This is a genomic window from Roseovarius sp. E0-M6 (assembly GCF_037083845.1).
In the GTDB taxonomy this organism is placed as follows: Bacteria; Pseudomonadota; Alphaproteobacteria; order Rhodobacterales; family Rhodobacteraceae; genus Roseovarius.
On record NZ_JBAPLA010000006.1, the window covers coordinates 114068 to 227649 of the forward strand.

Genomic DNA, 113582 nt, shown 5'->3' on the forward strand with positions numbered 1-113582 from the left:
TTGGCCTCAGCCCCCATGCGCAGCGGCATCTGGGGCTTCAGTTCGAGAAGCGGCAGACCAAGAAGACCTATGTGGCGCGGGTGGCCGGGCGGATGGAGCCGAAGACCGGCACCGTCGATCTGCCGCTGACCGTGGATTGGCCGAACCGCCCGCGACAAATGGTGTGCCCTGAGACGGGCCGCGCGGCGCAGACGGACTGGCGGGTCATGAAGGCGCAGGAGGATGAAAGCCGGGTGCGGCTTTTCCCGAAGACGGGGCGCAGCCATCAGTTGCGCGTGCATATGCTGGCGCTGGGACATGTGATTCTGGGCGATCCGCTTTATGCGACAGGGGCTGCGGCGGATCATCCGCGGCTGATGCTGCATTCCGAGGAATTGCGCATCCGCCACCCCGACGGCGGCGAGGGCGTGAAGTTCAGGGCGAAAGCGCCGTTCTGAGCGGGTGGATGCCTTTGGCTTGATTCCGCACGGCGCTTCAACTCACAACGTCTGCCAAAGCAAGTAGGGTGGGCAATGTTGCCCACCGATGCACGGGTTTTGTGGTCGGGATGGTGGGCAGATTGCCCACCCTACGTTTGCCGGACAGCGTCTTCGGCTTTAATCCGCGCGGGGATCACTTCGCAACGATCGCCAAGCCCTATCGCCGTTCGCCTTATCAACAGCGCACCGCGGCCACCCCTTCAATAGACATCGCGTCACGCGCCGCGGTCGCGATCCGTGAGGTTGAGGCGGGCGGATTTGATCGGCGCGATCTGGCGGGCGAGGTCGGGGTCGCCCTCGACGAGGGTTTCAAGTTCATCGAGCCGGTTGGCCGCGATCAGGGTCAGCGCGTCGAGGCGGGGCGTGCCGTCGGCGTGGCGCGGCAGGGCCGTCACGGGCTGAACGAGGTCCGGCGCGGGATCGGGGGCCATGGCGCGTAGCGCATCTTCGCCGAGCGGTGTTTCGACGAAGGCATAGAGCCCAACCCCCTTGGCCGCGCGCGCATAGGTGCAAAACGCCACGCCGGTCACGTCGGGGTGGTCCTCCCACGCGGCGCGAAGCGCGGGGCCATCGCGTTCGATACGGTCCTCGGTGCCCTCTCCGTCGGACCAGTTCATGAGGCGCCGGGTGACGAAGTTGTAGCCCCGTTTTCCGGTGGCCATCCAGATGCGCGAGGGCAGGGATTTTCGCGCCAGCATCCGGTGCTCGGACGGGGTGAGCAGTCCGGGGGCATAGGCGCGCTTCTGCTTGAGGAGGTGGCGCAGGTCTTCGCGTGCCATGACGCGGAAGAGCCGACCCCGACGGCGATGCACCGAGGCGAGCTGAAAGTCGATCACGGCGGCGCGGCCTTCGGGTGTCGTGAGCCAGTTCTGGGGTTTGGCAATGTCGTTATGCGTGACACCCGCGCGGCGCATCTCGCGCAGGAGGCGGCGGGCGTCGGCATACCATGCGGGACTGTCAGGCTTGGCCAGTTGGAGCGGCGTGCCGCGTGTCCAGCTTCGCAAGAGTCCGGTGCGGTCGGCGCGGATCAGGACAGGGCAGCCTTCGATCCCCTGAACGGCGCGTAGGCCGCGGATTTCCTTGTGGGCGAGCCACCATGCGACGGGGCGCGCATAAACGGGGACGCCATCGAGCTTGCGCAGGACGACGGGAAAATCGGGCACACCTTCAAGCGTGCCCGACACCGTTTCCGAGAAGATGTCGCGCTTGTGCACGGTGTCGGGGATGAACCGGGCGTCAGCGGGCGGTGTCTGGGTCATGGGCGCGGGTGTAGCGGGGAACGGCGCCCGAGGGAAGTGCGGGGCGTGTCATACTCGGACCCAGTCATCGGGGAGGAGATCGGGGTTGGCGAGCTTTGGCGTGGCGAACCAGTCGCGCGGGGCGACGACGACCTTTCCGGGGTTCGGGTTGAGCCATGCGCCCCACCACGAAAAGGTCGAGTTGGCGATGACGTGATGCGCGCAGAGCGACATGAGCTGCATGTCATAATGGCCTGTCGCTTCGTCGTTGAGGTCGACGATGATCGTTTCGTGGCCAAGGGCGAGGTTGTGCCGGGCCCAGTCGGGATCGTTCGAGAAGACAAAGCAGGTGAGGTCGGCCCCGGTGGCGGCGGCGATATGGGCCGCGCCGTCGCGGTAATAGTCGGGCGGGCAGTGGGCATAGGCGCCGGTGGCCGTGTAATCGCCGCGCCGGACATGAAGCGAGACGGGGCAGGCGGCGCTGGCGATGCGCGCGGCCATGTCGGAATTGGCGGGATCAAGCGGGGTGGTGAACGCAAGATCATCGCGCAGCTGGTCAAGGATCGGCTCAAAATACCGCTGCGACTGCCAGTAGCCGTGCAGGTAGGTGCCGCGCGGCAGATCAAAGAAGCCCGGATCGAAGGCCAGCGTGCGTTCGCGGTGAAAACGTGGTGAGCGGCCGAAGAGGCGCCAAAGCGCATAGGCGGCAAGCCCGTCCTGCTTGGCCGGGGGGAGCGCCACGTCGCGGCGCATCCGGGCCTCGGCGAAATGGGTGAAGCAATCGCCTCGGTCGCGGCTTCCCGAAACGTAGCGCGCGTCGACCATCAGGTCGCAGCCCAGATGATCGGCCAGAGCGCGGCCGGCCGCATATTGGAAAAGCTGATTTCCCGCGCCCCCGAAGAGGCGGGTGGTGATGACATCGGAGGGGCGGGTTTCAGTCATTGGTGGGCTCTGGAGCGGGAGAATGACGCGCGGCACGGGCCACCGCGCGGCGATACAGGCCGCGACGAAATTCGCGGCCGAGTTTTTCGGCGAGGGACTTGCGCGCGCTCTGGATCGTCGAGCCATCGAGCAGGTCGGCGATTTCCGAGATGCCCGACGGGTGGATCATGGCGGGGCGCAGTCCGGTTTGCCAATGTGATTGCACGAAAGTGTCGACCGGACGGTCAAAGACCCTTGAAACTTCGAGGAGCTGTGCCGCCGCGTCGCGGCTAACCAGTTGGGCGGTGGTGCGCAGGCCGCCAACGGTGGGCAGGAGCAGCCTGCAAGGCGCATTGGTGTCGATGAGACGTGCTGATGAGCGGGGTGGACGGGTCTGAAACTGAATATAGCCGAGGTCGGTGATATTGGCCTGAGCCAGCGACAGGGCCTTGTCGAACATAGCGGGTTCAAGGCCCGCGTCATCTTCGATGATCAGGGCCGCGTCGATGTCGCGGTTCTGCATCTCGGCCCAGATTTGTCGGTGCGAGAGAAAGCAGCCGATCTCGCCCATGCGGAGCGGGAATGGATATGCGGGCGCAAAAAGGCCCGCGTCAACGCGGGCCTCAAGCTCACCGGCGGGCATCGCCTTACCGTCCACGGCGGGCCAGATTTCGGCGGGCACGCCGCAGGTGTCGCGCAAGGTCTGCGCATTCTCCCGCCGCGCGGTAGCGCGCGTGAGGTGCAGGATGAACGCACAGAGCCGCACGGGCTTCAGGCGCTTTCGGGCCAGCCCGAGACGGCCTTGACCTCGAGAAAGTCCTCAAGGCCCCATTTTCCGCCTTCGCGACCGTTGCCGGACTGTTTCATCCCACCGAAGGGGGCGCCCTGACCGCGGCCCTTGCCGTTCATCTCGACCATGCCCGAGCGCAACGACAGTGCAGCGCGCTTGAGCCGCTCGGGATCCTGTGTCTGAACATAGTTGGTCAGGCCGTAGGGTGTGTCATTGGCGATTTCATAGGCGTCCTCTTCGGAGTCGAAGGCCATGATCGCGAGCACGGGGCCAAACACCTCTTCGCGGGCAATGGTCATGTCGTTCGTCACGTCGGCAAAGACCGTGGGTTTGACGAAAAATCCGCGATTGAGGCCATCGGGGCGACCCGTGCCACCGGCGACGAGGCGCGCGCCCTCGTCGATGCCCTGCTGGATGAGATCCTGTATCTTGTTGAACTGAACCTCGTTCACGACCGGGCCGATATGTCGCCCGGATTGATCGGCAGGGCCCACCTCGACCGACGTGGCGATTTCGGCCGCGACCTCGACTGTCTGGTCGTAAATCTCGCGCTCGACAAGCATCCGGGTGGGTGCGTTGCAGGACTGACCGGAATTGTTCATGCAGTGCAGGACACCGCGTTTCACGGCCTTTTCATCGGCATCCGCGAACACAAGGTTCGCGCCTTTGCCGCCCAGTTCGAGCGAGACGCGCTTGAGCGTGTCGGCGGCGGACTTGGAGATCAGTTTCCCGGCGCGTGAAGAGCCCGTGAAGCTGACCATATCCACGTCTGGATGCGCCGTCAGTTGGCTTCCGACGCCGGCGCCATCACCGTTTACGAGGTTGAAGACACCAGCGGGGATGCCCGCCTCGTCGACCATTTCGGCGAAGAGCATTGCGGAAAGCGGCGATTCCTCGGACGGCTTGAGCACCATGGTGCAGCCCGAGATCAGACCGGCCGCGACCTTGAGCGAGATCTGGTTGAGCGGCCAGTTCCAAGGCGTGATCATCGCGACAACGCCGATGGGTTCGTGCACGATGCGGTCATTCGGCGCATGATCGCCCAACGGTTTGATCCAGTCGAACTCACGCGCGGCCTTGATGAAGCCGTCCATGTGCCACAGGGCCGCGCCTGCCTGGCTGGTGTTCGACATGTCGATGGGGGCGCCCATTTCGAGGCTGATGGCCTGACCCATGTCCTCGGTGCGTTTGGCGTAGATCTCGCGCAGACGCTCGACCGCCGCGATGCGCTCTTCCACGGGGGTATTCATCCACCCCTTGAACGCGTCCTTGGCCGCGGCGACTGCCGCGTCGGTGTCGGCCTGCCCGCCGAGCGAGATCGTCGCGCAGGGCTCTTCGTTCGAGGGGTTGATCACGTTGTGATCGGTGCCGGCCTTGGCGTCGGTCCATTGGCCACCGATATAGAATTGCTTCTTCTCGATCATCTCGAGGCTCCTTGACTAAATTGGATGCTACCGGAGAGCAACGGCTGCTCCGGCAAGTTTGGCGCCACATTGTCACCGCTCGGGGGAAGGGGCAAGCGGATGGGGTGCAAATCGAGGCGATGCTGCTTATCTTGGGGGTGGAAATGACCGAATCCCACCAATCTGAAAGGAGCTGTGCCATGGCATTGCGCATCAATGATGAAATTCCGAACCTGCATGTGACCACCGATCATGGTGATATCGACCTGCATGACTGGGTTGGCGACAGCTGGGCCATCCTGTTTTCGCACCCCAAGGATTTCACCCCGGTCTGCACGACCGAATTCGGCGCTGTGGCCAAGCTTGCCGATGAATGGGAGAAACGTGGGACCAAGGTCATGGGCGTTAGTGTCGATGGTGTCGAGGACCACAAGAAATGGAAGAACGACATCGAGAAGGTCGGCGGCGCCACGGCCGGTTTCCCGATCATCGCTGATGACGGGCTTGACGTCTCTAAAGCCTTCGACATGCTACCCGCCGAAGCCTATCTTCCCGACGGGCGCACCCCTGCCGACAGTGCGACAGTGCGCAGCGTGTTCATCATCGGACCGGACAAGCAGGTGAAGCTGATGATGACCTATCCGATGACCGTGGGCCGGAATTTCGGTGAGATCGTGCGCGCGCTCGACGCGCTTCAGACCTCAACCGGGAAGGGCGTTGCAACCCCCGCCGACTGGACCATGGGCGAAGATGTGATCATCCCGCCAAGCGTGAGCGATGAGGACGCCAAGGCCAAGTTCGGCGAATACGACGCTGTTCTGCCCTATCTGCGCAAGACCAAGATGCCCGTGTGATCGGTCGCGCATAGAAGACGCGTCTTATTCCCTTAAGCGGTGCAGGCGCGACTTGGGGACAATCACGAGGCGGCGCACCCTTGCCGGGGTGCGCCGCCTTTTCGTTTGAGCAAATGCCTGCACGGCCACGCGCGAATGAGGCATTCGGGATACAGCCAGAGCGCGAAAGAGACTGCGTGGCTTGTCAAGCTGGCGGTGGCCGGGTTCTTTGGCATCACCACTGCTTGAGACGTCCGTGCTGGGGGAGGGCGCAGACGATGATCGCCAACGAAACCCCGGACCTTGCCGATGCGCTTTGGACCGCCACGGCGCGGAAGGCGCCCGACTGTCCGCCGCTCGAGGGTGATAGCGTTGCGGATGTGGCGGTGATTGGTGCGGGGTTTACCGGGCTTTCGGCGGCATTGCATCTTGCGGCACGGCGCAAGCGGGTCGTGGTGCTTGAGGCGGAGACGCCGGGGTGGGGTGCATCGGGTCGCAATGGTGGCCAGATCAATCCCGGCCTCAAGCTTTTGCCAGAGGACGTGATCGCGCGGGCCGGACGCGCGGCGGGTGAACGGATGGTTGCCACAGCTGGCGCGGCGCCTGATCTCGTGTTCGAGCTAATTCAGCGCTACGGTATTTTCTGCGACGCGGTGCGCACCGGGTTTCTCAGGGCCGCACATGTGCCCCGCGCGATGCAGTTCGTGACACGTCATGTGGAGCAGTGGCAAGCGCGCGGTGTGGCGGTCGAGCCGCTGAATGCCGAGGCAATCCGGGCGCATCTGGGCGGGGGCGATTACGTTGGCGGGTATCTTGATCCGCGCGGCGGAAAGCTGCATCCGCTCAATTACGCGCTGGGACTGGCCGAGGCCGCGATCCGGGAGGGGGCGGCGATCTATGGGCAGACGCGGGTTTTGCGCCGTGAGGCGACCGGTGGGGCCCATCGGCTCGTAACCGCACGCGGCACCGTGCGGGCGCAACGGGTGATCATCGCCACCAACGGATATAGCGACGATGTCGCGCCGATCGTGCGGCGCAGTGTGGTGCCGGTGACCTCCGTGCAGGTGGCGACCGCGCCGTTAGCCGATGATATCCGTGCCACGATCCTGCCGGGAGATCAGACCGCAGCGGACACGCGCCGCTTGCTTTACTATTTCCGGCTGGATGCCGAAGGACGGTTCCTCATGGGAGGGCGCGGCGGCCTCTCACCGGAGGAAAACATAGATCAGCAAGCGAAGCTGCGCGTGGCGAGCTTGCGACTTTTCCCGCAGTTGGCCGATGCGGACTGGGCCCATGCCTGGGGCGGGTCCGTGGCGGTAACGCCTGACGGTCTTCCGCAGTTGAACGAGATCGCGCCGGGTGTGATCGCGGGGCTGGGGTATAACGGGATCGGCGTTGCGATGGGCACGGCAATGGGGCGCGTTATGGCCGACTGGGCCACCGGCACAGCGCCTGAGGCGCTCGATTTTCCGATGACACCGGCCAAGGCAATTCCGTTCCATGGGGCCCGTCGCACCGGTATCCGCCTCAAGGCCATGCTTTATCGCAGGCTTGATGCGCGCGGGCTGTGAGGTGATCCTGACCTTGGTGTTGCACGGGTGGGTAAAACGCAGGCCGGGCAAAACGAAACCCCCGGGGCGGGGCCGCGGGGGTCTGTTTTTCTGTCCGGAGCTGAACCTTAGAGAAGGCCTTCGCGCTGGGCTTTCTTACGTGCCAGTTTACGGGCACGGCGGATCGCTTCAGCTTTCTCGCGCGCTTTCTTCTCGGACGGCTTCTCGAAATGTTGCTTGAGCTTCATTTCCCGAAACACGCCTTCGCGTTGCAGCTTTTTCTTCAGGGCACGAAGCGCCTGATCGACATTGTTGTCGCGAACACTGACCTGCATGTGGTGTCACCACCTTCCTAGTTAAAGTTGCGATAGATTGCAGGAACCCGCGATATAGCAACGCCCGGGCGGCATGTCCAGTGGGTCGGCATGCTCTTGCTCGCCAGAGTGCCGAAGGTTTTTTGGCGCGCGCTTCTCGGAACATAGGAAGTGTGGGTTCTGTTGGATCAATGACAGCAGAAGAAGGGAGACCTCTCATGCCGACCAAGGGAATTATAATGCTTTCAACCGTGCTGGCCAGCGGCGTGCTTGCCGTTTCGGCAAGTGACGCGCGGGCGCAATCACGCTGTGGCGCCAGCTATGAGGTGGATGCGGGTGATACGCTTTACAGCATATCGCAAGCCTGCCGGGTGTCGCTGGCGCGGATCATGAATTTGAACCCCGGGCTGGGAAACCCGCGCGACATCTCGGTTGGTCAAGATCTGCGTCTGGTGGCCGGGACGCAGAGTGCGCCGGGCGGTAGCGCCGGGCGTGATGGCCGCCGTTACGAGGTGCGCGAAGGCGACACGCTTAACGATATCGCGACGCGGTTCGGCGTGTCGGTCTTTGAGTTGATCGCCCAGAAGGGTGATTTCGACCCCTCCGAGCTTGATGTCGGACAGGTGATCGGAATCCCCGGTGACGGACCTGATGGCACGGTGTCGATCACGCCGCGCAGTGGCACACCAGGCAGCATGATCACGGTCGAGGCCGAGGGGCTGAGGCCAAACGATTATGTGACCATCGGGGCCGGACCGCGCGCGGCCGAGTGGAAATCCTTGCGCGAGATTCAGACCGGCAGCGACGGTGCTTTGCGGGCGCGGGTGCCGCTACCGGATCATGCCGATCCGGGTGACGTGTTCATTTTCGTGGTCGATACTGACCGGGGTGTGACCTTCAAATCTGAGCCCTTCGACGTGGTCGCGGAGGCGCCCGCCCAGATGACCCTTGAGGGGCGTGTCGAGGATGGGGTGGAGTGTCCGGTTCTGGTCACACGGGACGGTGATCGCTATGCGCTGGCTGGCAGCAACCCACCTGTGACGGTTGGAGAGTATGTCGAGATTTCGGGCGTGCGCGACCCCAGCTATTGTGCCGAAGGTCTGACCACTGTCGATGTCTATGACATTGAAGAAGTGGCGTCGCCGGGGGATGGGGGCAACGATGGTAACGGTATGACCCTTGAGGGGCGTGTCCGCTCGGGGGTCGAGTGCCCCGTTCTGGTGACGCCCGACGGTGACCGTTACGCGCTTGCGGGGGATGAGCCGCCGGTGACCATCGGGGAATATGTGGAGATCACGGCCGATAAGGTCGAGATGTCCTTTTGCATGGAGGGCCGAGCCACGCTTGACGTGACGGACCTGCGCGAGGTGTCGCCGCCCGCGCGTGACCGCGACCCGGACCGCGCCGGAGGGGTTGCGCTGACCCGTGACTACATGATCGGGGCGTGGACCGCGAAGGGTAGCGATTGCAGCCGACCCGATTTCGACGTGACGCGAACCCCGACGGGGGCCCTCACCGTTGAGACGTCGCTGAACGGGGCGCCGCGCACCGGGTTTGTCGCGCTAGGCGATGATCCGGCGTTTATCTTCGATCAGCCGCGCCGCGAGTTCGACCTTGAAAGTCGCGGACCGGATGGCGTGGCGGTGATGCCGCCAAACGGCGGCGCCGTGCAACTGGGTGGCCGGGACATCTCGGGCGATGGAGTGGTCTACGTAAGCTGTGGATGACGCGAGACGTAAGGTGATGACATGCCCAACTGAGCGGTCGGCCGCTAGGCGTGCAAATTGAGCGCGCCTAGCTGATCGTATCGTGGCAAAAAAATTCTGCGCACGCCTGTTCAGTATGCACCGCTTGCATGCTGAATTTGATGTGTCGAACGGATAAGGAACCTGCGCAATCTTCCCTGAGCGCCCCCTGCGTGTCAGAGCGAACGCAGAAACTTGGACAGCACCGAAATGGCCAGCCCCATGTCATTCGCTGACGCGAATTCTTCGGGTGTGTGGCTGATCCCGTCGCGGCAGCGGACGAACAGCATGGCGATCGGACAAAGATCTGCCAGTGCCGATGCGTCATGGGTCGCGCCGGATGGAAGCGCCAAGCCGCGGAGGCCGACCGCGCGAGCGGCCGTTGAAAGGTGGGCGGACAATGTTTCATCACAAGGCTGAGCGACTTGGCTGTAGGTCAGTTCGGCTTCGATTTTCAGGTTGTGTTGCGCCGCGACTGCCTGACTGAATCGGTGCAATGTATCGCCTGCGTCTCGGCGGGTGTCATCGTCTGGGGACCGGAATTCAGCCGTCATGCGAACAGAGCGTGGCACCGCGTTGACGACATTCGGCTCAACGGTCAATGCGCCGACCGTCGCGCGCAAACCGGGGGTTTCTTGCCCCAGCCTGTTCACTTCGGCGACGATGGCCGCAGCTCCGACAAGCGCGTCGCGCCGGTTTTCCATTGGCAGGGTTCCTGCATGACCGGTCTCTCCGGTTAGGGTGATCAAGTGGCGTTCGATGCCGCAGATCGCAGTGACGACCCCCACAGCCTCATCTTCGGTCTGAAGCACGGGGCCTTGTTCGATATGTGTTTCGAGAAAACCGAGCACGCCATTGGGATCTCGTGCGAGCGCGCTGATCCGGTCGGGAACAAGGCCGAAAGACGCCATGGCGCCGCGCAACCTTGTCCCCTGAGCATCCTGCATGGACAAAACCGCGGGATCGAATGTGCCGGCCAAGGCCCGTGATCCGATGAGGGCGGTCGGAAAGCGGACGCCTTCTTCATCGGCAAAGGCAAGAACCTCGACAGAGAAAGGCAGGTCTATCCCGTCAGAGTGCAGTTTTTCCATCGCGAGGATGGGCAACACGACGCCCATGATCCCGTCAAAGGCACCGCCGTCACGCACCGAATCCTGATGCGATCCTATCAGGAAGGTGCCGGATCCCGGCGGGCCTTCCTTGCGGCCGATCAGCGTTCCGGCGTCGTCGAGAGTGACCGTCAGGCCCGCCGTTTCCATATGGGGTGTCAGCAGATCGAGCGCCGCGCGATGTTCCGGGGTGAAGGGCAAGCGCGTCACGCCCGGTCCGGGTTCGGATATTTCCGATACCTCCGCCAAAATAGCGGCGGCGCGTGCGCCTTGGTCAGTCAAGTGTCCGCTCCTTGTCCGTGAGGACGGGCACTTGACGGGCCCAGTCGGCATAGTCGCCCGTCGTTGCGTGGTCGAAAATCTCTTCCAGCGTACCGATCGGATCATCGGGATGATGATCAATGCGCAGGCTCATGGGGGGGCGGTCAGGGTGCAGAACCAGCATTGCCGCCGACAAAAGCCCGCGGAAATCTCCGCCCGCCTCTCGGGCCGCTGTCAACGCGCGCAACAAGCGGCGCTCAAAAACCTGATCGGAGGCGGTAAACCCCTCGACCATGGCGGGCAGCACGCCCTCACCGCCCAGCATGTTGCCCGACGCGATTCCGCCCGAAAAGACGAGGCTCCCCTTCAGATCTTGGTTTTCCGCGCCGGTAAAGGCCGCCGCGTTGCCGTGCAGGTCAAGCGCCGCCAGTTGCCGGTATTCGCGGCCAGTGTCAGACGACACGATCTGGTGAACGGCCTGCTCGGGTGTCACACTGTTCCGCATAAGCTCAAGCACATCGTCCCCCCAGAAGGTCGATGGCGAAGCGCCCTGACTGGCGGACATACCTGCAAGGAGATCGCCACGAAGCACCCAGCCGCCGACACAAAGGCTACCTGTGGCCGCGGCGCCGCCGATGGCGCCTGTTTCGGCATCGCGTGCAAGAATTGAAAACGTCATGTTTCACCTTGGTCGGTTTCTTTCCATTTATCATGATAAATTGACCAATGCAATTTATCATGATAAATAAACGCCCAGAACTTCAACAGGGAGAACTGAAATGACGCTACTTTCCTGGACCCGCCGAGGTCTTCTGGCTGCTGCCGGAGCCGTCTTTGTCGCAGGTGGCCTGACCGCACCGGCAACGGCCCAAGCGCCGCCGGGCGTTTTGATCGTCGGGCAGATTGCCGAACCCAAATCGCTTGATCCCGCAGCGGTAACCGCGGTCAATGATTTCCGAATTCTTGTGAATGTTTACGAAGGCTTGACCCGGTATAAATCCGGCACTCTGGAAGTTGAGCCGGCGTTGGCGACCAGCTGGACCATCAGTGAGGACGGCACCGAATACACCTTTACGCTGCGCGATGGCGTGACGTTCCACGACGGCACACCGTTCAACGCCGAAGCGGTGAAGTTCAACTTCGACCGGATGCTCGACGAGAATCATCCGTTTCACGATACCGGGCCCTTCCCGCTCAGCTTCTTCTTCGGCGCGGTCGAAGAAACGGAAGTTGTGGACGACATGACTGTCAAGTTCACGCTGAACGCGCCCTATGCCCCCTTTCTGTCGAACCTTGCGTATCCGACCGGCCTGATCGTCTCTCCTGCCGCGGTTACTGCGGACGGTAAGGACTTCGGGCGCAATCCGGTCGGCACCGGCCCGTTCGAATTCGCCGAATGGCGTTCGAACGAGGCTGTGGTGGTAGAGCGTAACGACGCGTATTGGGGCGAAAAGGCGGGCACGGAGGCTGTGGTGTTCCGCCCGATCACGGATGCCAATACCCGCGTGGCCGAAATGCTGGCCGGGGGCATCGACCTGATGGTCGAGGTGCCGCCAACCTCGCTTGGCCAATTCTCGGGAGACGGTTTCTCGGTCGCTGAACAGGCCGGGCCGCATGTATGGTTCCTGATCCTGAACGCCAAGGAAGGCCCCTTTGCCGACAAACGCGTGCGCCAGGCTGCCAATTATGCGATCAACAAAGAGGCGATCGTGAACGACGTTCTGGAAGGCACCGCAACCGTTGCAGCCGGTCCGACACCACCTGCCTTTGCCTGGGCCTATAACGAGTCGCTTGACCCCTATCCCTATGACCCGGAAAAAGCCAAGGCGCTGCTTGCGGAGGCGGGTGCCGAGGGGGCGGAGCTGACCTTCTTCGTCACCGAAGGCGGTTCGGGCATGCTTGATCCGATTCCAATGGGCACTGCGATCCAAGCCGATCTTCAGGCGGTGGGACTGGATGTGACAATCGAAACTTACGAGTGGAACACTTTCCTGGGTGAGGTGAACCCGGGGCTCGAGGGTAAGGCGGACATGGCCGAAATGGCGTGGATGACCAATGACCCGGACACGCTCCCCTATCTTGCGCTGCGCTCGGAAGCCTGGCCCGACAATGGCGGGTTCAATTCGGGGTATTATGCGAATCCGAAGGTCGATGAACTGCTCGAAGCGGCCCGCACAGCCACCGATCAGGACGAACGCGCGCGTCTTTACCGCGAAATGCAGACCATCGTGCAGGAAGACGCGCCATGGGTGTTTGTCGCCAACTGGAAACAGAACGCGGTGACAAGCGACCGGGTCGAAAACTTCGGTCTGGAACCGTCGTTCCTGTTGCATCTCAAGAATGTCGTCAAAAACTGATGCGAAACCTTCCGAGGCCGGGCGCACCGGCCTCGGATATCAGACGAACGGGGGCGTCACATGGGCAGTTATATCTTGAAACGACTGGCCTCGGCGATCCCGGTGCTGATCGGGATCACCATCATCGTCTTCCTGATCATGTCATTGATCCCCGGCGATCCGGCCACCGCGATCCTTGGCTCCTATGCTACGCCTGAAAATGTCGAGAAGCTGAACCGCGACCTTGGCCTCGATAAGCCTATGGTGCAGCGGTATATCATCTGGCTGGGCAACATGCTGACCGGAGATTTCGGTCGCTCGTTTTCGCTCAACCGCCCAGTATTGGACGAGATACTGGAGCGATTCAACGCCACCCTCATCCTGACCGGCACGAGTTTTGCGCTCTGCTCGGTGCTGGGCATCCTTGCGGGCGTCGTGTCGGCCGCTCGGCAATACGGGTTTGCCGACAAGGCAATCACGTTCGTCGTGTTGATCGGCATCTCGGTGCCGTCTTTCTTCCTTGGCATGATGATGATCCTTTTGTTCGCGGTGAACCTGCGTTGGCTTCCCGTCAGCGGCATGTACGCGATTTATGGCGGTGGCGATCTGCCGGATCTGATCCGTCACCTGATCATGCCCGCACTGGCGCTGGCCGCTGTGGCCACCGGTGTGATCGCGCGGATTTCTCGCTCTGCCATGCTCGAGGTTTTACGGCAGGATTATATTCGCACCGCGCGCGCCAAGGGCGTGCCAGAGCGGCGGGTGATCATGGGGCATGCGCTTCGGGTGGCGATGGTGTCGATCATCCCGGTTCTGGGCATTCAGGCGGGGTTCGTGCTGTCGGGCGCGGTCTATATCGAGATCGTGTTCCAATGGCCCGGCGTGGGCCGGATGCTTGTCGATGCGATCCTCAAGCGTGATCTGTTATTGGTTCAGGGTGGCGTGGTGTTTGTCGCTGCCTGCTATGTGATGTTCAATATCGCGGTGGATGTGGCGCAAAGCCTGCTTGATCCGAGGATCAAGACATGAGCGCATTTCTCAAACTTTTATTCCGCAACAGGTTGGCGGCCATGGGCGGCGTCGTGATCACGGCGATTGTACTGCTGGTGCTGATTACGCCACTCTTGCCGTTGCAAGACCCGGATGTGACGGCCACCGCCGACCGCTTCAAGCGCCCGTTCACGGAAGGTCATCTGCTCGGCACTGACCACCTGGGCCGCGACCTGCTGAGCCGCCTTCTCCACGGCACAAGACTGAGCCTTGCCGTGGGGATTGCCGCCGCCCTAATCGCCGCGACCATTGGATCGGCCATCGGCATCAGTGCGGGCTATTTTGGTGGGCGCACAGACAATATCATCATGCGCGGCGTCGATATGCTGATGGCCTTTCCCTATATCCTGCTGGCGCTGGCCATCGTCGCGGCCCTTGGCCCGGGGTTGATGAATGCCCTGATCGCAGTTGCCGCCGTCAATGTGCCGTTTTTCGCCCGCAATATCCGGGGTATAACCGTGGGCCTTGCCGGGCGCGAATTCATTGATGCCGCCCGCCTTGCCGGCATGGGCCACGCGCGGATCATCCTGACCGAGCTTCTGCCGAACGTCCTGCCGGTGATCGTCATCGCCATGTCCACCACCGTGGGCTGGATGATTCTGGAAACGGCGGGCCTGTCCTTCCTCGGCTTGGGCAGTCAGCCGCCGCAGGCCGATCTTGGCTCAATGCTTGGTGAGGCGCGTTCGGCGATGATCTCGCATCCGCACACGTCGATTGTGCCGGGGGTGATGATTTTCCTGATTGTCATGTCGATCAACCTGCTGGGCGATGGGGTGCGCGACGCGCTCGATCCGCGCCTGCGTTCGGGGGCCCTTAGCCGGCCTCGGGCGACAACGCTTGTTGACCGCAAGGATAAAGCCCCGGCCGGCACGGATGATTTGCTTGCCATACGTGACCTTGAGACGCAGTTCCGGGTTGGCAAACGCGTCTACCGTGCGGTCGGCGGCGTGTCGCTGGCGGTCAAACCCGGAGAATGCCTTGGAGTCATCGGTGAGTCCGGTTCCGGCAAATCTGTCACCGCGCTCAGCGTCATGGGGCTTGTGGCGTCACCGCCCGGCGTCATAACCGGCGGGGCGGTGTATTTCCAAGGAGAGGACCTGATCGGGGCGCCATACGAAACCCTGCGCCGGAAACGTGGCGACCGGGTGGCCTATATCTTTCAGGATCCGCTTTCGACGCTGCACCCGCTTTACCGTGTGGGTCAGCAACTTGCCGAAGCGATTCAATCGCATCACAAGGTTTCAGATGCCGAGGGGCGGGCCCGTGCAATTCAATTGCTGAAGGACGTGCGCATTCCGAACGCCGAAAGCCGCATAGAAAATTATCCGCATGAAATGTCGGGCGGCATGCGCCAGCGCGTGGGCATTGCCATGGCGTTGGCCAACGAGCCCGATGTGATCATCGCGGATGAGCCGACAACGGCGCTGGATGTCACCGTGCAGGCGCAAATTCTTTCGCTGCTCAACGATCTGCGCCGTGACCGGGGGTTGGCGATCATCTTTATCACTCATGATTTCGGCGTGGTTGCGCAGCTTTGTGACCGCGTGGCGGTGATGTATGCCGGACGCATCCTTGAAGAAGGACCGACGCAAGCGGTACTCGATGCTCCGGCCCATCCCTATACAAAACGCCTGATTGCATGCGTGCCAGAACTGGGCGGAGGGCGGCGTGAATTGGCCGCCATTCCCGGCCTTCCACCGGAGGTCAATAACCTGCCACCGGGCTGCGCATTTGCGCCGCGCTGTCACAAAGCGCAGGATAATTGCAGGCACGGAGACATTCCGCTAGCAGGCACCGCCCCCCGGAGCGTGCGTTGCCTCCATCCAGAGGAGGTGGTCTGATGCCCGCGCTTAGGGTTGAGAACCTCGCCAAGACCTTTCCGCTCAAGAAGCCGCTTTTTGGTGCTGCCGGACCCGGCGTGCGCGCCGTGCGCCCAATGAGTTTCGAGGTGGCAAAGGGCGAGACGCTTGGCGTCGTCGGTGAATCCGGCTGTGGAAAGTCAACGCTTGCGCGCATGCTGGTTGGTCTTCTGCCCCCCTCGGAGGGGAGTATCGAAATTGATGGCCTCGCGCTCAACACCGCTGATCCGGCGGAATTCGGCAAGCTGATCCAGTATGTGTTTCAGGACCCGAACAGCTCGCTCAACCCGCGCAAGACGATCCGGCAAGTCATGGAGGCGCCGCTTAAGAACCTCCACAACATGGCCAAGCCTGAACGGGATGCGCGCATTCGTGAGATATTCGCGTCTGTGAACCTGCGGGAAGACTTTCTGAACCGTTATCCGCACGAGTTTTCCGGCGGTCAGGCACAGCGGATCGGTATTGCGCGTGCGCTGGCGGCAAGCCCCCGGATCATCATTCTGGACGAACCCGTTTCGGCGCTGGATGTGTCGGTGCAGTCTCAGGTGCTGAACCTGCTGGCTGATCTCAGGGCGCAGTTTGGCCTAACCTATCTTTTCATTACCCATGATCTTGCTGTTGTCGAAGCTGTGAGTGACCGGATAATCGTGCTGTATTTCGGTGCGGTGGTCGAAATCGGCAAAGCCGAACGCATCTTTGCAACCCCGCGTCATCCCTATACCAAGCTTCTTGCAGACTCAGCGCCAGTCGTGGGGCGCCCCCTGAACGCGCCCGAGCAAAAGGGGAGCGAACTTCCCGACCCGCTGAACCCGCCGCCCGGTTGCGCCTTTGCCGGTCGTTGTCCGCGCGCAACGGACATCTGCCGGAGCCAAGAGCCGGACTTGAAACCGATGGGAGAAGACCAACTTGCCGCCTGTCACCACCCGCTCGAAGACTGACGCAAAGTTCAGCCGACCGGTTCAGGTCGCCGAAGCGATCAAGGATTGGGTGGTCGAACAAGGCTTGCAGGCGGGCGATCGTCTCCCTGGAGAGGCCGAACTGATAGACCGGTTTGGCATGTCCAAGGGCACCATTCGCGAGGCGATGCGCATCCTTGAGGCACAAGGGCTGATCAAAACCCGCACGGGCCCCGGCGGAGGCAGTTTCGTACATGAGGTAAGCCGCCAACGCGCCAAGGCCCTGCTCGGGAACTACTTTTATTTCAAGGACTTGACCATTGGCGATATCTATCAGCTTCGGCTGATACTTGAGCCGGAACTGGCCGCCGCCTTGGCCGGCACTCTGCCAAACCATGTATTGGAGGAGCTGGACGCGAACATTGCCGAATATTCCACCCCTGCGAGCGATCTTGAGGAAGAACGCTCTCAGCACGTGGCTTCCCTCAGGTTTCACGCCATTCTCGCGGAACACGCCCGCAATCCAATGCTGGGCTTTATCATCGATTTCATGGTGAATCTGCTGTCCGATCTGACCGTCTATCGTCGGCTCTACTCACCACCCAATGTCGAGCTTTGGCAGCAGGGACGGGACCATCAAAAGGCGCTGGTCAGGGCGCTGCGCGAGGGCGACGCCGACAGCGCCCGCGCGATCATGAAGGACCATATGAAAACCGCTTGGAAGCTCATGCGCCGACAGGAAGTCGAGATGGAGAGCCGGTTTATTTCGGAGTAGCGTCCCTGTTTCACACCCCGCGATGGCGTTTCGTTTTCAAGTCCTATCGGCAACACCCTTTGAACGAAGGGGCTTGTTTCGTGAACAAAATCGGTGTTGCGATTGAACCATTCCCCGCCTGAGGCGTTCCGGTTCTCAGGAAGGGGGCACACCACATGAGCTACACTCGTTTTCTTGCAATGATCGCAACGTCCACCGTCGTGATGTTTGGGCTGATGTATCTCAACACCTATGCGATCGATCACGTATTCTTTTCTCAGACCCGCATGTGGATGGCGCTATACATGGGGGGCGCAATGGCCGTGATCATGCTGTCCTTCATGTTGGGCATGTATTCCAACCGCACGGCGAACATCGCGATTTTCGCGGGGGCCGTGCTCGCGTTCGGAGTGTCGCTCTGGTTGGTGCGATCACAGGAGACGGTAGAAGACATCGCGTGGATGAAAGCGATGATACCGCACCATTCCATTGCGATCCTGACCAGTGAACGCGCCGAGCTTTCTGATCCGCGGGTCAAGGCGCTGTCGGTGGCGATCATCGAAGCGCAGCGCGGCGAGATCGCGGAAATGAAGCGATATATAGAGGACATTCAGGCCAACGGAGATGCGCCGGAGGGAACGGACCGTGATATGTCTTCTCAATAAGGGGCGTTGCCCCACCTCCGAGACCGGGCCGGAGACGCGCCTGAGCGGCGCTCTCAGCCGCCCTCGATCCGGATCGAAAAGCTGCGACGGGCACCCGCCGGCGGCGCGGGAAAAGGTGCGGCGCGGCGGATGACCCGAAGTGCGGCACGGTCGAGTTCGCGAGAGCCTGAGCTTCTCCCGAGCGAGACGGCACTCAGTCCGCCTGCGGGTGAGACTGTGAAAGACACAATCGCCGTTCCACGGGCGCCGACCTTTTGGCGGGGCACGCGCGCGATTTTTCGCATGACAAGGCCGGGATAGTTGCTGATAGTGGCATTTCCGGCCTGCGCCGCCGCTGTTTTTTGCTGACCTTCAGTTTTTGAGGTTGCGGAGTCGCGCCCGGTGGCAGATCCGGCCCGCGCATTCTTGGCCGCATTGCCGGACCGGGTGGTGGCTGTTTTCTTTGGTGTGGGCTGGGCCTTGGGAGTTTTGCGCGCCGCGGGTGTCTTGGACGTGTGCCGCTCTTCGAAGGTTGCACTTCGGGTTTTTGGGCGGCGCGACCGGGTTACGGCGGACCCTGTATTCTGATCTGCCTGAAGGGGGTCGGCATTTGGTGTCACCTCGGGTCGCAGCGGTTGCGGTTGTGTAACACTCACGGCTTGGGCTTGCGTTGTGCGCGACGGCTCGGTCAGCTTGTGGGACAGGGCGGCGGACATTTCGAATGTCGGCGTAGGCCCTGTTTCGGTCGGGGCGGTTTGAGCCGTGTCGGCGTGCGCCTGTTCCACCGGAATTGCCAAGGGTTTGACCGTTTCAGCGTGATCTGGCGCATCTGTCCGCGCCGTCTGAGCCGGCGTGTCCGGCGGTATCGCGTTGTCGGGCTGTGCCTTTTCGATCGTTTCGAGCGGTGGAGTGGTCTCTAGCATTTCCTCCGCCGATGAGGTCGAGAGCGTGCCCGCCGCCATGTCCGCAAAGCTGTTTCCGATGCGGGCCTGCATACCGCCATTGCCGCCAGTGACCTCGGCGGTGGGCGTGGTGCGCCCGGCCATGGCAATGATCAACGTGGTGTGCAGGATGCCCGCTATGACAAGAGCGGCCAGGGCGGCAGGTCTGGACGAGGCGATCATCATATCCCCCTTTCAGTCACGATCAGGACGCGCTCTGCGCCTTCGGCGCGCAACCGGGCGGCCAGCGACACGAGCTGGTGCGCGGCCAGATCGCGATCCGGGACGATGCGAACGGATGTGCGGGCGGGCGCATCGAGGAGGGTCAGAAAGGTGCTGATGCTTTCGATCTTCTGGCCGCGATACCAGAGTTGGCCATCGGCATGAACGACAAGCGCATCGGGTGTTGCGCGACCTTCAAGATCGGCGGTGCGCACCAGGGTCACCGCCTTGTCGAGCGGTTGGGCGAGGGTGCCTGCGACCATGAAAAAGACCAACATCAGAAAGACGATATTGATCAGCGCGATGGTGGGTTCGCGTGTGGGCTTCGGTCTGGCGCGCATCACATTGCCTCCAGAACGGTCACATCGCCACCGCCCGCCCGGCGCAGTGTCACGAGCAGATCGGTCAGGCGCTGAGCGGTGACATCCGCGCGCAGGCTGACCAGTAGGGGCGGGAGGCCGGTGTCGGTGCGTATCGCGGGCAGTTCGGCGTCCAACGTCTCAAGCGCCACATCGCGCCCATTCAAGCTGAGGCTATCCGCGCCCAGCTGCAGAAAGGCGGGTTTGGTCTGTGCCGCGCCACCTGCGCCGCTGGCGGCGGCCGCAAGCTCGACCTCGGCAAAGTGGGAAAAGGTCGAGGACAGCATGAAGAAAAGCAGCAGGAGAAAAATGACATCTATCAGCGATGTCATCGAAAGCTTGCGGCGGTGGTGGCGTTTACGCACGGCTGAGCGTCCCTACAGGGTCCGCTACGGGCGCGGCGGAGGGTCTGCCCGAGGGACTTAGGATTGTCGAAATGGCACGCTCGGCCATGACGCGTTCGGCATCCATACGCCCCTCGAACCAACTGAGAACAAGGGAGGTGGGCATCGCAACCGCGAGGCCGACCGCAGTGGTCATGAGCGCCACCCAGATTCCGCCGGCCAGAAGAGAGGGGTCCACCTGACTTCCGGCTGATTGCAGCGCCTGAAACGCCTCGATCATACCAAGCACGGTGCCGAAAAGGCCCAGAAGCGGGGCAAGTTGTGCCACCGAGTCGAGCAGCCTGAAGCCAGACTCGAGACGGGCAAAGCGTGTCTCCGCCTCGGCCCTGAGGCGTTTGCTGTCGTTGGGGGTGGCGGAAAACGCCATACGGACCACGGGGGCCAGATAGCTTTTGGATTGAGCCAGTTCGCCAAGCGCTTCGGCCCGGTCTCCGGCGTCCCATGCGGTCACTGCCCGCGACAGGGCGTGGTGCCGTCCGACGCCCGCGACAGAGAACTGCCAGAGCTTGTAGAGCGCGGTGGCCAGTGTAACGACCGAGGCGAGCATCAGCACAAGAACAACGGGACCGCCAAGCGCGGCCAACTCACGGACTGTGTCAAGCATGCCTGTCATCCTGTCACCTCGATGTCCGTGCGGCTTTCAAGCTCGATCCCGGTTTCGCATGCCATGCCGTCAAGGTCGGCTGCTTCGCAGGCATGCGCGCCGTTAAAGAGGATTTGCCCAAGCGCGTCGCACCCCGCTCCGGGCACGGTAAACTGACGGACCCGGGGGCGCCCGGGAGGTAGCGCGCCGAAATCGAACAGGGTCAATCGGTCTACCTGTCCCGCGGCGTCGAACAGAACGGTTTCGTATACGGCCTTGGCGATCATGCTCGCATGACCGTTAATGACCAAAAAGCTGAGTTTGCACCCCGCGTCTGAGGAGACTGCGGCATTCAGTTCGATCGAGATATTGCGCCCGATTTCCGTTTCCTGAGCGCCTGCGGTCGTCGCCGCAGGGAGGAGAAGGCCAATAAGGCATGCGTTGCGTAGAAAAGGGGTCATATGTCTTGCCTCGGGATTGTCATGGGGTGGCCAGATGATGAGCGCGACCTGAAGGCCGCTTGGCGGGACATGGTCTTGCCGCCATTTGCGGAAGCACGAAGGGGGTGCCGGGCCCGGGCGCGGAGTTGGCCGATATGTCAGCATCATAGGTGCGCGAAAGGATATCGTTCGTCATCACCTCTGGTGGGGTGCCTTCGGCAAGGACGCGGCCCGACTTCATGATCGTCACGCGGTCGGCGAACATCGCCGTGAGGTTCAGGTCATGCATCACCGCAACCACGCCGCCGCCCTGATCGGCATAGTCCCGGACAAGCTGCATGATTCCGAGCTGATGGCCGATATCGAGGCTCGCCACAGGCTCATCCAGAAAGAGCCAGCGGGGCTGTCCTTCGAACACCGGCTGCCAGACCTGACACAGTACACGGGCAAGCTGAACCCGTTGCTGTTCGCCGCCGGAAAGCTCCTGAAAGAAGCGCGTCTGATAGCCGGAAAGACCGACGGCCTCCAAGGCCCGGTCGGGAATGTCAGTATGGTGGGCATGCGGCCCGGCAAGGTGGCCGATGCGAATAACCTCGGCCACCTTGAACGGAAAGGCGATGCGGGATGACTGAGGCAGGACCGCTCGCGTCGCGGCAAGCGAGGCCGCCGTTCGGGGCGTGACAGGGATGCCGTTGAGGGTGATCTGTCCGGTTGCTGCCTCTTCGTTGATCATGGCGCGCAAAAGGGTGGTCTTGCCCGACCCGTTGGGCCCCGCAATGGCCGTGACCGCGCCGGAGAGGGCGGTGAAATCCACGTTATGCAGGACGGGTTTGCCGCGGATCGCAAGGCTGATCTGTTGTGCGTTCAGGGTCACAGGTCAAGCACCCCGCGGCTTCGCAGCAGAATCCACAGAAAGACCGGTGCGCCCATCACAGCAGTCACGATGCCGATGGGCAATTCCGCGGGCGCGATGATAAGCCGCGCGACCACATCTGCCCAGATCAGCAGAGCGCCTCCAAGAAGCGCCGAGTTGATCAGGAGCGGTCCGTGATCCGGCCCTGTGGCGAGGCGTAGAAGATGCGGAATGACAATGCCGATGAAGCCGATGCCCCCCGACACCGCGACCGCAGCACCCGTGGCGGCGGCGACGGTCACCACGGCGAGGTTCTTGGCCCGTTGCAGCGGAATACCAAGATGCATCGCCGTCGCTTCGCCAAGGGCGAGCGCGTTGAGCGCCCGACCGAGCGTAAAGGCCAGCGCAAGGGCGACGGCGATGAGCGGCCCGGCAATGGCGAGCTTGGGCCATGTCGCGCCGCCGAGCGAGCCCATCTGCCAGAAGGTCAGGCTTCGAAGTTGCTGATCGTCCGCTGCGTAGATCATGATCCCGGACAGGGCCATCGTCAGCGCGGTCAGGGCGATCCCCGCCAACAGCATCGTCGCCACCGAGGTGCGGCCCCTGTGGGTTGCTACGGAATAGAGCAGCACCACCGAGACCCAGCTTCCCAAAAAGGCCGCGAGCGGTACGAGAAAGGTTCCCACGCGTGCCTGTATCGCCACGGGAAGGGCCGAAGCGAAGATGATCGCGGCAATCGCGCCGAGGCTTGCGCCCGCGCTCACACCGACGATACCGGGATCGGCGAGGGGGTTGCGAAAGAGGCCCTGAAGCACCGCGCCCGACACGGCGAGCGCGGCCCCGACGATCAGCCCCATGACGGTGCGGGGCAGGCGGATTTCCCACAGGACGATCGCGTCTGTGGCCGCGACAGGCATGCCGGTGGCAATGTCGCGCAGCGCGGACCAAATGGACGCGCCCGAGGCGCCGGCAGCAAGGCTCGCAATGCAGGAGATCGCGAGAAAGAGCACCAGCCACAAGTGCGCGCGGCGGGCGATTGCCCGCCTGTCGGCGTGGGCCGGCATGGGCGCGATATCGGTGATCGTTGCCACGGTTACGGCCCGTAGAGCGCGGTGCTGAGATCGGCCACAGCCTTGGCCGTGCGCGGCCCGAATCCCAGAAGGTAAAGCCCGTTCATGCGAATGACCGCGCCGTTCCGGCCTGCGGGGGTTGGTCGGATGGCAGGCAGGGTCGAAAGGCCTTCGGCGGTGATCGCGTGATTGCCCTCACGGTCCATGACGAGGATGACGTCGGGTGCGGCGGTGGTCACCGCCTCGTCTGTCATGCGCTTGTATCCCTCAAAGCCGGTGACGGTATTTTTGCCCCCGGCAAGGCCGATTATGGCATGCGCGGCGGTGCCGGTGCCCGACGCAAGGATACTGCCGCCTTCGGTGCTCAGGACAAAGAGCACGCGCTTGCGATCCGCGTCGGCGCGGGCGTCGGATTTGCGGGCGGCCTCGTTGAGGTCGGTCTTGATCCGTGAGGCAAGCCTGTCTGCTTTGTCGGCAACACCGAGCGCGGCTCCGACCTTGCGGATCTTCAGCCCGATGCCCTCGGCATCGTAGCGGTCGGGAACGGTGACGATCGCGATCCCAGCGGCATTGAGCACGTCAATGGTCTCGGGTGGTCCTGCGCCTTCTTCGGCTAGCACGAGGTTGGGCGCGACCGACAGCACGCCTTCGGCCGAGAGCGCGCGCATGTAGCCGACATCAGGTAGCGTGGTCGCTTCGGGCGGGTAGGTCGATGTCGTGTCACGTGCGACCAGCCTGTGCTCTTGATCCAGCGCATAGACGATTTCGGTCACGGAGCCCCCGATCGAAAGAACATCGGCCGAGGTGCTTTCACCGCTCTGTGCCGCCGTGCCAAAAAGGCCCAAGCTTAGCGTTGCCGCCAGCAGCGCCCTGAGGCGGGTGGCCCTTGGTGTGCGGGTGATTGTCTGGCGATGCATCAGGCCGGTTCCTTTGTTGCGATGGTTGGCAGTTGAGCCACCAGTTTGCGCCATGCCGGACGGCTGTCGCGGCCTTCCTTCGGGACGCCGAACATCTGAAGTATCAGCCCGCCTTCGGCATCGAACGCCTCGAGCGATACGGCAGGACCGCGTTGCGTGGGCTTGTCGACGGCCCAGACCTCGGCCACGTGATCCAGCCTGAGATGCAGGTTGAAACCCGGGTCGAGGACGTTTTGCCACGGCCCCATCGACTTGAGCGTTTGCACCGGGCCGGAATGTATCTGGATGCAGCCACGGTTTCCGACGAATATCATCACCTCGGTGCCATCCGCAGCCAGCGTGTTCAGCGCCATGTCGAGCGCGGCTGGATCAAGTGCGCGCACGAATGGTTCACCGGCGATCCGGTAGGCGCCGAGACGGTTCATCTTCAGCTTTGATGTCAGGCGAAGGAACTGATGGGTGTCCGTCATGCGGGCCCATTCGGTGCGCAGGAGGTCGGCCTTGCCCGGGTCCGCCTTGGGCGCTTCCTTGGGTTTGCGCGGGGCGGTTTCGAGGTCGGTGGATTGGTCATCAAGGCGCAGTTCCTGCGTCAGGCCGTGCCATTCATCGTGGTTCGACGCGTCGCGCAGAAAAATCTTGTGAACCGCGTCGCCGGCGGCATCAAAGACCTGAAGGCTGCGGCGCGGCCCATGGTCACCGTCGCGTTCGACCATGAAGGCGTGCTGCCAATGTGCAGGAAAGATGCGCAGGTCGATCTCGTCCGTCAGCACCATCGCGGCATGGCCACCGGGATGGTAATTGTCATAACGCCCGATCTTTTCATGCACGCAACTATCGGTGCGGGTAAGCGCCATGACCTCACCCAGCTTTTGGGCGGCGGCGATCACGCGGTCGGGATGTGCGTCGATACGCGTTGCCCCGTGTCCGCAATGGGCCGCAACGAGCCGTGCCTCGGGAATGCCCAGCTTGTCCGCGAGATCGCGGTCGCGCATCTTGGGATTTTCGTTTCGCGCGCTCTGGATGTCCTGCGCAGTCAGGCCTGCTGTGTGAGCCATGATCACCTCTGGTCTATACAATTTCGGGGTTTATGGCTGCGCGGCGGGCCGAGGCTGCGGCGTGGCTTGGCTGCGATGCATCGGAATGCGGCAGCTCATTCTTGACTCTTTTAGTCTGATTCACTATTGCCGCACAAGGCCCGATTTTCCGGGCTTTTAAAATCACAAAAACGCCGCGCCAGCCTTTCGCAAGTATGACGGCTCATACCCGGTATGAGGGCGAAAGGACTAACGATGACAGGACATGTGCGCATTGCACTTCTTGGGGCGACAAGCTTGTGCACGACGCTGCTTGCCATGGCTCCGGCCACGGCGCAGGACGCAGGGGACGGGTTCCTCGGAACGATCAAGCTTGGTCAGAGCAAACGGGATGTCCGCACGGACACCGCGACCCCGGTCACCGAGATTGACGAGACCGAGATCAAGGACCGGCAAGCCGGCACGGTGGCGGAACTGATCGACTCGGTGCCGGGTGTGAACCTGATCAACGGGGCGACGCCGCAGGGATCGGGGATCAACATTCGCGGGTTTGGCGCGACGGACACGTTTGGCACCGATCAGAAAGTTCTTGTTCAGGTGGACGGTGTCACGCGCGGAAGCGAAGAGCTTTATCGTATCGGCAATCAGCTTTTCACCGATCCCGCGCTTTACAAAGGGGTGAGCGTCATTCGCGGCACGGTCGGATCGTTTGAATACGGCTCTGGCGTCGTGGGCGGTGTTGTCCGGCTCAAGACCAAGGACGCGTCGGATTTCACTGGCGGAATGCCGGGGTTCGCCTATCGCCAGACGCTTGAGTTTCAGACCAACGGAAACGGGCTGACGTCATCCAGCATTCTGGCCTGGCAACCGAGCGAGCGTTTGGAATTCCTCGTGAATTATACCAATCGCCATATCGGCATTCAGGAGGACGGGGACGGCAATCAGATCAACCCTGCGGCCGGCGAGGTGAGTGATCCATCCTGGCTCGTCAAGGGGAAGCTGACATTCGGTGAGGATGACGCGCATTCGCTGACCTCCTCTTATACCAAGACCACGTCGACACAGCAGGACGTCCCTTATGATACATTCGGCACAACAGCTTTCGGGAATGTCGACAGGGCGGTGTCAAGCGAGACCGCCATGCTGCGCTATGGTTTCAATCCGCTGGACAACGATCTTATCGATCTCAGTCTACAATTTTCCTACGCTGATGAGGAAATCATCCAATCACCTGTCGTCGCGTTTCCGCCAAATCCCCTTCTGGATGCCGACCATAGCTACGAGACCACCACCGTGACACTTAAGAACCGCGCACTCTTTGAGACGGGTGCGGTGGGCCATGACATGGTGACAGGTCTTGAATATGTCCATCGTAAGCGTCTTGACGCCTCGTCTGCGCCGGGAGGTGATGACAACCGGTGGGCCCTGTTCGCGATTGACGAGATGTCGATCGGAGAGGCGTGGACGGTGACCCCGGCGCTGCGCTATGAGACATCCACGGTGCAGGGGTCGACCGCGCCCAATAATGGCAGGTTCAACCATGATGCCTTGATGGGCGGTCTTTCTCTCAGATATGCGTTCGGCAACGGGGTCTCGGTCTTTGGCAGTGCCGCTTATACCGAGGTTCTGCCGCCGATCGACGATCTGGACAATGTGGCGCGGATGACCCAGAGCGAGAAATCGACCACCTATGAAATCGGCGGTGCCTATGAAGGCGACAGTGTGCTTCGTGATGGTGACTCGTTTTCCGTGAAGGCCAATTACTATGACACGACCCTCAGAGACGTGACATCCTATGCGCTTAACGTCGCGCCGCCGTTTCCGCCGGGCCCGCCGATGTTCGAAACACTTGATCAGGTCAACTTGCAAGGGATCGAGATTGAAGCGTCCTATGCGGCGGCGAATGGGTTTTACGCCGATCTGAACGCCAATATCACCGATGGCGAACAGAAACTTGGGCCCGCTGCCGTCGCGCGTTTCGGCGTTGCCAGTCAGGATTGGACCGGGCTTGCGGCGGACAGTCTGCGGCTCACGCTGGGCAAGAAGATCGGCAATACCTATGACCTGAGCTGGGAAACGGTGGCCGCGGATTCGATTACGGTGAACGGCGTTCGCAGCCCGAGCTATGCGGTGCATAACCTGAGGGCGACAATCGCGCCGCAACAAGGCGCATGGGAGGGTGTGGAGTTCCGCGTCGGAGTGGAAAACCTGTTCGATCAGCAGTATCAGCCGCGACTTGCCACGCGTCCAGCGCCGGGCCGCAATTTCAAGTTCACCTTGTCGAGAACCTTCTGATCTCACTGACGGTGACGGGTGTATCAAAAAAATGTCTTGTGCCAAGCGCGTGTCGCGCGCTTGGCGCGAGGCGTCTCAGTGAAAATCGCGGCTGGGGAACAGGCGCTTGGCCTGATCCCGTGGATGCATGGCGCGCGGGGCGGGCCGCGGTCGGGGGGCATTGTCGGTTTGCGGTGTTGTCAGGCCGACCATGTCCTCCATCGGGTGACCAAGGTCCGAAAGTCGATGTGAGAGGTCTTCGATATGCCGGGCGATCAGGTGCACGACGATGCCTTCGCGTTGCAGATATCCGGTCACACGCAGAAGCCGCCCACCCATGACAGTCCGGCGGAATCGGTCGTACATCTTGGGCCAGACCACCACGTTGCTCACGCCGGTTTCATCCTCGAGCGTCAGGAAAATCACCCCTGAGGCGGTGCCGGGGCGCTGTCGGGTGATGACGAGGCCACAGACACTGACCTGTCTGAGGGGTGTGATGGCCAGCTTGTCATGTGGTGTCAGATCGGAGATCGACGGGCGCAGAAGTTCCATCGGGTGGGCCCGCAAGGTGAGGCGCATCGAGACGTAATCCTCGACGACCTCTTCGCCCAGATGCATGGAGGGCAAAAGCACTTTCGGCTCATGCACGCCCTCTCCGTCAAGAGGGTCGTTGAAAAGTGGCAAGGGGGCGGGCCCGCGGATTGCCTTCACCTGCCAGAGCGCGTCGCGCCGGGTCAGGCCCAAGTCGGAAAACGCGTCCGCCTCGGCCAGCCGTTCCAGCACCGCCGGCGCGACCCCGGCCCGCAGCCAGACAGCTTCGGGATCGCGGTAGCCGTTACCTCGGGCGGCCACGATCCAACTTGCGTCTTCTTCGCGGAAGCCCTTGATCTGACGAAACCCGAGCCGCAGGGCCAGCGTGCCGTCCGCGCGGCGTTCGAGGGTGTTGTCCCATGCGCTGTTGTTGACACAGACCGGGCGCAGCTCAATCCGGTGATCGCGGGCGTCGCGGACGATCTGGGCTGGGGCATAAAAGCCCATCGGCTGAGAGTTGAGCAGGGCGCAGGCAAAGACCGCCGGATGGTGGCATTTCAACCAAGCCGAGATATAGGCCAGCATGGCGAAGGCGGCGGCGTGGCTTTCGGGAAATCCATATTCGCCGAATCCCTCGATTTGTCCAAAGCATCGTTCGGCGAAATCGGCCGCATACCCGCGCGCCAGCATACCCGAAACGAACCGGTCACGGAACGTGCCGATGGTGCCCATCTTGCGGAACGTGGCGAGAGAGCGGCGCAGCCGGTCGGCCTCCTCGGGTGAAAATCCGGCGCCCACCACGGCGATTTGCATCGCCTGTTCCTGAAAAAGCGGCACGCCCAGCGTCTTGCCCAGCACACCTTCCAGTTCGGATGAGGGGAAATGCACGGATTCCTTGCCGCTGCGGCGGTTGATGTAAGGGTGGACCATACCGCCCTGAATGGGGCCGGGGCGCACGATGGCCACTTCGATCACGAGGTCATAGAAGGTTCTGGGCTTCATCCGGGGCAGGAAATTCATCTGGGCCCGGCTTTCCACCTGAAAGACCCCCACCGCATCTGCCCGGCACAGCATGTCATAGGTCTGTTCATCTTCCTGCGGAACGCTGTCAATGGTGAGGTGCCGGCGTTCGTGTGTTTCCATCAGCTCGAACGCCTTGCGGATACAGGTCAGCATTCCCAGCCCGAGGATATCCACCTTGAGGATACCGAGCGTGTCGATGTCGTCCTTGTCCCATTCGATGATCGTGCGATCCTCCATCGCCGCGTTCTCGATCGGGCAAAGCTCATCAAGGCGCCCGCGGGTGATGACGAACCCGCCCACATGCTGTGACAGATGCCGGGGAAAGCCGATGATCTCACCGATGAGGCGGATGGTCTGTGCCAGCCGCTTATCGTTCAGGTCAAGGCCCAGCTCTTTGATCCGTTCGGGATCGGCCCCGCCATCCGACATGCCCCAGATCTGGCTGGAAAGTCCCGCTGTCACATCCTGGGAAAGCCCCATGACCTTGCCGACCTCGCGGATTGCGGCGCGCGATCGGAAATGAATGACCGTGGCGCAGAGGCCGGCGCGGTGGCGGCCATACCGCTCATAGATCCACTGGATCACCTCCTCGCGACGTTCATGTTCGAAATCCACGTCTATATCAGGTGGCTCGCCCCGGTATTTCGAGATGAAACGCTCGAACACCATGGTGATCTGATCCGGGCCCACATCGGTTATGCCCAGAAGATAACACAGGACCGAATTGGCCGCCGAACCGCGCCCCTGACAGAGAATGCCGATGGAGCGGGCATATTGCACGATGTCATGGACCGTGAGGAAATAGGCGGGAAAACCCAGTTCGGCCACAAGGGTCAGCTCCTTTTCCATGAGGTCATGGATTTGCCGCGGCGCACCATGGGGATAGCGGCGCTTTATGCCCTCTCGTGCGAGGCGGTCCAGCCGGGCCTGTGGCGCTTCTCCTTCAGAGACCTCGTCGGGGTATTCATAGCTGAGTTCCTCAAGGGAGAAGCTGCATCGCGCGGCGATTTCAAGGGTGCGGCGCAGGGCGGCGGGATGATCCCGAAAGACCCGCGCCATATCCTCATGGCCCTTGAGGCGGCGTTCGGCATTGGGCAGGGCACGGGTGCCGATCTCGTCGATAGTTACATGTTCGCGCATGCAGGTCAGCACATCGGCCAGTTGCCGGCGCGCGGCGCGGTGCATCAGGACATCACCCACAGCGACCATCGGAGTGGAGGTTTTCAGGGCGAGCCGCGCGCAGGCCGCCAGATAGCGCTGATCTGAGCCGTCATAACGCGGGGCGGCCCCCAGAAACACATGCCCCGGGAACTGGCGCTGCATCTTGTGAATATACGGCTCCGTATGTCGCAAGGGCCCTTGTGGCAAGGCGATCAGTATCATGCCGGTGCAGCCCTCGAGCATATCGTTCACGTCGAGATGGCAGGCGCCTTTCTCGGCCCGCCGCTTGCCCAAGGTCAGAAGACGGGTGAGCCGCTGATAGGCGGCGCGATCGCGTGGCAGCGCGATCCAGTGGACGGGGCTGTCGCGCAGCACAAGACGGCAGCCGATGATCAGCTTGGGCAGGGAAACGGTGCCGGGCCGTTTGATCGGTGCGGCCTCTCCGATTTCTTGGCGTGAAGAGTGGTCAACCTGGCTGTGCGACCGGATGCGAATGGCCTCTTCGGTTTCGCGCTGCAATTCCATCAGCGCCGCATGGGCCCTCACCACCCCGGCCAGCGAATTGCGGTCCGTGATGGCGATGGCGTCCAGGCCCAGTTCGGCGGCGCGCATCACCATTTCCTCGGGGTGGGAGGCCCCGGTAAGAAAGGTGAAATTCGTGGTCACGCACAGTTCCGCATAGCTCATGCGAATTCCCCTTGTACGAACCAGCCGGGATTTTGCGGCGTGTAAAACAGCCAGAGCCGCCGCCCCTGACATGTCTCCACATGCCAGTAATCACGTAATCCGCTGCGCCAGTTATCGTCTTCCAGCCACCATTCGGGGGCAATACGTTCCGGCCCCGTGGCGCGCGCCGTGCTGAGCGACATGCGCCGCCAGCGAAACCGTTGTGGCGGGCGGGCACCGGTGCCGCCGATGGGTTCGGGCGCAAACAGACGCAGGGGGCGGGGACGCAGGGCAATCCACGGCCCCTCCGCCTCGGAATAGGCTGCTGGAGTGATGAGAAAGCTGCGTTCGGGAATATGGCTGTTGGCGGGCAGGAAACGCTGAATATTGTCCAGCCCGATCCGGGTGCCGATCCGGGTGATCAGATCATCAAGCCGATCCACCTGACCCGCCGAGACATGGCTGACCTGCTGCACCGGCAATGATTCCACCTGCGCCGCCTCGAGCCGTATCTGATCGATCCCGAAGCCCGCGTCGATCCCGGCCACACCCCGCTCGAACAGGGGCAGGATGCGGGCCGCATCACGCAACGGGCGGGCAAGGCGCAGTTCCACCGTCTGAGCCTCCTGATCGACCCGGCGCAGGGTGAGGCAGAGCACGCGTGCCCCGGCCTCCCGGGCCTGAAGCCTGCTGCAAAGCTGATCCAGAAGGCGGGAGGTTGCGGCCATCACATCATCCGACAGGCCGATCGGGTCGGGCAGGGTCATGCGCACGCTGTATTTGGGCGGCTCGGGCAGGGGGGTGATCTGCTCGGGTTGGCGGCCAAGCGCCTGATCCAGCCGCATCAGAAGATCAGGTCCGAAGCGGCGGGTGAGGGGGGCGCGTGCCGTTCCTTCCAGATCGCCGATGGTGCGCAGGCCAAGCCGTTGCAGAGCTGTGGCGGTCTTGTCGTCAAGGCGCAATGCGGCCACGGGCAGCGACGACATAACCCTGAGCAGGTGGCCGGGCTCGGCGCATCCCTCGCCGTAATGGGCCAGGGCCCAAGCCGCGCCGCGGGTATCGCCAAGCCCGATCCGGGCGGTCAGCCGCGCACGGCCTAACTTCTGGCGCATATCCGCCAGCATCATTGCCTCACCGCCAAAAAGATGCGCCGCGCCGGTGATATCCAGAACCAGCCCGTCCACGCCTTCGAACCCGACCCAGGGGCAATAGCGCATGGCCCAACGGCGCAGCACATTGAGGAAACGCCCGTCGCTGGCCTGATCGGCCGGGCGACTTTGCAAATCGGGACAAAAGGCGCGCGCGTCGGCATGGGACATGCCGCGATGCAGGCCGTGTTGTTCTGCGATGTCGTTCAGGCAGTAAATGCGATTGGCGCTGGCCTGCCGGATGGTCAGGGCAAATGGCCCTTCAAGCGGACGTGCGCGCAGAACCCGGTCGCTCGCCAACCGGGGAAACCACATCGAGACGACGCGTTTCTGCATTCCATCGAACATGCCAAGCTCTTAGTGTTCCTGTTTTGTTCTTAATAATTTCCCAATGCATCAGAGTCGAGTCGCCCACATCGAAAACCGGACTGCAATGCCAGCGAGTTTCCGCCGCGTTGCTGCCCATTCCGTCGGGAATGAGGCATAGCCCCGTCGTATTTCCCGCCTTCGCCGCAAGCTGCAGACGCCGCCCTTCGCGCAAATCGAGGGGGCGGGTCAGTTCGGTCACCACGAGGGGCACTGACCCATCCCTCAGGGCCTCTTCGGTGACGGCCAGACTTTCGGTTTGTTCCTTTGTCTGCGCGACCAGCAGTCCTGCCGGATCGAAAAATGCCGAAAGACCCACGGGATTAAGCATATCCCCCCGCCATGCTTCGCGCACCCACAAGACAGTCCCCGCCAAGGCGGTTGATACCGCGGCAAACCCTATGGCCCCTGGCCCGCAGACCTCGTGGACGCGGGCTCTGCGCAGGGGCAAACCTATGTCAGTGGATGAAACCATAAGTGGCAGTATAACGGAGAGCCGCAGGCTCTTGCCACCCGGGAATCAGGTGGTCGCGCCCGCCAAGGGCGCGACGCCGGTGGCGGGCTCAGATGTCCAGCGTGTTGTCTTTTTCCCACTGGCTGAAATGCGCGACGAAGCTATCCCACTCTTTCAACTTGAGCTTCATGTAGGCGGCGGAAAACTCCTCGCCCAGCATCGACTTGAGTTCTTTGTCCTTGTCGAAAAGGCGAATCGCATCGAGCATGTTAAGCGGGAGCTTGGGCGCGCCACGGACCTTGTGGCCTTCGGCATACATGTCGATGTCGTGGCGCTTGCCGGGGTCGGCCTTGGAGCGCACGCCCGAAAGGCCCGCCGCGATGATCACCGCCTGAAGCAGGTAGGGATTCACCGCACCGTCGGGCAGGCGAAGTTCGAACCGACCGGGGCCGGGCACGCGAACCATGTGGGTGCGGTTGTTGCCGGTCCATGTCACCGTATTGGGCGCCCATGTGGCCCCCGATGTGGTGCGCGGCGCATTGATCCGCTTGTAGCTGTTGACCGTGGGGTTGGTGATCGCGGCCAGTGCGCTTGCGTGTTTCATGATGCCACCGAGGAAGTGCGTGCCTGCTTCGGAGAGGCCCAACTCGCCGGTGGGGCCCTCACCCTTGTCGATGGCAAAGACGTTGCGTTTGGCCCCGGTGCCCACCGCATCCCAGACCGAGATATGCGCGTGGCAGCCATTGCCGGTCAGGCCCTCGACGGGTTTGGGCATGAAGGTGGCGCGGAAGCCGTGCTTCTCGGCCACGGATTTTGTCATGAACTTGAAGAAGGAATGCTTGTCGGCGGTGCGCAGCGCATCATCGAACTCCCAGTTCATCTCGAACTGGCCATTCGCATCCTCGTGATCGTTCTGATAGGGGCCCCAACCGAGATCCAGCATATAGTCGCAAATCTCGCGGACCACGTCATAACGGCGCATCACCGCCTGTTGATCGTAACAAGGCTTCTCGGCGGTATCGAATTCATCCGAAAGGGCCGACCCATCGGAGGTCAGCAGGAAATATTCGGCTTCGATGCCGGTCTTGACATGCATGCCTTCGTCCGCAGCTTCGGCGATCAGGCGACGCAGGACATTGCGGGGGGCCTGCGCGACATCGGCATCTTCCATCACCGGGTTGGCGGCCACCCACGCGACCTCGGGTTTCCACGGAAGCTGAATCACGCTGTCGGGGTCGGGCACGGCGAGCATGTCGGGATGTGCGGGGGTCATGTCGAGCCAAGTGGCGAACCCGGCGAAACCTGCACCGTCTTCCTGCATGTCAGCAATGGCTTGTGCCGGCACCAGTTTGGCCCGCTGACCGCCGAAGAGGTCGGTGAAGGAGATCATGAAATACTTGACGTCATTCTTCTTGGCGAAGGCGGCCAGATCTGTGGTCATGGTGTTTCCCTGTTCCTTGTTGTCTGTTGTTGCAAGGGGCGGTCATGCCGCCCCCTGACGGTGTCATATCAGAAATTGGAGCCCGGCATACCCGGCCACCAGTCGGTTCCCGAAAGCGGCACACGCGCCATGGCGGCAGCCTCCATGGTGAGCGCGACGAGGTCTTCGGGTTCAAGGTTGTGCAGGTGGCTTTTGCCGCAGGCACGCGCGATGGTCTGCGCCTCGAGTGTCATAACCTTGAGATAGTTGCGAAGGCGGCGCCCACCCTCGATGGGATCGAACCGCGCCATCAAGTCGGGATCCTGCGTGGTGATGCCAGCGGGGTCCTGTCCCTCGTGCCAGTCGTCATAGGCTCCGGCCGTCGTGCCGAGCTTTTGATACTCTTCTTCCCATTTCGGATCGTTGTCGCCGATCGCGATCATCGCCGCGGTGCCGATCGAAACGGCATCGGCCCCGAGCGCGATCGCCTTGGCCACGTCCGCACCCGAGCGGATGCCGCCCGACAGGATCAGCTGAACCTTGCGGTGCATGCCAAGATCCTGAAGCGCCTGCACGGCAGGGCGGATGATGGCGAGGGTGGGCTGCCCCACATGCTCGATGAAGACGTCCTGCGTGGCCGCCGTGCCGCCCTGCATTCCATCAAGCACGATGGCGTCGGCCCCCGCCTTGATCGCCAGCGTCGTATCGTAGTAGGGCCGCGCGCCCGCGACCTTGACATAGATAGGCACTTTCCAGCCGGTGATCTCGCGCAGTTCCAGAATTTTGATCTCAAGGTCGTCCGGCCCGGTCCAGTCCGGATGACGGCAGGCCGACCGTTGGTCGATGCCCTTGGGCAGGTTGCGCATTTCGGCGACGCGATCGCTGATCTTCTGACCCAGAAGCATACCGCCGCCGCCCGGTTTCGCGCCTTGGCCCACCACGATCTCGATGGCGTCGGCTTTGCGCAGGTCATCGGGATTCATGCCGTAGCGCGATGGCAGATATTGATAGACCAACTTGTCCGAATGGCTGCGTTCCTCGGCGGTCATGCCGCCGTCGCCCGTGGTGGTCGAAGTGCCCGCCGCCGACGCGCCACGGCCCAGAGCCTCCTTGGCCGGGCCGGAAAGCGCACCAAAGCTCATCCCGGCGATGGTGATCGGAATATCAAGCTTGATCGGGTTCTTGGCGTTCAGGCCGCCGATGGTGACGTCAGTGTCGCATTTCTCGCGATACCCTTCGAGCGGGTAGCGCGAGATCGACGCGCCCATGAAGAGAAGGTCGTCGAAATTGGGCACCCGTCGCTTGGCCCCGCCACCGCGGATATCATAGATGCCCGTGGCTGCTGCGCGGCGGATGTCGCTGTTGACATCGAGAGAAAAGGTCGCCGACTGCCGTGGGGTCGTCCGGGGGATTTTGCTGTTTGCCATGGTGTCGATCCCTCAATAAGCCGAAGCGTTGTCGATGTCGAAATTATAGAGTTTGCGGGCCGAGCCGTAGCGTGTGAATTCCTCGGGGCTGGCGTCGCATTCCGCCTCGGCCAAGATGGCCTTGAGGAAGTCGATATGTTCGGGCCGCATTTCCTTCTGTTCGCAATCGGCGCCAAGGCTTTTGACCTTGCCGCGCACGAAAAAGCGCGCCTCATAACAGCTATCGCCCAAGGCGTCGCCCGCATCGCCAAGCACCACGAGGTTGCCCGATTGGCCCATGAAGGCCGCCATATGGCCGACATTGCCGTGAACCACGATATCGACACCCTTCATGGAAATGCCACAGCGCGACGAGGCGTTGCCCTTGACCACGATAAGACCGCCATGGGCGGTGGCCCCGAGATACTGGCTCGCGTCGCCTTCGATCACGATCTTGCCGGACATCATGTTCTCGCCGGTTCCGGGACCGGCGGAGCCATCGACGCGGATCGTGGCCTGTTTGTTCATACCGCCGCAGTAATAACCGGTCGAGCCGCGCACCGTCACGTCCAGAGGGGCATCAAGCCCGACGGCGATGGCGTGGCTGCCTTTGGCATTCACAACTTCCCATGCGGTTTCATTGCTGTCCGGGCCGACCGACCGAAGCGTTTCGTGAAGGGCGCGCAGGCCTTTTTCTTCCAAATCAAATGTCTGCATATCAGTGTTTCCAGAAGTAAACGGTGGCTGGTTCGGGTTCCCAGACGCGGGCGTCCTCGATGCCGGGAAGACCGACGAGCGCGCGATATTCGCTTCCAAAGGCCACGTATTGATCGGTTTCAGCCATGACAGCGGGTTTGCAGGCGATCGGGTCGCGCACCACGCCAAAGCCATCCTTGGTGCCCACGACGAAGGTGTAAAACCCGTCGAGATCGTCAAGGCCACTTTCCAGTGCTTCGCCAAGTGTCGATCCGGTCTGCATCTTCCAAGTGAGGTAGGCCGCGGCGACCTCGGTATCGTTCAGGGTTTCAACCTCGACCCCGTGGCGGGCCAGCTCGCGGCGCAGGGAGTTGTGGTTTGAAAGTGATCCGTTATGGACAAGGCATTGATCGGCACCGGTTGAAAACGGGTGCGCACCGAGCGTGGTGACGGCGGATTCGGTGGCCATTCGCGTGTGACCGATCCCATGCGTGCCGGTCAGCGCCGAGATGTCGAAACGCTTGGCAACGTCCTCGGGAAGGCCGACTTCCTTATAGATTTCGATGGTTTCCCCCGCGCTCATGATACGAAGGTCGGGGCGAAGCTCACGCAGAACCGCGCGGACTTGGGGCAGTTTGTCTTCGGGCAGGTCAAGCACCGCGTGAGTGTCTTTGACACGTATGGAGACCGATGCATCAAGCGCCTTGCCGAGATCGCCGTCGAGATCAGAGAAATCGGCGTCGGGGTCCGACGATTGCACCGTAAGCTTGGCCCGGCCTTCGTTGTCATTGCCGTAGACGGCAATGCCCGCGCTGTCCGGGCCGCGATCCGTCATCGTGATGAGCATGTCGGTCAGCAGCTCGCCCAGTCGGGGCTCGAGAGATTTATCCTTCAGAAACAGTCCAACGATTCCGCACATCGCACCCTCCATGAATCGGTTGTCCGACCTTAGCGCGTTTCGGGTGTTTATTCAATTGTGAGAATTTTTGTTTCCTGAGAGGAATTTCAGGCGTTCGATTGCGGGTAGGAGATGACCGAAAGATAGCGCACGGGCAGGCGTATCAATTTGTCCGGCCCATGAGGGGCGTCCGCGTCAAAGAACAGGCTGTCGCCGGGCATGAGGTGAAAGCTATGATCGCCGTGCCGATATCCGACTTCACCTTCGAGTATGTAAAGAAGTTCGACGCCCTCGTGTTGAAACGTGGGGAAGATGTCGGACTCCTCGGTCAGGCTGATGAGGTAGGGTTCGACCACGACGCCGCTGCTATTGGTGTCGAGGTGCCCCAGAAGATTATACTGATGGCCCGCCCGCGTGCCCGCGCGCACTGTCTCGACACCGTCGCCCGCCTTGACATGTACCGCTTCGCGGCGCTCTTCGAACCGCCGAAAAAAAGATGTGACAGGCACGTTCAGAGCTGCCGAAAGCGCCTGCAAAGTGGTGAGCGATGCCGAGGTGACACCATTTTCGATCTTGGAGAGCATGCCCACCGATAGGCCCGTGGAGTCGGCCAGATCGGCCACTGTCATGCCGCGCTGGTGGCGAAAATCGCGCACCTCTCGCCCGATCGCGGTTTCGAGGTGCTTTTCCCGCTTGTCTTTTACCTTGTGCGGATCCTGACCGAGCTTGCCTGTGGCCATGGCGCAACCTTCCTTCGCTACGGTGGGGTCAGACACGAACAGGGTGCGCGGCTGACATGACGGGGGTTGCAGGATAGTCGTAAAAGTCAGTGTGAGCGAGCGGAAACCGCGCCGGTTGGGTGTGGCTGTTCAAGGCTCTTCGACATCAAGCACAAAGGCGCCGGGCGCAAGATGGTTGTCGATAAGCTCAAGCATGTGCTGACGAATATGACCCTCGGCTGGATCGAAAAGCCCGATGCGCCGGAAGGCCTGCCGCAAGTTGATGTCGCGCCCGAGATATTCAAGCGCCACACGCGATGCCCCCGGCTTGCGGCCTCGCCGGGTGGGTCCGCCTGTCTGAATGCCGACCAATGTGTCAAGGCGGCTCTGGTGGCTGGGATAGAGGGTCATCTGGGTGACGGAGTTTTTCTCAAGCGTTTCGTATTCCATGACATAAATACGATCCGCGAGATAAAATAGCGCCCCCTCATACTTGTTGAGACCGCGGTTTTGACCGGTCTCAGGGTCGCGCAGGATTTCGATGTTTTTCCAGAAATAGCGCCCCTCTTCTTCGTGGATTGACGCGATCGAGCGAAACACCATGCCTTGATTGCCGAAGGAATAGAAATAGCGAAAATAATATCCTACATATTTTTCAAGGCTCTGGCTGCGCTTGTAAAGTTGTTCGAGGTGGTAGAGCGGTTTGTAATCTCCGTCGCCTATGGGCTTTTGTTTGAGGGTGATCATATCCTCGAACCGCGAGGTGTCGGAGAAAAGTTCGGCCTCGGTTACGCCGAAATAGTCGCATATGCGGCGCATATTGTGACGCGACGGGCGCGATTGTCCGGCGAGGTACTTGTTGAACTGCTGCCTGTTGAGACCGAGTTTGCGGCAGACATCGGCGATGGACCGCTGGTAGCTGCATAGCAGCGCGAGATTTCTTTGAAATTCATCCGACATGGGCAAACTGCATACTGAAGCGACATAAGTGTCAAGTCGCGAAGGGGCGCGAAGTTGCGATTTGTTAAACCCCAGCCGAGGCTCGCGCCCGAAAAGCTGCCCGGACGGGCGCTAACCATAATTCACGAGGGTGATCAGAATGGCCGAGGTAGATCGTTTTCACAATACCGTCAAAGAGATACACCATACCGAAATCGAAATGCCGGATGGGTGCAAGCTGGCCGCGCGGATGTGGATGCCTGAGAACGCTGCGGAGGCGCCGGTACCCGCGATTCTTGAATACCTGCCGTATCGCAAAAATGACTTCACGACCGGGCGTGATGCGCCGATGCAGCCTTATCTCGCGGGGCATGGCTATGCTGTGATCCGGCTTGATCTGCGCGGGGCGGGCGATTCCGAAGGACTGATGGAAGATGAATACACCGCGCAAGAGTTGCAGGATGGATATGATGCGATCGGGTGGATCGCAGCGCAACCTTGGTGCGATGGCAATGTCGGCATGATCGGCATTTCGTGGGGGGGCTTCAATGGTTTGCAGATCGCCGCGATGCGGCCTCCCGCACTCAAGACCATTATCACGCTGTGTTCCACCGACGACCGGTATGCCGATGACATCCACTATATGGGGGGGGGTATGCTCGGCGAACAGCCGAGTTGGGCCTCGATCATGTTCGCCCGCAACAGCCTTGCACCTGATCCCGCGAATGTCGGTGACAAGTGGCGGGACATGTGGATGGAGCGCCTTGAGGGGAGTGGTCTGTGGCTGAAAAACTGGCTCGAGCATCAAGCCCGCGATGATTTCTGGAAGCATGGATCAGTGTGCGAGGATTGGTCGGATATCCAGATCCCGGTCTATGCCGTATCGGGCTGGGCGGATGGTTATTGCCGGGCTGTCTTTCGCCTGATGGAAAACCTTCAGGGACCAAAGAAAGGTCTCGTTGGACCTTGGGCGCATCGCTATCCGCACATCGGAGAGCCTGGCCCGGCGATCGGCTTCTTGCAGGAGGAACTTCGCTGGTGGGATCGCTGGCTCAAGGGGCGCGAGACGGGCATCATGGATGAGCCGCAACTGCGCCTTTACATGCAAGACAGCGTGCCGCCGAAGGGGTGGTATGGGCACCGGCCGGGCCGCTGGGTGGCCGAAGATTCCTGGCCCTCCAACAACATTCGCAGGACTGAGTTTCATCTTGGGTCGGATGGCTTGCTTGACCGCACCAAGCCGAAAAAGCGGGGGGCCGTAGACATCATGTCCCCGGCATCTGTCGGTGTCGCTTCGGGCCGATGGTGCGGGTATTCAAGCCCCGGTGACGCGCCGGTGGATCAGCGTGCCGAGGATGCAGGAAGCCTTTGCTTTGATACCTGGCCCTTGGCCGAGCGTTTGGAATTTGCGGGCGACGCAAATGTGCGTTTGCGGGTGAGTGTCGACAAGCCCGTGGCCCAAATCGCGGCGCGCATATGCGATGTGAACCCCGATGGGCAGTCGACACGAGTTTCGTTTGGCGTCCTCAACCTCACGCATAGGGACGGGCACGATGCGCCCAAAGCCCTGACACCGGGCGAAATTTATGAGGTCACGATCCCGATGAAGCATGTGGCACAAAGCTTTGCCGAGGGGCATCGGCTTCGGTTGGCCATATCGACGAGCTATTTTCCGATGATCTGGCCCACGCCCGAGCCTGTGCGCCTGACGCTACATACCGAGGGCAGTGTGCTGGACTTGCCGTTGCGCCCAAGGCGCGAACTCGATGGTGAACTGGCACCATTCGAGGATGTGGAAGTGACACCGCAACGTGGCGCCGACCAGATCGAGGAGCCGGACCTTTGTTATCTCATCGTAGAGGATGCGGCGGCCCATGAAACCTATGTAAAGATCGGTGATGGCGACGGGAAATATCGGCTGCATGACAACGATCTGGTGGTGCATGAGCAAGGCTATGAGACTTACTCCGTGCCGCATGATGACGTGACCCGAGCGCGAGGACATTTCAAATGGTCACTTGGGCTCGAGCGCGATGAATGGTCGGCGCGATCAGAGACCGAAACGACGCTGACCGCGGATGCCGACCATTTCCACATCAAGGCCAGTCTCAGGGCGTGGGAGGGTGAGAAGCTTATAAAAGAGGTCGAATGGGATGAAAGCATCCCTCGGCATCTTGTGTGATGTCGCGCGTAGCCGCCCTAATAGCGTCACATCGCGAAGCACTGCGAAATGGATATGCGCGGAACAACGTGGATAATCTCGCGCAATCACAAGATAACAACACACCAATGGGAGACTTTGCATGACTATGCCGAAAACAACACGTCGCCAATTTCTTGGATCGACGGCAGCGCTTGGTGCCCTGACCGTGGCTCCGGCCTGGACGGGCGCGGTCGTGGCGCAGGAGGGTGGCCAAAAGGTGCTGCGCGTGCGTCAGGACGGCGATAACGCCATTCTCGATCCGGCCTACATGGTCGGCGGCACCGAAGTCGAGGCGCAGAAACAGTGTCTGCCCTTCCTTGCGGAATATGTCGAAAAAGACGGCAGCTTCTCGTGGCGGCCCACGATGTTCGTGACCAAGCTCGAACTGCGTGATCCGACTCATATCGACTTTGAACTGACCCCCGATCTCAAGTGGTCGAACGGATACGGCACCTTGAGCGCCGAAGATGTGAAATACTCGTATGAGCGCATGAAAGACGGTGATTGGGCCGGGTATTTCGAAGCGCTCGATAGTGTCGAGGTTACGGGTGAGTTGACCGGCACGATCGTTTTGAAGCAGGCCTTTGCGCCGTTCTTCATGGTGACGCTGTGCCACGGGCCGGGCGCCATTGTCTGCAAGCAGGCAACCGAGGATGCGGGCGGCCAGTTCACGATCGACTTCCCGGCGATCTGTGGCCCCTACACCTACACCTACACGCCGGGTCAGCGGGTGGTCTTTGATACGAACCCCGAATGGACCGGCCCCAAGCCCGAGTTCGACAAGGTGATCGCCACTGTCATCACCGAAGTCAAAGCCTCGGAGCTGGCCTTTGACGCAGGCGAGCTTGATTGCACCGAGTTGGGCTCGGATACGCTGGCGCGTTATACCCAGTCCATGCCCGAAGGCACCGCCGTTACGACAGCGGGTCAGCTTCAGTATATGTGGATGGGTATGAATACCGACCATCCCAAGCTCAAGGATATCAGGGTGCGCCAGGCGATCCAGCGTGCTGTTGACGTGGATTCCATCCTTGCGGGCGCATATTCCGACACGACGGCTGAAATGCATGGCATCATCTGTCCCGGACTTTTGGGACATCGCGAAGAGACGGGTTACGACTATGACCCGGCCAAGGCGCGCGCGCTTCTTGACGAGGCGGGTGTGTCGGGGTTGGAGTTGACGCTTCGGACACTCAACAACCAAGAGCGCATGCTGACCGCGCAGATCATTCAGGCCAACCTGGCCGCGGTGGGTATCACTGTGAAGGTGCTCCCGCTTGACAGTGGTCCGTTCTGGGAAATGGGTCAGGAAAGCAAGGGCGACACCTGGAAGGATCTGGAGCTTTGGATCATGCGCTATGGCACCACGCCCGATCCCTATGAAGCGACGCAATGGTTCGTCTCGGATCAGGTTGGTATCTGGAACTGGGAGCGGTGGACAGACGAAGAGTATGACCGTCTCTACCAGGAAGGCATCGCGGAAACCGACGAAGCCAAGCGGCGCGACATCTATGTGCGCATGCAGGAGATCATGGAAAATACGGGTGCGTATGTCTGGATCAACCATGAGCCCGAATCCTATGCCCATATCGACCAGATCGAGATCAATGCCGCACCGTCGGGCGAACTGAACTATCGCCGGTTCAAACAAGTCTGATCGGCTGTCAAGAAAAGCAATGCCACCCCGCGCGCAAGGGCGCGCGGGGAAGGTTGTCGCATCTGCGAGGGAGTTTGAATGCTCGTCTATCTGATCAAGCGGCTGGGCCTTGCGATGGTTGTCGTATGCTTGGTGGTGCTGGTGCTGTTTTCGCTCCTGCACCTTATTCCGGGCGACCCGGCGACGATCGCCTTGGGGCCGCGCGCCACGCCTGAAGCGATCGCGCGCTATGCCGAGAAAATGCATCTCAACGACCCGATTTGGCAGCAGTTCCTGATTTACATCGGCAATGCAGCGTCGGGTGATCTGGGGCTTGATGTCTTTTCCAACCGACCCGTTACGGCGATCATTCTGGACCGGATCGGGTTCACCTTAGCGCTGGTCTTTGCCAGCATGGGGTGGGCCGTGGTGCTGGGTATCCCGCTTGGCTGTCTGGCGGCGGTGCGGCCAGACAGTCTTCTGGACCGCATCACCGGTGTTTTGGCCGTGGGGAGCATCGCGCTGCCATCGTTTCTCGTGTCGATCTGGGCGCTGCTTATCTTCGCGGTTGAGTTCCGCTGGCTTCCGGCCATCGGTGCCGGTGAGCCGGGCGATTTCAGCGATCAACTCAGCCACCTCGTCTTGCCGGCCTTTGCCATCGGGCTGAGCTGGGTCGGATATCTGGCCCGGATGGTGCGCGCCTCGATGCTTGAAGTGATGGGCGAAAACTATATCCGGTCCGCGCGTGCCTTCGGTCTTCGGCCGCGCAAGGTGGTTTACGGTTATGCGCTGCGGGTGGCGATCCTGCCCACGATCACGCTGATCGGTATGGGGTTCGGCGGTCTTATCTCGGCCACCGTCTTTGCCGAGATCATCTTTGCGCGGCCCGGTATCGGCAAGCTCATCTTTGATTCAGTGATGGCGCGCAACTTCCCTGTGGTGCAGGGGGCGGTCCTTGTCGCAACGGCGCTTTATATCTTCGTCGTTCTCTTTTCCGATATTCTCATAGCTTGGTTAGATCCCCGTGTCCGTGAATCCCTCTGATCCCCGAACTGGCGTGCCGGAGCTTGATTCCGGTAGCGTTCCCGAAGACATCACCGAGACCGAGGTGCGCGAATCCGCCGCCCGCGAGCGGCGTGAGAAGCTCAAGCTTTTCCTGACCAACTGGCAGGGGCTGGCCGGGCTCATCCTTGTAATCCTTTTCTTCGCCAGCGCGATTTTCGCCCCGCTCCTGGCGCCTTACGATCCCAACGCGCTTGATATTCCGGCGCGCCTGTCGCCTCCGACGCTTGAGCATCTGGCGGGCACCGATCAATTGGGCCGGGATACGTTCTCACGGCTGCTCTATGGAGGGCGGGTTGCCCTGAAAATCGCGGCGATCGGGGTGTCGGTGGCACTGGTCGTCGGGCTTATCCTGGGGATGATCGCGGGCTCGGGGCCGCGCTGGCTGGATAATTTGCTGTTGCTTTTGTTCGATACGGTGCGGGCGTTTCCGACGATCGTTCTCGCGCTGGCCACTGTGGCGCTGACAGGACCGAGCCTTGAACTTGTGCTGGCGATCGTGATCATCACTTCGATTCCGCAATACGCGCGGGTCGCACGCACGGCGACGCTCAGCCTGAAGAATTCCGAGTTCATCCTTGCGGAAAGATCGCTTGGGGCGGGAAAGGTGCGTCTGTTGTGGCACCATATCACGCCCAACGTGGTCGGGCCGCTGATGATTCTCGCGGCGATGGACGTGCCGGTTGTTGTCACCGTCGAAGCCGGGCTGAGCTTTCTGGGGCTTGGTGTGCTGCCGCCGACCGCAAGCTGGGGAACGATACTCAACGAAGGGTATCTGGTCATTCGAGATACACCATGGATGGTTACTGCGGCGGGCGTGCCGCTTATCCTGACGACGCTCGGCTTTACTTTCCTTGGCGAAGCGCTGCGTGACATTTTCGACCCACGGATGGGAAAGGGGCGCTGATATGGCCAAAGACATGAGCCAGACCAATGACATCCTGCTCGATGTGCGCGACCTGTCAGTTGATTTCCGCACGTCGAGAGGCCGCATCAAGGCGCTGCGCGACGTGAACTTCTCGATTCGCAAGAACCGCATCGTGGGGATCGTCGGCGAAAGCGGATCAGGCAAATCGACAGTGCTCTGGGCTATGCTGGGCCTTCTGGCCAAGAATGCGGATGTGACCGGCGGCGAAATCCTGTTCGAGGATCGTGACCTTCTGCATGCAAGCGAGGCGCAGTTGCGTGCGGCGCGTGGTGAGGACATCTCGGTCGTGTTCCAAGACCCGATGACAAGCCAGATTCCCGTGCTCACCTACGGGCGGCAGATGCTCGACATCCTTTACCGGCGCCCGAACCTGAGCGCCGCGCAAAAGCGCAAGATGGCTGTGGACATGCTGGGCAAAGTCGGCATCCCGGACCCCGACCGGCGGATCGATCAATATCCGCACCACTTTTCGGGCGGAATGCGTCAGCGCGCGGGCATCGCCATGGCGCTTCTCACTGGACCCAAGCTTCTCTTGGCGGACGAGCCGACAACCGCGCTTGACGTGACGATGGAGGCCCAGATCATCCACTTGCTTCAGGAGTTGAAGCAAGAGCTTGATGCCACGGTCGTTGTTGTGTCGCACAACCTCGGCCTGATCGCCGAGCTTTGTGATGACGTGGTGGTTATGTATGCGGGCGATGTCGTCGAAGCGGGCGACGTGCGCGAAATCTTTCACAATGCGCAGCACCCTTATACGCGCGCCTTGCTGGAATGCGATCCGGCACGCATCGACGATGTGTCGCGCAAGCTTCCGGTCATTCCGGGCGATATCCCCGATCTTGCCCGGCAATTGCCTGCCTGTATCTATGCGCCGCGCTGTCAGCGGGCGATGGACGTCTGCCGAAGCGAGGTGCCGCCAACCGTGGAGCGCGGTGATGACAGCTTTGCGAAATGTCACCTTCTGGGTGGGCCGCACGAAGATCCAGACTGGCCCCCCCCGCAAGACGTGCTGACCGTCTATCGCGGTGAGGACACGACCGAGAAGCTTAAGGCGAAGCGTAGCGAGAAGCCTTTGCTCGAGGTCGAGAACCTCAATGTGCGATTCGAGACGGTGGGCCGCCTGAGTGCGATGTTCAAAGGCGTGGATCAGCGCCATGTCGACGCGGTCCTTGACGTGAGCCTGACAGTGGGGCCGGGCGAAACGCTGGGCCTTGTGGGTGAAAGCGGATCGGGCAAGACGACGCTGGGGCGTTCGGTGCTGAATCTGACGCCTGCGCAAGGCGGATCGGTCCGGTTCGAAGGGCAGGAGGTTCGCAACATGCCCGAGCGCAGCTTCAAGCCGCTGCGCCGGGATATGGCGATGATGTTTCAGGATCCGGCGGGATCGCTCAGCCCGCGTAAATCGGTGCGCGCATTAATCACCGAACCGCTTCAGATTCACGGCATCACCGGGGTGGACCTTGATGCCGAGGCCGAGCGTCTGGCCGAGATGGTGCGGCTCGCCAAGCCACTTCTGTCGCGCTATCCGCATGAACTTTCGGGTGGGCAGGCACGGCGGGTTGGCGTGGCGCGGGCGCTGGCACTCAATCCCAAGCTTATCATCGCGGACGAGCCTACCGCAGGGCTTGACGTGTCGGTGCAGGGCGAAATTCTGAACCTCATGGCGGATTTGCAGGCCGAACACGGGCTTGGGTACCTGATCATTACGCATAACCTTCCGGTGGTGCGTCACATCGCGGACCGGTTGGCGATCATGTATCTGGGCCGGATCGTCGAGCAGGGGCCGACGGATCAGATTTTTGCAAATCCGATGCACCCCTATACTCAGGCCCTTGTCGAAGGGGTTCCGCAACCCGACCCGGACCGCAGGCGCGCGCATGTCTCGATCTCGGGTGAAGTCCCGAGTCTTCTCAACCGGCCCAAGGGGTGCGATTTCTGCACACGGTGCCCCTATGTGCAGGACAAGTGCCGAACCGAGAAACCGCCGCATTTCCATCCAGAAGAGAACCGCAGCCATGCGTGCTTCTTTCCCCTGACTTGACATAACCATCAACTGAACGGGCTTTCCATGAGCTATGGCATCTATATCGGGCGGAATCATACCGCCGATGGACTTCCTTACCTTGCCGGCTACGGCGACGAACCTTCGAGTCATTGGCTCGAGATTATGCCGCGCGCCACGCATGAGCCCGACGCGACGATCACCGTCGGGGTAACGCCTCAGGCGGACATGCCCGGGCAACTCACGAAGATACCACAAACGCGCGAGACGGCCCGCAACATACGGGTGAGCTATAGCTACTATCTTGGCGTGCCCGCGCCGCTGACGAATGGTGGCTTGAACGAGTATGGCGTGGCCGTGCGCGATATCTGGTCGACATCGCGGGACGACCTGATCGAGATGACACCCAAGGATCAGACCGGGCCGAACTATTCCGATCTTGCACGTATTGTGGTGGAACGCGCCCGGACCGCCCGCGAAGGGGTCGAGATGATAGGCGACCTGATCGCGCGTCACGGGTATTCCACCTATGGTGGCAACTCCCACATGATCGCCGACCCGGACGAGGCTTGGGTGGTGATCGAATTCGCCGGAGGTCACGGCCTCTGGTGCGCCGAAAGATTGGGCCCGGACAGCATCCGCACCTCGCGTCCCGGCTATATCGAAGACATTCCCGCCGAGCCTGACGAGGATTTCCTCTTTCCGGCGCATTTCTTTGATTTGGCTCAGGAGAAGGGCTGGTGGCGGCCCGAGGACGGGGCTTTCAACGTCAACGCGATCTATGGCGATGACAAGCACCGTTGGGAAGGTGTCGCCTGGGTCGAGGATGAGATGCGCAAACGCGCGGCCCGGCCTGAGAAAATCACGCTCGAAGATGTATTCTGGTCAATCTGCACCGAGACACTGACCGGCGATACGGCAGGGTATGGACAGGTCGTGCCGCTGACACACCCCGAGCATACGGCGCTACGGATGATGTGGCACGCACCGGTTGGGCCGGTTACAGCGCCATTGCTTCCGGTCTTCATGGGCCAGGACATCGTGCCGCCCGCCTACCGGCAACATCGCTATTTGACCACGGGAGAAAGCCATCGGTTTCTCGATCTGCGCAAGCAGCCCAAAGATTTCGACACGGTGTCGCATGTGCCGCAAGGGATCGAGACGGGCCAATGCGCGGTGCGCGAGTTCAAGCGCCTGATGCACCTTGCCTTTCAGAAAATCGACCCGTTGCTCGGGGAAGTCTGGTCGCACTGGCGGGCGGTGGAGGCCGGGGCGAACGCCCAACTTCCGGACGTTCTGCGCGCCGCGCGGCTATTGCTGGATGCGGGCGAGGAGACGCTGGCGTCGCAGGTCCTGACCGAGTTCAGTCACGCGCGCATGGCTGAGGCGCTGACCGATTGCGCCGCGCTGGCGGCTGCCGCGCAGGCGCGGTTGCGGGCTTCGGGCGATCTCAATCTTGGGCGCAAGCCGCTGGCGCCGCCACAGCTTTGGTGATCACTCTTCGGTGCGGAAAAGGCGGTCGCGGGTCTCGGGCTCCATGAGCTGACTAACCAACTTGTCGCCCAAACCCGCCTTTTCCGCACCGTCGAAGAAATCATGCACGGCCATTGCCAAAGGCGTGTCGCGATCAAGGTCGTGTGCCATCTCGGAAATATAGCGCATGTCCTTGGCGGCATTGCCGACCGAAAAACGATAACCTGTGAAATCGCCTTGTTTTGCGTGGCCGATAATCCGTCTGAGCGCGCCCGAATCCGCCGAACCGCGTGTCACCACGTCATAAAGCTTGTCCCAGTCCGTTTTGTTCAGGTCCGCCATGTGAAACGCCTCGGTGACAAGGGCGATGATTCCCATGACCATGTAGTTATTGACAAATTTGGCGCGAGCGCCCGCGCCGACCGGGCCAAAACGCTGAACCGAACTGCAAAAAAGCGACAGTGTCGGCGTGATACGCTCGAACCCTTCGGAGGATGCCCCGACAAGAGCGCCAAGCGTGCCCGCCTCGGCCTGTGCGCCGCCGCCGGTAAGGGGGCTTTCCGCGAAATCTACACCCATGGCGGTCAGATCAGCGTCAATCGTTTTGAGTGAAGTGAGCGAAGATGTTCCGGTGTCGATAACGATTTTCCCGGGCGTGAGGGCCGGGCGCATCGTCTCAAGCGTGGTCTCGACAATGTCCGAATTGGGCAGGCAAAGGACAATCACGTCACAGCTTTTGGCCAGATCGCGCGGAGACTGATGTTCGATGGCCCCCGCATGGATCAGCTTGTCCGCCACCGTCCTTGTCCGGTTTGCGCAGATATGAAGCGCACCGGTCTTTTCGAGGATGTTCGCCCCCATCCCGGCCCCCATGGCGCCAAGCCCGATGAGGCCGATGCGTGGGGTCTGCCCGCTCATAGGGACCACCCGCCATCGACAATGAAGCCTTGCCCGGTCGCGACCCGGCTTTCGTCGGAGGCGAGATAGACAACCATTCCGGCGATGTCTTCGGGGGTGGCCATTTCGCGCGTCGGCTGCCGGTTGAGCATCGCCTCGAACGCGGTGTCATAATCGCCACCCGCAGCCATTCGTGCCTTGAGCGAGGGGGTCAGAACCGTGCCGGGGCAGATCGCGTTGCACCGGATGCCATCGCCAATGAAATCCGCAGCGACGGACTTGGTAAGGCCGAGCACCGCACCCTTCGAGGCCGAGTAGATGCAGCGCCGTGTCACACCCTTGATCGAAGAGGCCACGCTCGACATATTGATGATCGACCCGCCGCCATTTTCGATCATCCGGGGCAGGAACTGTTCGATCATGCGGCCCATGGCCCGGACGTTGAGCGCAAAGGTCGCCTCCCACGCGGCGTCATCGGCTTCGAGCACCGTGCCGTCATGCACAAAACCTGCACAGTTGAACAGGACGTCAGGGATGGGTGCGGTGGCGGCGAATGCCGAAATCGCGCCCGCATCGGTCACGTCAAGTGGCGCGCAGTGAATGTTCTCATGCTCTGCCGCGAGAGTGCTCAGTGCGCCGGCGTCGATATCGGTCGCGTGAACGATTGCGCCCTCCGCTGCCATGGCCAGCGCGCTGGCGCGACCTATGCCAGCACCTGCGGCGCTCATGATGACTGTTTTTCCCTCGAGTCGCATGCATGACCTTTCCGATTGCTGCCTTGTGCCCGACTAAACCGGTCTTTGACCGTGCTGCCAAGTGGGTCAGTCGTCGTGCTCCATCTCGGGGCTCAGCGAGGTGACCAGACGGGTGTCAAGGAGCTGCCCCTCCCGGTAGAGGATCGGATAAGCGAGCGAAGCGATCTGGCTGTTCATATCCTTCAAGGCGTTGGCGGTCTCTAGGTGAATGTCGCTGCTGTCGAGGCTGATACCGCTTCCCAGACTCAAGCGCTTGAGATGCTTTTTACGGGTGCGCCGGTGAAGACGTGCCATCTCGTTCTTTTCTTCCAGAAGAAGCCGCGCGCTTTCGACATCACCCGAAATCAACACATTCGAGGCAAGCGCGAGGTTTTGCACAATGCGATCATGCATGGCCGTAAGCTCGTCGCGCCCGGTCCGGGACAGGCTCAGGGATTGCTCGGATTTGTCGGCGGCAAGCGCGGTCAGCCGTTTGACGATGATGTCACCCGCCGCTTCCAGGGCGATGGCGTATTCCATCAGGTCGCGCAGCTCTTTCTTGGCGGATTTGCTCATGTGATCATATGGTAATTCCGCGGCATAACGGCGGATATCATCAAGCGCCGTATTCAGGATGTCGTCCTTGGCGCGGATGGCGCGCATCTGTGACGACTCGAACTCGGAATAAAGCTCCATCACAGGCTCTGTCATTTCCTGAAGAACCTGCGTCATGCGCAGAGTCTCACGTCGCAGACACGCAAGCGCCTGCACCGGCGAGGCGAGCACCGTGTCGTCAAGCACCGAGCGGTGATGCATCGGCACGTCATCAAGCTGAGAGGGAGGGTCGGGGACAAGCCGACGCATCGGACCTTCGAGGCGAGCGCAGACCGGCAACATAAGAAGCAGCGCCGTATTGAACATGATGTGCAGCAGGATGAGCGTTTGCCCCGCGCTCATCTCGGGCATCCAGGTCATGATGTCGGTTCGGTTAACAATGACCACCGTAAGCAGGGCGAAACTTCCGCGCATGCCAAGATTGGCAAAGGGCAGACGGGTCGACACTGGTGGCAACCCCCGGCTTAGCCAGACCGGAATCAGCGCCGAGCCGAGATTGGCCCCCAGAACCAGCGAGATGCCGACATTGAGGGGCAGCGCGCCGATGCTCACGACTGTGACGCACATGAGAACGGTCGCGACCGAGGAATGCATCACAAAGGCGAGCGCGGCACCGGTCAGGAAGGCCGTAATGAAATCACGGGCGAGGTATTCCGAGATGGCCGGGAGGAAGGTGCTGTCACGGATTGGGTCCATGGTGTCACGCAAAAAGCGAAGCGATATGAGGATGAACGCGACGCCAAGGATCATCCGGCCCGCCTGTTTGTAGCTCCGGCGCGACGCTTTGAGAAAGAGAAAGCCACCCAAGGCGAGCAATATCGGCACAAGCCAGTCGAGTTTGAGCGAAAGAACCTGAATAAGCAGGGCAGAGCCAAGATCGGCCCCGAGGATCATCGCGAGCCCCGTACCGAAGGTCAGGCCGCCGGAGACGGCAAAGCCCGCCACGAGGAGCGCCACCGCGGCAGAGCTTTGGAGAATGATCGCCATGACCACACCTGCCCCTGCGGCGCCGAGGGGGTTGCGCGCAGTCGTCACGGTACGGCGGAACGAAGCGCCATAGGCGCGTTCGATCCCTGTCCGGACCATGCGCACCGCAAAAAGCAGGAGCATCGTCGCCCCGGCCAGTTGCGTAAGGAAACTCAGGATTGCCATATCAGTTCAAGCCTCAAGTCCTGCCCTTGCGGGCAACGACAAGTTCTATGTCCCAGTCGAGCATGCGCTTTTCAAACACCGGTTGCAGCGGTGCGTCGGTCACAAGAAGGTCGATCGCCGTTGGTGCGCAGGCCACCATTGGGGCGGTCTGTCCGAATTTTGTTTGGCCGACCACGACAAGATTGCGCCTTGCGTGTTTGGTGACGGCGCGCGCAAGCTCGGCCTCGGCGGCACCGGCGATGAGAAATCCGGAATCGGGATCGATTCCATCAACGCTCAGCACCGCCATATCTATGTTGAAACGTTCGACAAAGGCCATGGCTGATGTGCCGAATGTGCCGAGTTCGGCTTCTCTCAGCTCACCTCCGGCAAGCCAGACGGTATTGCCATTCCGGCGCACGAGCGATTGCGCGGCATAAAGCCCGTTGGTCACGACGGTCAGGTCGCGATGATCGCGCAGCGCTTCGGCCACGAATGCGGTGGTCGAGCCGACATCCAGAAAGATGCACGCCCCGTTCGGAATAAGGCCCGCGGCGGCGGCGGCGATGCGGGTTTTCTCGGCGGCATATTTTTCCAGACGTGAGCGCACCGGCGCACCAGCATCCGAATTTGCCAGATAGACACCTCCGTGGACACGGTGAACGCGCCCGCCCTTCGCCAGAGCCTTTACGGTGCGCCGGACCGTCTCTTCCGAGACGCCGAGCGCCTCCGCAAGGGCAGCGGTGCGCGCTGAGCCGCCCCAGCCGCGCAGCGTCTCGAGCAGTTCAACTTCGCGGTGGGTTGTGTGGGTGTCTGTGGTTTTCATAACGCAACCTGTTTTGCAGGAATACACGCTATAAAAAGGGGATTGTCCAGATGTGGTGACGTCTGCGTGAGGGATTTTATGTGATTTTGTGTGAAAAATAGATCAGTTTGTCGCTATGATGGCGATTCCAACCGCAACGATCAGCGCTGAGCCGATCCGGGGCGCGCGCGGCCCTTCTCCGAACCAGAAGACACCAATGAGCGCCGCGAAAATGACCGAAGTTTCCCGAAGCGCCGATACCATGCCGATGGGAGCGAGCGTTTTGGCATACAGCGCGAGAGCATAGGCCCCGCCGGATGTGAGGCCACCACAGAAGCCCAGCAGCAGCGTTTTTCGGGTAAGCGCCGCCACCCGCGCCCGTCGCGTGAAAAGCAGGTATCCCGCGACGGTGATTTCAAGGATGAAGAGCCAGCAGATATAGGACAAGGCGGCGTCGTCGATACGCACGCCGATGCCGTCCACGATGGAATAGGCCGCAACGCTTAGAGCGGTTGCAAGCCCTGCCAGAAGGCCGGGGAGGGGCGGCGGTGCGCCGAAGCGAGAGGGGCGGGCCAAAAGGAAAATTCCCGCTGAAATCGTGCAGATGCCGGCCCACGCCCAACCCGAAAGATACTCATTCGCCCAAACTTGCGCGCCTAGCGCGACCAGCAGGGGCCCCGCCCCGCGGGCCATCGGGTAGACAACGGAAAGATCGCCGAGCCTGTAGGCCAGGTTCAGCAAATAGTAGTAGCCCCAGTGGATCACGGTGGAGGCGACGAGATAGGGCCACGCTTCGACCGGTGGCAAGGGCAGCCAGAACGCCAATATCACCGCCGGAACCACATGACCCAGCGAGATGAGACCAAGGATGACAGCGCGATCCGCCGAGCCTTTGACCAGAGCATTCCAAAGCGAATGAAGGAAGGCTGCCGATAAAACGATAGCCAGAACGGGCGCCGTCACTTCTGTCTTCCTTGTCGAATGGCAGGAGAGAGTGATGGGATACGCATAAAACCACACAAATATCCACAATTTTCTTGAAACGACTCGGCGGAACGGTTTTGCTAAACTGCGATGGGGCATTGGGGGCAATCATGTGAGTGATCGGCGGAACATCCTGTTCGTTGTCATTGATCAGTTGCGGGCCGATTGCGTTGCTGGCGCGCTTTCGGGTGTGGCGGGCATGCGCAATCTTCGCGCGCTGAAGCGCGACGCTGTCAGTTTTGCACAGCATTACTCGGTGACGAGTCCCTGCGGCCCCTCGCGCGTGTCGCTTCTGACCGGGCAATATGCGATGAATCACCGCTCCGTCCGAAATGGGACACCACTGCGGCACGATCTGCCCAATCTTGCCACCGAGGCCCGCAAGGCCGGATATACCCCGCATCTTTATGGCTATACCGATGTTGCCGCCGATCCGCGCCTACATGATCCGGGCGACCCTCGGATGCACACTTACGAAGAGGTGCTGACCGGGTTCGAGCAGGCGGTGGAAATGCGGCTGGAAGAAAGCTGGCCTTGGCGCGCGCATCTGGCCGCCAAGGGGTATGACGTGCCGCCATATCCCGAGATTTTCCGGCCAAATGGCGAAACGCCGGACGCGCCCGCGCTCTACAGGGCCGAGGATAGCGACACGGCATTCCTGACCGATCGGGTGATCGAAGAGCTTCGGGTGCGTCCACCCGGTTGGTTCGCGCATGTGACCTATATCCGGCCACATCCGCCGCTGGTTGCGCCTGCGCCTTATAATACGGCCGTCAACCCCGCCGATGTACCCGCCCCGAAGCGCCCGCTTTCACTTGGGCGTGAAATGGCCGCGCATCCGTTTCACCGGCCCGCCATCGAGAGCCGGTCTGCCGCGTCCAACGTGATCGGCTTTCCCGAGCTTGAGGACGTCCCGGAAACCGTTGCGATGCTGCGCGCGCTCTATCTTGGGCTGGCGGTCGAGGTGGATCACCATATTGGCCGATTGTTCGAGTTTCTTAAGCAGACGGGGCAATACGACAACACGCTTATCGTGGTCACAGCCGATCACGGCGAGTTGCTGGGCGATCATCACCAATGGGGCAAGATGAGCTATCACGACGCCGCCTACCATGTTCCGCTGATCGTGCGCGATCCGGAGTGTCCGGCACAGTTCGGCCAAGTGATCGAGGAGATGACGGAATCCGTGGACGTGACCCCGACCATTCTGGACAGTATCGGTCAATCCATACCCGATACGATGGATGGTCAAAGCCTCAGGCCGTTTCTTGAAGGGCGCGCGCCCGCATCATGGCGCAATCACAGCTTTTCGGAGCTGGATTTTGGTAACCCGCTCGAGCCGACGGCATGGCAGCGGGCGCTTCATCTTGATGTCGACGATGCCAACCTTGCCGTTTTGCGCGACAAAGAGCACGCCCTTGTGCATTTCAACGGGGGGCTGCCACCGCTCCTGATCCGGCGCGACCAAGACGGGGACGGCCCGGACATCTCGGGCACACCGGAGGGCGACAAGATTCTTCTGGCAATGTCGCGAACAATGTTGAACCATCGGATGCGCCATGCCGAGGGGCGGTTTGCCCATACGGTGGTCACTTCCGAGGGTGTCAAAAGAGGGCCCGACCTGCCGGATTCAGGGGCCCGGAATGGCCCAAATAGCACCGTGGCGTCATCCGCACGTCATGAACGCGGTGCATATGGCTGAGAGGTATCGCATGACAGTGCGGGTCGGCCTGCGACAGAAAAAGGGGGGTGAGGGACATATATTTAGACGGTTTGCTTCGATCTGGCATCATAGCCTCGAAGCGGTTGGACATATTCACTTAAGCGGGGATGCGCATACCATGCGACCCGCAGTCGACACAAAGGGGCGAAGAGACCCCGACCTAAAACAGACTGACAAACGACAGGAGAGGACATGAGAAGAATATTATTGTCAGGCGTGGCCATGGCTGCGCTGCCAATGGCGGCCTATGCAAATTGCCCCGCCATCACACTGAGCGACATGCAAGGCGTGTCGGGCGGTGCGTATCCACAGCAATTCGAACTGAGCGTGTTTCAGGACGCCGCAGGCTGCGAGATGGAATTCAAGACGAATCCCGACATCGAAAGCCTGAACAGCAAGATCAAGGGCAACGGGGATCTTCCCGCGCTTGCCGAACGACTGCCCGCTGAACCGCTTGTCGTGGTGCCCTATGACAGCATCGGCCAATATGGCGGCACTCTGGACGTGCTTTCGAACGCGACAGAGGCCGGCACGTCGGATTTCCTGTCCGTGCGTCACGTCAACTTCGTACGGTATTCGGACGATCTTCAGACCATCGTTCCAAATGTCGCGAAGTCGTGGGAGTGGAACGATGATTTCACGCAGCTGACGCTTAAACTGCGCGAGGGGCATAAATGGTCGGATGGCACGCCGTTCACCAGCGCCGATGTGAGGTTTTGGCACGATAACCTGATGCTGGACGCCAACATCTTCGAAAAACCCAAGGACTACGTTACCGTGGGTGGTGAGACGATGACGGTTGATACGCCGGACGATACCACGGTGATCTTCAACCTGCCCGCGCCCAAGCCGGGGCTGCTTGCGTTTTTCGCGACGCACTACTCACAGCCGTTCCAGCCCAAGCACTTTCTTGGCAAGTTCCACCCCGACCTGAGCGACGATGCCGACAGCTATGCGCAAAGCCTCGGGTTCGAGAACGGGTATGACGCGATCAAGGCCTATTATGGCAACTCGGACTGGACGGACACGCCCACGCCGATGCTGTCGAAGCCGGACCTTGTGGAAGGTTTGCCAAAGGCGACCTATCCGACGCTGGAAAGCCACATCTATGTGTCCGACACAACCGAGGGCCGTCATCTCGTGGCGAACCCTTATTTCTTCCAAGTTGATCCCACGGGCCAACAGCTGCCTTACATCAGCGAACAGGACGAGGTCTATATCAACGACAATGAGGTGCGTATCCTCAAGCTCGTGAACAACGAGGTGGATTACAAATCGCAGTCCCTGCAATTGGAATCCGCGCCCATCCTTCTCGAGAACCAGGACAAGGCCGGATATAACATTCAGCTCAGGCCCGAGATCACGATGAGCGCCTTCGGCTTCAATGTGACCCATGAAGACCCGGAAAAGCGCAAAGTCTTTGGCGATGTGAAGTTCCGCGAAGCGATGTCTTTGGCCATCAACCGCGAGGAACTGAACGAGACCGGCTTCTTCGGTCAGGGCACGCCCAAGCAGTATGTCGGGTTCTCGCCTCTGCCCAAGTTCGCTGACCCGGCTTGGGAAAGCTACATGGCCGAGTATGATCCGGAAGGTGCCAACGCGCGGCTGGATGAGCTGGGCCTTGAGGATGTGGACGGTGACGGACTGCGCGAATTGCCCAATGGCGAGAAGCTGGTTCTGAACCTCAACTACTCGACCCAAGGGGTTGCAGGCCAGACCGTGGAACTGGTGTCTCAGTTCTGGCGCGAAGTCGGAATCGACTCGGTGGTCAAGGAAGTAACGCCGGATGAATACCGTTCGGCACAATCTTCGAACAACCTCGACGTCAGCATGTGGCGCAAGGGGCAGCCAATGGCGATCGTCCTTGGTAACAACGAGCTGTGGGTGCCTCCTTTCGAGAACTATTTCGGTAACCGCAGCGGCATGCTCTGGGCCGAGTGGGTCGATAGCGCAGGTGCCGCCGGTGTCGAGCCGCCGGAGGATGTGAAGACGTTGATCGATGACATCACGGCCTTCCAGTCCGCGGATCAGGAAAGCGAAGAATTCGCGGAACTGGGCCGCAGCATGATCAAGAAGATGGTGGAAAACCTCTTTTTCATCGGGACTGTGAATGCACCCGCGCCGATCTTCCATTCGGACCGCGTTCAGAACTTCACCGACTTCAAGACGCACTCGTATGAGTATTACCGGACCTACCCCTACCGCGCGACGCAGTGGTGGCTGGACGAGTAATCGTATCGTCGATTGACAAGGGCAACGGGCGACCAAGATCGCCCGTTGCCACCCATAAAAACAAAATGGATGGCCTCGTAGCTGTCCACGGGACGAACAGGGAAATGCGATGCTGAATTTCAGCCGCTTCGTGGTGACGCGGGCCATCATGGCCATGATCACACTCATTATTGTCTCATTGGTGGTCTTTTCGCTGATGGAGCTGGTGCCGGGCGACTGTGCCGAACGGTATCTGGCCTTCAAGAACACCCAAGGGTCGGGCATCTCGGTTGAGGATATTGAAACCGAGCGCAAGCGTCTGGGCCTTGATCAGCCATTCCTTCAGCGTTGGGGTCTCTGGATCGTGAACGCGTTTCAGGGGGAATTCGGCGATAGCTGTATTCTCCGGGTGAACATCGCCCAGCTCTTGGGCTCAAAATTCTGGGTGAGCCTTGGTATTTGTCTGGCGTCTCTCACGCTGGCCTATGCGATCGCCATTCCCGTGGGCATCATCTCGGTCGCCACAAACAATCCCTATCTGAACAACGGGTTGCGCCTGTTCAGCTATCTGGGTCTTGCGATGCCCAACTTCCTTTTGGCGCTGATGATTATGCTGTTTTCAACCGTCTGGTTCGGAGAAACGCTGACCGGATTGTTCAGCAAGGAGTATCGGGACGCACCTTGGGATTGGGATAAGTTCGTCGATCTGCTCAAGCATGCGTGGCTTCCGATTTTCATCCTCGGCTGGTCTGCTACGGCCTTCGCGCTTCAGACCGTTCGCGCGCTCATGTCCGACGAGATCGGAAAGCTATACGTGACCGCGGCGGCGGCGCGTGGCGTGCATGGGCGCAAGCTTCTGTGGCGTTACCCTGCGCGGCATGCGCTTGGGCCGATCGTCAACAGCCTTGGCTTCGATCTTAATCGCATTTTCAACGAATTGCCGATTGTCGCGCTTATTTTGACATTGACCGAGGCAGGGGCGCTTCTGATCGAGGCGCTGGCGCGGTCGAACGATCAACAGTTGGCCGGGGCGATCATTTTCCTGCTGACCGCGTCCATCGTGACCCTCAATTTCCTGACGGACGTTTTGCTCGCGGTGATCGACCCGCGCGTCCGCAAGAGCATTATAAGGTGAGCGGCCATGAGTAATACACCCAATCCTCTCGACCCGAACCTTGCCGAAACCACCGGCCCGCATGTGTCGATCGTGGAAACCGAGGACGCGGTCGAACGGCGTGCCAAAGAGGCATATTTCACCGCCTCTCAGTCACAGCTTATCTGGGCGCGCTTCAAGAAACAGCGCGCGGCGATGATCGCGGCTATCGTTCTGCTGGTGCTTGTCCTGTCGGGGCTTTTCGCGCCGTTTCTGTCGCCCTATGACCCGACCATCGCGGGCCGCGACAAGGACTATACCAACGGCGCGCCGCAATTCCCTCAGTTCTGCGACGACAACGGCTGTTCGGTGCGTCCGTTCATTCATGCGGTCGAGCGCGAGCGATCAATGGCCACGAATTTCCGCTGGATCACCACGGTCAACGAGGACAAGCGCCACTACATGCGCTTTTTCGTAGAGGGTGACGATTATCGCCTGTTCGGGTTCATCCACATGGACACGCATCTTTTCGGCGTGGAGGATGCGAAGATCCACCTTTTCGGCACCGATGAGGACGGGCAGGATATTTTCAGTCGAACACTGCATGCGATCTGGACATCAATGAAAGTGGGCACGATCGGCGTCTTCATCGCCTTCGTGCTGGCACTGATCATCGGCGGGGTCTCGGGCTATTACGGAGGCTGGATTGACGGGGTGATCCAGATGATCACCGACGCAGTGCGAACGGTGCCCGCGATACCTTTGTTCATGGCGGTGGCTGCTTTCATGCCGCCGGAAATGACTGCCGAATCGAGGTTTTTCTACATATCACTCATACTGGGCTTCATCGGATGGCCCACCTTGGCGCGGCGGGTGCGGACCCATTTGTTGACTGAACGAAATCAGGAATACATTCTTGCGGCGCAGCTTTGTGGTGCAAAGCCCGGCCATGTCATCCGCAAGCATCTTCTGCCCAGTTTCACCAGTTACATCATCGTCGATCTGGTCATCTCGTTTCCCTATATGGTCCTGAGCGAGACGGCTCTGAGCTTTATCGGGCTTGGCCTCAAAGACCCGGTCAGCAGCCTTGGCGTAATGCTTCAGAAGGCCACGAGCGCCGACGTCCTTCTGAACTACCAATGGTATTTCATCCCGGTGATCTTCTTTATCGCGCTGGTGATGGCCTTCGTTTTCGTCGGTGACGGGCTGCGTGATGCCGCCGACCCCTATTCGGACAATAACAAATGACTGCGCTGATCGACGTTGAGAACCTGACCCTTCAGTTCAGGACCGATGAGGGCCTTGTGACGGCCGTGGACAACGTGAGCTTTTCCGTCGGGAAAGGCGAGGTGATGGGCCTTGTCGGGGAAAGCGGTTCGGGCAAGTCGGTGACAGCCAAGTCGCTGATGCATCTCAATGCCAAGAACGCCGTTTATAGCCCCGAAAGCAAGATCACGCTGCACACCGAAGACGGCCCCGTGGACGTGCTTTCGCTCAGGCGGCCCGGCGAACTCAAGGTTGTGCGGGGCGGTGCGATCTCGATGATCTTTCAGGAGCCGATGGCGAGTTTCGCGCCGGCGGTGAGCATCGGCAAACAGATGGTCGAGCAGTTGCAGCTTCATTCCGATATGTCCAAGGCCAAGGCCAAGGAGGTGTCGATCGAGATGTTGGACCGGGTCGGTATCTCGGACGCGAGCAGCCGTTTCAAACAATATGCCTTTGAATTGTCAGGCGGCATGCGGCAGCGCGCCATGATCGCGATGGCGCTGAGCACGAGGCCCAAGCTACTGATCGCGGACGAGCCGACGACGGCGCTTGATGTGACGATCCAGGCTCAGGTGCTCGACCTTATGAAGGATCTTGTGGATGAATTCCACATGGGGATCATTTTCATCACCCATGATCTGGGCGTCGTGGCCCAGACCGCCGACAAGGTCGCTGTGATGTATCTGGGCCAGCTGGTCGAGGAGGGGCCCGTCCGGCCCGTTATCCGCGACGCCAAGCATCCGTACACGCAGGGCCTACTTGCGGCATTGCCGAAACTGGACGAGCTTGATGCCTCGCTCACCCCGGTGCCGGGCGACATCCCTTCGCCCCTCGAACGACCGCCGGGATGCGTGTTTCATACGCGGTGCCCGAAATACCTGGGTGACGTGTGCCGAGAGAAAGATCCCCGGAAGCTCGAGGCCGAGCCGGGCCATGCGGTCGCCTGCCATATCTATACCGGAGAAGGATCATGAGCGAGACACCCCTGATCACAACACGGGGCCTTTCGGTGGGGTTCAACATCGGTGGCTCGATCTTTGGCAAGCGTATCCTGAAGGCGGTCGACAAGGTCAATCTCGATATCCCGCTCGGGTCGTTCTATGGCATTGTCGGCGAAAGCGGATCGGGCAAGACGACACTGGGCCGCGCGCTTCTCAAGGCGGTGCCGATCACTGGCGGCGAAGCGCGATATGACGATGGCGAGGTGTCCTACGATCTTACCACCCTCGATGGGTCCGAACTCAAGGATTACCGCAAACGCGCGCAGCTTATCTTTCAGGATCCCTATGCCGCGCTCAGCCCGCGGATGACTGTGCGCGACATCATCGCCGAACCACTTGAGGTGATGGGCCTGACCAAGGGGCGCGAGGAAACAGACAAGCGCGTGCGCGAGATCGCCGCCAAGTGCCGGCTCAATCTTGAGCATCTGCGCCGCTTCCCGCATGCGTTTTCCGGCGGCCAGAGACAGCGTATTTCCATCGCCCGCGCTTTGGTCTCGGGCCCGAAGTTTATCGTTGCGGATGAAAGTGTTGCGGCACTCGATGTGTCCATTCAGGCGGATGTTCTCAACCTTCTGAAAGAGCTTCAGAGCGATCTGGGCATCACCTTCATGTTCATCAGTCACGACCTGAGCGTGGTGGCCCATACCTGTGATCATGTGGCGGTGATGTATCTTGGGCGGTTGGTCGAAACCGCGCCGACCCGCGCGATTTTCGAGGCCCCCCGACATCCCTATACCAAGGCTCTTTTCTCAGCGATTCCGTCGCTTGACCCTGATGAAAGAGGTGGTGCCCAGAAGCTTGAAGGTGAAATCCCGTCACCGACCAATCAGCCCTCGGGATGCAAGTTTCATACCCGTTGTCCGCATGTTGTGGATCATTGTCGCAAGGTGGAGCCGACGCTTGAAAACGCGGGCTCAGAACATGAGGTCGCGTGTCACCGGTGGAAAGAATTGCTGGCGGCTATGCCTGCTTGAGGCCCAAGCGTTTGGGTGGTTGTGACCAGAAAGAAGCGAGGCCCCTTGGCTGGGGTCATGGCCGAAATGTAGGCGCGCCATAGAACCAAGACCCAACTTCGGTATTCACGTCGGCATTCGCGTCGGTATCACGTCGGTGCGTCTGAACGCCGCGTAAACCTCTCCGCAACCATTGCGGAGAGGCAAAAAGACGCGGTGCGACGGATCAGATCGCCGCTTCAAAAAGCCGGCGAAGGGTATCACGCGTGAGGGGGATCGGATTGCCGCCACAGGACGGATCGTCGAGCGCCATGGTCACCAGATCGTCCAACCGGTTTTCCGCGACGCCCATTTCGCTCAACTTGCGGGGGATGCCGAAACTGTCGTTGAAATCCTGCACGAAGGTGCGGAACCCGTCAAAGCCGCCGGGCACCCCGATATAAGAGCCTGCCCGGTCAAACCGGTCCGCGATGGCGGGGGCGTTGAGGTCGAGCACGGCGGGCATGCACACGGCATTCGTCGTGCCGTGATGCGTGTTGAAGACCGCGCCGATGGGATGGCTCATCGCGTGGATCGCACCCAGCCCCTTTTGAAAGGCGGTGGCGCCCATGGCGGCCGCGCTCATCATGTTGGCGCGCGCCTCGATATCGGTGCCGTCGGCATAGGCGCGGGGCAGGTTCTCGATCACCAGCCGCATCCCTTCGAGGGCGATGCCTTGGCTCATCGGGTGATAATGCGGCGAGGAAAACGCCTCGACGCAATGGGCGAAGGCATCAAGACCGGTGCCCGCGGTGATGAATTTCGGCATACCGACCGTCAGTTCAGGATCACAGATCACCACCGAGGGTAGAACCTTTGGGTGGAAGATGATCTTTTTCACATGGGTTTCGGAATTGGTGATGACGCTGGCGCGGCCCACTTCCGATCCGGTGCCGGCGGTGGTCGGCACGGCCACGATGGGCGCGATCGCGTCCGCATCGGCGCGGGTCCACCAATCGCCCACATCCTCGAAATCCCAGACGGGGCGCGTTTGACCGACCATGAAGGCCACCATCTTGCCGAGGTCGAGCCCCGAGCCGCCGCCGAAAGCGATCACGCCATCATGACCGCCCGCCTTGTAGGCGGCGACGCCGGCGTCGAGATTGGTCTCGTTGGGGTTTGGGTCCACCTCGGAGAACATGGCGCGGCCAAGCCCGGCGGCGTCCATGATATCGCGTGTTTGTGCGGTCACGGGAAGGTCGGCAAGGCCCTTGTCGGTGACCAGAAGCGGGTTCGTGATCCCGGCCTGTGCGCAGGCCTCGGGCAGTTCGTTGATCCGGCCAGCGCCGAATTTGATCGCGGTCGGGTAGGACCAGTTTCCAACAAGGCTCATGATGTTACCTTTTTCAGATGGTAGGATTTCGGGCGGGTGAGGTTGTGATAGCCGATAACCGAAAGGCCGCCGCCGCGCCCCGTGTCCTTGCACCCTGTCCAGCAGAGGCCGGGATCGAGGTAATCGGCGCGGTTCATGAAGACGGTGCCGGTTTCGATCCGGTCGCCCAAGCGGGCGGCGCGGTCGATGTCGGAGGTCCAGAGCGAAGCGGTGAGGCCGAACCGGCTATCATTCATGAGGCGCACGGCCTCGTCATCGTCGCTGACTGGCATGATGCCCACGACCGGGCCAAAGCTTTCGTCGCGCATCACGCGCATGTCGTGGGTGACATTGGTGAGGATCTGGGGCGTGAGATAGGCCGCGCCGTCATCGGCGGGCATCTTTTCGATATGCGCGGTGGCGCCATCGGTAAGTGCCTCGTCGATCTGGGCGCGGACCTCTTGTGCGAACCGCACATGCGCCATCGGGCCGATCGTGGTTTCGGGATCAAGAGGATTGCCCAGCGTGTAGCCGCGCACGATGGCCACGGCCTTTTCAACGAAGCTCTCGAACAGGCTTTCGTGGACATAGATGCGCTCGATTCCGCAGCAGCATTGGCCCGAGTTGAACATGGCACCGTCGATCAGGGTGTCGACCGCTGCGTCGAGGTCTGCGTCGTCCATGACATAGCCCGGATCCTTGCCGCCGAGTTCGGTGCTGACCGGGGTGAACGTGCCCGCCGCGGCGCGCTCCATCGCTTGCCCGCCGCCGACCGATCCGGTGAAGTTCACGAAATCGAAGGCCCGATCCGCGATCAGGTCTGACGTGGTGTCATGATCCAGAAAGACGTTTTGAAACACGTCCTCGGGCACGCCTGCGTCATGAAACGCGCGCGCCATGCGTTCGCCCACCAGAAGCGTCTGGGTCGCGTGTTTCAGCATCACCGCGTTCCCGGCGATAAGTGCGGGCGCCACCGTGTTGATCGCGGTCATATAGGGATAGTTCCACGGGGCCACGACGAACACGACCCCATGGGGCACGCGCCGGATATAGCGTTTGAAACTGGCGTCTTCGCCCACCATGATATCGGCGAGGCTGTCTTCGGCAATGCTCGCCATGTGGCTGGCACGTTCATTGAAGCCGCCGAATTCGCCGCCATAGCGAACGGGGCGGCCCATCATATGCGCGAGTTCGGGAACAATCTCGTCGTTCATGGCGCCCACGGCGGCGACCCCGGCCATGACCATCCGCACGCGGTCTTCAAGGGGGCGCGCGGCCCAGTTGGCCTGTGCCTTGCGGGCACGGGTGACGGCGTTGGCGGCGGTCTCCGGGGACAGGGTTTCGCGGGTGGCGAACACCGAGCCGTCGATCGGTGAGATACATCTAAGTGTGGTCATGATGCGTCTTTTATCTTTCCAAAAATACTCTCGCCGAAGGCGTCATGCCCGCTCGAATCCGCGGGCGATTTCGTAATCGGTGACGACGCGGTCAAAATCCTCGATCTCGACTTCGGCGGCGCGGGTGTAGTGGTCGATCACATCATCCCCCATCGCCGCACGCAGCATCGCCGAGCCGCGCAGCGTGTCGCGCGCATCGCGCAGATTGGACGGGATCAGCCCGGTGTCGCCCGCATAGGCATCGCCAGAGAAGGCGGGGGCAAGATCGAGCCCGTCCTCGATTCCGGTAATCCCGGCGGCCAGTTGCGCGGCCATGGCAAGGTAGGGGTTGATGTCGGAGCCGCCGATCCGGCATTCGACCCGGATGCCCTTGGTGCCGTCGCCGCAAAGGCGGAAGCCGGCGGTGCGGTTGTCCACCGACCAGATGATGCGCGTGGGGGCGAAGCTGCCTTTCTGGAACCGCTTGTAGCTGTTGATGTAGGGGGCCAGAAAATAGGTATAGTCGGGTGCGTATTTCAGCAGTCCGGCCATGTAATTCTTCATCAGGCCGGACATGCCAAGGTCATCATCGGCGTCGAAGAAGGCGGGTTTGCCGTCTTTCCAGAGCGATTGGTGCACGTGGCTCGAACTTCCGACCTTGTCGTGGTGCCATTTGGGCAGGAAGCTTGCGGCGTGGCCTTGCTGCCATGCGATCTCCTTGACCGCGTGCTTGGCGATGGTGTGATAGTCGGCGGTGTCGAGGGCAGGGGCGTATTTGATGTTGAGTTCTTCCTGCCCGGTCTCGGCCTCCCCCTTGGAGTTCTCGACGGGCACGCCCGCAGTCCACAGGTGGTTTCGGATCGGGCGCATGATATGCTCTTCCTTCGTGGTCTGAAGGATCGCGTAATCTTCGTTATAGCCCGAGATCGGCTCGAGATCGCGAAACTTGTCGCGGCGGATCTGATCGAAACTTTTCTCGAAAAGGAAGAACTCGAGTTCGGTCGCCATCATCGCGTCAAAGCCCATCGCCTTGAGGCGTGAGAGTTGTTTCTTGAGGATCGACCGGGGGCTGTGGGAAATCTCTTGGTGGGTGTGATGATCCAATACATCGCAGAGGACCATCGCGGTCCCGTCCAGCCATGGCATGAGGCGCAGGGTCGAAAGGTCGGGTTTCATCACGTAATCGCCATAGCCGCGCTCCCATGAGGTCGCGGCATAGCCGTCGGGTGTTTCCATTTCCAGATCGGTGGCCAGAAGGTAATTGCAGCAATGGGTTTCGTCATAGGCGCCGTTGACGAAATGGCCGGCGTGGAACCGCTTGCCCATGAGGCGGCCCTGCATATCCACGAGACAGACCAACACGGTGTCGATCGTGCCGTCCGACACCATTGTTTTGAGATCATCGAAGCTGAGGGGTCCGGTCATGTTCGTGTGTTCCATCGTTTTAAAGTGGTGGAAGGCCCCGGCGGGGCCTTCCGGTTGGTAAGGGTCGCGGCCTGCTCAGGTCACGCCATAGCGATACGGGCGGCCCGCCTCGCGCATGGTCTTGTTGTAGTCCTTGAAGATCTGCACAACCTTCGCCTTGGTTTCGGACTCGGCTGCGATTTCATCCCAGAAGACTTCCGCCGCTTGCTCGACCTTTTCCCATTCGGCGTCTGGGATCGTGGTGAGTTCCAGCTTCGTGCCCTCGGTGCGCAGGCGCGCCTCGCCGCCCCAATACCAGTGTTGACGGTAATAGTGCGACTGCTCGCAGCAGACCTTGAACAGGGTCTTGAGGTCTTCGGGGAGTTCATCCCAGCGGCCCTGATTCGCAAAGAAGTGGCCGATCCACGCCCCCGAGATGTTGTTGGTGAGGAAGTAGTTGGTCACATCCGCCCAGCCGACGGTGTAATCCTCGGTGATGCCCGACCACGCGATGCCGTCAAGCTCGCCCGTTTGAACGGCGACTTCGATGTCCTCCCACGGGAGGGAGACCGGCACGACGCCGAACTGCGACAGGAAGCGGCCCGCCGTGGGGAAGGTGAAGACGCGCTTGCCTTCGAGGTCGGCAAGGCTGCGGATCGGATCCTTGGTCGCGAAGTGACAGGGATCCCATGAGCCTGCGCTAATGTGTTGAACGCCGACCTTGGCGTATTCCTCTTTCCAGATCTCATCGAGCCCGTAATCGTTGAAGAGCACCGGAACATCGAGCGAGTAGCGACAGCCGAAGGGGAAGTAGCCGCCGAACACGGTGACTTCGGTGGGCGAGGCCATGGAATCGTCATCCGATTGCACGGCGTCGATGGTGCCGCGCTGCATCGCGCGGAAAAGCTCGCCCGTGGGCACCAGCTGATCGGCGTAGTAAAGCTCGATCTGCATGCGGTCACCGGCGATCTTGTTGAACATGTCGATGGCGGGTTTCGCCACATGTTCGGCCAGCGCGGCGCCGGCATAGGTCTGCATGCGCCATGTGATGGTGGATTGCGCGATCGCGGGCGTGGCCAGCGGTGCGGCCATCGCGCCGACACCGGCGGTTTGAAGGAACTTGCGTCTTGTGGTCATGGACTTCTCTCCTTTGTTGAATGATGACCCCCTGATCGGGGTTCTTGGTGGTTATTTTCCGTAGATGTAATCGGGCAGCCAGAGGGCGATCTGTGGAAAGATCATCACCAGCGACAGCGCGGCGACCATCACGAAGACGAAGGGGATGATCGACACGTAGATGTCGCGCAGCCCGATTTCAGGCGGCGCCATGGCGCGCATGAGAAAGAGGTTATAGCCAAAGGGGGGCGTCATATAGGCGATCTGCGTCGTGATGGTATAAAGCACACCATACCAGATGAGATCGAACCCCAGTTCGTCCACCAGCGGCACGTAAAGCGGCGCGACGATCACCAGCATGGCGGTGTCGTCAAGGAAGGTGCCCATCACGATGAAGCTGAGTTGCATGAGGATGAGGATCGCCCACGGCCCGAGGCCCAACTGCGTGGTGAATAGATCCTCGATCGCCTTGACCGCACCGAGCCCGTCAAAGATCGCGCCGAAACCAAGTGCGGCGAGGATGATCCACATGAACATGCAGGAAATGGCCAGCGTGTTGCGCACCGAATTCTCGAACACATCGCGCGTCATGCGCCCCTTGAGGATCGCGGCGAGAAAGGCGGTCATCGCGCCGATGGCCGAGCTTTCCACCAGTGAGGTCCATCCCTTGACGAAAGGCACCATCATGGCGGCGAAGATGATAAGCGGCAGCAGCCCCGCGCGCAGCAGGCGCAGCTTCTCGGCGGTGGAAATGTCGCGCTCTTCTTTCGGGAGGGCGGGGCCAAGTTCGGGCTGCATCCGGCAGCGCACATAGATGTAGATGATGAAAAGTGTGGCCATCAGCAGGCCGGGAATAACACCGGCGAGCCAGAGTTGCCCCACCGGCTGACGGGCGATCATCGCATAGAGCACCAACACCACCGAGGGCGGCACGAGGATGCCAAGGGACGATCCAGCCTGAATGACACCGGTGACCATGATCTTGTCATAACCTCGGCGCAGAAGCTCCGGCAGGGCGATGGTGGCGCCGATGGCCATGCCCGCGACCGACAGCCCGTTCATTGCCGAAATCAGGACCATGAGGCCGATCGTTCCGATGGCAAGCCCGCCTTTGACCGGCCCCATCCAGACGTGGAACATCTTGTAGAGGTCATCCGCGATGCGCGATTCCGACAGGACATACCCCATGAAGATGAACATCGGCAGGGTCAGCAGCGGATACCATTTCATCAGCTTCATCGCCGCGGTGAAGGGCACGTCGACACCGCCCGTCCCCCAGAGCAGAAGCCCGGCCACCGCGCCAACAAAGCCGATCGCACCGAACACGCGCTGACCGGTGAGAAGCATCAGCATCATCGAGCTGAACATCAGGATGGCGATCATTTCGTAGGGCATCAGATTTCCATCCCGCGCAGGCGCGCGATATCGCGGAAAAGCTCCGCGAGACATTGCAGAAGCATGAGAAAGACCCCGATGCAGAGAACGGTTTTGACGGGCCAAATGAAGGGTCGCCACGCGGTCGAGCTGCGCTCCATGTAGCCCAGCATATCACCTGCGGCCGCGGGCCCTTCGGTCACGAGCGTGATCAGAAGATCCCAGAAGAACGAAAACGGCTCGGTGCCGAAATAGCCCAGGGAATAAGCCGTGGAGCCAACGGCCCCATAAAGCAGCACGCCGAGATAGAACATCAGGAAGAAGACGGTAAAGGCGTCCATCCACGCCTTTTGCCGGGTGCTCCAGCCGCCGTAAAAAAGGTCCATCCGCACATTCGAGCCAAGCTGAATCGAATAAGGCCCGCCAAGGACGTAATAGGCGACCATGATGAATTGCGCGGATTCGAGCGTCCAGAGTGAAGGCAGGAAGAATGTCTTGGAGATCGACGACCAGAGCAGGACAGCGATAAGACCGAAGATCAGATACATCGTGACGCGACCGATAAAGCGATTCATCGCGTCGATACCCCGAATATAAGCAAGAACGGGACTAGGCATGAGGCCCCCCCGGCGTCACGAGTTTAAGCCGCGCGAGCGCGGGCCGGAGCAGGGCGAGAATGTCCTGGGTCATGGCCTCTTCCTCGGCGCGTGTGCGCAGCAGGTCATTGCGGATTTCGATCATCACGTTGGGCATGTCATGCCCGATCCCGTGCAGTTTGAGCGAATGGGTGACGCCATCTTCGGGGCCGTAGGGGGCGTTCCGTTCGATCCGGCGGTGGGGAAGCTGTGTGGCACAGTTCAGCATGGCATCGGCGAGGCGCGTGTCGTCATCGTGCAGGATGCCGATCTCGACCGCGCGGGGGGCGTCGTGAAAAACCGGGGTGAAACTGTGGACCGTCACCAGCGCGGCGGGAAGTTTCCGGGCCTTGCGGCGGGCGATCACCTCGCCCGCGGCATCGCAGAAAGGGGTATAGACGGCGTCGATGCGGCGTTGCCGATCGGGGCCGGTCAGGTCGCTGTTGCCGGGGATGGAAATCTTTTCGGATTGCGCAGGCATCGCGCTGGGTGCCGTGGGGGGGCGATTGCAGTCATAGATCAGCCGCGAGACGGTCGAGGCGATCAGCGGCGCGTCAAGCGCCCGCGAGAGACCAAGCGCCACGGCCCGTGCGCCCGGATCCCAGGCGGCGTGGCTTTCGCGGTCTTCGGCGCTCAGGCCAAGGGTGCCGAACGCGTCGGGAAACCGGTTCGAGGCATGCTCACAGAGAATCACCACGGGACCGGCGCCGTCTTCATTCACGCGCTCAACCGCCTGCATTTCCACGCTGTCACCGGTTTTGGATGTCACTGGGGTCCCCTTGTCTGAAAAAATGTTTCCACAAGTGGGTGTCTGTGTCAATATATTCACAACATGAAGGGAGGGCTTGCCGCACATGCCCGAGAATGACCAGAGCGTTCGTGACCTGATCCGCAGTGCATATGACGGGTTGACCCCGTCGGAGCGCAAGTTCGCCAATGCGCTTTTGCAGGATTATCCGGGGGCTGGGCTGGCCTCGATCACCGAGGTGGCGGCGAATGCGGATGTCTCGACGCCCACCGTGGCGCGGATGGTTCAGAAGCTGGGCTTCAAAGGGTTTCCGCAATTTCACAAGGCATTGCTCAGAGAGTTGCAGGCCAAGGTTTCGGGGCCTACTCAGCGCCGTGCCGCATGGGCCACGGAGGCGCCTGAAACGCATCTGCTCAACCGGTTCTCACAGGCGGTGACCCACAACCTCGCCCAAAGCTTTTCGCATCTCGACAGCCAGAGCTTTGACGCCTCGGTCGCGCTTATGGCGCGCGAGACCGGGCAGCTTTACGTGGTCGGCGGACGGATCACGCGGAGCCTTGCCGATTATGCCTTCACGCATTTTCAGGCAATTCGTCCGGGGGTGGTTCACATGACCTCCTCGACGGCGACATGGCCGCATTACGTGCTCGACATGGGGGAAGGGGACACGCTTCTCATCTTTGATATCCGCAGATACGAATCGAACCTGCTCCGGCTGGCCGAGCTTGCCTCGGAGCGGGGGGTGAAGGTTGTGCTGATCACGGATCAGTGGACCTCACCGGTGGCGCGCGTGGCCGATCATGCCTTCACCTGCTGGGTGGAAATTCCGTCAGGCTGGGACAGCAATATCGCGACGATGATGCTTCTGGAAGCGATGATCGCGGCGGTACAGGAGGCCCGCTGGCCGGACGCGCGCGACCGCTACGAGGAACTGGACCGGATATTCGATCAGACACGCCTTTTCCGAAAACCCGGTGGAAGCTGAATCTAAAGGGGTTCACCTTTAGCCTGAGGTTTCAGCGACAGGCCAAGCGCGTGCAACGGCTGGACGATGTTCTGTATGTCGCAAAGCTCTGTGAGGCAGGTTTTGCGCGACACACTTCACCCCCGCAGATCGAGAATGTCCCCGATCCCGGCCCGTTCGGTGCGAAAGCGGTTGGCGGGGTGGGATGTGTCAGCGTAACCAAAGGATATGGCACAGAGCACGAGGCGGGTTTCGGGCAGGCCGAAATGGGCGCGGATGAAATTCGGATAGGCCGCGACTGAGGCTTGTGCAATCGTGCCCAGACCATGGGCCTCGGCGGCCAGCAGGAAGGTCATGAGAAACCCGCCGCAATCCAGCGCGCCATAGGGCCCGAGCGCGGCCTCGGAATGCAGTATCGCAACGTGCGGCGCGTCAAACAGTGCAAAGTTGCGGGCCGATTGCGCGGCGCGGCCTGCCCGATCGGCCCGCGCGATGCCCACAGCCTCGTAAAGCTGATAGCCACAGGTGCGCCGCCGGTCGCCATGAACGCCGGGATAGGAGTCGGGCCAAGGCAGGTCCGGCGCGGGCGGTCCGGCCTTGACGGCATCCTGCAAGCCGGTGCGAAACCTGTCGGTTTCGGGGCCTTGCGTGATCAGCGCCTGCCACGGCTGAGCGTTGCACCACGAGGGCGCGCGCCCTGCCATGCGGATCACGTCGCGGATCGTGTCCACGGGCACCTGATCGGGGAGGAAGGCGCGACAACTATGGCGTGCGGCAAGGAGGCTGTTCAGGGTGTCGGCTGTGTCTGTCATTGGGTGATCGCCACACCATAGCCGACAGCCCCGGCCACAAGCAGACCGAGGATGACAGCGATGGTGATCTTGATGGCCGACCAAGGGCGTTCACCCTGCACCCGGCCCGTGCGCCCGTTGACAACGAACCGATAGGTTTCGCCGCGGTATTTATACGCGGCAAGCCATACCGGTAGCAGGATATGCTTGAACGTGACGTCGCGCAGGTCCGTGTCGATACGGTGAATGCGTTGCCGGTCACCGCCGATGTCGAATTTCACATCGCGGGCGATGACGCGGTCCATATGTCCGCGTGCTTCGTCGAAGCCCGCCTCGAGCGGGACGGTATACCCTTCGGCGCGAAACCCGGCGAGGTATTCGGGCCTGTAGGGTTCAAGAGCGGCCAGATCCCAAGGTTCCAGCGCGTCGGTGTAGCGTTTGGGCAGTGAGGTCGAGGCCAGAACGAGCACGTCATCGAAGAACCGCGCCACGCGCCCCGAGACATTGCGCCAGCGTATCTTGGCCACGCGGACGCGCTCACGCTTACCATTGCGGGTGACGGTGCGGGTTTCGTAATAAACCGTCCCGCGCTCACCTGCATACCGTGACTTGGTGTCGGCGTCGAAGGTCCAGTACGGGACATAGATACCCTGCATTTTGCGCCCCTTGCGCGCATATTCCTGAAGTCCGCCCGGCGCGAACCACAGGCGGCCCAGCCATTCGGTCATCGCGCGCCGCGCCTCCCGCTCCTCAAGCGCGAAGGGCAGGAGGCCGCGCGGCTTGATGTGGCGGTGCGTGCCGGTCCCGGTTACGACAGGGGTGGCGCAAAACGGGCATTCCGCGGCGTGGGTGTCGGCATCGAATTCAACCTGCGCGCCGCAATTGGGGCAGGCGAGGACGCGGGTTTCCTCGATCTCCTGCTCGGGGAGACGATCCTCGAGTGCTGTGCGGAAATCCAGTTCGCGGATGGCGCGGGCGGGAGGCGGTGTTTCGATCACGCTCGTGTTGCCGCAATGGTCGCATTTCAACTGATCCTGGCCTGGATCGAACCGGAAATCCGCCCCGCAATTGTCACAGGGAAACCGGTGTTGGGCGGGAGGAGCGGAGGTGTCGGGCGGGGTCATGGGGCGGCACCGGCGGTGTTATGTGTTATTTTCCAGACAGGCGCAGACGCAGGGCAAGGTGGTTTTTTGCGCGCGCTCAGGGGCGGTTCAGTCGGCAGGTGGCGGGGGCGGAAGCACAGTGAAAAGCTGAGCGAGTTCCTGCACTTGTCCCGCGCGCATCCATCCGTCCTGACCGGGGGTCCAGACATGGGTGTCACGCGTGAGGCCGCCTTCCTGCGCCATGCGGCCCATGTCGGCCTTGGAGAAGGGGCCGCGCGTCTCGCCCTTCTCGGCGATGTGCCAGACATGTTCGACCGGTTGCGGCGGGGGAGCGGCCGTGGCAGGCGCGGGCCGCGCACCCCAAGGGGACGAGCCGCCCATCTGTTGCGCCATGGCAAGGCCCATGCCAGCGCCCATGCCTGCCGCCATGCCGCCGCCTGCGGGGTTCTGGGCGGCCTCGGTCATGGCTTCGGCGGCGGAGTATTGCGTGAACCGCCCGAGATCACCCACGACACCCATCGACGTGCGCTTGTCGAGCGCCTTTTCGACGGCCGGCGGCAGCGAGATGTTCTCGATATAAAGTTCGGGGATTGTCAGGCCGTATTCGGCGATGGTGGCGGAAATGGCCTCGGCCACCAGCTTGCCCAGATCGGCGGTGTTGGCGGCCATGTCGAGCACCGGGATGCCCGAGGACGCGATGGCGCGGGAAAACTCCTGCACGATGATGTTGCGGATCTGGTAGCTGATTTCGTCCATCGTGAATTCGCCGTCCGTGCCGACGATTTCCAACAGGAACCTTGCGGGGTCTGAGACGCGGACGGAGTAGGTGCCATAGGCGCGCAGGCGGGTGGGGCCGAATTCGGGATCGCGCAGCATGATCGGGTTCTTGGTGCCCCATTTCAGATCGTTGAACCGCGTCGTGTTGACGAAATAGATTTCGGATTTGAAAGGTGATTGAAAGCCGTGATCCCAGTGCTGAAGCGTGGTCATCACCGGCATGTTGTTGGTTTCGAGCATGTAGAGGCCGGGTGTGAACACATCAGCGAGCTGTCCTTCGTGGACAAAAACCGCCGCCTGCCCTTCGCGCACCGTGAGCTTGGCGCCATACTTGATCTCGTGGCCTTCACGCTCGAAGCGCCAGACCATCGTGTCGCGCGTGTCGTCGGTCCAGTGGATGACATCGATGAATTCGCCGGTAAGAAAATCGAAAATGCCCATATGGGGTCTCCTGTGATCTAAATTGCACCCTCTTGCGCGGCAATGAGCCGGCGCAGGATGGGGCGGGCCTCGTCCGGGGTCATGCCGGGGGTGAGGCGGGGATTGTATAGCAGGTTGAGCAGCTTCTCGTCATGGCTGGTCAGAAGCGCGAATTCGTCGTCATCGTTGAAGATCGAGGGCCGGGCGCGCGGGCTGTCATTGGCGAGGCCAAGGCCTTGGGCCACCTCTTCGTGGACACAGCTACGGCGCATGAGTTCGGTATGCTCGGCGCGCACGAAGGCTATGGCGCGGGTATAGCTGGCCACGTCGCCGTCACGTCCGAAGGCGGTGACGAGGCAATGGATCGAGCGCGGCAGGTTCCCCACGAGTGAGAGGGTCGCCGTGTTCACGTTGGGAGATACGGCGCGCAGCATCGCCTGTGCTTCGGCCCCGTCATCTGAGGTCATGAAGAAGACATGGAAATTCGGCACCCTGTCGGACATGGAAATCGGATGGCCGGTGACCTGTGCAAGCCGGGACGCGTAGCGCGCGACCATCGCTGTGTCGGTGCTGCGCTGCTGTTCGGAAACGGTGGTTCCAAAGGCCACCGAAAGACGCACAGGGCTCGGCCATTTTCGCAGAACACCGGGTTGGTTGGGCGCGCGCTTCGCACCGGCACCCACCGCGTGTTCGTCATAAAACACGATCCGCTCGAAGTTCCGCAAAAGATCCTCGTCGGAATAGTAGGTGTCGGGACCGCCGCCATCGGTGCGCAGAAGACCTTGGGCGACGAGGTGCTGTTCGAGCCGGGCATACCGTCGGGTGAGCGCGCGGCTTTGAGCAGAGGGCTCGTGATCGACAACTTGAGTGTCCGGGACAAGACCGTCAGGGCGCGCGTGTGGCGTCACCTCCGGGCGTTCGGCCAAGGGGGCGCAGGCGGCGACGGCGGCTAGGGCCACTGTCGCCGCGATCCGGGATATGATCCCGGTGCGGATCACTGTGGAACCGAGGTTCCGGCGGTGTCGCCGGTGCCATCGCGACGGGCTTTGGCCGAGGCCAGCGTGTCGCGCAGTTCGGTTTCCATCTTGCGCAGATCCTCTTCGGCGGCGGCGCGCTTTGCCTTGCCCTCGTCCGCGATCTCGAGGCTTTCCTGAATCGTGCCGATCAGATCGGCATTGGCCTGTTTCACGGCCTCGATGTCGAACACGCCACGCTCCATCTCTTCGCGGATCATCTTGTTGGATTCGCGCAGGTTTTTCGCATTCGAGGTCAACAGTTCATTGGTCAGGTCGTTGGCTTCGCGAACGGCGGTGGCGGCGTCGGCGGACCTTTGGATCGTCACCGCCTGTGCAAGCTGTGTTTCCCAGAGCGGCACGGTGTTGACGAGGGTCGAATTGATCTTGGTGACAAGGCTTTTGTCGTTTTCTTGCACAAGTCTGATCGACGGCAGCGACTGCATTGTGACCTGACGTGTAAGTTTAAGGTCGTGGACGCGGCGTTCCAGATCGTCGCGCGCGGCGCGCAAATCGCGCAGTTCCTGCGCCTTCATAACCTGCTCATCTTCGGGTGCATCATTGACTTCTGCCTCTTTGGCGGGGATGTCCACGCTATCGAGCACGTTGAGCTTTTCCTCGCCCGCGGCGATATAGAGCGCGAGTTCGTCGTAGAATTGCAGGGTCTTTTCGTAGAGCAGGTCAAGCGATTTGATATCCTTGAGCAGCGTATGTTCGTGGCCCAGCAATTGATCGGTGATGCGGTCGATCTGATCCTGCACATCCTCGAAACGGGCGGTGAACTTGGCCATGGGCGCGGCGCGACCCAGAATTTTTTCCCACCATGTCCGCTCGCGCCGGACGTCAAGTTCGGACACCGAGAAACCGCGAATCGTGGTCACGATCGAGCGCAGGCTGTCACCGGCGGGGCCTACATCCTTGTTGCGCACACCCTGAAGCATGGATTGGGAAATCTGCTGCAATTCCGCCTGCGCGGCCGATCCGAACGACACGATGGAATTCGTATCGGACATGTTGATTTCATCCATCCGCCTCTGAATTTCCGCGCTGGTTGGGGCATCGGCCTCTTTCAAGCGGACAACGGCATTCGCCTCCTTGGGTTCGGGCAGGATCATGGCGTTGACTTCTTCGACTTCGGTCAGGGTGGCTTCGGCCTTGGCTCGGGTGGTGTCTGACATCTTGGGGTCCCTCGTATGGTGCGTTGGCGTGTGCGTCAGTTGCGGTTCAGGTGAATGCCTTCGCGTTGCAAACGCTCGCGCAGGACTGTGATTTCAACCTCGAGATCGGCGTTGTTGTCTTCGAGCAGTGTGCGGGTCTTGGCCGAAAAATTCTTTTCGAGATCAGAAAGCAGGGTCAGATAATCCGCTCGGGCTTTGGCATCGCGTGACCGGCTGTAGATATCTGCGAACTTGATCGTCGCGTCGGTGGCCCCTTTGAGATAAACGCTGAGAAAGCGTCGCGCCGCCGTAAGATCGCGGGGGTCGTCCTCGACCGTGCGGAGCATCTCGCGCACGCGGGACTGAAAGCGTTCGACGCGGGTCTCGGCCTCTCTGTCGCCGGCGCGTTCAATGGCCTGTGACATGTTGGCAAGATGCGTTTCGGCCCGGTCCACGGCGCGGGCCACGCGATCCGTCTGATGCAGGTCGACGTTGTCCATCCCCTTGTTGCGAAGCGGGTCGGGGCCGAAGGCGGCGACGTGAAGCGCCCCCCCGGCAATGGCATAGATGATCGGTGCGAAAAGGCCGTCGCCCCCCTGATGCGCCAGCACGGCCAAAGCCGCCCCGACGCCGGTCAGGCCACTGGCCAGTATTTTGCGCGGAAGCGCCGGGCGCCGGGCGATCTTGCGTGCGTGGTACGCCGCTTCTGCGTGCAGGCCGCTTCGCAGAAGCCATGCCGCAAGGCTGAGTGTGCCGGCACCGGCAAGCCCCAAGGCCATTGTAACGGGCCCATCGGTGAGCGTTGTAAAGAGAAGCACCACGGGCGGCAGAAACAGCAGGTTCGCGCGCGCGCCCACCGGATCGACCCGAACCGATGTGGGGGCGGGCGTGTCCTCAGCCCCGGATTGGGCATCAGGGCTGAACTTGCCCCCAAAGCGCCGGGCCATGCTCAGAGCCCCCCCAGCCAGCCCAGCGAAACGCCAAGCAGCAGGATCGCCAGTGCCGCGTAGGCGATTTTTTGAAACGTGGTCGGTGCCATCAATTCTCCCTTACCGGTCGCAAGGGCCCGGCCGCCATCCTGAAGTGCGCGCGTCAGAGCGGACACCAGAATGACGAGGCACGCAAGGACCACGAGCACCAAAATCGCCATAAGCAACAATCTCGCCATCATAACCTCCGGCTTGTAACATAAGCACGTATGGTGTCATGTGCCAGTATCAGGCGGGTCAGTGCCGTGCTCCGGTGCGGCGTTCGGTGTTGAGCTTCCGTGTATAGCCGGACTGGATAATCTCGACCACAACCAGAACGACGACCGAGAAATAGAACGTCGTCTTGGACATCGGCACCACCTCGTAGCCGAAAACGCGCAAGGCCAGTTCGGGATCATGGGCGGCATGCGCCGCGGCCTGACCGGCCTCGCCCAGAAGAACCACACCAACAATCAGCAAGATGAAAAGGCCCAGAACCTCGTACATTCGGTTCTTTTCCAGAAAGCGGGTCACACCATCGGCCAGCACCAGCATCGCAAGGCCCGACAGGATGATGGCGAAGGCCAGAAGGGGGAACACATCGGTGATGGCGAGCGCGGAAAGCACGGAGTCGAACGAAAAGATCAGGTTGGTGATCACGATGAGCATGATCACCTTCCATGCCGATTTGCCCCCTTTGTCGGAAAGATCGGCGTCAAGCTTTTCGATGGTCAGCATGTGCCCGATCTCTTGCACGGCGGTGTGGATGATGAAAATCCCGCCAAAGATGAACACGCAGGTGGCGAAATTGACCCCGCCCGTGAGGATGCCTTCGAAATCGAGGATGAAGAACGGCTCGGACAGCAGGCCGATCAATTCGACCATCGTGAAGAGCAGCACGATCCGCAGCGCGACCGCCAGAACGATCCCCCAGAACCGCACCGACCGTTGTTGCGCGACCGGCGCGCGCTGGGATTCGATCGAGATGTAGAGAAGATTGTCGAAGCCCAGAACCGCCTGAAGAAAGATCAGCATCAGGAGGTTGCCCAGGTTTTCGATTGTGAGAAGGTCGGCCATGTGATCCGCTCCGGGAGTCGTTTACTGTTGCGGACGGTTTAGCCCAGGCTGACGGCCAAGACAAAATGAAACCGTCGAGCCCTATTTTTCCTGTCGCGAGGTGGTGCTATGACGTTCCGGTCATGACGGATCGCAGTTTCATACCCAAGGGGGCGGCCAGCTTCCATGTGGCCTATGAGGGGCCGCCAAAGGACTATTATTTTCTTTTGCTGCCAAAGCTGACCCTGTTGGCCTTCACCGCCGCGGTGGAGCCGTTGCGGATTGCCAACCAGATCAGTGGCAAGGCGCTGTATCGCTGGTTCCTGATGACCGAAGACGGGGGGCCGGTTTCGTGTTCCTGCGGGGTTCATATCACGCCCGACAGCAGTTTTCAGGATGTGCCGCGGCAGGCGGGCGCGTTCGTGTGCGCAGGGATCGAGCCGGTTACAACCGTGTCGCCGCGCGCCGTGGCCTGGATCAGCCGACAGGCGGCGCATGGTTGTGATGTCGGCGGGATCTGTACCGGGGCCTTCGCGCTGGCGCGGGCCGGGGTGATCCGGGGACGACGGTTCACGTTGCATTGGGAAAATCAGCCTGCCTTCCTGGAGATTTTCCACGATCAGACCCCGACCGGTCATCTATATGAAATCGATGACGGGTTGATCACCTGTGGCGGGGGCAGCGCGGCGACGGACATGATGCTGAGCATCATCGAGCGCGATCATGGCAAGAACCTCGCGCTGATTGTCGCGGATATGTGCCTGCATGCCCGCAGCGGGGCGCAAAGCGTGGCGCAGAAATCCGCGTATTCCGCCGCGCTGGGAAGTCGGAACCCGCATCTTATCGCGGCGATCCGCCTGATGCAGGACAACATCGAGACACCGATCGACATCCACGAGATCACCGAGGAGATCGGTATCTCGCGCCGGCAGCTTGAGCGGCTTTTCCGGCAGCACACCTCGGTGTCGCCGATGGATTACTACGTTGATTTGCGCGTGGCGCGCGCCCATGCACTTCTCAATGAGACGACGCTTAGCGTGGGCGAGATCGCGGTCGCCAGCGGTTTCACGGGCACGTCGCAATTGGCCAAGAGGTTTCGGCAACGCTATGGCAAATCGCCCGCGGCCTATCGTCGAACCTGGGAAAACGGGCAGCGATAAAGGCGAAATGCATACAGCGTTCAAACGGTGCGCTGAGGGCCGCGACACCCCATCTCTCGGGCTTTATCGAACGCCGTGGGCCAACTGATAGCGCGTGTCACTTGCGGCGGCGGCGGGGCACGGGCTTTTTGCGGCGGGCCTTGGTGGCGGTGCCGGTCTTGGGCTCTTCGGGTGTTTCTTCCATGCCAAGCTGATCGCGCAGGATCCGGGGGCGGACCTCTTCGACCGCGCCGGATTTCAACTGACCAAGCTGGAAGGGGCCGTAGGAGACCCGGATCAGGCGGTTGACGCTCAGGCCCACGGCCTCCATCGCGCGGCGCACTTCGCGGTTCTTGCCCTCGCGGATCGCGACCGTGACCCACGCATTCGCGCCCTGCTGACGGTCCAGTGTGACTTGCATCGGCTGAAACTGTTCGCCGTCGAGCGTAAGACCCTTGCGCAGCGGTTCGAAGGTGGCGTCCTCGGGCCGCCCGTTGACGCGCACGCGGTAACGCCGAAGCCAGCCCGTCGAAGGCAGTTCCAGCTTGCGCTTGACCCCGCCGTCATTGGTCAGGAGCAAAAGCCCCTCGGAATTGATATCGAGGCGCCCGACGCTCATCACCCGGGGAAGATCGTCGGGGAGTGCGTCGAAAATGGTCTGGCGTCCCTGTTCATCGCGGGTGGTGGTCACAAGGCCCGTTGGCTTGTGATACAGCCACAGGCGCGGCGGCTCGGGCGCCTCGAGCGGGCGGCCATCGACGGTGATGCGGTCGCTGGACGTCACGTTGAGCGCGGCGCGGTCGATGACGCGGCCATTGACGGCGACGCGTCGGGCTTCGATCATGCGCTCGGCTTCGCGGCGGCTGGCGAGGCCCGCGCGCGCGATCACTTTGGCGATACGGTCGCCGGGAGGGGTCTTGTCGGACATGGTCCGGGCTTTAGCCCATCACGCGCGCTTGCGAAAGCGGTGATGACGCGGCAAGGAGGATCATGACGTTCAAAAGCCATATGCAAGAGGCGCTGGCGCAGGCGCATGCCGCGGGCGCACGGGGTGAGGTGCCTGTGGGCGCGGTTCTCGTGTCGCCCGAGGGGCGGGTGCTGGCCGTCGAGGGCAATCGGACGCGCGAATTGAACGATCCGACCGCGCATGCCGAGATGCTGGTGATCCGGGCGGGATCTGCGGCCCTTGGCTCAGAGCGGCTTGGCGGTTGCGTGCTCTATGTCACGCTCGAGCCTTGCGCGATGTGCGCGGGGGCCATCGCGGCGGCGCGGCTGGCGCGGGTGTGTTACGGGGCGGATGACCCGAAATCCGGCGGTGTGGCCCATGGCGCGCGGGTCTTTTCGCATCCGCAATGTCATCATGTGCCCGAGGTGGTCGACGGCATCTCGGCGGATGAGGCGCAAGAGACCCTGAGGGAGTTTTTCAAGGGCCGGCGCGGGAATTGAGTCTTTTGCCTCCGGCGGGGATACTTACCTGCAAGAAGAAGGGCCGGGCCCGCATGCTATTGCGGGTGACGCCCGCATTTGAGCATGATACGCGAGACATATGAGCCAGCTGCCCACCAAAGACGACATCCTGAAATGGATCGAAGATCATCCCGCCGAAACCTCCAAGCGCGACATTGCCCGCGCCTTTGGCATCAAGGGGGCTGCGCGGATCGACCTCAAGCGCCTGCTGAAGGAGCTTGAGGAAGAGGGCCATCTCGAGAAGCGCAAGAAGAGCTATCGTGACCCTGACCGGCTTCCGCCTGTGGCGCTTTTGCGGGTGGGCCAAGCCGATGACGACGGCGACCTTTATGCGCATCCGATGGAATGGCATGGCGAAGGCGAAGCGCCTCTCGTGCTGATCGTGCCCAAGCAGGGCGATCCGGCGCTGGGAGAGGGTGACCGCGTCCTGATGCGTGTGAGCAAGGTCAAGGATGAGGCGCATGACTATGAAGGGCGGCTGATCCGGCGCATCGGAACCAATCCGCGCAGGATATTGGGCATCTTCCGCAAGGGAGCCGAGGGGGGCCGAATTCAGCCCATCGACAAGGGGCAGGACAAGGAATGGGCCGTGCCTTCGGACGCCGAGCAAGGCGCCCGCGATGGTGAATTGGTCGAGGCCGAACAGTCCGGGCCCAAGGGCCGGATGGGCCTGCCACGGGCCCGCATCGTCGGCCGGTTGGGCGATCCGAGCGCGCCGCGTGCGGTGTCGCTTATCGCCATCCATCAGCACGGTATCCCCGACGATTTTCCCGACGAGGTGATCGCCGAGGCCGACGCGATGAAGCCTGCGGGGCTGGGAGATCGTGAGGATCTGCGCGATTTGCCACTGGTCACGATAGATCCGCATGACGCGCGCGACCATGATGACGCCTGTTTCGCCCATGCCGACGACGACCCAAAGAACGCGGACGGGCATGTGATCTGGGTCGCCATTGCGGATGTGGCGCATTACGTGACGCCGGGTTCGGACCTTGACCGCGAGGCGCGCAAGCGGGGCAATTCGAGTTATTTCCCGGACCGGGTTGTGCCGATGCTGCCCGATCGTCTTTCGGGGGATCTGTGCTCACTTCACGAGGGGGTGCCGCGCGCCTGTATCGTGGTGCGCATGCAGGTCGATGCCCATGGCCAGAAAATCGGGCATCGGTTCGTGCGCGGACTCATGCGGTCGCCGGCCTCGCTCAACTATCAGGAGGTGCAGGCGGCGATGGATGGCGCGCCGAATGCGAAATGCGCGCCGCTTCTGGAGGATGTCATCCGCCCGCTTTATGCTGCTTATGAGGCATTGAAGACGGCGCGTTCGGCACGTCAGCCGCTCAACCTTGATCTGCCCGAACGCAAAGTGGTGCTGAGCGATGAGGGCAAGGTGGTGTCGGTCAATTTTGCCGACCGGCTCGATGCGCACAAGCTTATCGAGGAGTTCATGGTGCTGGCCAATGTGGCGGCTGCCGAAACGCTGGTGGCCAAGAAGTCACCGCTTCTGTTCCGGGTGCACGAAGAGCCGCCGCCCGAAAAGCTCGACAGTTTGCGCGAAGTGGCCGAGGCGGCGGGGCTGACACTGGCCAAGGGGCAGGTGATCAAGACAGCGCATCTCAATGCGCTCCTCAAGGGGGCGGCAGACTCGGATCACGCCGAACAGGTCAACATGGCGACCCTGCGCGCGATGACACAGGCCTATTATGCACCGTCGAATTTCGGGCATTTCGGCCTGTCTCTGAGGGCGTATGCGCATTTCACCTCGCCGATCCGGCGCTATGCGGACCTTGTCGTGCATCGGGCGCTCATCTCGGCGCATGGCTGGGGCGACGATGGGCTGAGCCAGCGCGATGTTGAGCGCATGGAGAGCACCGGCCAGCATATTTCCGAGACCGAGCGGCGTTCGATGGTGGCGGAGCGGGACACGAACGACCGGTACCTCGCCGCGTTTCTGAGCGAACGGGTGGGTGAGGAATTTACCGGGCGTATCAGTGGTATCGCGCGGTTCGGGGCGTTTGTCCGGCTGGATGAAACGGGGGCTGATGGCCTTATTCCGATGCGCAACCTTGGACGGGAATATTTTCATTTCGACGCGGATAATGCGACGTTGACCGGTGCCGATAGCGGTCGGGTGATCGGATTGGGCACGCGCGTGACTGTGCGCCTTGCCGAGGCGGCGCCGGTGACCGGGGGAATCGCGCTTGATCTGGTGTCGATCGAGGGCAAGGCCCTGCCGCGCGGCTCGGGGTCGAAGCGCGGCGCCCCGCCCCGGCGCAAGCAGGGAGCGGCGAAGAAGAAGGCAGCCAAGGTGAAGCGTAAGGTGAAGCGAAGCCGGAACTGAGCTAAGTGAAGCGAAGCCGGAACTGAGCTAAGTGAAGCGAAGCCGGAACTGAGCTAAGTGAAGCGAAGCCGCGTTCAGGGCAGGGTAAACCGGCGCGTGCGGCTGTCGATCACAAGGCCATCGCGGATCATGAGGACTGTGCCGGTATAGTCTCCGGCGGGCCATCCGCCATCGGGGCGCCGCTTGCCCGCGCCGCGAAAAAGCTGTGCCTGCGTTTTTTCAAGTTTGGCGTTATGCTGCACGATCCGGCCATCGGGGCCGGTTATGTCGAGCCGAATACTGTCGTCCTTGTATCCGCCGAAGGCCAGCGCCCACAGGACAAGTGCCGCACTTTGGTCCGTGATCTGGTGATCCGCTTTGCCTGCGCGGACGGCGTCGAATTCAGGCAGGCCGGTTGCAAAGCCGATCGCAAGAAGACCGCCGGGCATATAGGCGACATCCCCGGCCCAGAGTGTCGCAGCGGGGCGTGTATCGCACGCGACATGGCCATCGGGCGCGAAGGGGTCGACGATGCGATCATCCTCACGAATGGTCAGATGAAGATGCGGAAACTGCGTGCGCCCCGAAAGACCGACAACCCCCAGCGGGGCGCCTGTCTGCACCGTCTGACCGGGGGTGACGCGCACCGAACCTTGGGCCATGTGGCAGTATTGCGTGCTCCAGCCGCCGGCATGGTCGATGATCAGGCCATTGCCACAGTCGCGCCCTCTGAGCGCGTCGGCGTGATCTTCGTGGTAAAGCGTGTCGGGCATATCGTTGCGGGTGCTGCGCACTGTGCCTGGCGCGGCGGCGCGCACGGCGACATTCCGGTCAAGATCGGCGAGGGTGGGCAAGGCGAAATCGGTGCCCTTGTGCCCATCATAGCTGTGCGGTGCGCAGGTGAAATCATGGGCGCCGGGGCCGGTGTCGTGATCGACATATTGCTGGATGAAACAATCCTGACCCAAGGTGCAGGCAAGGGGCAGGTGGAAGCGGGGGGTTTCGGCCCGAAGCGGAGCCGCCGCGAACAGTGTCGCGGCGGCCAAGGCTTTGATATGGAGCGTCACTCTGCCGTCAGGAGAGGTGGCTTCTTGCCCGAGATCCGTGGCGCATCGGGCCCGTCGAGTTGCAGGTCGATCTTGCCGTCCTTGACGCCGACCTTGACGATCCCGCCCTTGGCGAGCTTGCCAAAGAGAAGTTCCTCGGCCAGAGGCTTCTTGATATGCTCCTGGATCACACGGCCAAGCGGGCGAGCCCCCATTTTGTCGTCATACCCCTTGTCAGCAAGCCATTCTGCGGCATCGCTGGTCAGTTCGATGGTGACCTTGCGGTCAAGAAGCTGTGCCTCAAGCTGAAGGACGAACTTCTCGACAACCTGAAGGATGACCTCCTTGGGCAGCGGTCCGAAGCTGATCACGGCGTCGAGCCGGTTGCGGAATTCGGGGGTGAATGTCCGTTCGATAGCGGCGGTATCCTCGCCCTCGCGGCGGTCGCGTCCGAATCCGATGGCCGACTTGGCCTGTTCGGTGGCGCCCGCGTTCGAGGTCATGATCAGGATCACGTTGCGGAAATCCACCGTCCGGCCGTTATGGTCGGTCAGTTGGCCATGGTCCATCACCTGAAGCAGGATGTTATAGACATCCGGGTGCGCTTTCTCGATCTCGTCAAGGAGAAGCACGCAATGGGGGTGCTGATCCACACCATCGGTGAGCAAGCCGCCCTGATCGAAGCCGACATAGCCCGGAGGCGCGCCGATCAGGCGGGAGACCGCGTGTTTCTCCATGTATTCCGACATGTCGAAACGCAGCATCTCCACGCCAAGCGTATCGGCAAGCTGTTTGGCCACCTCGGTCTTACCGACGCCGGTGGGGCCGGTGAAGAGGTAGTTGCCGATGGGCTTTTCGGGTTCGCGCAGGCCCGCACGTGCCAGTTTGATCGCTGAGCTCAGGGCTTCGATAGCCGGATTCTGGCCGAAAACGACGCGCTTGAGCGAGGCTTCGAGATCCTTGAGAACCTGAGCGTCGTCCTTGCTGACGTTCTTGGGCGGAATGCGGGCGATCTTGGCCACGACCTGTTCGATCTCCTTGGGGCCGATGCTCTTGCGGCGCTTGGAGGCGGCGACGAGATGCTGTGCCGCACCCGCCTCGTCGATGACATCAATGGCCTTGTCGGGGAGCTTGCGGTCATTGATGTAGCGCGAGCTGAGTTCGACGGCGGTCTTGATCGCGTCGTTGGTGTATTTCACCGCATGGTGATCCTCAAAATAGGGTTTGAGACCCTTGAGGATTTTCACGGTATCTTCGACCGTCGGTTCCACCACGTCGATTTTCTGGAACCGGCGGCTGAGGGCGCGGTCTTTTTCGAAATGCTGACGGAATTCCTTGAAGGTGGTGGAGCCCATGCAGCGCAGTTTGCCGCCCTGAAGCGCGGGTTTGAGCAGGTTGGAGGCATCCATCGCGCCGCCCGAGGTGGCCCCGGCACCGATCACGGTGTGAATCTCGTCGATGAAGAGCACCGCATCGCGGTGATTCTCAAGCTCGGTCACGACGGCCTTGAGACGTTCTTCGAAATCGCCGCGATAGCGTGTGCCGGCCAGCAGTGCGCCCATATCGAGCGAATAGATCGTCGTCTTGGACAGGATTTCGGGTGTCTCGCCCTGCACGATCTTGTAGGCCAGCCCTTCGGCGATGGCGGTTTTGCCCACACCGGGATCACCCACGAGAAGCGGGTTGTTCTTGCGGCGGCGGCAGAGCACCTGAATGCAGCGCTCAACCTCGGAGGCGCGTCCGATCAGCGGATCGACATCGCCCGCGCGAGATTTCTGATTGAGGTCCACACAGTATTTGGCCAGCGCGCTTTCGCCCGCCTCGACCTGTTCTGTTCCGTCGCCCATCGTGCCGGTCGCCTCATCCTCGTCGGCGCCTGAGACGGGTCGCGCCTCACCGAAGGCGGGGTCTTTGGCGACACCGTGGGCGATGAAGTTCACCGCGTCATAGCGGGTCATGTCCTGTTCTTGAAGGAAAAAGGCCGCGTTCGATTCGCGTTCGGCAAAGATCGCGACAAGAACGTTGGCGCCCGTCACCTCGGTGCGGCCCGAGCTTTGGACATGGATCGCGGCGCGTTGAATCACGCGCTGAAATGCGGCGGTGGGCACCGCTTCGGAGCCTTCGATATCGGTCACCAGATTGCTGAGATCCTCGTCGATGAAATCGACCAGGGTTCCGCGCAATTCCTCGGTGTCGACGCTGCATGCCTTCATGACACGCGCCGCGTCGAGCTCATCGATCAGCGCCAGAAGCAGATGTTCCAGCGTTGCGAATTCGTGCCGCCGCGCGTTGGCGATGGCCAGCGCAGCGTGGATTGCCTGTTCAAGTGTGTTCGAGAATGAAGGCACTGCTGGTGCTCCTTCTGATCTGGTACCGGCGGGCGTGCTGCCCTCCGACCTTGGCCTCATAAGTTTAAAGTTTGGTCGATATGCCCGCACCTTCAAGGGTTTTTTGTCACAAACCGCTCACTTTTCCTGAAACCGCGTCGATTTTACGAGAGCCGCTCGCTCAGAAGTTGTCCTTGCGGGTGCGGATTTCGGCGAAGACTTCGGCATCGGAGGCGCTGCTCATGCCCAGTTCGGCCTTGAGGCCGGGATCGGACGCGCGCAGGAATGGGTTCGTCGCCAATTCTTCTGACAGGGTCGATGGAACCGTGGGCCGGTTTTCGGTGCGGGCGGCATCAACCGCCTTCGAACGAGATATAAGGTCGGAATTCTGTGGGTCAATGCTAAGCGCGAAACGGGCGTTGGCGGCGGTGTATTCGTGACCGGAGTAGATTTTGGTTTCCGGCGGTAGCGCGGCAAGCTTGGACAGGCTTTTCCACATCTGTTCCATCGTGCCTTCGAACACCCGGCCACAGCCAAGCGCCATCAGGCTGTCGGCGGTGAAGACAACGCCGCTTTGCGGGAAGTGGAAGGCGATATGCCCGACGGTGTGCCCCGAGACGTCGATCACATGCGCGGTTTCGCCGCCGATTGTGAGGGTGTCGCCCTCGGTCACGGAAACGTCGAGGTCGGGCAGGCGGTGTTCATCGGCCTTGGCCCCGATGACGGTGGCCGGGTGCCGTGCAAGAATGCCACTCAGGCCGTCGACATGGTCGGCATGGTGATGGGTGATCAGCACATGACTGAGGGGCCAGCCGCTTTCGTCCAGAGCAGCGAGGATCGGACCGGCCTCGGGGGCGTCGATCAGCGCGGTTTCACCGGTTGCGCTGTCATGGGCCAAGTAGGCATAATTGTCCGAAAGGCAGGGGATGGTCAGGATGTCGAGTGTCATGGCTTTTCCCTTGTCCGCAATAGGTTTAGGATCATGGTGACTGATCCGGGGCGGAGCCGCAATGCATCTTGATGTTCAGGATCTGAGGAATTTCTATTATCGCAGCACGCTTGGGCGCGCGGCCCAAAAGACCCTGCGCGAGGAGATCGCGCAGTTCTGGCCCGAGGCGAAGGGCCAGACTGTGGCCGGGTTCGGCTTTGCGGTGCCGTTCCTGCGCCCGTATCTCAGCGAAGCGCGGCGGGTGGTGGGCCTGATGCCGGCGCCACAGGGGGTGATCGCGTGGCCGCAGGGGATGCCGAATGTGAGCGTTCTGTGTGAAGAGACGCTCTGGCCGCTGGAAACCGGGCATGTGGACAAGCTTCTGGTCGTGCATGCTCTGGAAGTCAGCGATAAGCCTTCCGAGCTGTTGCAGGAGTGTTGCCGAGTGCTGGGGCCGGGGGGCTCGGCGCTTTTCGTGTTGCCGAACCGGGCCGGCCTCTGGTCCCGCACGGATGCGACGCCATTCGGTTACGGCCGCCCCTATAGTCAGGGACAGCTTGAAAATACCCTGAAAGCCGAAGGGTTTGTGCCCGAACGTCATGTCACGACGCTTTATCAGCCACCAAGTGAGCGGGGCGTCTGGCGCAAGACCGCGGGCATGTGGGAGCGGCTGGGCGGGTCGCTCAGGATCATCGGGGCAGGGGGTGTCGTGATGGTCGAGGCCACCAAGCGCGTGCAGGCGCCGCGCGGGCCCGGGGTCAAGGAGCCCGCACGCTCGCCGCTTGAAGTGTTGCAGCCGAAACCGAGCGCGAAGCCGGTGTAGCGAGGGCCTGCGTTCGGTGAGGTTAACGGGATCCGAGCGCGGCGTCCGGGACGTCGGTATTTACGTCGGTATTCACGTATGTATCACGTCGGTGCGCCACTTGTGGCCGCGCACCGGATGAACACAAGGCACGCATGCCCATCAGGAGACCGGCGCAACGAAGCGGATTTGCTCGGTCGTGAGGTCGGGAATCTCGCCCAGTGTCACCTCGAGGTTCGGCGCGCCGGCATAGACGAGGGTCAGCATCGTGGCCCCCAACGGCGAGGGGCCGATGCGGGTCTCATCGGGGGTCGGGGCCTCGATCACCAGCAGGTCTTCGTCAATGTCGAAGTCGGTGATGCTCACATTCGCGGCGCTCGGGCTGCCATCGGCGCCGGTCGCAACCTCGAGGGTGAACGTGTCCGCTCCCGCCCCGCCGGTCAGGTCGGGGGAATTGAACGCATCGGCCGCGACGACCAACGTGTCGTCGCCGGTGCCGCCATCGAGGTCGTTCGAGCCGTTCGCGGTCAGAATGTCGTTTCCGGCCCCGCCGAAGAGGTCGGCGTTGTTGAAGGCGCTCATCGTGTCGTCGCCCGAGCCGCCCCGCGCCTGCGCTTCGGCGTAGGCGCTGAGCACGTCTTCGCCCGCGCCGCCGTGGATGGTCGCCTGATCACCGCCTTCGAGCGTGTCGTCGCCGGATCCGCCGAAGCCCTCGGCCTGATCGTCGGCGATGACGGTGTCGGCGCCGGCCTGCGCATACCCCACCGACATATTGCCGAGCACGAGCCGGTCGTCGCCCTCGTTGCCCTCGACCGTAGCGTTGTCTGAGGCTTCTAGCCTGTCATCGCCCTCGGAGCCGGACCCGTGGGCATTCTCGGAGGCGATGAGTGTGTCATCGCCGCCTTCGCCATCGGCGCTGGCGTCTCATCTGACAACAACGCGGTCGTTGTCCGCGCCGCCAGATCCTTGTGCGTCCTGACCGATGCGCAGCGTATCGTCGCCTTCTCCGCCGAAGGCCCGAGCATCGTCGATTGCCGTCAGGAAATCGTTACCGGAGTTGCCCGCCACGATGGATTGATCCTGGCCGATCAATCGGTCGTCGCTCGGTCCGCCCTGGCCAATCGATGTATCGTAGGTGGGTATGTAGTCATTGCCTCCACCGCCATCGGCGCGGGCCTCATCGAAGGTCCAGAGGGTATCGTCGCCCTCTCCGCCGAAACCCCGTGCCCGGTCGGTCAGGTTCATTTGATCATCGCCGTCGCCGCCGCGCACGGTATCATCGCCGTCGCCTGAGAGCGTATCGTCGCCGGAGGTGCCCTCGATAAGGTCCGTGCTGACCTCTTCGCCGCCGGTGTCGTCGCCGCCATCATCGCCGCCGTCTGCACCGTCGCCCGTGTTTGCGGTATCGTCATCATCGCTGCCGAAGACATCGAAGGCCGCCGAGCCGAACACGAGTGCGAGCGCCCCCAAAAGCAGGAATTCCATGAGATTACCCCCAAGGTGATCGTGAATAATCTAGTAACGGTTTTATGTGCGATGGATGTCAAGCTTGGGCGCAAGACTGTTGCCGCATTGGACGCATTGGCGGTCAGTCAGGTGAACTGGCGTGAGAAGAAGGGGGCTGTGTATCATGCACCGCGATTACACGCGTCACAGGTGTATCGTTGGCCATCCGGCGGGCGCGCGGCGCGGTGGGCTGCGTGGCGATAGCGTTAACGAATTCGGTCGCGCGCCACGAATCCTGTAGGTGAAACGCGAGATTTTTGTAAAACATTTGGCGCGCAAAGCGTCGCACTGAGGTTAAGCCTTTGAAAAAAAAAGAATAGCTTCGCTATTGGCTTGGTGCATGGTAGCTTGCCCGCTGTGGATTGCTCTGCTAGACCCACGCCGGATCACAGTGAATTGAGCCAATAAAGGCTCGCCAACGCCCCCGGCGCGGCGCTGACCGCGGCAAACCGGGGCCAACTGTCGGAAGGGTGGACGTGTCGGAAACAGCTTCGATTTCCTCCGGTATCGCAGAGCGCTATGCGACGGCCATTTTTGAACTTGCGCAGGACGGCAGTTCCCTGCCCAAGCTGGAGGCGGGCGTCGAGGCGCTGGCCGAGGCTTTGGACGCGAGTGAAGATTTCAGAGAAATGATCGCCTCACCGGTGATCAGCCGCGCCGAGCAAGGCGCCGCGATAGATGCGCTGTCAAAAAAGATGAAGCTGCCTGCCGAGCTATCCAAGGGATTGGCTCTGATGGCCGAAAAGCGCCGTCTTTTCACGCTGCCGCAGCTTGTCGGAAATCTGCGCGCGAAGATCGCCAAACATAAGGGCGAGGTCACTGCCGATGTCACCAGCGCCAAGGCGCTGACCAAGACGCAGTCGGAAAAACTTGCCAAGACGCTCAAGTCCACGGTGGGCAAGGACGTCCGTATAAATGCGACCGTTGATGAAAGCCTCATTGGCGGTCTTGTCGTAAAAGTGGGCTCGAAGATGATCGATACCTCGATCCGCTCGCGTCTCAATTCTCTCCAGAATGCAATGAAAGAGGTCGGATAAATGGGTATCCAAGCTGCAGAGATTTCTGCGATCCTGAAGGACCAGATCAAGAACTTCGGCGAAGATGCCGAAGTCGCCGAGGTGGGCCGGGTTCTGTCAGTCGGGGACGGGATCGCACGCGTTCACGGTCTGGACAACGTGCAGGCCGGCGAACTGGTCGAGTTCCCCGGCGCCATCATGGGCATGGCGCTGAACCTTGAGGCCGATAACGTCGGTATCGTGATCTTCGGGTCGGACCGGGACATCAAGGAAGGCGACACCGTCAAGCGCACCAAGTCCATCGTGGACGTGCCGATCGGTGACGAGCTGCTTGGTCGTGTCGTGGACGGCCTTGGCAACCCGCTTGACGGCAAGGGCCCGATCAAGACGAAAAACCGTGGCCTTGCCGATGTGAAGGCCCCCGGCATCATCCCGCGTAAATCGGTGCATGAGCCGATGGCGACCGGCATGAAGGCGATCGACTCGATGATCCCGATCGGTCGTGGCCAGCGTGAGCTTATCATTGGTGACCGTCAGACCGGCAAGACCGCCGTGGCGCTTGATACGATGCTTAACCAGAAGACCTATAACGAAGCCGCCGGTGACGACGAGAGCAAGAAACTCTATTGCGTCTATGTCGCCATCGGCCAAAAGCGCTCAACCGTTGCGCAGCTTGTGAAAAAGCTCGAAGAGAACGGCGCGATGGAATACTCCATCGTCGTGGCCGCCACCGCGTCGGACCCCGCGCCGATGCAATTCCTCGCGCCCTATTCGGCCACCGCCATGGCCGAGCATTTCCGCGACAATGGCCGTCACGCGCTGATCGTTTACGATGATCTCAGCAAACAGGCCGTGGCCTATCGCCAGATGTCGCTTCTGCTGCGCCGCCCGCCGGGCCGCGAAGCTTATCCGGGTGACGTGTTCTATCTTCACTCTCGCCTTCTGGAGCGGTCTGCCAAGCTCAACGAAGACAATGGTGCAGGCTCGCTTACCGCGCTGCCGATCATTGAAACCCAAGGCGGCGACGTGTCGGCGTTTATTCCGACGAACGTGATCTCGATCACCGACGGTCAGATCTTCCTTGAAACCGAGCTTTTCTATCAGGGTATCCGTCCGGCTGTGAACACCGGTCTTTCGGTGAGCCGCGTTGGCTCCTCGGCGCAGACGAATGCGATGAAAACGGTCGCGGGCCCGGTCAAGCTGAGCCTTGCGCAGTATCGTGAGATGGCGGCCTTCGCACAGTTCGGCTCGGACCTCGATGCCGCGACACAACGTCTTCTGAGCCGTGGTGCGCGTCTGACCGAGCTGATGAAACAGCCGCAATATTCGCCGCTGACCAATGCGGAAATCGTGTGTGTCATCTATGCAGGCACCAACGGCTATCTTGACGATATCGCGGTGGATCAGGTCGGGCGCTTCGAGGAAGGTCTGCTCAACCATATGCGCAACGCCAAGAAGGATGTGCTCGACTGGATTACCAACGAGGACCCCAAGATCAAGGGCGACGCCGAGGATAAGCTGAAAGCCGCGATCGACGAATTCGCCAGAGATTTCTCCTAAGGCCCAAAGAAAGGACGAAGGCACATGCCAAGTCTCAAGGACCTGAAAAACAGGATTGCTTCGGTCAAATCGACCCGCAAGATCACCAAGGCCATGCAGATGGTGGCCGCCGCGAAACTGCGGCGGGCCCAGGATGCGGCGGAACAATCGCGCCCCTACACGGAGCGGTTCAACGCGGTGATGGCCAAACTGGCCGCGTCGGTCGGGGATAGCGAAAGCGCGCCCCGCCTTCTGCGCGGCACCGGCAAGGATGATGTTCACCTGCTGGTCGTGATGACCGCCGAGCGGGGCCTCTGCGGGGGCTTCAACGGCAACATCGCCAAGTTGGCGCGGGCCGAGGTCGGGCGTCTTGTGGGTGAGGGCAAGACCGTGAAGATCATCACGGTGGGCAAGAAGGGCCGCGACGCGATGAAGCGTTACGTGGGCGAGCACTTCATCCACCACGTCGATCTGACCGAGGTCAAATACGTGGGCTATGCCGACGCGCAGGCCATCGCCGCGGATATTCTCGACCGTTTCGACGCGGGCGAGTTCGATGTGGCGAAGATCTTCTTCTCGCGCTTCGAGAACGTGGTGAGCCAGATCCCGACCATGCAGCAGGTGATCCCGGCGGACGTGCCCGAAGCGGACGCGGACGAGGTCGAAAGCGACGCGGTCTATGACTATGAGCCGAGCGAGGAAGCGATCCTCGAACAGCTTTTGCCACGCGCGGTGGCCACGGCGATTTTCTCGGCGCTTCTGGAAAACGGGGCGTCCGAACAGGGCGCGCGAATGTCCGCAATGGACAACGCGACGCGCAACGCCGGCGAGATGATCGACAAGCTGACGATCGAATACAATCGATCCCGTCAGGCCGTCATCACCAACGAGCTTATTGAAATCATTTCGGGCGCCGAGGCGCTCTAACGAACCCGGAGACACGAAACATGGCAAAAGCAAAAGGCACAATCACGCAGGTGATCGGCGCCGTGGTGGACGTACAGTTCGGCGACCACCTGCCCGAAATTCTGAACGCCCTGACCACCGACAATAACGGCAAGACGCTTGTCCTCGAGGTTGCGCAGCACCTTGGTGAAAAGACCGTGCGCACGATCGCGATGGACTCGACCGAAGGTCTGGTGCGCGGTCAGGAGGTCGTGGACACGGATGGCCCGATCATGGTTCCGGTGGGCGACGCCACGCTGGGCCGCATCCTCAACGTCGTGGGTGAGCCGGTGGACGAAGGTGCGCCGATCAAGGCCAAGGAAAGCCGCGCGATCCACCAACCCGCGCCGGAATTCGCCGAGCAATCGACCGAGAGCGAAGTGCTCGTGACCGGGATCAAGGTGGTCGACCTTCTGGCTCCTTACGCCAAGGGCGGCAAAATCGGCCTCTTCGGTGGTGCCGGTGTGGGCAAGACGGTTCTCATCATGGAGCTGATCAACAACATCGCCAAGGTTCACTCGGGCTATTCGGTGTTCGCCGGTGTCGGTGAACGGACCCGCGAAGGCAACGACCTTTACCACGAGATGATCGAATCGGGCGTGATCAAGCCGGACAACCTTGAGGAAAGCCAAGTGGCCCTCGTTTACGGTCAGATGAACGAGCCTCCGGGAGCCCGTGCCCGTGTCGCCCTGACGGGTCTGACACTGGCCGAGCAGTTCCGCGACAGTTCCGGATCGGACGTTCTGTTCTTCGTCGACAACATCTTCCGCTTCACGCAGGCGGGCTCCGAGGTGTCGGCGCTTCTGGGTCGTATTCCTTCGGCGGTGGGTTATCAGCCGACGCTCGCGACGGACATGGGTCAGATGCAGGAGCGGATCACCTCGACCAAGGGTGGCTCGATCACCTCGATTCAGGCCGTCTACGTGCCTGCGGACGACCTTACCGACCCCGCGCCTGCCACAACCTTCGCCCACCTTGACGCGACGACCGTTCTCAACCGGGCGATTTCGGAACTGGGTATCTATCCGGCTGTGGACCCGCTTGATTCCACGTCGCGCCTGATGGACCCGTCCATCGTGGGCGAGGAGCATTATCAGGTTGCGCGGGACGTGCAGGGCATCCTGCAACGCTACAAATCGCTTCAGGACATCATCGCCATCCTCGGCATGGACGAACTTTCGGAAGAGGACAAACTGACCGTGGCGCGCGCCCGGAAAATTCAGCGTTTCCTCAGCCAGCCGTTCGACGTGGCCAAGGTGTTCACCGGCTCTGATGGTGTGCAGGTGCCGCTGGAAGACACGATCTCGTCCTTCAAGGCGGTTGTGGCCGGCGAATACGATCACCTTCCCGAGGGCGCCTTCTATATGGTTGGCGGCATCGAAGAGGTGAAGGCCAAAGCCGAGAAGATGGCCGCCGAAGCCGCATAAGACATGGTGGGGTGACACCCCCACCTGACATTCGGCGCAGGGGGCGATCCGCCCCTCGGTCGCCAAAACGGGAGGCCAAGATGGCTGAAACAGTGCAATTCGACCTTGTCAGCCCCGAGCGTCAGCTGATCTCGGCGCAAATCCGCGAGGTCCGGATTCCGGGAACCGAGGGTGACATGACGGTGATGCCCGACCACGCGCCGGTGATCACCGGGCTGCGCCCCGGTCTGCTCAAGGTGTCGGGACCGGATGGCGACAGCGAATATGTCGTGACCGGCGGTTTTGCCGAAATCAACGCGGAGTCGATCTCGGTTCTGGCCGAGCGCGCGATTCCGCGGGCTGATATCACGCAGGACGACGTCAAGACGCTGGTCGACGAGGCTACGGACAAGCTTGCCAAGGCGCAGGAAACCTTCAAGAACGAGCCGGGCCCGGTGGACGACGCGGCCAAGCTTCTGGCCGATATGGTCGCCATGGGTGACGAGATCGACATGCCGGTGAATTCGAAGGCCGCCGCGCCCTGAGGCAAAGGCCCGAAACCATGACAAAAGGCCCGCCATCGTGCGGGCCTTTTCATTTTGCGCGACGCGAAAATTTTGCGATCGCTGGCCTAAAGGGTTCGCCTTTAACCTGAGACATCAGCGAAAGGTGAAATGCGTGCAACGCCTGAATGTCGCGCTACGTTTCGCGAAAATCTGTGATCCAGGTTTTTCGTGAAACGCTTAATTTGCCACTCACTTTTGCCGCAATTACGCATAAACTGGCGGTGAAATTATGAACGGCGCGACATGAGACGACTGGAAAACAGGCTGATCGGGATTGATCAGGGCGAATTGGTCCTGTTCTCGGACTATGAGAGCGGCGGGGACATGTGGACCGGGCATGGGGATCGGACGCGCCGACACTCGGTGCGCTTCAACGAGCGCTACAAGTCGCCGCCCGTGGTGCATCTGGCGCTATCGATGTGGGACATGGACAGCGCAACCAACGCGCGGATGGAAATCAGCGCGGAAAATGTCACTGAAACCGGGTTTGACTGTGTGTTTCGGACATGGGCCGACACCCGCGTGGCGCGGGCGCGGATGCGCTGGATATCGATCGGAGAGCTATCCCACGAGGACGAGTGGGATTTGTATTGATCAGCTTGGCCCTTGGTCAGCCGCCGAACTGACCTTCGTAGATCGGGCCAAGGGTTTCCGTTTCAAAAAGGGATGACACGGATGTGCCGTTCCAGATGTTCAGGATCGCCTGCGCAAAGATCGGCGCGGTGGGGAGGATGCGGATATTGTGGGCGTTCTTGACGCCTTCGGTGGGTTGGATCGTATCGGTGAGCACGAGCGATTTCATCACCGAATTGGTCACACGTTCGACCGCGGGGCCGGACATGACGCCGTGGGTGATGTAGGCGTGAACCTCGGATGCGCCATTCTCGAGCAGCACCTCGGCGGCCTTGCAGAGCGTGCCGGCGGTGTCGACCATATCGTCCACGATGATGCATTTCTTACCGGAGACATCGCCAATCACGGTCATTTCGGCCACTTCGCCTGCCTTCTCGCGGCGTTTGTCCACGATCGAGAGAGGTGCATTGATGCGTTTGGCCAGTTCCCGTGCGCGGGCCACGCCGCCGACATCGGGAGAGACGACCATCACGTCCCCCTGGGCGCCCTTGAACTGCGCCATGACATCGAGTGCGAAGATGGGCGAGGCATAGAGGTTGTCCACGGGGATATCGAAGAAGCCCTGAATCTGGGTCGCGTGCAGGTCCATGGTCAGCACCCGCTCAATCCCCGAGCCGACGATCATGTTCGACACGAGCTTGGCGGTGATGGGGGTGCGCGCCTTGGTGCGGCGGTCCTGCCGGGCATAGCCGAAATAGGGGATCACGGCGGTGATACGCCGGGCCGATGAGCGGCGCAGCGCGTCGGCCATGATCAGCAGTTCCATCAGGTTGTCATTGGCCGGGTTCGACGTGGGCTGAAGGATGAACATATCCTCGCCGCGCACGTTTTCGTAAACCTCGACAAAGATCTCCTGATCGTTGAACCGTTCAACGCGCGCATCGACAAGGCCGACTTGCACGCCGCGGTGCATCGACATGCGCCGGGCGACGGAGGTGGCGAGCGGCATGTTCGCATTGCCGGAAATAAGTTTGGGTTCGACGGTCTGGGGCATGGCAGCGGGTCCTGTCCGATGAGTGGAATGACAGATTCGTGACGTTGATCCCCGCTTAGCATGGGCTTAGGGTCTGGCAAAGCTTCTGCCCGCAGGGAGACATGCGAAATGGCCCATATAGATTACTTTTTCTCGACCTTGTCTCCTTATGCCTACCTTGCGGGCACGCGGCTCGAGGAGATGGCGGCGCGGCATGGGGCGAGCGTGACCTACAAACCGGTCGATATGATGTCGCTGTTCGCGCGCACGGGCGGTGTGCCGCTCAAGGACCGGCATCCGGCGCGACGGGCCTACCGCGATCAGGACATCCAACGGCAGGTCACAAAGCTGGGGATGCCGTTCAACATGGCGCCGGCCTTCTGGCCGGTCAATCCGGCCCCGTCCTCTTATGCGATCATCGCCGCGCAAAACGCGGGCGGCGGCGATATGGGGGCGCTTGTTCACGGGCTTTTGCGGGCAAGCTGGGCCGAGGAGCGGGATATTGCGGACGATGCGGTTATCGGTGATTGCCTTGATGCTGCGGGTTTTGAACGCGGTCTCACGCTGAGTGGAATGCTAAGCGGTGCCGAGATCTATGCCGCCAATCTTGAGGAGGCCGTAAGCCGGGATGTGTTCGGCTCTCCTTTCTATCTGGTGGACACGGGGCAAGCCTTCTGGGGGCAAGACAGGCTTGGCGATCTCGATGCGCATCTGGCGGGAAAGCTTTAGGTCATGCCCAAAGCTGACAGGGCCGGGTTCCCGACATACTGGACCGAGTTCGGACAGGGGCCGCGTTCGGCGCTGATGATCCATTGCAGCCTTGACCATAGCGGAAGCTGGGGCGGGCTGGCGCGATACCTGTCTGGTGCGCTCAGGATGACGGCCTTTGACATGCCGGGCCATGGGCGCAGCGGCGCATGGGACGAGCGCGGTGAGATACAGAAGGTCACAACCGATATCGCCGCAACGTTCTGCGACGGGCCGACCGATCTTATCGGGCATTCCTTCGGGGCGACGGTGGCGCTTCGGCTGGCGGTAGAGCAGCCCGAGAAGGTCCGCAGCCTGATATTGTTCGAGCCTGTTTTCTTCGCTGTGGCGCTGCGCGATCGCCCCGAGATGCGCGACGCCTTCGAAGAACAGATGAAAGACGTCACCGATGCCTTTGAGGCGGGCGACATGACCAAGGCCGCGCGGGCCTTTACCGCGCTTTGGGGCGACGACACGGCATGGAGCGACCTGAGCGAGGAGCAGCGCGGGCAACTGGCCAGCCAGATGCACGTGATCGAAGCGGGGAGTGCGGCGATTTATGACGATGCGGGCGGACTTCTGGACGACGGCGGCATCGGGGATATCAAGCAGCGCGTCCTGTTGATCGAGGGCACGCAATCACCCGCGATCATTCCGGCCATCAACGAGGGGCTGGCCGCGCGGCTTTCTCGGGTGAAGAGAGCGGTTGTCGCCGGGGCCGGTCACATGGCGCCGATCACGCATCCCGGTCAGTCGAGCGCGGAAATCCTGCGGTTTCTGGCGGAAAGCTGAGCCTAGACGACCTTCTGGTCACAGGCCGCACACCCCCCCAATTCACTGACCGTGCGCGAGCGCGATGAAGCGGTCGATGTTGTCCTCGGAAATCGACCAGTCGCAGACAAGCCGCATCGGCAAGGGCTCGTCCGGGTCGCCCTCAAGCTCGCCTTCGAGGAGATGATACATCGCCCCCGCCTTTTGCAGGCGGCGGTGGGCCACGCGGGGGAGGGCGCCGAAGATGATGTTGGCCTGAGGCGGGTAATGGAACTCCATACCGGGCACATCACGCAGCCCGGCGGCAAGACGCGCAAGATTGGCGTTCGCGCTGCGCGCCGAGTGCAGCCAGAGATCGTCGGTCAGCAGCGCGTTCATCTGTGCGGCAAGATAACGGTGCTTGGAGAAAAGATGAGCCCCGCGTTTGCGGCGCAGTTCGAACTCCCACGCCTGTTCAGGGTCGAAGAATACGACCGCCTCGACACCCGGAGCGCCATTCTTGGTGCCGCCGAAGCTGAGCGCATTGACGCCCAGTTTCCAGGTCATCTCGGCCGGTGTGCATCCAAGTGTGACAAGTGCGTTGGCAAAGCGCGCGCCATCCATATGGACGGGCTGGGCATGGGAATGAGCCATATCGCAAAGCGCCGAAAGCTCGTTCAGGTCATGCACGCGCCCGCGTTCAGTCACCTGTGTGATCGAGACGGGGCCGCGTTGGGGGCCATGAACACCGCGCGTCTCTTCATAGCGGAGGGCCGCGTCGAGTGTTTCGGCGGTCATCTTGTCATCGGTGCCCACCAGCGTGAGTTTGGCGCCGCCCGTGTAGAATTCGGGGCCGTTGCATTCGTCCTCGTGGATATGGGAAAACCGCGAGGCGAAGATGGTCTGCCAAGGTTGTGCCATCGTGGCGAGCGCAAGGCAGTTGGCCGCTGTGCCGGTGGCCACGAGATAGACCGCCGCCTCGGGTGCTTCGAAAATCTCGCGGATGCGGGTGCGGACCTCGTCCATAAGCGGCTCGACCCCGTAAGCGGGGGCATATCCTGCATTTACGTCAAGCATGGCCTGCATGACCTGCGGATGAGCGGGACCGGCATTGTCGGAGGCAAAATACATCAGGTGGGTTCCTCGATCAGATGGTCTTCCCAGTCGTCGTCATCGACCAGAACCTCGGCTACCGTGCGCCCCTGCATCGAGACGCCAGCGGCATGCACGCTTTCGGCTGTGCCCGAGATGAGCGGGTGCCAGTCATAAAGCGGCTTGCCCTGCCACAAGAGCTTGTAGGCGCATGTTTCGGGCATCCAGTAGAGGTGGGATTCAAGGTTGTTGGCCGACAGCGAGATACATTCGGGCACGAATTGGTGGCGGGTTTTGTATTGGGCGCAGCGGCAGGTGGAATCGTCAAAGAGGCGACAGGCGACACGGGTGAGGGCCACCTCTCCGGTGTCCTCGTCCTCGATCTTGTTCAGGCAGCATTTGCCGCAGCCGTCGCAGAGCGCCTCCCATTCCGCCTGTGTCATCCGCCGAAGCGGCTTGCGCTCCCAGTAGCGGTGCGGCAGGCCCGAACGGTCGATCGGGTCATCCGTGTCGTCGGGCGCGCTCATGGGGTGCTCAGGATTTCGCGGGCGCGGGCGCAATCGGCGTCCATCTGCGCGATGAAGGCATCAAGGCTGTCGAAGGTTTCTTCGGGGCGCAGGTAATCCACCATAGCGACCGAAAGATGCGCGCCATAAAGATCGCCGGAGAAATCGAAAATAAAGGTTTCGAGATTGGCGACCTCGCCGTCGAACATGGGACGCACGCCGATGCTTGCCGCGCCCATGTATTTTCCCTTGTGGGGGCCGTCACGGACGTCGACCTCGACGGCATAGACGCCGAATTTGGGGGGGTGCAGCCCCTCGATGGACATGTTCGCCGTGGGATAGCCGAGTTCGCGGCCCCGCTGTTCGCCGCCCACGACCGGCCCGTCGATGCGGTGCCAGTGGCCGAGCATCAAGGCCGCATCGCGCGGGCGCCCTTCGCTCAGGGCGTTGCGGATGGCCGTGGACGAGACTTCGCCCAGATCACTTTTGAGCAATGTCGCGATGGTGACGCCAAAGTTCATTTCCTGACCGAAGCGCACGAGATCCTGCGCATCGCCCGCGCGCCCTTTGCCAAAGCAGAAATCGGCACCCACGACCACATGCGACAGGCCAAGCCCGTCGCGGATGACGTTCGCGGCAAACTCTTCGGGCGTCAGCGCCGAAAGCGCGGCGTTGAAGTTCAACTCATAGAGTTTGTCCACACCCAGCTTTTCCAACCGGTTGGCCCGGGCCTCGGCGCTCATCAGGCGGAAGGGCGGGGACTCGGGGGCGAAATACTGACGTGGGTGCGGCTCGAAGGTGAGGATGCCGAGCGGGACACCGAGGTCAGCGGCGGCATGGCGCGCGATGTCGATCACCGACTGGTGCCCAAGATGCACGCCATCGAAATTACCGATGGCCACCGAGGCGCCCCGGTCGCTGGTGTCCACATAGGTATAATCGCGGATGATCTTCATGAGCGAGGCGTAGCGCGCAGGCGGGCGGGGTGCAAGCCGCGAAGGACGTCTTTGACTTTGCGGTCCGCGCTCTAGCTTTCTCAGAGACCACTTCTGAGGAAACGAAAGGACGACTGGATGGCAGATAAGCCCACGCTTTATGGATTTGACGGCTCGACCTATGTGCGCACGGTGCGAATGCTCTTGCAGGAAAACGGCATCGACTATGATCAGGTGCATGTGAACGTATTGGAAGGAGAGCCGCGCCAGCCTGAACACCTCAAACGGCACCCGTTCGGCAAGGTGCCGGTCATGGACATCGACGGGATGCGCCTGCGCGAGAGCGACGCGATCTGCCGATATCTCGACGAGACGGGCAAAGGCGAAAGCCGCGTGCCACAGGATGCCAAGGCGCGCGCCAAGATGAATGAAGCAATCTCGCTCATCAACAGTTATGGCTATGATGCGATGATCGGTGCGGCGGGGTATCATCTCTTTCCCGATCTTATCGGCGGACAGGACGATGACGCGCTGGCCAAGAGCATCGAGGAGAGCGGCAAGCTGACCGATCTGCTCATGGACTGCGCCGATCCGTTCATCTGTGGGGCCGAGCCTACGATGGCGGATTACCTGCTGGGGCCGATCGCGTTCTATGTGTCGCTGACGCCCGAGGCGGAAAAACTCCTGAGCGGTGAGAAAATTGCGCGCTGGTGGGAGGCGATGCAGGGCATCGAGTCGTTCAAGGCGACCGAGCCTGATCTAAGCTGATCTTTGGGGGGAGGAATGGCAGGGGGGCCGGGCTGAAGCCCGGCCTACGCCCGGGCTACGTCCGGTTCCATCCGGTTCGTGCAGGTGACGCTGATGTAGGTCGGGCTTTAGCCCGGCATCCTTTGGTTCAGTCGAACTTGGCCGTGGGGGCGAGGACCGTGGCCTCACCGATGAGCACCTTCTTACCCCCAACGAGGCAGCGGCAATCAAGCTGCACGCGACGCTTGGCATAGTCGATGCCCGTCACCTCGACCTCGGCGCGGACGGTGTCGCCGGGGCGCACGGGGGCAAGGAACTTGAGCGTCTGGCCCATGTAGACCGTGCCGTGGCCCGGAAGCTGTTCGCCGATCACAGCCGAGATCAGGCCAGCGGTCAGCATGCCATGCGCGATGCGGCCTTCGAAGATCGTGTCCTGCGCATAGTCATCGTCCAGATGCACCGGGTTCCGGTCGGTCGAGACCTGCGCGAACATCTCGATATCCTCATCGGTCACGACCTTTTGCACATGGCGCACCATGCCCATCTCGATCTCTTCGATGGTGATGGTTCCGCGCGGCAGGTTGTCCAACATCTCACCCTCTCCGGTCATGGTGATGTAATTTTCAGGACATGTGTGCCCCGGTGTTGGCAACTTTATTACTTTGCAGTCGCAGAAAATCAAGCCCGATTTTGCGGGAAGGGCATCGGCACAGCCGATGTGAGGTGCCTTGCCCCTACCGCAACCGCCCGATGGAGTATGTGGTGCTGACCCCTTCGCGGGCCAGATACGCTTCAAGCGCGGCTTTGTCGGGCTGATCCGTGGTGGCCGTGTCGGTGGCCGCCAGACCGCCCGTGATGAAGAGCGAATCGAGGTCTTCGCCCTGTGCGCCCATCACGTCGGTATGAACGCCATCGCCGATGCACAGGATGCGGGACCGATCCACATTCGACGTGAGCGCGGCGAGGCGGCGATAGGCGAGGTCGTAGATCGGCGGGTGAGGTTTGCCGAAATAGAGGCTTTCGCCGCCCATCTCGGTATAGAGCCGCGCGAGCGCGCCGGCGCACCATTCGCGGACATCGCCGCGGTCGACAATGATGTCGGGGTTGGCACAAAGGAGCTTGAGCCCCTTCTGCTTGGCATAGAGAAACTCGGGCCGGTTCACCTCGGGGTCGGCCAGCGGGTCGAACGGGCCGCAGCAGACGATGCCTTCGGCTTCCTTCAGGTCCACACGTTCGATATCCACGGGATCCTCGATCACCTCGAGCGGTTCAAAAAAACCTTCGTCGCGGGCGGGTTCGCCCATGAACCAGACCTTTTGCCCCACCATGCCGCGAAACATCGCGGCACGCGCCGAATCGCCCGAGGTGGCGATGGCGTCATAGGCGTCTTGCGGCACGCCGAATTGCGCAAGCTGAGCCTCGACCCCCTTGCGCGGCTTGGGCGAGTTGGTGACGAGCACGACGGTGCCGCCGCCCTCGCGATAGGTCTGCATAGCGGCGACGGCCTCGGGGAAGGCATCGACGCCGTTATGCATGCAGCCCCAGAGGTCGACAAAAAGCGCGTCGTAACGATCGGAAATCTCGGCGAAGGTCCGGATGATCTGGGTCATGAGCTCGCGGGCTCCTGATCATTGCGCACCGCGTCGATCATGCGCTGCACGTTGTCGGGGTCGGCGTCCGGGGTGATGCCATGCCCGAGGTTGAAGATATGCGGCCCGCCCGAGAGGGCCTCGACGATGCGGCGGGTCTCGGACACGAGGGCGTCGCCGCCGGTGACCATGTGCGAGGAGGCAAGGTTGCCTTGCACGCAGCCATCGGGCTGCACGTGGCGGGCGGCCCATTCTGGGCTGACCCCGTCATCGAGCGCGACGCAATCGGCGCCCGTGGCGCGGGCGAACCCCTCATAGGCGGCACCCGCGCCGCGCGGGAAGGCGATGACAGGGGTGTCGGGGTGGCGCTCCTTCAGGGCGGCGATGATGCGATTGGCCGGGCCGAGCGCGTAGGCTTCGAAATCCGCGGCCCCGAGAGAGCCCGCCCAACTGTCGAAAAGCTTGACCACCTCGGCGCCCGCGTCGATCTGGGCGGAGAGGTATTCGATCGTGGCGTCGGTCACGAGATCAATGAGACCTTCGAACGTGGCACGATCCTGTGATTTGAGCGCGTGGGCCGGGCCCTGATCCTTGGTGCCGCGCCCGGCGATCATATATGTCGCCACGGTCCAAGGCGCCCCGGCGAAACCGATCAGCGCCACTTCGGGCGGCAAAGCGCCCGAAAGGTTGCGCAAGGTCTGATAGATCGGTCCGAGAGTTTCGTGAATATCAGCCGCGGGCCTGAGCGCCGCCAGCCCGGCGCTGTCGGTGATTGTCGAAAGCCGCGGTCCTTCTCCGGTGACGAACCAAAGGTCGGCCCCCAGCGCCTGTGGCACCAGAAGGATGTCGGCAAACAGGATTGCCCCATCGAACCCGTAGCGGCGGATCGGCTGAAGCGTCACTTCGGTTGCGAGGTCGGGATTGTAGCAGAGCGACAGGAAATCGCCCGCCTCGGCCCGGGTGGCGCGGTATTCGGGCAAGTAGCGTCCCGCTTGCCGCATCATCCAGATCGGCGGGGTGGGAAGCGTTTCACCCGCAAGGGCACGAAGAAGGGGTTTCGTCTGGGCCATGCTCACTCCTTGGCTGCGCGCGCCTGTGGTCCCGCCACGGCGCGGCAATGTCAAGAGCGGGTGGCTTGCTTCGCCGTGGCGTGCGGCATAATGAAGGCGCATGACAATGACGCATCCCACCCCCGAGACCCCCCTTAAGATAGGCACACGCGGCTCGCCTCTGGCGCTGGCGCAGGCGCATGAGACGCGTGCGCGGCTGGCCGCCGCGTTTGGCCTTGACGATGCGGCCTTCGAGATCGTGGTGATCACCACGACAGGCGACCGGATCACCGACCGCCCCTTGAAAGAGATCGGCGGCAAGGGCCTTTTTACCCGCGAAATCGAACAGGCGCTGCTGGATGGCGAGATCGACATCGCGGTGCATTCGATGAAGGACATGCCGGTGCTTCAGCCCGAGGGGTTGATCATCGACTGCTACCTTCCGCGTGAAGATGTGCGGGACGCGTTCGTCTCGCCCGGGGGCGAGCGCCTGCACGAGATGACGGCGGGCACGAAGGTCGGCACCTCATCGCTGCGCCGCCGGTCACAGGTGTTGGTGGCCTATCCGCATCTGGAAGTGGTCGAGTTTCGCGGTAACGTGCAGACCCGGCTGCGCAAACTGGCCGATGGCGTGGCGGCCTGCACGTTCCTCGCAATGGCGGGGCTCAATCGGCTTGGCCAGGCGGATGTGGCGCTTTGTCCGCTGGAGCCGGAAGAGATGCTGCCGGCCCTCGCGCAGGGGGCGATCGGGATCGAGCGCCGCCGTGGCGATGCGCGGATGGCCGACATGCTTGCGGCCATTCACGACGCACAGACGGGCAAGCAGCTTGCCGCGGAGCGCGCTTTTCTTGCCGCGCTCGACGGGTCGTGCGAGACGCCCATCGCCGGGCTTGCGACGCTGGACGGCGGAACGCTGCGTCTGCGGGGCGAAGTGCTGCGGCCCGATGGCAGCGAACGCATCGCCGACGATCGCAACGCGCCGGTCGAGGACGGGGCCGAACTTGGCCGCGAGATGGCCCGCGACATGCTGGCGCAGGCGGGGCCGGGGTTTTTCGACTGGCGAACGTGAGGCAAGCTTCGAGGCCGGGATTCTGAGTATTTGAAGAAAGGTGAAAGTCGAGCGCGCGCCTTGTTTTCAATGTTCTTCAGATACTCGAACCCCCGGGTTGAACGAGATGTGGAGCCTGTGGGGTCAGCGTGGCGGCAACACCTTGCCGGGGTTGAGGATGCCATTCGGATCGAGCGCGGATTTGATCGCGTGCATCGCCTCGAGCGCGCCGGGATCCTTGAATCGGGCCATGGCGGAGCGTTTTTCGAGTCCGATCCCATGTTCGGCCGAAAAGCTGCCGCCCATGGCGACGGCGGCGTCCTCGACCTCGCGGTTGATCACTTCGTGTAGGTCGGGATCGTCGGTCGTGAGGCCCACGCCGAAATGCAGGTTTCCATCGCCCAGATGCGCGACCGAGCTGTCGCGGGTGAGTGCGCCGGGATCGTGACGGTCGAGGATGGCACGGGTCGTTTCGAGAAACTCCTGCATCCGGTCGAGGGGGAGGGCAATGTCGTTATGCACAAGCGGCTCGTAGGCGCGGCTGACATCGGCGGCGGCTTCGCGGCGGGCCCACATCTCCTGTCGCTGCGTGTCGTTCTGGGCAACGACCGCATCAAGCACTTCGCCGCGCTCGAAGGCGGCGGCCAGCGCCTCTTCCAGCCGCGTTGTCACGGGCAGGCTGCCATCTTCGGAGGGCTGTGCGTCTTGTGGGGCGGTGGCGCCCAGTTCGATCAGGATATTGACCTCGTGGCGGTCCACAAAGGGCGGGCGCGCGTCGGGAAACCGGGCAAGATACGTGTCCATATAGCCGCCGGGCATGTATTCGAACGCCTCGACACCGTGGCCCGTTTCCTCCTGAAGGCGGTTGAGCAGCGCAAGCGCCGCGTTCACGTCGCGGGTGGCCGCCATCGCCGTTGCATAGGCGCGGGGTTTCGGAAAAAGGCGCAATGTCGCGGCGGTGATGATCCCGAGCGTGCCTTCGGCGCCGATGAGCAAGTGCTTGAGATTATAGCCGGAATTGTCCTTGTGAAGCTGACTCATGAGGGTCACGATCCGACCGGTGGGCAGCACCGCCTCAAGCCCGAGACAGAGATCGCGCGTATTGCCGTAGCGCAGCACGTTGGAGCCGCCCGCATTCGTAGAGAGCGCACCGCCGATCATCGCCGAGCCGCGCGCGCCGAAAGAGAGCGGAAAGATAAGGCCATGTGCTTCGGCGGCGTCATGGATCGAGGCGAGAATAGCCCCGGCCTCGACCACCGCGACGCGGCCTTCGGGGCGGATCTCGCGGATGGCGTTCATCCGCTCGAGCGACACGACAAGGGCACCGGCCGCGCTTGTCCCCCCGGTGAGACCTGTGTTGCCCGACATCGGCACGATGGGCGTAGATGTTTCATTGGCCAGTCGCAGGATGCCCGCAACCTCTTTGGTGCTTCCGGGGCGCAGAGCCGCAATCGGGGCTCCCTGATCCCGTCCGGCCCAATCGCACCCATAGCGTGCCGCATCGGTCCCGGTCAGCACGTGGGACGGCCCGACGATCCGCGCCAGTTGCGAAAGCAGGCCGCTCATACCGTCAGGTGCCGGGCCCGGGCGCCGCGTTCGATCGCCGCGGCATGCAGCCTGTCGAGGTTCAGCTCATAGCGGATTTCCTCGAGCAGCCGCAGTTCGGTTTCCGCAAGCGCGCCATCGGCGGCGGCCACATCACAGGCCAACGCATAGGCCGTTTCGAAGAGCCGTTCGGGAAGGTTGTCACGCACCAGTCCGAAGAGGGCGTCAAGCCCGTCCTCCTGACCGAAGAGTTCGAACACCACCTCGCCCATGCGGCGCATGCGGCTCAGGTCGTAATTCGCGAAGATCGGCAGGTTGTTGACCGCCACCTCGATCTTGACCAGTTCGGATGTGCGGATCGACTCGTCGGAGGCGGACACCGCGATCATCACGGCGACAAGGCAGTCCTGCGGACTGAGCGGGTGGGGAATATCGGCCATGTGAATCCTTTCGTGGCACAGCGATGTTGCGGTGCAGAATATTGACTGTTCGCCCCCCCGACAATAGTAAGCCGGGAGCGCCGTGCAAGGTGCATGGCCCATATGGAGTGACCCGATGTCTGATTTGCGCGACGCCGCGATGCAATCGAAAGCCTGGCCTTTTGAAGAAGCGCGCCGCGTGCTCAAACGGTATGAGAAGGTGCCGCCCGAGAAGGGATTCGTTCTTTTCGAGACGGGATACGGCCCTTCGGGCCTGCCGCATATCGGCACGTTCGGAGAGGTGGCGAGAACCACCATGATCCGCCGCGCCTTTGAACTGATCAGTGACATTCCCACCAAGCTTGTCTGTTTCTCGGATGATCTTGACGGGATGCGCAAGGTGCCGGGCAATGTGCCCGATCCAGAAAAACTGATCGAGCATTTGCAAAAGCCCCTGACATCGGTGCCGGACCCCTTTGGCACGCATGCAAGCTTTGGCGATCACAACAACGCGATGCTGCGCCGGTTTCTCGACACGTTTGACTTTGAATACGAGTTCATTTCGGCGACCGAGTTCTATGCGTCGGGCCGCTTCGACGAGGTGCTGCTGCGCGCCGCGGAACGTTATGACGACATCATGAAGATCATGCTCAAGAGCTTGCGCGAGGAGCGTCAGCAGACCTATTCGATCTTCCTGCCCATCCACCCCGAGACGGGCCGCGTGCTCTATGTGCCGATGAAGGAGGTCAACGCCAAGGACGGCACCGTGACCTTCGACGACGAGACCGGGCGCGAATGGACCCTGCCGGTGACGGGTGGCAACGTAAAGCTTCAGTGGAAGCCCGATTTCGGTGCGCGCTGGGCCGCGCTTGGTGTCGATTTCGAGATGTATGGCAAGGACCACTCCACCAACACGCCGATCTATGACGGGATTTGCCGGGTTCTGGGCATGCGCCCGCCGGAACATTTCACGTATGAGCTTTTCCTTGATGAGAACGGGCAGAAGATATCCAAGACAAGCGGCAACGGCGTGAGCATCGACGAGTGGCTGACCTATGCCTCTACCGAGTCGCTGTCTTATTTCATGTATCAAAAGCCCAAGACGGCGAAGCGGATGCATTTCGATGTCATCCCCAAGGCGATGGACGAATATCATCAGCAATTGCGCGCCTTCCCTGGGCAGGACGAAAAAGCGCAGCTCAACAACCCTGTCTGGCACATCCATGGCGGCAATGTGCCCGAAAGCAACCTGATCGTGCCGTTCTCGATGTTGCTCAACCTCGCGTCGGTCGCGGGGGCCGAGCAGAAGGATCAGCTTTGGGGCTTTATCCGCCGCTATGCGCCGGAAGCGAGCCCGGAGACGCATCCCGATCTGGATGCGGCGGCGGGGTATGCGGTCAGATTTTATAATGACTTCGTTAAGCCTGCGAAAACCTACCGTGCGCCCACCGATCTGGAGCGCGAGGCGCTTGAGTCGTTGCGCGCGGGCCTTGTTGCGTGGGAGGGGCCTGCGGACCCCGAAGAGCTGCAAAGCCTTGTTTTTGCTTGCGGACGGGAGCGGTTTGACCCGTTGCGCGATTGGTTCAAGGCGCTTTACGAGGTGCTGCTCGGTGCGAGCCAGGGGCCGCGCTTTGGCGGGTTCATCGCGCTTTACGGGATCGACGAGACCATCGCGCTTATTGACAAGGGTCTCGCGGGGGAGCTCACTTGACCTGCGCATCCGGTTTGTGATGGATCAAGGCGCGGGGCGGCGCAGCGCGTCAGAATGACCCCGGATAACATCAGGGAGGCAGGCATGAAGTCATTCATTTCATTCGCGATTTTAGGGGTGGGGCTTGTTGCCTGCGCGCATGTGTCGATGCCCGAGCCTCCAGAGGGCCGGGCGCTTTATGTCGAGAATTGTGCGTCGTGTCATGGGCCGCAGGGAACCGGAGACGGGCCGTGGGCCGAGATGATCGAGCCCGCGCCGGCGGATCTGACCCGGCTTTCGGAGGAGGGCAAGTTCGATCGGGCGCGCGTGCTCAGCATCATCGACGGCTATGACCGGACCGGCCTTCCGGGCCACGAAATGCCGGAATTTGGTGCGCTATTACAAGGGGATACGGTGCCGCTTGATGTGGGGGACGGGCGCATGACGCCGACACCACGGCCGCTCGCGGCGCTGCTGGTTTATCTGGAAAGCATTCAGCGGGTGCCGCCCGAGCTTTAACGGCAGATGCCCTCGGTCTCTACACCGTCCCATGGCAGATAAACCTCGTCCGGAATATGGAGGGTTTTCAAGGGCATGGCCCCCCGGATCAGACTGCGGAGACGGTCTGTGCGGGGGGCTTTGGCATCGAGCGTGGCACAACAGACATATTCCTCGACAATGCTGGCCTGCTGTTCGTAGGAGTAATCGAGGAACCGGGTTTTCGTATTAATGTCAAAGAGATAAGGATCGGCGCCGCCGCGATGTTCGCGCGAGGCGCGGTAGGGCGTGTAGCCCGTGATGGCGCGGTTCTGCCATTGCCAGACATGGGTCATCTCATGGGCGAAAAACATCGCTTCGATTAGGCCCATTTGATTCGGGTAGCCGCGCAAATAATCCTTTAGATAGTAGGGTTTAGCGTAAAATATACGGTTATAGAGCGCAACGGCGGCGGGGGCCACGGTGATGGTGTCGGTCTCGGGCTCGGGCAAGATGCGCTCGCGGCAGGCGAGGCGCGGGCGTTTGTCGCGCGTATAGGTGACCGCATCAACGGGCGCGCCGACCACGAAGCGCACATTGCGCGTGGTGATCGTGTCTCCATGTATCTGTTTTGCAAAGGATTTTTCCGCCGGAGTGAGCGGACGGCCACAGGCGGCAAGCAGGCAAAGCAGGATCAGGGCAAGGCGCATGAGGCGACGTTACCAAGGGTTTGGGGACGGTGCGAGAGGGATTTGCGCCCGCGCCGGTCACGCGACTGGTTAACGGGCCGCCCTGCACGTCGGTATTACGTCGGTATCCACGTATGTATCACGTCGGTGCAGGGCGAGTCGGGGGATGTGTGACCGGGGCGTTCGGTGGGGCCTCAGGTCGGTGGGGCGGGATGGGGCATCGCGTCGGAATGGTGGGCAGATTGCCCACCCTACGGGGGCAGGCGTAGGCCGGGCTTCAGCCCGGCAACGGTGATGGACGCCGCGCGGGGAGTGGTGGGCAGGATTGCCCACCCTACGCTTGCTGTGGGCATGGTGGGCAGATTGCCCACCCTACGGATCGCAGGAGTAGGCCGGGCTTCAGCCCGGTAACGGTGTGGACGTCGCGCGGGGAGTGGTGGGTATGTAGGGTGGGCAATCTGCCCACCGATGGGTGTTGAGCGAAGGCAGCAGGTCACGGGGGCCTGTGGAGCGTTGGTAGCATGGTGGGCAGGATTTCCCGCCCTACGCTTGCTTCAGCCCGGCAACGGTGATGGACGCCGCGCGAGGGCCGGGCCGGGGGCGTGAGCAGGCGTCCCGGAAACGCTCCGGGGGAGCGTTTCGCCTGCGACCGGGCGGAGCCCAGGACTGGCGATCGCGCGGCGGCCCGTGCTGCGCCTTGATTCCGCGCGGAGAGTTTCGAAAATTATAGGGTTCCCAAATGTGCAACGTTATTCGACATAGGTCGGTTAATCCGCTTCAATGTCCGCAATTAATGTTTCCCATTTTTGGAGTTCTTCATAAAAGTCTCCCCACCCGAATTCTTCACCAAAATGAGAGGCGTGAATATCGGACAATAAACTGTGGCAACGCTCTATTAAGTCTTGGATGTCACTACCGGGTATTGGTTGTCCTGCTTTGCACTTCGGCTTTCCAAGACTGTGTGCCACAAAACTGTCTCGAATGGCGTTTGTAGTGGTTATGGTTTTGTCAGTTGCTAATCGTTTGAGCCGGTCTTTCTGTTGGTCAGTTAACGTCAAATCAACCCGCCGGTCCAAGTTGGGAAAAGAAAGACAGTCTTTGTTGTTTGAGCCCTTGTCCCAAATGCGGGACATTGTCATAACTACATGTGCTATGAGCGCATCAGCAATTACTTTGCTAATGACAAGCCGATATTCATTGTGCTTTTTAACCGCTTCTAGACGAGCATAAAGCCTTGCAGCCATCCAGCAATGGGCAAGGTTTGCTTGAATGGTTTCCAAATGCAATTGGAGTGCTACCTCGCTGAGCGAGCGTTGATTCCGCTTCCTACTCAAACATCCAACTCCCCCGCGAACTTTGCATTCTCCTGAATATACTGGAACCGCGATTCGGGCTTTTTGCCCATGAGGCGCTCCACCAGATCGCCCGTTTCGCCGGGTTCGTCCTCATCGATGGTCACGCGGATGAGTTTGCGCGTCGCGGGGTCCATGGTGGTTTCTTTCAGATCCTTGGCGTCCATTTCACCGAGGCCCTTGAAGCGGGAGACGTCGATCTTGCCTTTGCCGCCCAAGCCCTTTTCGAGCCATGCCTCGCGCTCGGCCTCGTCGAGGCAGTAGACGCGCTTGGCCCCTTGGGTCAGGCGGTAGAGCGGCGGGCAGGCGAGGTAGAGGTGGCCCGCGTCGATCATCGGGCGCATCTGGCTAAAGAAGAAGGTCATCAGGAGTGCCGCGATATGCGCGCCGTCGACATCGGCATCGGTCATGATGATGACCTTGTCATAGCGCAGGTCGTCGAGGTTGAATTTCGTGCCCAGCCCGACGCCAAGCGCCTGTGTGAGGTCGCTGATTTCCTGGTTGCTGCCGAGTTTCGAGGAGGCGGCGCCCAGCACGTTGAGGATTTTGCCCCTGAGCGGCAGGAGTGCCTGCGTCGCGCGGCTGCGGGCCATTTTGGCCGAGCCGCCCGCCGAATCGCCCTCGACGATGAAAAGCTCGGTGCCTTCGCGGGTGCTGGTGGTGCAATCGACAAGCTTGCCGGGCAGGCGCAGTTTCTTGGTGGCCGATTTGCGCTGAGTCTCTTTTTCCTGCCGGCGGCGGAGGCGTTCCTCGGCGCGCAGCACAAGGAAATCAAGAATGGCACCGGCGGATTTGGTGTCATTCGCCAGCCAATTGTCGAAATGGTCGCGCACCGCGCCTTCGACCAGCTTTTGTGCTTCGGTGGTGGCGAGGCGATCCTTGGTCTGACCGACGAATTCGGGCTCGCGGATGAAGCAGGAGACCAGAGCGCAGCCGCCGGTCATCAGGTCTTCGCGGGTGATGTTCGCGGCCTTCTTGTTGTTCACAAGTTCGCCGTAGGCCTTGATCCCCTTGAGGATGGCGGCCCAGAACCCCATGACATGGGTGCCGCCCTCGGGCGTGGGCACGGTGTTGCAGTAGGATTGCAGGAACCCGTCACGCGAGGGGGTCCAGTTGATCGCCCATTCGACCTTGCCGGGGGTGCCGAAGCGTTCCTGAAAGTCGACGGTGCCGGCGAACGGTGCCTCGGCATAGGTGGAGGCGCCGCCGAGGGTTTCGCGCAGAAAGTCCGACAGGCCGCCGGGGAAGTGGAAGGTCGCCTCCTGCGGGGTGTCGCCATCCGCGATGGCCGATTTCCAGCGGATTTCGACGCCCGAGAAGAGATAGGCCTTGGAGCGGATGGAGTGGAAGAGCCGCGACGGTTTGAACCGGTGGGAGCCGAAGATCTCTTCGTCGGCGTGGAAGGTCACGGTGGTGCCGCGCCGGTTGGGGGCCTGACCGACCTTTTCGACCGGGCCGAGCGGAATGCCGCGCGAGAAGCGTTGCTCGTAAAGCTCCTTGTTGCGGGCCACTTGCACGACCATGGAATCCGACAGCGCGTTGACCACGGATGCGCCCACACCGTGCAGTCCGCCCGAGGTCTGATAGACCTTTCCCGAGAATTTCCCGCCCGCGTGCAGGGTGCAGAGGATAACCTCGAGCGCGGATTTTTCGGGGAATTTGGGGTGCGGGTCGATGGGGATGCCGCGGCCGTTATCCTTGATCGTGACGGAATGATCCTCGTGCAGTTCGACCTCGATTCTCGTGGCGTGGCCGGCGACGGCCTCGTCCATGGAGTTGTCGAGCACCTCGGCCACGAGATGATGCAAGGCGCGCTCGTCGGTGCCGCCGATATACATGCCGGGGCGTTTGCGAACGGGTTCCAGCCCTTCGAGCACCTCGATGGAGGCGGCGTCGTAGTCGGTGGCGTCCGGGCTGGCGGAAAGAAGGTCCTGAGACATGTGCGGCTGCTCTGCTTTTATTGGTTGGGACGATTATGGCAGAGCGGCGCGGGTGGGGAAAGGGCCGTCAGCGCGTGCAGCGCAGAAGCCATGTGTTCAGGTAGAAGCTCGATTGCAGGGCGATGGTGGCGTTGAAATGGCCTTTGCGGTCGATCCTGTCTTCGGGGTTGGAGGGCAGGACAAGGCTGTCGAGGCCCGAGGTAACTTCCTTGCCAAGCGCGATCGTGTCGAGCAGGTCGCGTTCATGGATGCGGTAGTGCTTTTCGCTGTCGTCAAAGTCTTGGGATTTGGACAGGGCGATGATCTCGTCCTTGTCGATCGTCAGGTCGAATGTCTTGCGTTTGTTGCTGGCCTTGAAGGCCATGTCATCGCTGAACCCGATGAAGTCCTGCACGATGCATTGATATTGCTCACGCGCGGCGGCGGTGGTGGTCATCAGCGCGCCAATGAGCGCAGAGGCGATCAGAAAACGTGTCATGGAAATATGTCCCGGGCTCGATGAAATGCGCGCCCCGGGACTGTCGCCCATGCCGTGGGAAAAGTCCACGGGCATGGGCTCTTGCGCGGTGCGGATCGGTCAGACTGAGAGCTGATAGCTTTCGGGCGCATAGGTGTAGCCATTGCCGTCACGCTCAACATAGCCCAGCGAGGGGAAGGGCATGTGGTAGCCGATAAACGGCATACGCTCGGTGGCGAGACGGTCGAGCATGCGACGCCGGGTCTT

Annotated in this window: 105 protein-coding genes (2 of these 105 running past the window's edge); 40 read left to right on the forward strand and 65 right to left on the reverse strand. The window is 61.6% G+C overall.

Features of this window, described 5'->3' with window-relative positions; genetic code table 11:
- Window positions 1–437, forward strand: partial view of a pseudouridine synthase gene (locus V8359_RS14715; protein ID WP_336429790.1) — the 3' portion only. The gene continues 217 nt to the left of window position 1, outside the view; the window shows 437 of its 654 coding nt (coding positions 218–654); its start codon lies beyond the left edge, outside the window; the stop codon is at window positions 435–437.
- A gap of 257 nt (window positions 438–694) precedes the next feature.
- Here V8359_RS14715 and V8359_RS14720 read toward each other — a convergent pair whose 3' ends face one another.
- From V8359_RS14720 to V8359_RS14735, 4 genes are read right to left on the reverse strand one after another with little or no spacing between them, the layout of a single operon-like run.
- Window positions 695–1738: a serine/threonine protein kinase gene (locus V8359_RS14720; RefSeq protein ID WP_336429791.1), complete on the reverse strand. Its 1044-nt coding sequence runs from the start codon at window positions 1736–1738 to the stop codon at window positions 695–697.
- Window positions 1739–1786: 48 nt separating this feature from the next.
- Window positions 1787–2659: an alpha-1,2-fucosyltransferase gene (locus V8359_RS14725; protein ID WP_336429793.1), complete on the reverse strand. Its 873-nt coding sequence runs from the start codon at window positions 2657–2659 to the stop codon at window positions 1787–1789.
- Window positions 2652–3404 (reverse strand): glycosyltransferase family 25 protein, encoded by a 753-nt coding sequence (locus V8359_RS14730; protein WP_336429794.1) that lies wholly within the window; start codon window positions 3402–3404, stop codon window positions 2652–2654. The genes V8359_RS14725 and V8359_RS14730 overlap by 8 nt, the downstream gene beginning before the upstream one ends.
- A 5-nt stretch (window positions 3405–3409) precedes the next feature.
- A complete protein-coding gene (locus V8359_RS14735; RefSeq protein ID WP_336429796.1) occupies window positions 3410–4852 on the reverse strand; it encodes an aldehyde dehydrogenase family protein in 1443 nt (480 codons plus the stop codon).
- A 179-nt stretch (window positions 4853–5031) separates the two neighbouring features.
- On the opposite strand from V8359_RS14735, the gene V8359_RS14740 reads away from it, so the two are divergent.
- On the forward strand, window positions 5032–5685 hold the full coding sequence (locus tag V8359_RS14740) for a peroxiredoxin (protein WP_336429797.1): 654 nt from the start codon (window positions 5032–5034) through the stop codon (window positions 5683–5685).
- Window positions 5686–5942: 257 nt separating this feature from the next.
- Complete coding sequence (locus V8359_RS14745; protein ID WP_336429798.1) at window positions 5943–7235, forward strand: NAD(P)/FAD-dependent oxidoreductase; 1293 nt, start codon at window positions 5943–5945, stop codon at window positions 7233–7235.
- Between the two features lie 107 nt (window positions 7236–7342).
- On the opposite strand, the gene rpsU is transcribed toward V8359_RS14745, so the two are convergent.
- Window positions 7343–7549, reverse strand: a complete 207-nt coding sequence (gene rpsU / locus V8359_RS14750) for a 30S ribosomal protein S21 (protein WP_005614280.1) — start codon at window positions 7547–7549, stop codon at window positions 7343–7345.
- Between the two features lie 197 nt (window positions 7550–7746).
- Here rpsU and V8359_RS14755 point away from each other — a divergent pair, with 197 nt between their 5' ends.
- Entirely contained in the window at window positions 7747–9255 is a 1509-nt protein-coding gene (locus V8359_RS14755; protein WP_336429799.1) for a DUF5818 domain-containing protein, read from the forward strand.
- Between the two features lie 194 nt (window positions 9256–9449).
- Here V8359_RS14755 and V8359_RS14760 read toward each other — a convergent pair whose 3' ends face one another.
- Both V8359_RS14760 and V8359_RS14765 read right to left on the reverse strand, forming a co-directional pair.
- Entirely contained in the window at window positions 9450–10664 is a 1215-nt protein-coding gene (locus tag V8359_RS14760) for a M20 family metallo-hydrolase (RefSeq protein ID WP_336429800.1), read from the reverse strand.
- Complete coding sequence (locus V8359_RS14765; RefSeq protein ID WP_336429801.1) at window positions 10657–11322, reverse strand: DUF1028 domain-containing protein; 666 nt, start codon at window positions 11320–11322, stop codon at window positions 10657–10659. The genes V8359_RS14760 and V8359_RS14765 overlap by 8 nt, the downstream gene beginning before the upstream one ends.
- Before the next feature lie 100 nt (window positions 11323–11422).
- Here V8359_RS14765 and V8359_RS14770 point away from each other — a divergent pair, with 100 nt between their 5' ends.
- From V8359_RS14770 to V8359_RS14795, 6 genes are all read left to right on the forward strand, one after another.
- A complete protein-coding gene (locus V8359_RS14770; RefSeq protein ID WP_336429802.1) occupies window positions 11423–13000 on the forward strand; it encodes an ABC transporter substrate-binding protein in 1578 nt (525 codons plus the stop codon).
- 60 nt (window positions 13001–13060) lie between these two features.
- The gene (locus V8359_RS14775) at window positions 13061–14008 is read left to right on the forward strand and encodes an ABC transporter permease (RefSeq protein WP_336429803.1); all 948 of its coding nucleotides are present in this window, start codon (window positions 13061–13063) and stop codon (window positions 14006–14008) included.
- Window positions 14005–15870 carry a dipeptide/oligopeptide/nickel ABC transporter permease/ATP-binding protein gene (locus V8359_RS14780; protein ID WP_336429804.1) on the forward strand — a complete coding sequence of 622 codons (1866 nt, stop codon included), beginning with the start codon at window positions 14005–14007 and terminating at the stop codon, window positions 15868–15870. Before V8359_RS14775 ends, V8359_RS14780 begins: the two co-directional genes overlap by 4 nt.
- Complete coding sequence (locus V8359_RS14785) at window positions 15870–16826, forward strand: ABC transporter ATP-binding protein (RefSeq protein ID WP_442970382.1); 957 nt, start codon at window positions 15870–15872, stop codon at window positions 16824–16826. Before V8359_RS14780 ends, V8359_RS14785 begins: the two co-directional genes overlap by 1 nt.
- Window positions 16795–17559 carry a FadR/GntR family transcriptional regulator gene (locus V8359_RS14790; protein WP_336429805.1) on the forward strand — a complete coding sequence of 255 codons (765 nt, stop codon included), beginning with the start codon at window positions 16795–16797 and terminating at the stop codon, window positions 17557–17559. Before V8359_RS14785 ends, V8359_RS14790 begins: the two co-directional genes overlap by 32 nt.
- 155 nt (window positions 17560–17714) lie before the next feature.
- Complete coding sequence (locus V8359_RS14795; RefSeq protein WP_336429806.1) at window positions 17715–18203, forward strand: DUF305 domain-containing protein; 489 nt, start codon at window positions 17715–17717, stop codon at window positions 18201–18203.
- A 53-nt stretch (window positions 18204–18256) separates the two neighbouring features.
- Here the strand turns inward: V8359_RS14795 and V8359_RS14800 are convergent, their stop codons facing one another.
- The 9 genes from V8359_RS14800 to V8359_RS14840 are packed head-to-tail and all read right to left on the reverse strand — an operon-like array spanning window position 18257 to window position 25026.
- A complete protein-coding gene (locus V8359_RS14800) occupies window positions 18257–19306 on the reverse strand; it encodes a TonB family protein (RefSeq protein WP_336429807.1) in 1050 nt (349 codons plus the stop codon).
- Window positions 19306–19686 carry an ExbD/TolR family protein gene (locus V8359_RS14805; protein ID WP_336429808.1) on the reverse strand — a complete coding sequence of 127 codons (381 nt, stop codon included), beginning with the start codon at window positions 19684–19686 and terminating at the stop codon, window positions 19306–19308. Before V8359_RS14805 ends, V8359_RS14800 begins: the two co-directional genes overlap by 1 nt.
- Entirely contained in the window at window positions 19686–20069 is a 384-nt protein-coding gene (locus tag V8359_RS14810) for an ExbD/TolR family protein (protein WP_336429809.1), read from the reverse strand. Before V8359_RS14810 ends, V8359_RS14805 begins: the two co-directional genes overlap by 1 nt.
- Complete coding sequence (locus tag V8359_RS14815) at window positions 20062–20721, reverse strand: MotA/TolQ/ExbB proton channel family protein (RefSeq protein ID WP_442970383.1); 660 nt, start codon at window positions 20719–20721, stop codon at window positions 20062–20064. The genes V8359_RS14810 and V8359_RS14815 overlap by 8 nt, the downstream gene beginning before the upstream one ends.
- Window positions 20718–21152 (reverse strand): hypothetical protein, encoded by a 435-nt coding sequence (locus V8359_RS14820; RefSeq protein ID WP_336429811.1) that lies wholly within the window; start codon window positions 21150–21152, stop codon window positions 20718–20720. Before V8359_RS14820 ends, V8359_RS14815 begins: the two co-directional genes overlap by 4 nt.
- 19 nt (window positions 21153–21171) lie before the next feature.
- Window positions 21172–22005, reverse strand: coding sequence for a heme ABC transporter ATP-binding protein (locus V8359_RS14825; RefSeq protein WP_336429812.1), 834 nt, complete (start codon window positions 22003–22005; stop codon window positions 21172–21174).
- Complete coding sequence (locus tag V8359_RS14830; protein WP_442970384.1) at window positions 22002–23075, reverse strand: FecCD family ABC transporter permease; 1074 nt, start codon at window positions 23073–23075, stop codon at window positions 22002–22004. The genes V8359_RS14825 and V8359_RS14830 overlap by 4 nt, the downstream gene beginning before the upstream one ends.
- A gap of 2 nt (window positions 23076–23077) precedes the next feature.
- Window positions 23078–23971, reverse strand: coding sequence for a heme/hemin ABC transporter substrate-binding protein (locus V8359_RS14835; RefSeq protein WP_336429814.1), 894 nt, complete (start codon window positions 23969–23971; stop codon window positions 23078–23080).
- Window positions 23971–25026, reverse strand: coding sequence for a hemin-degrading factor (locus V8359_RS14840; protein ID WP_336429815.1), 1056 nt, complete (start codon window positions 25024–25026; stop codon window positions 23971–23973). The genes V8359_RS14835 and V8359_RS14840 overlap by 1 nt, the downstream gene beginning before the upstream one ends.
- 234 nt (window positions 25027–25260) lie before the next feature.
- Between V8359_RS14840 and V8359_RS14845 the strand changes: the two genes are divergently transcribed.
- Window positions 25261–27300: a TonB-dependent receptor domain-containing protein gene (locus V8359_RS14845; RefSeq protein WP_336429816.1), complete on the forward strand. Its 2040-nt coding sequence runs from the start codon at window positions 25261–25263 to the stop codon at window positions 27298–27300.
- A 75-nt stretch (window positions 27301–27375) separates the two neighbouring features.
- Here the strand turns inward: V8359_RS14845 and V8359_RS14850 are convergent, their stop codons facing one another.
- The 9 genes from V8359_RS14850 to V8359_RS14890 form a co-directional block, all read right to left on the reverse strand.
- A complete protein-coding gene (locus tag V8359_RS14850) occupies window positions 27376–30681 on the reverse strand; it encodes an error-prone DNA polymerase (RefSeq protein WP_336429817.1) in 3306 nt (1101 codons plus the stop codon).
- Window positions 30678–32156: a Y-family DNA polymerase gene (locus V8359_RS14855; protein ID WP_336429818.1), complete on the reverse strand. Its 1479-nt coding sequence runs from the start codon at window positions 32154–32156 to the stop codon at window positions 30678–30680. Before V8359_RS14855 ends, V8359_RS14850 begins: the two co-directional genes overlap by 4 nt.
- Entirely contained in the window at window positions 32071–32505 is a 435-nt protein-coding gene (locus tag V8359_RS14860; RefSeq protein WP_442970385.1) for an ImuA family protein, read from the reverse strand. The genes V8359_RS14855 and V8359_RS14860 overlap by 86 nt, the downstream gene beginning before the upstream one ends.
- 232 nt (window positions 32506–32737) lie before the next feature.
- Window positions 32738–34069 carry a type III glutamate--ammonia ligase gene (gene glnT / locus V8359_RS14865; RefSeq protein WP_336429820.1) on the reverse strand — a complete coding sequence of 444 codons (1332 nt, stop codon included), beginning with the start codon at window positions 34067–34069 and terminating at the stop codon, window positions 32738–32740.
- A gap of 68 nt (window positions 34070–34137) precedes the next feature.
- Entirely contained in the window at window positions 34138–35475 is a 1338-nt protein-coding gene (locus V8359_RS14870; protein ID WP_336429821.1) for an FMN-binding glutamate synthase family protein, read from the reverse strand.
- 12 nt (window positions 35476–35487) lie between these two features.
- Window positions 35488–36171, reverse strand: a complete 684-nt coding sequence (locus V8359_RS14875) for a GXGXG domain-containing protein (protein ID WP_336429822.1) — start codon at window positions 36169–36171, stop codon at window positions 35488–35490.
- Between the two features lies 1 nt (window position 36172).
- Window positions 36173–37069, reverse strand: a complete 897-nt coding sequence (locus V8359_RS14880) for a class II glutamine amidotransferase (RefSeq protein ID WP_336429823.1) — start codon at window positions 37067–37069, stop codon at window positions 36173–36175.
- A gap of 86 nt (window positions 37070–37155) precedes the next feature.
- Window positions 37156–37788 carry a helix-turn-helix domain-containing protein gene (locus tag V8359_RS14885; protein WP_336429824.1) on the reverse strand — a complete coding sequence of 211 codons (633 nt, stop codon included), beginning with the start codon at window positions 37786–37788 and terminating at the stop codon, window positions 37156–37158.
- Window positions 37789–37917: 129 nt separating this feature from the next.
- Window positions 37918–38727 carry a helix-turn-helix domain-containing protein gene (locus V8359_RS14890; protein WP_336429825.1) on the reverse strand — a complete coding sequence of 270 codons (810 nt, stop codon included), beginning with the start codon at window positions 38725–38727 and terminating at the stop codon, window positions 37918–37920.
- A 139-nt stretch (window positions 38728–38866) separates the two neighbouring features.
- Here V8359_RS14890 and V8359_RS14895 point away from each other — a divergent pair, with 139 nt between their 5' ends.
- From V8359_RS14895 to V8359_RS14920, 6 genes are all read left to right on the forward strand, one after another.
- Entirely contained in the window at window positions 38867–40888 is a 2022-nt protein-coding gene (locus V8359_RS14895; protein ID WP_336429826.1) for a CocE/NonD family hydrolase, read from the forward strand.
- 121 nt (window positions 40889–41009) lie between these two features.
- Window positions 41010–42566 carry an ABC transporter substrate-binding protein gene (locus tag V8359_RS14900; RefSeq protein WP_336429827.1) on the forward strand — a complete coding sequence of 519 codons (1557 nt, stop codon included), beginning with the start codon at window positions 41010–41012 and terminating at the stop codon, window positions 42564–42566.
- Window positions 42567–42644: 78 nt separating this feature from the next.
- Entirely contained in the window at window positions 42645–43589 is a 945-nt protein-coding gene (locus V8359_RS14905) for an ABC transporter permease (protein ID WP_336429828.1), read from the forward strand.
- The gene (locus tag V8359_RS14910) at window positions 43570–44514 is read left to right on the forward strand and encodes an ABC transporter permease (RefSeq protein ID WP_336429830.1); all 945 of its coding nucleotides are present in this window, start codon (window positions 43570–43572) and stop codon (window positions 44512–44514) included. The genes V8359_RS14905 and V8359_RS14910 overlap by 20 nt, the downstream gene beginning before the upstream one ends.
- A 1-nt stretch (window position 44515) precedes the next feature.
- Complete coding sequence (locus V8359_RS14915) at window positions 44516–46576, forward strand: ABC transporter ATP-binding protein (protein WP_336429831.1); 2061 nt, start codon at window positions 44516–44518, stop codon at window positions 46574–46576.
- A gap of 27 nt (window positions 46577–46603) precedes the next feature.
- A complete protein-coding gene (locus tag V8359_RS14920; RefSeq protein WP_336429833.1) occupies window positions 46604–48031 on the forward strand; it encodes a C69 family dipeptidase in 1428 nt (475 codons plus the stop codon).
- Here V8359_RS14920 and V8359_RS14925 read toward each other — a convergent pair whose 3' ends face one another.
- The 5 genes from V8359_RS14925 to V8359_RS14945 all read right to left on the reverse strand — a co-directional run bounded on the left by V8359_RS14925 (window position 48032) and on the right by V8359_RS14945 (window position 53155).
- Window positions 48032–48928: an NAD(P)-dependent oxidoreductase gene (locus tag V8359_RS14925; RefSeq protein ID WP_336429834.1), complete on the reverse strand. Its 897-nt coding sequence runs from the start codon at window positions 48926–48928 to the stop codon at window positions 48032–48034.
- Complete coding sequence (locus V8359_RS14930; protein WP_336429836.1) at window positions 48925–49635, reverse strand: SDR family oxidoreductase; 711 nt, start codon at window positions 49633–49635, stop codon at window positions 48925–48927. The genes V8359_RS14925 and V8359_RS14930 overlap by 4 nt, the downstream gene beginning before the upstream one ends.
- Before the next feature lie 93 nt (window positions 49636–49728).
- Window positions 49729–51408 carry a Na/Pi cotransporter family protein gene (locus V8359_RS14935; protein ID WP_336429837.1) on the reverse strand — a complete coding sequence of 560 codons (1680 nt, stop codon included), beginning with the start codon at window positions 51406–51408 and terminating at the stop codon, window positions 49729–49731.
- A gap of 13 nt (window positions 51409–51421) precedes the next feature.
- Window positions 51422–52213 carry a DeoR/GlpR family DNA-binding transcription regulator gene (locus tag V8359_RS14940; RefSeq protein WP_336429838.1) on the reverse strand — a complete coding sequence of 264 codons (792 nt, stop codon included), beginning with the start codon at window positions 52211–52213 and terminating at the stop codon, window positions 51422–51424.
- Window positions 52214–52315: 102 nt separating this feature from the next.
- Entirely contained in the window at window positions 52316–53155 is an 840-nt protein-coding gene (locus tag V8359_RS14945) for a DMT family transporter (RefSeq protein WP_336429839.1), read from the reverse strand.
- A 133-nt stretch (window positions 53156–53288) separates the two neighbouring features.
- Between V8359_RS14945 and V8359_RS14950 the strand changes: the two genes are divergently transcribed.
- The 6 genes from V8359_RS14950 (at window position 53289) to V8359_RS14975 (ending at window position 61444) form a co-directional block, all read left to right on the forward strand.
- Window positions 53289–54878, forward strand: coding sequence for a sulfatase-like hydrolase/transferase (locus V8359_RS14950; protein ID WP_336429840.1), 1590 nt, complete (start codon window positions 53289–53291; stop codon window positions 54876–54878).
- 213 nt (window positions 54879–55091) lie between these two features.
- Complete coding sequence (locus V8359_RS14955; RefSeq protein ID WP_336429842.1) at window positions 55092–57131, forward strand: ABC transporter substrate-binding protein; 2040 nt, start codon at window positions 55092–55094, stop codon at window positions 57129–57131.
- 109 nt (window positions 57132–57240) lie between these two features.
- Window positions 57241–58245: an ABC transporter permease gene (locus V8359_RS14960; RefSeq protein WP_336429843.1), complete on the forward strand. Its 1005-nt coding sequence runs from the start codon at window positions 57241–57243 to the stop codon at window positions 58243–58245.
- A 6-nt stretch (window positions 58246–58251) separates the two neighbouring features.
- Window positions 58252–59451, forward strand: coding sequence for an ABC transporter permease (locus V8359_RS14965; RefSeq protein WP_336429844.1), 1200 nt, complete (start codon window positions 58252–58254; stop codon window positions 59449–59451).
- Window positions 59448–60443, forward strand: coding sequence for an ABC transporter ATP-binding protein (locus tag V8359_RS14970; protein ID WP_336429845.1), 996 nt, complete (start codon window positions 59448–59450; stop codon window positions 60441–60443). The genes V8359_RS14965 and V8359_RS14970 overlap by 4 nt, the downstream gene beginning before the upstream one ends.
- Window positions 60440–61444, forward strand: coding sequence for an ABC transporter ATP-binding protein (locus V8359_RS14975; RefSeq protein ID WP_336429846.1), 1005 nt, complete (start codon window positions 60440–60442; stop codon window positions 61442–61444). The genes V8359_RS14970 and V8359_RS14975 overlap by 4 nt, the downstream gene beginning before the upstream one ends.
- Before the next feature lie 205 nt (window positions 61445–61649).
- On the opposite strand, the gene V8359_RS14980 is transcribed toward V8359_RS14975, so the two are convergent.
- The 7 genes from V8359_RS14980 to V8359_RS15010 form a co-directional block, all read right to left on the reverse strand.
- The gene (locus V8359_RS14980; protein WP_336429847.1) at window positions 61650–62795 is read right to left on the reverse strand and encodes an iron-containing alcohol dehydrogenase; all 1146 of its coding nucleotides are present in this window, start codon (window positions 62793–62795) and stop codon (window positions 61650–61652) included.
- Window positions 62792–64171, reverse strand: a complete 1380-nt coding sequence (locus V8359_RS14985; RefSeq protein WP_442970386.1) for an aldehyde dehydrogenase family protein — start codon at window positions 64169–64171, stop codon at window positions 62792–62794. The genes V8359_RS14980 and V8359_RS14985 overlap by 4 nt, the downstream gene beginning before the upstream one ends.
- Before the next feature lie 42 nt (window positions 64172–64213).
- Complete coding sequence (locus V8359_RS14990; protein ID WP_336429848.1) at window positions 64214–65575, reverse strand: glutamine synthetase family protein; 1362 nt, start codon at window positions 65573–65575, stop codon at window positions 64214–64216.
- Between the two features lie 75 nt (window positions 65576–65650).
- Window positions 65651–66691, reverse strand: a complete 1041-nt coding sequence (locus V8359_RS14995; protein ID WP_336429849.1) for a TRAP transporter substrate-binding protein — start codon at window positions 66689–66691, stop codon at window positions 65651–65653.
- 51 nt (window positions 66692–66742) lie between these two features.
- Window positions 66743–68065, reverse strand: coding sequence for a TRAP transporter large permease (locus V8359_RS15000; protein WP_336429850.1), 1323 nt, complete (start codon window positions 68063–68065; stop codon window positions 66743–66745).
- The gene (locus V8359_RS15005; RefSeq protein WP_336429852.1) at window positions 68065–68661 is read right to left on the reverse strand and encodes a TRAP transporter small permease subunit; all 597 of its coding nucleotides are present in this window, start codon (window positions 68659–68661) and stop codon (window positions 68065–68067) included. The genes V8359_RS15000 and V8359_RS15005 overlap by 1 nt, the downstream gene beginning before the upstream one ends.
- Window positions 68654–69418, reverse strand: coding sequence for an N-formylglutamate amidohydrolase (locus V8359_RS15010; RefSeq protein WP_336429937.1), 765 nt, complete (start codon window positions 69416–69418; stop codon window positions 68654–68656). Before V8359_RS15010 ends, V8359_RS15005 begins: the two co-directional genes overlap by 8 nt.
- A gap of 115 nt (window positions 69419–69533) precedes the next feature.
- On the opposite strand from V8359_RS15010, the gene V8359_RS15015 reads away from it, so the two are divergent.
- Entirely contained in the window at window positions 69534–70412 is an 879-nt protein-coding gene (locus V8359_RS15015) for a MurR/RpiR family transcriptional regulator (RefSeq protein ID WP_336429854.1), read from the forward strand.
- A 116-nt stretch (window positions 70413–70528) separates the two neighbouring features.
- Here V8359_RS15015 and V8359_RS15020 read toward each other — a convergent pair whose 3' ends face one another.
- The 8 genes from V8359_RS15020 to V8359_RS15055 all read right to left on the reverse strand — a co-directional run bounded on the left by V8359_RS15020 (window position 70529) and on the right by V8359_RS15055 (window position 77697).
- Window positions 70529–71203, reverse strand: a complete 675-nt coding sequence (locus V8359_RS15020; protein ID WP_336429855.1) for a nitroreductase — start codon at window positions 71201–71203, stop codon at window positions 70529–70531.
- Window positions 71200–72306, reverse strand: coding sequence for a primosomal protein N' (replication factor Y) - superfamily II helicase (locus V8359_RS15025; RefSeq protein ID WP_336429857.1), 1107 nt, complete (start codon window positions 72304–72306; stop codon window positions 71200–71202). Before V8359_RS15025 ends, V8359_RS15020 begins: the two co-directional genes overlap by 4 nt.
- Window positions 72307–72393: 87 nt before the next feature.
- Window positions 72394–73503 (reverse strand): SPFH domain-containing protein, encoded by a 1110-nt coding sequence (locus tag V8359_RS15030; RefSeq protein ID WP_336429859.1) that lies wholly within the window; start codon window positions 73501–73503, stop codon window positions 72394–72396.
- A gap of 17 nt (window positions 73504–73520) precedes the next feature.
- Window positions 73521–74441 carry a DUF2927 domain-containing protein gene (locus tag V8359_RS15035; protein WP_336429860.1) on the reverse strand — a complete coding sequence of 307 codons (921 nt, stop codon included), beginning with the start codon at window positions 74439–74441 and terminating at the stop codon, window positions 73521–73523.
- A gap of 35 nt (window positions 74442–74476) precedes the next feature.
- Window positions 74477–75673 (reverse strand): toxic anion resistance protein, encoded by a 1197-nt coding sequence (locus V8359_RS15040; RefSeq protein ID WP_336429861.1) that lies wholly within the window; start codon window positions 75671–75673, stop codon window positions 74477–74479.
- Window positions 75674–75708: 35 nt separating this feature from the next.
- Window positions 75709–76599, reverse strand: coding sequence for a 5-bromo-4-chloroindolyl phosphate hydrolysis family protein (locus tag V8359_RS15045; protein ID WP_336429862.1), 891 nt, complete (start codon window positions 76597–76599; stop codon window positions 75709–75711).
- Between the two features lie 2 nt (window positions 76600–76601).
- Window positions 76602–76820, reverse strand: a complete 219-nt coding sequence (locus V8359_RS15050; RefSeq protein ID WP_336429863.1) for a hypothetical protein — start codon at window positions 76818–76820, stop codon at window positions 76602–76604.
- Between the two features lie 58 nt (window positions 76821–76878).
- Window positions 76879–77697 carry a TerC family protein gene (locus V8359_RS15055; protein WP_336429864.1) on the reverse strand — a complete coding sequence of 273 codons (819 nt, stop codon included), beginning with the start codon at window positions 77695–77697 and terminating at the stop codon, window positions 76879–76881.
- A gap of 122 nt (window positions 77698–77819) precedes the next feature.
- Between V8359_RS15055 and V8359_RS15060 the strand changes: the two genes are divergently transcribed.
- Entirely contained in the window at window positions 77820–78836 is a 1017-nt protein-coding gene (locus tag V8359_RS15060) for a GlxA family transcriptional regulator (protein WP_336429865.1), read from the forward strand.
- Window positions 78837–78933: 97 nt separating this feature from the next.
- Here V8359_RS15060 and V8359_RS15065 read toward each other — a convergent pair whose 3' ends face one another.
- Complete coding sequence (locus V8359_RS15065) at window positions 78934–79743, reverse strand: pseudouridine synthase (protein WP_336429866.1); 810 nt, start codon at window positions 79741–79743, stop codon at window positions 78934–78936.
- Between the two features lie 62 nt (window positions 79744–79805).
- On the opposite strand from V8359_RS15065, the gene V8359_RS15070 reads away from it, so the two are divergent.
- Complete coding sequence (locus V8359_RS15070; RefSeq protein ID WP_336429867.1) at window positions 79806–80261, forward strand: nucleoside deaminase; 456 nt, start codon at window positions 79806–79808, stop codon at window positions 80259–80261.
- Window positions 80262–80361: 100 nt separating this feature from the next.
- Complete coding sequence (gene rnr / locus V8359_RS15075) at window positions 80362–82617, forward strand: ribonuclease R (RefSeq protein ID WP_336429869.1); 2256 nt, start codon at window positions 80362–80364, stop codon at window positions 82615–82617.
- Between the two features lie 74 nt (window positions 82618–82691).
- On the opposite strand, the gene V8359_RS15080 is transcribed toward rnr, so the two are convergent.
- The 3 genes from V8359_RS15080 to gloB form a co-directional block, all read right to left on the reverse strand.
- On the reverse strand, window positions 82692–83663 hold the full coding sequence (locus tag V8359_RS15080) for a M23 family metallopeptidase (RefSeq protein WP_336429870.1): 972 nt from the start codon (window positions 83661–83663) through the stop codon (window positions 82692–82694).
- Window positions 83660–85990, reverse strand: coding sequence for an ATP-dependent Clp protease ATP-binding subunit ClpA (gene clpA, locus V8359_RS15085; protein ID WP_336429871.1), 2331 nt, complete (start codon window positions 85988–85990; stop codon window positions 83660–83662). The genes V8359_RS15080 and clpA overlap by 4 nt, the downstream gene beginning before the upstream one ends.
- 160 nt (window positions 85991–86150) lie before the next feature.
- Entirely contained in the window at window positions 86151–86918 is a 768-nt protein-coding gene (gloB, locus tag V8359_RS15090) for a hydroxyacylglutathione hydrolase (RefSeq protein WP_336429872.1), read from the reverse strand.
- A 61-nt stretch (window positions 86919–86979) separates the two neighbouring features.
- Here gloB and V8359_RS15095 point away from each other — a divergent pair, with 61 nt between their 5' ends.
- Window positions 86980–87720 (forward strand): class I SAM-dependent methyltransferase, encoded by a 741-nt coding sequence (locus tag V8359_RS15095; RefSeq protein WP_336429873.1) that lies wholly within the window; start codon window positions 86980–86982, stop codon window positions 87718–87720.
- A 141-nt stretch (window positions 87721–87861) separates the two neighbouring features.
- Here V8359_RS15095 and V8359_RS15100 read toward each other — a convergent pair whose 3' ends face one another.
- Entirely contained in the window at window positions 87862–88470 is a 609-nt protein-coding gene (locus tag V8359_RS15100) for a hypothetical protein (RefSeq protein WP_336429874.1), read from the reverse strand.
- Window positions 88471–88623: 153 nt separating this feature from the next.
- Window positions 88624–89184: a calcium-binding protein gene (locus tag V8359_RS15105; RefSeq protein ID WP_336429875.1), complete on the reverse strand. Its 561-nt coding sequence runs from the start codon at window positions 89182–89184 to the stop codon at window positions 88624–88626.
- 491 nt (window positions 89185–89675) lie between these two features.
- On the opposite strand from V8359_RS15105, the gene V8359_RS15110 reads away from it, so the two are divergent.
- The 6 genes from V8359_RS15110 to V8359_RS15135 all read left to right on the forward strand — a co-directional run bounded on the left by V8359_RS15110 (window position 89676) and on the right by V8359_RS15135 (window position 95271).
- Window positions 89676–90242 (forward strand): F0F1 ATP synthase subunit delta, encoded by a 567-nt coding sequence (locus V8359_RS15110; protein WP_336429876.1) that lies wholly within the window; start codon window positions 89676–89678, stop codon window positions 90240–90242.
- A complete protein-coding gene (gene atpA / locus V8359_RS15115; RefSeq protein WP_336429877.1) occupies window positions 90243–91781 on the forward strand; it encodes a F0F1 ATP synthase subunit alpha in 1539 nt (512 codons plus the stop codon).
- A gap of 24 nt (window positions 91782–91805) precedes the next feature.
- Window positions 91806–92687 carry a F0F1 ATP synthase subunit gamma gene (locus V8359_RS15120; protein ID WP_336429878.1) on the forward strand — a complete coding sequence of 294 codons (882 nt, stop codon included), beginning with the start codon at window positions 91806–91808 and terminating at the stop codon, window positions 92685–92687.
- Window positions 92688–92707: 20 nt separating this feature from the next.
- Window positions 92708–94132 carry a F0F1 ATP synthase subunit beta gene (atpD, locus tag V8359_RS15125; protein WP_336429879.1) on the forward strand — a complete coding sequence of 475 codons (1425 nt, stop codon included), beginning with the start codon at window positions 92708–92710 and terminating at the stop codon, window positions 94130–94132.
- 80 nt (window positions 94133–94212) lie between these two features.
- Window positions 94213–94656, forward strand: a complete 444-nt coding sequence (locus V8359_RS15130) for a F0F1 ATP synthase subunit epsilon (protein WP_336429880.1) — start codon at window positions 94213–94215, stop codon at window positions 94654–94656.
- A gap of 264 nt (window positions 94657–94920) precedes the next feature.
- Complete coding sequence (locus V8359_RS15135; protein WP_336429881.1) at window positions 94921–95271, forward strand: H-type lectin domain-containing protein; 351 nt, start codon at window positions 94921–94923, stop codon at window positions 95269–95271.
- Window positions 95272–95287: 16 nt separating this feature from the next.
- On the opposite strand, the gene V8359_RS15140 is transcribed toward V8359_RS15135, so the two are convergent.
- A complete protein-coding gene (locus tag V8359_RS15140) occupies window positions 95288–96304 on the reverse strand; it encodes a ribose-phosphate pyrophosphokinase (RefSeq protein ID WP_336429882.1) in 1017 nt (338 codons plus the stop codon).
- Between the two features lie 108 nt (window positions 96305–96412).
- Here V8359_RS15140 and V8359_RS15145 point away from each other — a divergent pair, with 108 nt between their 5' ends.
- Window positions 96413–97012, forward strand: coding sequence for a 2-hydroxychromene-2-carboxylate isomerase (locus V8359_RS15145; protein WP_336429883.1), 600 nt, complete (start codon window positions 96413–96415; stop codon window positions 97010–97012).
- A 3-nt stretch (window positions 97013–97015) separates the two neighbouring features.
- Window positions 97016–97822: an alpha/beta fold hydrolase gene (locus V8359_RS15150; RefSeq protein WP_336429884.1), complete on the forward strand. Its 807-nt coding sequence runs from the start codon at window positions 97016–97018 to the stop codon at window positions 97820–97822.
- A gap of 42 nt (window positions 97823–97864) precedes the next feature.
- Here V8359_RS15150 and V8359_RS15155 read toward each other — a convergent pair whose 3' ends face one another.
- The 3 genes from V8359_RS15155 to V8359_RS15165 are packed head-to-tail and all read right to left on the reverse strand — an operon-like array spanning window position 97865 to window position 100334.
- Entirely contained in the window at window positions 97865–98911 is a 1047-nt protein-coding gene (locus V8359_RS15155) for a threonine aldolase family protein (protein WP_336429885.1), read from the reverse strand.
- A complete protein-coding gene (locus tag V8359_RS15160) occupies window positions 98911–99399 on the reverse strand; it encodes a YcgN family cysteine cluster protein (RefSeq protein ID WP_336429887.1) in 489 nt (162 codons plus the stop codon). Before V8359_RS15160 ends, V8359_RS15155 begins: the two co-directional genes overlap by 1 nt.
- Entirely contained in the window at window positions 99396–100334 is a 939-nt protein-coding gene (locus tag V8359_RS15165) for a bifunctional riboflavin kinase/FAD synthetase (protein WP_336429889.1), read from the reverse strand. Before V8359_RS15165 ends, V8359_RS15160 begins: the two co-directional genes overlap by 4 nt.
- A 117-nt stretch (window positions 100335–100451) precedes the next feature.
- On the opposite strand from V8359_RS15165, the gene V8359_RS15170 reads away from it, so the two are divergent.
- Entirely contained in the window at window positions 100452–101081 is a 630-nt protein-coding gene (locus tag V8359_RS15170) for a glutathione S-transferase family protein (protein WP_336429890.1), read from the forward strand.
- 127 nt (window positions 101082–101208) lie between these two features.
- On the opposite strand, the gene V8359_RS15175 is transcribed toward V8359_RS15170, so the two are convergent.
- From V8359_RS15175 to hemE, 3 genes are all read right to left on the reverse strand, one after another.
- Complete coding sequence (locus tag V8359_RS15175) at window positions 101209–101652, reverse strand: MaoC family dehydratase (RefSeq protein ID WP_336429891.1); 444 nt, start codon at window positions 101650–101652, stop codon at window positions 101209–101211.
- 142 nt (window positions 101653–101794) lie between these two features.
- Window positions 101795–102670, reverse strand: a complete 876-nt coding sequence (locus V8359_RS15180) for a TIGR01459 family HAD-type hydrolase (protein WP_336429893.1) — start codon at window positions 102668–102670, stop codon at window positions 101795–101797.
- Complete coding sequence (gene hemE / locus V8359_RS15185; protein WP_336429894.1) at window positions 102667–103719, reverse strand: uroporphyrinogen decarboxylase; 1053 nt, start codon at window positions 103717–103719, stop codon at window positions 102667–102669. The genes V8359_RS15180 and hemE overlap by 4 nt, the downstream gene beginning before the upstream one ends.
- Before the next feature lie 100 nt (window positions 103720–103819).
- Between hemE and hemC the strand changes: the two genes are divergently transcribed.
- Entirely contained in the window at window positions 103820–104767 is a 948-nt protein-coding gene (hemC, locus tag V8359_RS15190; RefSeq protein ID WP_336429896.1) for a hydroxymethylbilane synthase, read from the forward strand.
- Window positions 104768–104890: 123 nt separating this feature from the next.
- On the opposite strand, the gene V8359_RS15195 is transcribed toward hemC, so the two are convergent.
- Both V8359_RS15195 and V8359_RS15200 read right to left on the reverse strand, forming a co-directional pair.
- Window positions 104891–106312, reverse strand: a complete 1422-nt coding sequence (locus V8359_RS15195) for an FAD-binding oxidoreductase (protein WP_336429897.1) — start codon at window positions 106310–106312, stop codon at window positions 104891–104893.
- Window positions 106309–106731, reverse strand: a complete 423-nt coding sequence (locus tag V8359_RS15200) for a tellurite resistance TerB family protein (RefSeq protein WP_336429898.1) — start codon at window positions 106729–106731, stop codon at window positions 106309–106311. Before V8359_RS15200 ends, V8359_RS15195 begins: the two co-directional genes overlap by 4 nt.
- Before the next feature lie 115 nt (window positions 106732–106846).
- On the opposite strand from V8359_RS15200, the gene V8359_RS15205 reads away from it, so the two are divergent.
- Complete coding sequence (locus tag V8359_RS15205; protein ID WP_336429899.1) at window positions 106847–108421, forward strand: lysine--tRNA ligase; 1575 nt, start codon at window positions 106847–106849, stop codon at window positions 108419–108421.
- Between the two features lie 84 nt (window positions 108422–108505).
- Entirely contained in the window at window positions 108506–108919 is a 414-nt protein-coding gene (locus V8359_RS15210; RefSeq protein WP_336429900.1) for a c-type cytochrome, read from the forward strand.
- On the opposite strand, the gene V8359_RS15215 is transcribed toward V8359_RS15210, so the two are convergent.
- The 5 genes from V8359_RS15215 to V8359_RS15235 form a co-directional block, all read right to left on the reverse strand.
- Window positions 108916–109587 (reverse strand): hypothetical protein, encoded by a 672-nt coding sequence (locus V8359_RS15215; protein WP_336429901.1) that lies wholly within the window; start codon window positions 109585–109587, stop codon window positions 108916–108918. The two genes, V8359_RS15210 and V8359_RS15215, sit on opposite strands and share 4 nt — an antisense overlap.
- Window positions 109588–110333: 746 nt before the next feature.
- Window positions 110334–110852, reverse strand: coding sequence for an AbiU2 domain-containing protein (locus tag V8359_RS15220; protein WP_336429902.1), 519 nt, complete (start codon window positions 110850–110852; stop codon window positions 110334–110336).
- Between the two features lie 44 nt (window positions 110853–110896).
- A complete protein-coding gene (gene parE / locus V8359_RS15225) occupies window positions 110897–112858 on the reverse strand; it encodes a DNA topoisomerase IV subunit B (RefSeq protein WP_336429904.1) in 1962 nt (653 codons plus the stop codon).
- Between the two features lie 67 nt (window positions 112859–112925).
- Window positions 112926–113336, reverse strand: coding sequence for a hypothetical protein (locus V8359_RS15230; protein ID WP_336429905.1), 411 nt, complete (start codon window positions 113334–113336; stop codon window positions 112926–112928).
- Between the two features lie 99 nt (window positions 113337–113435).
- A protein-coding gene (locus V8359_RS15235; protein ID WP_336429907.1) for an MBL fold metallo-hydrolase crosses the window boundary here: on the reverse strand, window positions 113436–113582 show its 3' end. It continues 759 nt past the right edge of the window; the window shows 147 of its 906 coding nt (coding positions 760–906); its start codon lies off the right edge, out of view; the stop codon is at window positions 113436–113438.

What these genes read in the sequence shown, in the direction of transcription:
- V8359_RS14720 (WP_336429791.1), bottom strand. Translation starts at nt 1,738, where the DNA reads ATGACCCAGACACCGCCCGCTGACGCCCGGTTCATCCCCGACACCGTG.
- V8359_RS14725 (WP_336429793.1), bottom strand. Translation starts at nt 2,659, where the DNA reads ATGACTGAAACCCGCCCCTCCGATGTCATCACCACCCGCCTCTTCGGG.
- V8359_RS14735 (WP_336429796.1), bottom strand. Translation starts at nt 4,852, where the DNA reads ATGATCGAGAAGAAGCAATTCTATATCGGTGGCCAATGGACCGACGCC.
- V8359_RS14740 (WP_336429797.1), top strand. Translation starts at nt 5,032, where the DNA reads ATGGCATTGCGCATCAATGATGAAATTCCGAACCTGCATGTGACCACC.
- V8359_RS14745 (WP_336429798.1), top strand. Translation starts at nt 5,943, where the DNA reads ATGATCGCCAACGAAACCCCGGACCTTGCCGATGCGCTTTGGACCGCC.
- rpsU (WP_005614280.1), bottom strand. Translation starts at nt 7,549, where the DNA reads ATGCAGGTCAGTGTTCGCGACAACAATGTCGATCAGGCGCTTCGTGCC.
- V8359_RS14755 (WP_336429799.1), top strand. Translation starts at nt 7,747, where the DNA reads ATGCCGACCAAGGGAATTATAATGCTTTCAACCGTGCTGGCCAGCGGC.
- V8359_RS14765 (WP_336429801.1), bottom strand. Translation starts at nt 11,322, where the DNA reads ATGACGTTTTCAATTCTTGCACGCGATGCCGAAACAGGCGCCATCGGC.
- V8359_RS14770 (WP_336429802.1), top strand. Translation starts at nt 11,423, where the DNA reads ATGACGCTACTTTCCTGGACCCGCCGAGGTCTTCTGGCTGCTGCCGGA.
- V8359_RS14775 (WP_336429803.1), top strand. Translation starts at nt 13,061, where the DNA reads ATGGGCAGTTATATCTTGAAACGACTGGCCTCGGCGATCCCGGTGCTG.
- V8359_RS14780 (WP_336429804.1), top strand. Translation starts at nt 14,005, where the DNA reads ATGAGCGCATTTCTCAAACTTTTATTCCGCAACAGGTTGGCGGCCATG.
- V8359_RS14785 (WP_442970382.1), top strand. Translation starts at nt 15,870, where the DNA reads ATGCCCGCGCTTAGGGTTGAGAACCTCGCCAAGACCTTTCCGCTCAAG.
- V8359_RS14795 (WP_336429806.1), top strand. Translation starts at nt 17,715, where the DNA reads ATGAGCTACACTCGTTTTCTTGCAATGATCGCAACGTCCACCGTCGTG.
- V8359_RS14800 (WP_336429807.1), bottom strand. Translation starts at nt 19,306, where the DNA reads ATGATCGCCTCGTCCAGACCTGCCGCCCTGGCCGCTCTTGTCATAGCG.
- V8359_RS14805 (WP_336429808.1), bottom strand. Translation starts at nt 19,686, where the DNA reads ATGCGCGCCAGACCGAAGCCCACACGCGAACCCACCATCGCGCTGATC.
- V8359_RS14815 (WP_442970383.1), bottom strand. Translation starts at nt 20,721, where the DNA reads ATGACAGGCATGCTTGACACAGTCCGTGAGTTGGCCGCGCTTGGCGGT.
- V8359_RS14820 (WP_336429811.1), bottom strand. Translation starts at nt 21,152, where the DNA reads ATGACCCCTTTTCTACGCAACGCATGCCTTATTGGCCTTCTCCTCCCT.
- V8359_RS14835 (WP_336429814.1), bottom strand. Translation starts at nt 23,971, where the DNA reads ATGCATCGCCAGACAATCACCCGCACACCAAGGGCCACCCGCCTCAGG.
- V8359_RS14840 (WP_336429815.1), bottom strand. Translation starts at nt 25,026, where the DNA reads ATGGCTCACACAGCAGGCCTGACTGCGCAGGACATCCAGAGCGCGCGA.
- V8359_RS14845 (WP_336429816.1), top strand. Translation starts at nt 25,261, where the DNA reads ATGACAGGACATGTGCGCATTGCACTTCTTGGGGCGACAAGCTTGTGC.
- V8359_RS14850 (WP_336429817.1), bottom strand. Translation starts at nt 30,681, where the DNA reads ATGAGCTATGCGGAACTGTGCGTGACCACGAATTTCACCTTTCTTACC.
- V8359_RS14855 (WP_336429818.1), bottom strand. Translation starts at nt 32,156, where the DNA reads ATGTTCGATGGAATGCAGAAACGCGTCGTCTCGATGTGGTTTCCCCGG.
- V8359_RS14860 (WP_442970385.1), bottom strand. Translation starts at nt 32,505, where the DNA reads ATGCTTAATCCCGTGGGTCTTTCGGCATTTTTCGATCCGGCAGGACTG.
- glnT (WP_336429820.1), bottom strand. Translation starts at nt 34,069, where the DNA reads ATGACCACAGATCTGGCCGCCTTCGCCAAGAAGAATGACGTCAAGTAT.
- V8359_RS14870 (WP_336429821.1), bottom strand. Translation starts at nt 35,475, where the DNA reads ATGGCAAACAGCAAAATCCCCCGGACGACCCCACGGCAGTCGGCGACC.
- V8359_RS14875 (WP_336429822.1), bottom strand. Translation starts at nt 36,171, where the DNA reads ATGCAGACATTTGATTTGGAAGAAAAAGGCCTGCGCGCCCTTCACGAA.
- V8359_RS14880 (WP_336429823.1), bottom strand. Translation starts at nt 37,069, where the DNA reads ATGTGCGGAATCGTTGGACTGTTTCTGAAGGATAAATCTCTCGAGCCC.
- V8359_RS14885 (WP_336429824.1), bottom strand. Translation starts at nt 37,788, where the DNA reads ATGGCCACAGGCAAGCTCGGTCAGGATCCGCACAAGGTAAAAGACAAG.
- V8359_RS14890 (WP_336429825.1), bottom strand. Translation starts at nt 38,727, where the DNA reads ATGTCGGATGAATTTCAAAGAAATCTCGCGCTGCTATGCAGCTACCAG.
- V8359_RS14895 (WP_336429826.1), top strand. Translation starts at nt 38,867, where the DNA reads ATGGCCGAGGTAGATCGTTTTCACAATACCGTCAAAGAGATACACCAT.
- V8359_RS14900 (WP_336429827.1), top strand. Translation starts at nt 41,010, where the DNA reads ATGACTATGCCGAAAACAACACGTCGCCAATTTCTTGGATCGACGGCA.
- V8359_RS14905 (WP_336429828.1), top strand. Translation starts at nt 42,645, where the DNA reads ATGCTCGTCTATCTGATCAAGCGGCTGGGCCTTGCGATGGTTGTCGTA.
- V8359_RS14915 (WP_336429831.1), top strand. Translation starts at nt 44,516, where the DNA reads ATGGCCAAAGACATGAGCCAGACCAATGACATCCTGCTCGATGTGCGC.
- V8359_RS14920 (WP_336429833.1), top strand. Translation starts at nt 46,604, where the DNA reads ATGAGCTATGGCATCTATATCGGGCGGAATCATACCGCCGATGGACTT.
- V8359_RS14925 (WP_336429834.1), bottom strand. Translation starts at nt 48,928, where the DNA reads ATGAGCGGGCAGACCCCACGCATCGGCCTCATCGGGCTTGGCGCCATG.
- V8359_RS14930 (WP_336429836.1), bottom strand. Translation starts at nt 49,635, where the DNA reads ATGAGCGCCGCAGGTGCTGGCATAGGTCGCGCCAGCGCGCTGGCCATG.
- V8359_RS14935 (WP_336429837.1), bottom strand. Translation starts at nt 51,408, where the DNA reads ATGGCAATCCTGAGTTTCCTTACGCAACTGGCCGGGGCGACGATGCTC.
- V8359_RS14940 (WP_336429838.1), bottom strand. Translation starts at nt 52,213, where the DNA reads ATGAAAACCACAGACACCCACACAACCCACCGCGAAGTTGAACTGCTC.
- V8359_RS14955 (WP_336429842.1), top strand. Translation starts at nt 55,092, where the DNA reads ATGAGAAGAATATTATTGTCAGGCGTGGCCATGGCTGCGCTGCCAATG.
- V8359_RS14960 (WP_336429843.1), top strand. Translation starts at nt 57,241, where the DNA reads ATGCTGAATTTCAGCCGCTTCGTGGTGACGCGGGCCATCATGGCCATG.
- V8359_RS14965 (WP_336429844.1), top strand. Translation starts at nt 58,252, where the DNA reads ATGAGTAATACACCCAATCCTCTCGACCCGAACCTTGCCGAAACCACC.
- V8359_RS14970 (WP_336429845.1), top strand. Translation starts at nt 59,448, where the DNA reads ATGACTGCGCTGATCGACGTTGAGAACCTGACCCTTCAGTTCAGGACC.
- V8359_RS14975 (WP_336429846.1), top strand. Translation starts at nt 60,440, where the DNA reads ATGAGCGAGACACCCCTGATCACAACACGGGGCCTTTCGGTGGGGTTC.
- V8359_RS14980 (WP_336429847.1), bottom strand. Translation starts at nt 62,795, where the DNA reads ATGAGCCTTGTTGGAAACTGGTCCTACCCGACCGCGATCAAATTCGGC.
- V8359_RS14985 (WP_442970386.1), bottom strand. Translation starts at nt 64,171, where the DNA reads ATGACCACACTTAGATGTATCTCACCGATCGACGGCTCGGTGTTCGCC.
- V8359_RS14990 (WP_336429848.1), bottom strand. Translation starts at nt 65,575, where the DNA reads ATGACCGGACCCCTCAGCTTCGATGATCTCAAAACAATGGTGTCGGAC.
- V8359_RS14995 (WP_336429849.1), bottom strand. Translation starts at nt 66,691, where the DNA reads ATGACCACAAGACGCAAGTTCCTTCAAACCGCCGGTGTCGGCGCGATG.
- V8359_RS15000 (WP_336429850.1), bottom strand. Translation starts at nt 68,065, where the DNA reads ATGCCCTACGAAATGATCGCCATCCTGATGTTCAGCTCGATGATGCTG.
- V8359_RS15005 (WP_336429852.1), bottom strand. Translation starts at nt 68,661, where the DNA reads ATGCCTAGTCCCGTTCTTGCTTATATTCGGGGTATCGACGCGATGAAT.
- V8359_RS15010 (WP_336429937.1), bottom strand. Translation starts at nt 69,418, where the DNA reads ATGCAGGCGGTTGAGCGCGTGAATGAAGACGGCGCCGGTCCCGTGGTG.
- V8359_RS15015 (WP_336429854.1), top strand. Translation starts at nt 69,534, where the DNA reads ATGCCCGAGAATGACCAGAGCGTTCGTGACCTGATCCGCAGTGCATAT.
- V8359_RS15020 (WP_336429855.1), bottom strand. Translation starts at nt 71,203, where the DNA reads ATGACAGACACAGCCGACACCCTGAACAGCCTCCTTGCCGCACGCCAT.
- V8359_RS15025 (WP_336429857.1), bottom strand. Translation starts at nt 72,306, where the DNA reads ATGACCCCGCCCGACACCTCCGCTCCTCCCGCCCAACACCGGTTTCCC.
- V8359_RS15030 (WP_336429859.1), bottom strand. Translation starts at nt 73,503, where the DNA reads ATGGGCATTTTCGATTTTCTTACCGGCGAATTCATCGATGTCATCCAC.
- V8359_RS15040 (WP_336429861.1), bottom strand. Translation starts at nt 75,673, where the DNA reads ATGTCAGACACCACCCGAGCCAAGGCCGAAGCCACCCTGACCGAAGTC.
- V8359_RS15045 (WP_336429862.1), bottom strand. Translation starts at nt 76,599, where the DNA reads ATGGCCCGGCGCTTTGGGGGCAAGTTCAGCCCTGATGCCCAATCCGGG.
- V8359_RS15050 (WP_336429863.1), bottom strand. Translation starts at nt 76,820, where the DNA reads ATGGCGAGATTGTTGCTTATGGCGATTTTGGTGCTCGTGGTCCTTGCG.
- V8359_RS15055 (WP_336429864.1), bottom strand. Translation starts at nt 77,697, where the DNA reads ATGGCCGACCTTCTCACAATCGAAAACCTGGGCAACCTCCTGATGCTG.
- V8359_RS15060 (WP_336429865.1), top strand. Translation starts at nt 77,820, where the DNA reads ATGACGGATCGCAGTTTCATACCCAAGGGGGCGGCCAGCTTCCATGTG.
- V8359_RS15065 (WP_336429866.1), bottom strand. Translation starts at nt 79,743, where the DNA reads ATGTCCGACAAGACCCCTCCCGGCGACCGTATCGCCAAAGTGATCGCG.
- V8359_RS15070 (WP_336429867.1), top strand. Translation starts at nt 79,806, where the DNA reads ATGACGTTCAAAAGCCATATGCAAGAGGCGCTGGCGCAGGCGCATGCC.
- rnr (WP_336429869.1), top strand. Translation starts at nt 80,362, where the DNA reads ATGAGCCAGCTGCCCACCAAAGACGACATCCTGAAATGGATCGAAGAT.
- gloB (WP_336429872.1), bottom strand. Translation starts at nt 86,918, where the DNA reads ATGACACTCGACATCCTGACCATCCCCTGCCTTTCGGACAATTATGCC.
- V8359_RS15095 (WP_336429873.1), top strand. Translation starts at nt 86,980, where the DNA reads ATGCATCTTGATGTTCAGGATCTGAGGAATTTCTATTATCGCAGCACG.
- V8359_RS15100 (WP_336429874.1), bottom strand. Translation starts at nt 88,470, where the DNA reads ATGTCGGTGGGGTATGCGCAGGCCGGCGCCGACACCGTCATCGCCGAC.
- V8359_RS15105 (WP_336429875.1), bottom strand. Translation starts at nt 89,184, where the DNA reads ATGGAATTCCTGCTTTTGGGGGCGCTCGCACTCGTGTTCGGCTCGGCG.
- atpA (WP_336429877.1), top strand. Translation starts at nt 90,243, where the DNA reads ATGGGTATCCAAGCTGCAGAGATTTCTGCGATCCTGAAGGACCAGATC.
- V8359_RS15120 (WP_336429878.1), top strand. Translation starts at nt 91,806, where the DNA reads ATGCCAAGTCTCAAGGACCTGAAAAACAGGATTGCTTCGGTCAAATCG.
- atpD (WP_336429879.1), top strand. Translation starts at nt 92,708, where the DNA reads ATGGCAAAAGCAAAAGGCACAATCACGCAGGTGATCGGCGCCGTGGTG.
- V8359_RS15130 (WP_336429880.1), top strand. Translation starts at nt 94,213, where the DNA reads ATGGCTGAAACAGTGCAATTCGACCTTGTCAGCCCCGAGCGTCAGCTG.
- V8359_RS15135 (WP_336429881.1), top strand. Translation starts at nt 94,921, where the DNA reads ATGAGACGACTGGAAAACAGGCTGATCGGGATTGATCAGGGCGAATTG.
- V8359_RS15140 (WP_336429882.1), bottom strand. Translation starts at nt 96,304, where the DNA reads ATGCCCCAGACCGTCGAACCCAAACTTATTTCCGGCAATGCGAACATG.
- V8359_RS15145 (WP_336429883.1), top strand. Translation starts at nt 96,413, where the DNA reads ATGGCCCATATAGATTACTTTTTCTCGACCTTGTCTCCTTATGCCTAC.
- V8359_RS15150 (WP_336429884.1), top strand. Translation starts at nt 97,016, where the DNA reads ATGCCCAAAGCTGACAGGGCCGGGTTCCCGACATACTGGACCGAGTTC.
- V8359_RS15155 (WP_336429885.1), bottom strand. Translation starts at nt 98,911, where the DNA reads ATGTATTTTGCCTCCGACAATGCCGGTCCCGCTCATCCGCAGGTCATG.
- V8359_RS15160 (WP_336429887.1), bottom strand. Translation starts at nt 99,399, where the DNA reads ATGAGCGCGCCCGACGACACGGATGACCCGATCGACCGTTCGGGCCTG.
- V8359_RS15165 (WP_336429889.1), bottom strand. Translation starts at nt 100,334, where the DNA reads ATGAAGATCATCCGCGATTATACCTATGTGGACACCAGCGACCGGGGC.
- V8359_RS15170 (WP_336429890.1), top strand. Translation starts at nt 100,452, where the DNA reads ATGGCAGATAAGCCCACGCTTTATGGATTTGACGGCTCGACCTATGTG.
- V8359_RS15175 (WP_336429891.1), bottom strand. Translation starts at nt 101,652, where the DNA reads ATGTTGGACAACCTGCCGCGCGGAACCATCACCATCGAAGAGATCGAG.
- V8359_RS15180 (WP_336429893.1), bottom strand. Translation starts at nt 102,670, where the DNA reads ATGACCCAGATCATCCGGACCTTCGCCGAGATTTCCGATCGTTACGAC.
- hemE (WP_336429894.1), bottom strand. Translation starts at nt 103,719, where the DNA reads ATGGCCCAGACGAAACCCCTTCTTCGTGCCCTTGCGGGTGAAACGCTT.
- hemC (WP_336429896.1), top strand. Translation starts at nt 103,820, where the DNA reads ATGACAATGACGCATCCCACCCCCGAGACCCCCCTTAAGATAGGCACA.
- V8359_RS15195 (WP_336429897.1), bottom strand. Translation starts at nt 106,312, where the DNA reads ATGAGCGGCCTGCTTTCGCAACTGGCGCGGATCGTCGGGCCGTCCCAC.
- V8359_RS15200 (WP_336429898.1), bottom strand. Translation starts at nt 106,731, where the DNA reads ATGGCCGATATTCCCCACCCGCTCAGTCCGCAGGACTGCCTTGTCGCC.
- V8359_RS15205 (WP_336429899.1), top strand. Translation starts at nt 106,847, where the DNA reads ATGTCTGATTTGCGCGACGCCGCGATGCAATCGAAAGCCTGGCCTTTT.
- V8359_RS15210 (WP_336429900.1), top strand. Translation starts at nt 108,506, where the DNA reads ATGAAGTCATTCATTTCATTCGCGATTTTAGGGGTGGGGCTTGTTGCC.
- V8359_RS15215 (WP_336429901.1), bottom strand. Translation starts at nt 109,587, where the DNA reads ATGCGCCTTGCCCTGATCCTGCTTTGCCTGCTTGCCGCCTGTGGCCGT.
- parE (WP_336429904.1), bottom strand. Translation starts at nt 112,858, where the DNA reads ATGTCTCAGGACCTTCTTTCCGCCAGCCCGGACGCCACCGACTACGAC.
- V8359_RS15230 (WP_336429905.1), bottom strand. Translation starts at nt 113,336, where the DNA reads ATGACACGTTTTCTGATCGCCTCTGCGCTCATTGGCGCGCTGATGACC.